The organism is Parafilimonas terrae (assembly GCF_900115755.1).
Lineage (GTDB): Bacteria > Bacteroidota > Bacteroidia > Chitinophagales > Chitinophagaceae > Parafilimonas > Parafilimonas terrae.
In genome coordinates, this window is sequence record NZ_FOXQ01000007.1 from 1 (window position 1) to 115343 (window position 115343).

The following is a 115343-nucleotide window of genomic DNA, read 5'->3' on the forward strand; positions in this document are numbered from 1 at the left end:
GGTACGAACGGGGTTGTAACAACAGCCATTCCAAATTATTATGCATACGCCAATTCAATAAGTTTACAGCCGGATGGTAAAATAGTAGCTGCAGGCAATGCTTTGCCCCCTGATAGTGAGCAACAGCCATACTACAACCTTGCCTTAGCCCGTTACAACAACAATGGTACACCCATTGCCAAAAAAATACAGAAACTACTTAAATGGTGGCGCAACCGCAATAACAGCATAACCTTAAACTGGCAGAATACTGCAACCGGCAGCACAGGCGGTTATTACAGGGTACAACGTGCTGCCGCTTACAATACCGTTCAAACTACAGGCACATGGGTAAATATAGGCAGGGTTAGCAGCACTGCAGGAACAAATAGTAAAACACAATCCTTTACTGACAATAATCCTTTGCCCGGCACTAATTATTATCGCGTGCAGCAGGTAAACCCATCAGGGAATATAGAAACAACCAATATTGTTGCTGTAACAATAAATGAAGAAACCACCATATCTGTTTCTCCAAATCCTGTTCAAGACATGCTATATATAAAAGGATTGGATGCATCCGCCAGCTACAGCTTGCAGGTATCAAACAGGCAGGGCAATATCGTGGCAAGGGCAACAATCAAAAACGTGTCTTCATATAAGCTGAATGCAGAGCATTTGCCAAAAGGTGTGTATTATCTTAAGCTCGTATCAGGCAGTAATACAACGAATTTGAAGTTTGTGAAAGAATAAGGCAGAAACAAAAAGAGCGGATACTTTATTATCCGCTCTCCTTTAATCAATTAATTTAAGTTAACTCTACCCTTCAAAACTGCTGTAGAAGTACGGGGTCTTGGCTTCAAATTCTGCGCTGCAGGTATCAACCATTTTATAAACACGCGTTATACCGAGCGCCTTACGTTTTTCATACACATCTTCATCTGTGCAGCGGTCAATTAAAATGCGGGCAATCTGTTCATCACTAAAGCCATTATGCTTCGCTTCCTTTAAAAGCTCTTCCGGCAGGTTTTCCAATGTATGCTGTGCAATCAGCTTTTCAATTCTTACAATTTCCTGTATCTGGTAAATGAACCAGCGGTCGATACGGGTGGCTTGTACGATTGTTTTAATGGTCACGCCCTGCATCAGCGCGTCTTTAATGCGGAAAATACGGTCCCACTTCGGCGTTTTGATATATTCAATCAGTTCATCACTCTTCATCATGCTTTTTCCATAATAACCTAAACCAACAGCTTCGTTTTCCAGGCTTTGGCAGGCTTTCTGAATGGCTTCCGTAAAACTTCTACCTATGGCCATTACCTCGCCAACGCTTTTCATTTGAAGGCCAAGTGTATCGTTGGCGCCCTTGAATTTATCAAAATTCCAGCGCGGCATTTTTACAATTACGTAATCCAGCGCCGGTTCAAAATAGGCTGAAGTTGTTTTGGTGATCTGATTTTTAAGTTCATCCAACGTATAACCAATTGCAAGCTTGGCAGCAATTTTTGCAATAGGATAACCTGTTGCCTTACTTGCCAGCGCAGAAGAGCGGCTTACACGCGGGTTTATTTCAACTGAAATAATATCTTCTGTTTCAGGGTCAATAGCGAACTGCACATTACAACCGCCGGCGAAATTGCCGAGGCTGCGCATCATTTTTATGGCCTGGTTGCGCATTTCCTGGAAGGCGGAATCGCTCAGTGTCATGGCCGGCGCAACGGTGATAGAGTCGCCGGTATGAACACCCATCGGGTCAACGTTTTCAACAGTACAAATAATAACTACATTATCATTTTTATCGCGCAGCAATTCCAGTTCAAACTCTTTCCATCCAAGCACCGCTTTTTCAACCAGGACTTCGTGAATGGGCGATGCCTGCAAACCTCGCTGCAACGCTTCATCCAGCTCGCTTTTATCGTGCACAAAACCACCGCCGGTACCACCAAGGGTGAACGAAGGACGGATTACCAGCGGAAAACCAATTTCCTGCGCAAATTCTTTTCCTTCCAAAAAACTGTTGGCTACCCTGCTGGGCGCCACTTTAATATTTATATCAAGCATTAACTGCCTGAATTTTTCGCGGTCTTCAGCCACCTTAATGGCTTGTATATCAACACCTATAAGCCGCACATTATATTTTTCCCACAAGCCTAATTCATCCGCTTCAATACAAAGGTTAAGCGCCGTTTGGCCGCCCATAGTTGGCAATACAGCATCTATCTCATTCTCCTTTAAAATCTGTTCGATGCTTTCAGGCGTTAAGGGCAAAAGATAAACCTTGTCGGCCATCATCGGGTCGGTCATAATGGTGGCAGGGTTGCTGTTGATAAGCGTGACCTTAATGCCTTCTTCGCGCAGGCTGCGGGCTGCCTGCGAGCCGCTGTAATCAAATTCGCAAGCCTGGCCAATGATGATAGGACCTGAACCAATAATTAAAACCGATTGAATGGAATTGTCTTTAGGCATAGAAAAATAAATTGCGCAAATGTAACCTGCCGAAATTTATTTTGGGCAACCTTAAGTTTTTTATGTGAATTTTTTAGGGAGAACTTTTGACATGGCTGAAGTTGGATGCTTAATTCTCGGGCATGGCTGATGCTTCTCTAAAAGCAGGGAATAAACCCTGCCAGCGGTTATTTATAAATATTATCTTACGCATAATTTGTATAAACTACGCAAATAGTATCATCATTAAATTTATTTTATGCCGGATTACGAAGTAATAAATAATGAGCAGCAACAACAATTTGAAATTCATGCAGAAGGCGAAGTGGCCATTTTAGTGTATCGTTTCTACAAACATGATATTGCCTTGATGCACACGGAAGTGCCGCCAAAACTTGAAGGCAAAGGCATTGCATCAGTATTGGCAAAACATGCTTTGGAGTGGGCAAAAGCACATAAGAAGAGAGTGATGGTGTATTGCCCGTTTGTGGCTTTATACCTGAAACGCCATCCTGAATACAATGAACTGGTTGAAGTGAAAATTGATTAAAATATCGACATTTTGATATCCGCCCGAAATAATATGGGCAAACCTTAATGATACAAGAATGAAAAGTTCTGCGTTTTAGTCCCAGCGCTGCATCAGCTAAACAATGAACCCGCAAATCCTGCATTGCCGGGCTTTTTACCTAAATGTTCATAGGCTTTATGCGTTACTTCCCTGCCACGCGGCGTACGTTGTAAAAAGCCTTCCTGTATTAAAAAAGGTTCATACACTTCTTCAATAGTGCCGGGCTCTTCGCCAACAGCAGTTGCAATAGTAGTAATGCCAACAGGGCCGCCTTTGAATTTTTCGATGATGGCAGATAAAATACGGTTATCCATTTCATCTAATCCGTGCTCATCAACGTTTAGCGCTTTTAATGCATGTTGTGTAATGCCAATATCAATGATGCCATCATTCAATACCTGTGCAAAATCGCGTACACGGCGCAATAAGCCGTTTGCTATTCGCGGCGTACCGCGGCTGCGGCCTGCAATTTCATTGGCTGCGTCTGCAGAAATGGAAGTATTTAATATAGAAGCGCTGCGCTCAATAATCTTCTTCAGCGTATCGGCATTATAATATTCAAGCCGCGATTTAATGCCAAACCTTGATAGCAGGGGCGCCGTCAACAATCCGCTTCTCGTGGTGGCGCCAATCAACGTAAAAGGATTTAAATTAAGCTGTATGCTTCTTGCATTAGGCCCGCTGTCAATCATAATATCAATCCTGAAATCTTCCATTGCTGCATACAAATATTCTTCCACAACAGTACTTAAACGATGTATCTCATCAATAAACAAAACATCATTGGGTTCAAGGTTCGTTAATAAACCGGCAAGATCACCGGGCTTTTCAATTACAGGGCCGCTGGTTTCTTTTATATTTACGCCCAGTTCATTTGCCACAATTCTTGACAATGTTGTTTTGCCCAAACCCGGCGGGCCATGAAATAAAACATGATCCAGTGCTTCGCCGCGAATTTTAGCTGCTTTAATAAATATGATAAGATTTTCTATCAGTTGCTGCTGCCCTGCAAACTCAACAATCTGTTTAGGGCGAATGTTGTTTTCAAACTCTTTTTCTTCAACACTCAACTGCGATTTTTCATTATGCAAATTAGGATTCGCCATGTTATTTCAATCAGTATAATATCGCCAATAATTTTCTCAAAGTTATTGTTCTTACAGCAGCGCAAGATCAACCATAATTATTTTATATAAAACAGCAAGCTGTTTATTGATGAATATGATGAGGCCAGCTATTGAATATGCATTGAGCTTTGTTGCGTCGCACACTGCGGCAGCATATCATCGTTCAGTTGCTGCATATTCTGCGAAACCTCCTGGTTTTAAAAACAATCATCAAATATATTACTGCTGCATACAAATTGCCACACTTAAACTTGTTTAATCACTTTCCCATTAATCACGAAATATTAAATCCCGCTTACAGCTTTAAAATTCTCAGGAACCATCCATGCAGCAATTATCGCAATTTATGCAGCTAATTCAGCTTCCTGTACAGTTAGTGCTTTATATAAAGCATTCAAAAAAATATGTTTGCACAAAACACCTCAATGAAAAAACTATTAGCAATTTGCACAGCCGCTTTATTATTTGCCTCGTGTGAAAAAGATGTGGTACGCGGCACCGGGAGTATAGTTACTGAAGAAAGAAGTGCCGGAACTTTCAATGCCATAAGCACTTTCGGAAGCGCCAAAATATATGTATCTTATGCCCCCGAAATTACAGTGAAGGTAAAAGGCTACCAGAACCTTGTTTCAAATTATAAAACAGATGTAAGTGGCAATACGCTTAACCTGCGTTACCGCGATAATCTTAATGTAAGGAATGATAATATTGAAGTATATATTACCATGCCAGGCTTTAATGCGCTAACCTCAAATGGTTCTTCTCCCATAAAAGCCACCGGCAGTTATAATGACACGGAAAGCCTTGCCATTTCCACTTCGGGCAATGCTGATATAAGTATAGATGAAATGAATGTGAACAATTATACTATCCAGTCAAGCGGCAACAGCGATATTGCAACGCTGGGCGTTAAATCAAAATCAGCTAAGGTGGAATTATCAGGGAACGGAACAATTACCCTTTCCGTTCAGGATAAGCTTGACGTGCATATTTCAGGCAATGGAAAAGTGTCTTACAAAGGCGATCCGGGCGATATTACAACAGATATTAGCGGCAGCGGCACAGTGGTAAAACTGTAATAAATTATTTCTGCTTAAAGCCTCAATCAAAGTTTTGGTTGGGGCTTTTTGTTTTTCCATAAAGTGAATAGGTTATTGCCACTTCCGCTTGCGTAAATTTTGATAATACAGGAGTTTTTCATAAGTTTAAGGCCTGAAATTTCTTTAGTCCCGGAAAAATAGTATGCCCTGAATTAAATGTCAGCTTTTCTTAAACTAAACCAATTATTAAACATTCTTAGACCATTAACTTATGAAAAGAACCAATATCGCCGCATGCGCATGCATGCTCTTACTGCTCAATTCCTGCATGAAAGAAACAGCAGAAACCAGCCAGGTATCTTCACGCGAAAATAGTTTGACAGTTGTAAACGGGCCGGTAAAAATGCCCAGGATAGAATGGGCTTCCACAACTAAAACACAATTTATAGCCAATGCAGATGGTAATGGTACGGCTGAATTCACGCTGAACTTTTCGGCAAAAAAGCCAGGCATACAAATACAGGCATTTACTTTTCTGGCTTATGAAACAAATGAGAATGATGCCCTCTCAATTTTTACAAAAGATATACCCGCTTTTTTCAGTCCTACATCATATTATGGACAGGCCAAAGCTATCGCTACCCTCAACGGCACCGATATTGAATTACCGGATGACGGCAGTGCGGTACCGGTTACGTTTACTATTCATTATAATGTGCCTTCAGCAACGGGCAATGTAAAAAGCGGCGACACAGTTTCTGTGCAGTTAATCAGTATTGATTTCGTTAATAAAACAAGCCCTTATATTTTGTTACAAAGCCTTACTTCTCCTCTATCCCCGCAAATGATGATAACAGGCGCAAAACCACAATTAGGGCTTAATATTTATGATCCTGATGTTTTGCATTTAGGCTTAACCCGCATAATGCAATTTCAATATATTTCCAAAGGCGGCTCGCTGGGCATTAATAATCTGCCGTTGCATATTAATTGTTCAAATGCAAGGATAAGAAAAGAGCTGATTGTTAAAGATGAATATGGCCAAACGATAAATACAACAACTGTGCGTGACGGAGATAACTATATGATACATTTCCCGGAAGACTATAACCTGAATGGAATAAATACGCATACATTTTATGTGTATGCCAAAGTTTACCTGATGTATGGCCATGCATCAATACGCACCAAATTGCAACCTTCTTCTGCTTTTTCCTGGACGGATATTGCCGGCGGGCAAAGCATGCCTTTCACAAATGAAAATGCAATTTATTATCGCGATTATCCGAAAGGGTTGGTAACGGTTACGAAGAATTATTGATAGTTAACTATTTAAAAAAATTTAGCCACAGATGCACAGATAAATATTTGTGCATCTGTGGCTTTTTTACAAAGGCATATAAGTATTAATACTTTTCAATCACGCCCAAACCAAACAAAGCAAAATCATAAAATGATTTTTATATATTAAATTTATTCCATAGATTTATTACAGTCAAACTGCTTACTTGCATCACGTATATTTTACTAACGGATTTAGAAACCCTTTAAATGAAAAAACTATTTTATTTTTTTTATCTTTTTAAACCATAATTCTTAAGCTTATGAAAACGATCCTTCTCATCGCATGCGCATTCTTTTTATTTAATTCCTGCAAAAAAGAAACCACAGCTAACAGCCTTTCTTCAACCAATGAAAACAATGTTATAACAGTAACTGCCGGCCCGGTTAAGCCGCCCAAAATTGTAATGGCATCCACTACTAAAAGCCAGTTTATTGTGAATGCAGACGGCAGTGGTTATGCAGATCTTACTTTGAGTTTTGCATCAAAAAAACCAGGCATTGGTATTATTAATTTTGGGTTTACAGCTTATGAAACAAATAATAACGATGCCTTATTTATTCAGGAAGTGGACGTATTTGGCAGTTCAGCCCCGGCCTTTTTTCAGCCATATGATGAGCATGCTGCAGGTGCTACCTTAACTGCAGGTGTTTACTGGCTACCGGATGATGGTAGTTCAATACCTATAACCTTCAGGGCATATTATAATACGCCTTCCGCTTCGTCATCTGTACATTCCGGCGATACGGTTTCCATACAATTATATGGTTTAGATTATATCTCCAACACTAAACCCTCTATATATCCTGAATCTGTTATCTCTCCTCTTTCTCCGGAAATGATGATAACAGGTGCTAAACCTTTATTGGGGCTTAATATTTACGACCCCGATGTTTTGCATATTGGCTTAACACGGATACTTGAGTTGCAATATCTTTCACAGGGTGGTTCAATAGGTATCAATAATCTGCCATTGGTTATAAACTGTTCCAATACAAAAATCAGGAATAAGCTTATTGTTAAAGATGAAAACAATCAAACTGTAAATACTACAACAGTACGCAATGCGAATAACTATACAATACAGTTCCCGGCGAATTATAATTTGAATGGCATAAATGCACACACATTTTATATATACGCAAACGTTTATCAAATGAACGGGCAGGCTTCTATACGCACAAAGCTGCAACCGGCTTCTGCATTTTCATGGACGGATATTGCCGGTGGAAAAACAACGCCTTTTACAACTGAAAATGCAATTTATTATCGCGATTATCCGAAAGGGGCTGTAACGGTTACGAAGAACTATTGACAGGTAACTATTTAAAAAAATTTAGCCACAGATGCACAGATAAATATTTGTGAATCTGTGGCTTTTTATTAACATCAATACTTTTCAATCACGCCCAAACCAAACAAAGCAAAATCATATTTAACGGGATCATGGGCATCAAATTTTTTAAGCTGTTCTGTTAATTCAATTGCAGCATTCCAATCGGTTTGTTTGCGCTGCAGCAAATTAAAACGCTTGGCCACTCTTGCCACATGCACATCAACAGGGCAAATTAATTGTGAGGAATTGATGCTTTTCCATAAACCAAAATCAACACCTTTATTATCATCACGCACCATCCAGCGCAGAAACATATTTAAACGTTTACAGTTCGACTTTTTCTCCGGCGTTGCAATATGCTTTTTAGTGCGCAGTGGCACATCTTCCAAACTAAAAAAATAGTGATGAAACCCAATCAGCATCTGTTCAATGGTATTGCCCCATTTGGTAAATGCGGTTTCCAGGGAATCATTGTTTCGATAATGATATTGCAAAAATTCAACGAAGTACAAAAGGTCGGTTGGATTAAAAGTGCGGTGCTTAAACTCCAATAATCTTTTCAATCTTCCTAAATCTTCGTTCAGGCAAAATTCATGAGGCTGCATGTCCATCAGCTCCATTAATTCCCTTGATTTGCTGATAATAGTTTTGCGGTTTCCCCAGGCAAAAATGCTGGCAAAAAAACCGGCAATTTCTATATCCTGCTTTTTTGTAAAAAGATGGGGAATGCTGATGGGGTCATCCTTGATAAAAGAAGGCTGGTTGTATAATTCAAATTTGCTGTTGAGAAATTCTTTCAATCGGTACATACTTATATACTGCTCAAACAAAGGCAGGAAATTAATTTAATGTGATTCGTGCAAAAACCATTTTGTTTTTATAACTACAAGGTGCAATAATATTATTCGGGTCTATGCTCACAGCTTTATCGATTAATAAATGATATTTTAAATTCATTACAATCAAATGCGCATATTTAAACCGGTTGTCGTTTGTTAATACAATATGTCCTGTAGTTTTTTTATTGCCGCGGTATTGATCAAACAAGATATTAAACCCCGTTGTTGATTGAAATATAGTAGCATTATTGATTAAAGATGTTGTTTCTTTATCCAGCTCTCCTGTAAAACATTCTACACTTTTTACATCTTTTTGTTTTTCTAACACGATTGAAAAAAGCCGGAGGTCTTCGGGGTTTGGCTTTGCAGTCGGGATTACGATTTCTACATAATCATAAGTGTCATCTGTTAGAAAGTCATTGAACCCGAAATAATACCGCCGCTGACTATATAAAATATTGAAAAGAACATTACTGTTATATTTTCTGGATAATAAAACCGAGTCTTTAACAGGCTCATTGACAGATTTAATAAAAAGATTCATCTGATTCTTATTTTCATAACCGATTATTTGAAAGCTTTTTGTTTTTTTGAATACTGAATCTTGTATGAATTTATTTGTTATGACAGTATCAGGTTGTATATCTTCCAGATCTGCGTTAACATGCCATAAGAAAATACCTTTGGTTGAATCTGCTTCAAAACCTGCACAAACCGTATAGTTGCCATGGTACTCAGAAATATTAAAGCTTTCGTTCATTAAGCTCCCATAATCTAACCGCTTTAAAGAATTAATCGTATGATTGTTGTTCAGGTTTATCTTATACATCGTGAGCGTGTAAGTTTGACTTTCCTGTTTACTTAATGCAAGAAAAAGATTGCCATCTTCATTCAGCATCAAGCCATTTATTGAAGATGTATTTACATAAAACGGTAAACGTTGGGAGTCGCTGTGCATGTTATCAAATCCAAAATACTTGTAATCAATATCTATCACACCGGGCGAAGCGCTTATGAATTTTATCAAGGCAAAAGTTTTTTTGTTTCTTGAGGTGATGATATTATAAGCATAGTCATTGAGACCAGATCCTGCTTCCACTGATATACTGTCAATTGTCTGAAAAGCTAAACACTTGCCTTCCTCATTGAATATTGCGCGTTTGCATAAGTATGTATTTTCATTTAAATATTGATAAATGACCTCGAATGAATCATTTCTGTTTATAAAGGCAACATTATACTGTTCGTCATATTGCAGGATATTTGTTTTTACACGCTTCTTCACATGCATATCCTTATCATATATAATAATTTCCGACTTTTTAGGTTTACCGTCCGGAGTTTTCCAAATAAGAATATCATCTTTTACCTGGCCTATAATATTAAATTTTGAAATAATGGCATCTGCTTCCGGCAGAGAGTAACGAATTTTTTGACCGGCAGATATAAAAGGCAGGCAAAAAAATAAACTAAGAGTAATAAGATTGAAAGCTACTTTCATACAATGTATTAAAGGTATAATGTTGAACTAAAACATCTCAAATATACAGTGTGTATAAATTAAATGTTATTCTCGGATTTTGATTTTCGGCAATCACTAAATTGCATTTTTCTATGGATAAGTTTATTGTTTCAGCGAGAAAGTACAGGCCGCAAACTTTTGATACGGTTGTGGGCCAGCAGCATATTACCACCACTTTAAAAAATGCCATCAAAAACAAACAGCTGGCACATGCTTTTTTGTTTTGCGGGCCGCGTGGCGTGGGCAAAACAACCTGTGCCCGTATTCTTGCCAAAACAATTAACTGCGAAAACCTGCAGCCGGATGGAGAAGCCTGCAACGAATGTAACTCTTGTAAAAGTTTTAATGAAGGCACTTCGCTGAATATACATGAATTAGATGCGGCAAGTAATAATTCAGTTGATGATATAAGAACGCTGGTGGAGCAGGTACGTTTTATGCCACAGGCCGGTAAGTATAAAGTTTACATTGTGGATGAGGTGCACATGCTGAGTGCTTCGGCCTTTAATGCCTTTCTGAAAACACTGGAAGAACCACCGCCTTATGCCATTTTTATTCTAGCCACAACAGAGAAACATAAAATCCTGCCTACCATTTTATCGCGTTGCCAGATATTCGATTTTAAGCGTATTACAACTAACGATACGGTTGAGCATTTACAGGAAATTGCAGACAAGGAAAATATAAAAGCAGAAAAATCAGCGCTACAAATCATTGCTCAAAAGAGTGAAGGCTGTATGCGTGACGCCTTGAGCATCCTTGATAAGATTGTAAGTTTTACCAACGGCGAAGTGAATTACCGGAATACGCTTGAGCACCTGAACATCCTGGATGAAGATTACTATTTTAAATTACTCGATAGTTTGTTGCAGCAGGATATTGGCGCAGCCATGTTGCTGTATGATGAAATAAACAGCAAGGGTTTTGAAGGCGATATGGTGCTGAATGGTTTTGCAGAATTCCTGCGTAATCTTCTGGTAAGTAAAAATGCAAAGGCCGCTTCTTTGCTGGAAGTGGTGGAAGGCATGCAGGAAAAATATATTGCCAAAGCCGAACAGGTGAGCATGAGTTACCTGGTAAGCGCACTCAATATTTTAAATGAGTTTGAGATAAATTATAAAATGGCGCGTAATAAAAGGCTGCATGTTGAGCTGGCGCTTATTAAACTGAATTACCTGCAGCAGGCGCTTGAACTGGTGATTGAAAACGGGAATGTTGTTAAAAAAAAACGGGTTGATGCACCGGTAATCTATAAGAGCAAAACCATTGAACAAACGCCGGGTGCGCCGGTAAAAAAAACAGAAGCAAAGGTTATTATTCAGCAGCCGGCAAAAGAAAAAATTATATCACCGCCACAACCTGCTTCGCCTAAAGCTGCAAACACAGTTAAAGAACCTTCGGTAAAATATGCTGCTCCTAAAAATGGCAATGGTAAAAACCTGCTGGAGGCTTTGCGTGAAAAAGTTGGCGCAGATTATAATGTTGAAGAAGTAAAAGATGCCGAACCGTTAACACAGGAAAGGCTCAATGAAGTGTGGAATGATTATGCGGCCACACTGGAAGCACAGCCGAATAAGCACTCTACTTACCAAACATTCAGGATTGCTAAACTGAACGTGGAAACAGATAATTTCTTTACAGTAACCGTTCATGCATTAACCCAGCAAAAATTTATTGAACAGGAAAAAACTTTACTCTGCGATTTTATACAACGTGCATTTTATAACCGCAGCATTAATTTTAAAATACTCATTGAAGCCGGCGAAGAAGAAGAAGTCCCTATTTATCTTACATTGAACAGCCGTCAAAAATTTGACCGCATTGCAGAAAAATACCCGCTGGTAAAAGAATTAAAAAACAGGCTGAATTTGGATATTGATTATTAGATATCCGGCCAGACCACTATCGCGGGCCGATGGCAAAACAATCGCTTACTTTTCAAACACTTCTTCAATCACTTTGCCAACACAACCGCTTGGCATTTGAATATGCAGCATAGCCGCAACGGTTGCCGCAATATCCGTCATATAAGTTTCGCGGTTGGTTTTGCCGGGTTTTACATTCCATCCATAAAACAATAAAGGAATATGCGAATCGTAAGGATTCCAGAGGCCATGAGATGTGCCGGTACCATTGCCGCTGACATAACCGGATTTTAATTCAATCAGAATATCTGAACTGCGCTGCGGGAAATAAGAATTGCTGAACATTTTTTTCTGCACATCAGGTAAAGTTGCAGTGCTTATATTTTTCATGGAAACAGCTCTTGCCACACCAGGTTGAAGCTCCGCAAAATCAATAATAGTTCTTTCAATTGCACTCCTGTCAAGACTTAAAGAATCTATTACTTTATTATTTAAAAGTATCTGGCCATTATATTGGCCTTTCAATAGCCTGCCTGATTTATATTTTTTTAACAGCAATTCATTTAATTCTTTACCAAAAGTTCCGACGCTGAATGGCCCGCCGGGTAAATTATGTTTTACGGAATAGCCGGGGCTATTGGCGCCTGCATGATCTGCCGTAAGAAACACCAGGTAATTTCCTTCTCCCACCTGTTTGTCAAGAAAAGAAAGAAATCTTCCCAATGTTGAATCGAGCTTTATATAATCATCCATCTGTTCCCAGGAATCAGGGCCGAACGCATGGCCAACATAATCTGGAGAAGAGAAACTTACCGCTAAAAAATCGGTAGCATTGCCTTTACCAAGTTGTTCATTAATAACGGCAGCTTCTGCCATTGCTTCCAAAAAAGTATTGCCGTGCGGCGTTGATGTAATTTTTGAATAATCTTTCTGAATATAACCGGTGAGTTTATAAGGAAAGTGCGTTTGTTCTTTTCCAAAGGGTTTTGCTTCGTAAGGTTCATCATCTTCTCCGGCATATTCTTTATAAAGATTTTCAGGCAGGCTTAACGTCCAGTTAAGTTTATATAAAGAATCCTGAAGCCGGCGGTTATTGAAAGCATTAACCCACTCCGGCAGTTCTTTCATATAATAAGTGCTCGTAATGAATTTGCCTGCTTTAGGATTATACCAGTAAGCCGCATTGGCCACATGCCCGGCAGGCAATATAGAACCACGGTCTTTCATAGAAACACCAATTACTTTAGATGCATAATTGGTTGCAATTCTTAATTCATCTGTTATGGTGGTAACAACATTATTGCGCGGGCTCATTTTACCTGCATCGTCTGAAGCGCCAACCGTGCTTACAGCATCATCCTGCACACAATACATTTTTTTATCTTCAACATTGTCGTACCAATCATTGCCAACAATACCATTTATAGCAGGCACTGAACCCGTATATACACAGGCATGCCCCGCAGCCGTTACAGTGGGGGTATAAGGCACAAATGTATTTTCGGCGCTAAAGCCCTTATTCAACATTCTTTTAAACCCGCCGCTGTTGCTGTATAACGGGTAATATTTATACAGGTAATCCCAGCGCATCTGGTCAACAACAATACCCACAACAAGTTTAGGCCGCTGAACCTTATCTGTGGCGGCGGGCTGCGCAAAACTGTTTGCACTTAATAAAACTGTTATTAATATTAAGCATGCGTATTTCATTCGTACCATATTTATTTTTTCATTCGTTTCATGCAAAGCGTGTGTGAAAACGTTTTACATAAGCGTCGAGTATTGCTAAAATAATTATGGGCAAATGTAAAACCTGCCCATAAACAAAATGTAATACTATAATTGTTAACTATGAGGTAATATAGCTAAACTAAAGTGTGCATTGTGAAAACAAAGCGCAAGGCACTCTGCTGACAACTAACGCCTCACAGCATATTATTTATACAGCTTCTCATAATACTCATGCGCCATGCGGTTACTGTCGAACTGCACACGCACATCACGCATGCCATTCTTTCTTATCTGGCGCCATGTATCAGGCTGATCGTAATACAAAGGCAGAATTTGCTGCTCCAGCATTTCATAAATTTTATCAAGATCATACGCATCCTGTTCCTGCACATTCATATTCCTGTAATCTGCCTGCGGCACCACAAAACCATTATTGCCGTCATTAATAAATTCCGGTATCCATCCATCATCGGTAGAAAAATTAATAGCGCCGTTCATAGCAGCCGTCATGCCGCTTGTGCCGGAAGCTTCTCTTGGCACACGAGGATTATTCAGCCATATATCCGATGCCTGTTTCAACCTTTTGCTAAGCGCCAGCTCATATCCAACAAGCACTGCAACATTCTTATAGTTCTTGCTTAACTGCACAAGATTATTGAACTGCGTAATGGCAGGATAATCCACCGGGTAAGGCTTGCCCGCCCAGATGATCTGGACAGGATATTTTTTATTGTTTACAAGCGCATTAAAACGTTCCATATCCCACGAAAGAAAATCTGCCCTTTTATACCCGGCAAAACGCCTTGCCCACACAATGGTTAAAATGCTTGGGTTAAATAATTTTCCGGTTTGATCGGCCACAATTTCAAAAGCACGTTTTTTCAAATACCATTTCCGGTCATCAAAACGCCAGTCGTTATTTTCATCCATGGAAGCATACAACTGCTTATCGGCCCAATAGCGCCAGTTTTGCGCATTGGTGATAGAAGTGATAGGACAAATGCCACTGTATTTACTCCACATTTCATTCGATACTTTTCCATGCAGCTTTGAAACGCCGTTAGCCATTTTTGCAAACCGCAGTGCCGCCAGCGAATGATTGAACTGGTCATCTTCAATGCCTGTAAGCTTTCTAACCTCGTCAATGCTAAAGCCACAGAAATAACTCATCTTCTGGCACAGGTAAATATCATGTTTTTCATTTCCGGCTTCTTCAGGCGTATGCGTGGTAAACACCAAATGCTCTTTCAGCTTTTCAACGCTTTTATATTTCTGCAACAAATAAAACGCAGATGAAATGCCATGCGCTTCGTTCAAATGATATAAATCGGGGTTGAAATTTAATTCATCTATCAGTTTGGCGCCGCCAATGCCCAGCAGCATAAACTGCGCAACTTTTGTGGAAACATTGGCATCGTATAAACGGTGACAAATTGTTTGAGATACATAATCGTTCTCAGGCAAATCAGTGCTTAATAAAAATAAAGGCGCTGAATTAAATGTTTCGGGATTGAGATAATATGCCTTCACCCAAACAGGCACATCGTGCACAATTATCTGAAATTTTATGCCTGTATCTTCAAGAAAGCTGTATATTTTTTCCATCCAGGTTACCTGCAGGGTTTGATCCTGGTTGCGGGCCTGGTCGTAATACCCGTATTTCCATAAAATGCCAATGCCGATAAGATTTTGTTTTAGCTCATAAGCGCTGCGAAGATGTGAACCTGAAAGAAAACCCAGGCCGCCGCTGTAAATTTTCAATGGCTGATGTATGGCAAACTCCATTGAGAAATAGGCAACTTTTTTAGAATAACGATCGTCTGATGTATAGGGAACTTTAAAATTTTTAAAATCCATAGTTCTGTTGGTTTTTTATAAAAAGCGCCGCAATATAACGTTAAAATGATAAACGTACTTTTTACACATTTGGCAGATAATTCACCAGTTATTCAGGCTTTGTCTTTTTAACCGGCTTTTTCTTTTTAAAAGTAAAATCGAAGGGGCATGTTATGCCGCGGTGGTTTCCGCAATTATTTTCTTCTTTAACCGTAACGGCGGTTGTTGTAAACTTAAAGCGGATTACACAGGGGTCGCCGCTTTCTGTAAATACGCCATCTTTTTCACCGGTTAAATTCAAGGCGCCTTTTAATTCGCCAATACAATCGCTGCCTTTCTCAAAATGCACAAAAAATAAATAAGAATTTGCGTTTTTCCCATCGCGTACAGAAATAAAATTTTTCTTGTCCTTTATGTAATCGCCACTGTATTTGTTGGCAACGGGAAGCGTATCTATCGGGTTAATGATCTCGTTATTTCTCGCAGTGTCTTCATTTGAATCGCTTAATACTTTTGAAAAATTCCCGGCAGAGGCACTATAGGCAAACCCATTTCTCGTATAAAGGCTCACATTATTAATTACCTTTTCTTTTTTGAGAATAAATGTGGGCTCTGTAGTTATAGAAACACTATGCTTATAACCGTCTTTTTCACCTGAAGCTAATAGTGGAAGTGAAGAAAGGAATGCATGTTTATCGCTCAACACAAAAACACCGAGATTTATTTGCTTACCTTCTTCAAAAGTTGCCAATAAAAAATCCTTATCGCTTTTACGGATAATGCCAGCCGGGTGAATAACCGTTTTCTCCGCGTTTTTCGTAAACCCTTTCAATGCAGTATCGCCAATAAATTGTGTAAAAACAGCAGCACTTATCACGGTGGAATCACCAAAATTTTTCAAGGCGGTGTCGCTGATATAAGCGGGAAGTTTCAGGTTAGGAAATGCTGCAATAAAATCTTCAGCGCTAATTTTTTCGTTGCCGGTAAGGTCTGCTTTACCATGCTTACAGCCATAAAAAAATAAAAAGAATACGAATAACACGCAGGTTTTCTGCATAGAAATATTTAATAATTGCATAAACTTATAAAAATCCCGGCACTTTTAAAAGCGGAATTAACGTATTCTATATTTCAAAATTTGTGCATAATTATTTGCCGCTATATCTTTGCACATGGCAACAATAAATAAGGATTCAAAAGCAACCCGTTTTTTTGGTGAAGGTTTAACCTTCGATGATGTTCTCCTGATGCCGGCTTACAGCCAGGTGCTTCCCCGCGAAACTGATATTTCAACAAAACTTACAAAGTCGCTGAAACTTAATATCCCAATGCTGTCTGCAGCCATGGATACGGTTACAGAGGCGAGCCTTGCTATTGCCCTTGCAAGGGAAGGCGGGCTTGGCATTTTGCATAAGAATATGTCAATTGAAAGGCAGGCCGAGCAGGTGAGGAAGGTAAAACGCAGTGAAAGCGGTCTAATTGTCGACCCGATTACGCTTACGCCTGATTCAACCATTGGCGATGCATTAAAGCTGATGAAAGACAATAAGATCGGCGGCATTCCAATTGTTGACAAGAACAATTTTCTCGCTGGCATTCTCACCAACCGTGATTTAAGGTTTGAAACCGATAAAAAGAAAAAGGTGAGTGAGGCCATGACCAAAGAGAACCTTATTACAGCACCCGATGGCACTGATCTTAAAAAAGCTGAAACCATTCTTCATAAATATAAAATTGAAAAGCTGCCCGTTGTAAACAAGGCCGGCAAACTTACTGGACTGATTACTTACCGGGATATTTTACAACTGCGCAATTATCCAAATGCTGTTAAGGATGAGTTTGGGAGATTGCTGGTTGGTGCGGCCTTGGGCATTACAAAAGATTTAAATGACCGGGCGGCGGCCCTCGTAAATGTGGGTGTTGATATCGTTACTTTAGACAGCGCCCACGGCCACAGCAAAGGCGTAATTACCGCTTTAAAAGGATTGAAGAAAAGCTTTAAAAACCTGCAGGTTATTGCCGGTAATATAGGCACGGCGGCAGGCGCGAAAGCTTTAGCAGAAGCAGGCGCTGACGCAGTGAAAGTAGGCATAGGTCCGGGTTCAATTTGCACCACAAGAATTGTGGCCGGTACCGGCGTACCACAGTTAACTGCCATTATGGAAGCGGCAGGCGCCTTAAAATCTTCCGGCACACCATTGATTGCAGATGGTGGTATTCGCTATACGGGCGATATGGTAAAAGCACTGGCGGCAGGCGCAGATACGGTGATGATGGGAAGCATTTTTGCCGGCACGGAAGAAAGCCCCGGCGAAACCATTATTTATGAAGGCAGGAAATTTAAGGAATACCGTGGCATGGGAAGCATTTCAGCTATGGCGCAGGGCAGCAGCGACCGTTATTTCCAGGATGTGGAAGATGATATTAAAAAGTTTGTGCCCGAAGGCATTGAAGGCCGCGTTGCTTATAAAGGGTTTTTAAGTGAAGTGGTTGCCCAGTTTAATGGCGGTTTGCGGGCAGGCATGGGTTATTGCGGCGCAAAAACAATTGCTGAATTGCAAAAAGCCACATTTGTTAAAATAACCAATGCAGGCATGCGTGAAAGCCATGCGCATGACATTGAAATAACAAGGGAAGCGCCGAATTATAGCAGGAAGTAAAGGTGCAGTTTATAGTCTTTCCCACTTGTTGGTGTTGTCGCTAACAAGTGGGTTTCATAAACAATACCATCTTCATATAATCAAATTCGTTGGTCACAAAACCAACAAAGGCAGAGCGTTTTTAAGGGCTGACTAAATTAGATTCACCAGATTTTGAAGCCCTTTCTCTTTTTGGGCATCTTGATCAGGCTCAAATATTATATTAATCAGCATTTCTTGAGTTTGATAATCAAATAATTGAATAGCTAAATAATCCATACCCCAAAATTGAATCGCTCCAACTTTGAATTTATTTTCAAAAACTACTTCTTGTAATTCTCCAAAATCTCCCTCCGGAAAATGCCTGTATTCTATTTCATATTGTTTAAAAAAATGTTTCAATTCCTGTTTAAACAATTTAATATCATATTTCATAATTATTAAACTTTTGAAAATAATATCGCTTCATCCACCCTTGTTGTTGTCACCAACAAGGAGTTTCATAAACAATATCATCATTCATACAATCAAATTTGTTGGTCACAAGGCCAACAACGGCTGCAGAATAGCGCCTGCATTTACTACTCCTCCAGCCACACCGTTTGTGTAAATGCACCGTTCACCGCAACATCCCATACTGCTGCACGAACCCATTTCCTGTTTTTTAAATTGATGTTGAAAGTAAAATCCTTATCACCAAAAGCAGTTGTATTATTCAGGCTGACGCTGTCGCGATAAACATTTTTTCCATCGCCCGAAATTATTTCAACATACTGCAACGGGAATGTCCAGTTTAAATGCATATTAATTTTCGCATTCCCATTTGCATCAGGCCTTGCAATTTCATTTGTTGCTTTACCATTTACCGTAAATGATGGAATTAATACTTCGCCTGTTGTTGTAAAAAATTTCCCCTGTTGCATCGCAGTTAAAATCGGCTGCCAGCTTTCATCAAATTTCGGAAGTGTATTCAACTGCAGGTAGTTCACATTCAAATGTGCATACATTTCGTTTTCGGGCTCAATGCTAAAAACATCGGCTTCACCAATTACATGTTTTTTCAAACCCCAGTTATTCATATCATCCATTAAATCCAGCACACGTTTACCTAATCGCGGTTGTGAAAGATCGGCAGGCATTGCTTTCCAGGCTGCGCCTAAAAAATGATCAGAAGTGAAGAAAGAAGCATTTTTATACTTGTCAGGATAACCAACAGAGCCTTTTGTGCGAGGATGCGCTGTCCATGCTAATCCATTTTCATCTTTCAACAAATTGAACATGTCTGTTGTATCACCAATATGATAAATCTTTCCATATTGTTTATCAAAACTCAAATAAGGCGTATTTGCGTTTCTGCTCATGATCCAATACACCGGCTTTGGAAAAAATGCGAGCCAATGCCCGCCAAAAAATTCATTTGGCTCTTCACCGGGCAGCAATAAAAACCCGTCATCAGATAATCTTTTGCATTGCTCAAACAAAGCATGCAGTTCATTAAGCCTTGTGCTGTCAGGCCCTTTTGGATGTGCCGTGTAATGAAACTCTGCGAGGTGAACAATATCAACACCAGTGTTCTTAAAAACATTTACAAAGCTTGGGTGTTCGGGAACTGGTTTTCCTTTCAGCACAACATTCATGATAAACTCATTATGAAAATGGCTGCTCATGGTTTTATAGCCAGGCAAGGCTACATAACGATCATCATGCGTAAACTTTTTTACCGCATTTATATTTTGTTCAGCATTGTGGCTGCTAATCAAACAAAAGAAATTCAAACGTTGTTTTGTACCCGGCGGTGCATTAAACCAGGGCACAAAACGCTTATCACCTTCCGGCTCTTGCCGTATGCCCATTCCAAAGCCTTTCAGCAACTTCCGGTAGTTATTTCCATACCATGTAAACTTTAAATTAAAAGCTTCATCCAACGGGTAAAAATATTGATGCGGCGCAGGGAAAACAGCAAGGCTTCCGCTATTATTTTCACCTGCAATCGTTCTGTATTTTACTGCTATGTTTTTTGCCGTATCGTTTGCATTGATTGCAGATTGTATCAAACGATCACCGGTATCGTTCCAGGCAATTTTATTCCATTCATTTGATGCGCTCATTAATCCTGCATCATATAAAATGGCAGTTGAATCAACGTTGGTTGCAAGCACGGCAGCCACATTAAATAAAGGGCTTCCATTATAAACAGTTATTTCAAGAAAGCCGCTAAAAGATGCTGCCTGCATATTATAAATTCTAACGATGGTATGTGTGCCTTCTGTTATAACTGCGGCGCTGTCTTTGTGAAGGTTGACAACAAAAGATTCATGCGGCTTAAGCGGCACTTTATCAAAGAAAATATTCCAGCCGTTTTGTGAAACAAGATCACGTTTACCAACAGTTAAAATAAATGCAGGATCAATATTGTTGGCAATATTTTTTAATGATGTTTTATCACCTGTAGAAATTGCTTTAAACAAGGGTTTATTTTTTGAAAGATCAAGCAACATCTTTCCATAATCATCGTGGCCTGTTGGCCAGCTTATTGAAATAACACTGTCGGTAACAAATAATGATGTCTTACTTTTTTTATTATACTGGCTAGTACGAACAAGATCTTGCGAATAACCAATAACGGAAATACATAAAAGAATAGCAGGTAATAAATATTTCATTCGTTTTAATTACTGTTACAGAATTCAATTAAAGCAGCAACCGTTTCGTTTTTTTTAAAATTCACCTTATTCTTTTTTGTGTAATCTTCTATTGCACTTTCCTTATCTGAAAAAACTTTTTTTATATCTTTCACATTGGTGATCAAAATATATTTTCCATCTTTCTTTAAGAAGTAAGCCGTTTTATTTTTAAAACTATACTCATCGGGCAGCGATAAAGAATAAGCCCTTCCGCCCCGCTTAAGGTCTGCAATATTTGTAACTGCAGTTGTTTGCGATTTGCCAAAACCGGTTTCATTACCTGATGGAATAATATCAGATGTATGCTGCAAAAGCAAGGCAACAGGCGTTTGCGTGGCAACTTCATAAAACATATTATCGCCGGGTATAAATTTTTTATCGTTCAGGTAAACTGTATCAACTTCCTGTATTTTATCCAATGCGAGGAATTGTTCACCCTGTTTAAATATCATTTCCTGCGTAAGCGTGTTATAATTAAGTTGTGTTTTTGTAACCGTTCCGGATTTTTGCAGCACACTTCCTTCTTTAAATTCGGGAAACAAATACTGCGTCAACTGTTTTTGCGCAAACACACCTTTATATATAAGTATTGCAGCAAGCAGTAATACATACTTTTTCATAATTGATATATTAGAGCGTTAATATTTCTTTTCAACAACAGGCCAGCCGTTTTTATATACCACCGGCTGAATGCACATTACACGCCGCACATATTTATTTTTCTTTTCTGCTTTTGATGCATCAGCCTCACGCTTAAAATTCGCATGATAAGCCATCCAGGCATTACCATCTTTATCATGCACAATTGAATTATGGCCTGGCGCTGTCCAGGCATCATCTTTTGCAAGAATAACGCTGCTGCTGTTTGCCCTGGTTTCACCCAATCTTGTAAACGGGCCAAAAGCATTATCAGCGCGTGCAACCATTACTGCATAGTTAGCGTTATCACCACAACAATTATTGCCTGAATAATATAAATAATATTGATCGTCATAATAATCAACCCAGGCGCCTTCCACTAACTTATCATACAATTTTTCTTTATTGGTTGCGATCACTTCAATAGCTTTTGTACCGGGTTTTATTTCTTTCCAGTCATCTGTTAATTCGCTCACACTTATCGGTGCAAAATCAGAACCCCAATACATAATCTTCTTTTTTGTTTTTGGATCAACCATTGCCATAGGGTCCAGCACTTTAAAATCTTTTCCTTTCATCAGGGGCGAACCTTTATCAACAAAAGGGCCTGTTGGCTTTGTTGCAAATGCAACACCAATGCACATCCCGTAGGTCGTATCATCGCTTTTTGCACAATAAAACATTACATATTGCTTTATACCTTCATCATATAAAACATGCGGCGCCCAATAGTTTTGCGTAGTGCTTGCCCATGAAGCTTTTTGCGGCAGGGCATCGCCAATATAAGTCCAGTTAAAAAGATCAGTTGAAGAAGCAAGCTGAATATTATTCAGTTTACCATCATGCCTGCCATTGGTGGCATAAGCATAATATTTCCCATCGGGCGCAAGTATAACTGTGGGATCAGGAAAATCCTGGTTGATTACAGGATTATGTTTTGCATTTGCTTGCTGCGCATTACCAACAAGCGAAGTGCATAAAATGAAAACGAATAAAAAATATTTCATGGGCTGCTGTGTTTAACATGAATTATTTAATGAAGGTTGCTGTTGCAGAATCATTCAAATTATTTGTATTATAAAACAACCTGCAGGCGCCATTCACTTTCTTCAATGCAAGCTCTAAAACTTTTTGATTATTCAACAACAATAATTGCGAACTATAATTTTCGCATGGGTTTTTTCCATCCGATGGCGAAGCAACAGGTGCTCTCACTTCTGTCCATAAGCCTTCACCATTATTTCGATTAACCATATACACACTGCCATTATTATCTGCAATTGTATTATCAGCATTTTTATTCAGCACCTGTCCTATCAATAGTAACACACCATTCTTTGTGCCATCATCAAACCAGGTTATGGTTGGCGCGTGTGAAAAATGGTTACCATTTGTTGACTCAACTCTTGCACCTAAACCTGTTGCATTGCCCCAATCGTTACCATCTTTAGAAAACCTTATGTATGTATCACAATTATTACCACATACTTCATAACACATAATATAAGTGCCGTTAGCAAGTTTTGTAACCGTAGGCATACCGGGCCGTTTAATATTGTCATTCACGGCAACATCTTTTATATCATCACTCCAGGTTAAACCTCCATCTGTTGAAATGCGGTGCGCTATTATTTGATTATAACCTTGTGCTTTATATTCTTCACTTGAAAAAAACATTAATAAATTTTGTTTATCATCCACTATAAACTCAGGTTCCCATAAACCAATCTCACCTTTAACGGCAGTGGAATAAAACTGCCATGTGCGTGCATGGTCTTCACTTTTGTAAATGCGGATAGAACAATTCGTTCGCGGCGTTTGATCTGTACCAACAGATGTTGCCCAAAACAATGTACCCGCTTTAGTATCGTTTAATTTTTCAGGAAACACATATAGTTCACTGCAGCAGTTGCGTGGCGGCGTGGTTTCTTTAAGATTGGAGACAGTCGCCCATGTTTTACCGCTGTCTTTACTTTCATAAAATGCGCCGGTGTTGCCATTATCAAAACTTGTAATCAAATCACCATTTTGCATTTGCACTATTCTTGGATAATAAGCAACCCTGTCTGCAAGCATTGTTTGCGCAGGTAAGGCAGCATATATTATCATGCAAAAAACTAATAACATAATATGTTTAAGCAAGCTGCGCATATCGTAGTTAATTATTCATCATTCTGCCGGAACCGCCATTGGTACACCCGTTGCAACTGGCTCGCCAAAATTGGGCGTTCCATCTGCATTCCATGTAAATCTTTGTGCACGCGGGCTGCGTTTATTGCCACAGCCATCGCCGGGATTGCTATTGGCATGATATAAAATCCAGTTCTCTTTCCCGTTAGGCGAAACAAAAAAACTATTATGGCCCGGCGCATACACTTTATTTGCAGCAGAAGATTGAAATACAGGCTGTGCAGATTTTTTCCAGGAAGCAGCATCAAGCAAATCTGCATCAACATTTGCGGTTAACATACCCAGTGCATAACGATCCGTCCAGCAGCCGCTGGCAGAATAGATTAAAAATATTTTGTCATTATGCAATAAAAATTCAGGGCCTTCATTCACGCTTACATGTGCAGGGTCATTTGGCGAATTCAAATCACCGTTTAATTCCCATTCATATTCCGGCTTCGATAACAAGGTGCGTTTTCCATCAATCGTCCACGGGTTTTTCATGGCAGCAATGTATATATCCTGCTCACCATTCACATCGCCTTTCCATCCGCTCCATATAAAATATAATTTCCCTTTCAGTTCAATGGCCGAACCGTCAATGCTCCACTTATCTTCCGGCGTTGTAAGCTTGCCTTTCAATATCCATTCGCCCTGCAAAGGATCAGCCGATGCATTTTCCAGCACATACATGCGATGATCATTGTTGTTGCCACTGTCTGCAGCAAAATATACATACCATTTATTGTTGAAGAAATGAATTTCAGGCGCCCATAATTCCTTTGAATATTCTTTACCGGGGGGAGGCGCCCACACAACTTTTTTTTCTGCTGAAGACAGGTAAGCAATATTTTTTGTTTTCCATATGGTAATGTTATGCCCGGTTGAATTGGTATAATAATAATAGCCGTCTTTATAAATCGTCCACGGGTCCGGCCCTGATGGCAACAAAGGATTGGTAAAAGTTTTTTGTGCATTTGCTATTATTCCAAACAGCAATAAAAAAACTGCAATAATGTTTGCCTTCATAATTAATTTATTTAAACAACTTCGTTGTTTTTTGATGATGATTATGTTACCAGCGACAGAACAGGTGGCATCTTCGTTGCGTCGCATTACCGTCATCAGCATATTTTCATGGCGACTGAAGATTTATGTTTTCAGTTGCGACAATACATTTATGCAACCTGAATTTTTTAGAGATGTCTCGTCACCTCAACACGACGCTCGAAAAGTTTAATAAACATAATCACTTCAAACGTCAACGTCATTCAGCTAAAACAGAAATCTCTTAAATCATTTCAAACTGCAAAAGAATCGGGAGATGTCTCGTTATCCCGGCATGACGTTCGAAGAACCTAAATAAACACAACCACGTTGAACGTCATTTCGACGACAGGAGAAATCTCTTGTCATTAACCGCTCTTACATACACAAAGAACTATCGTCAATTCACTGCCTGCAACCTTGCATAAACCTCCACCATTGCCGCCTGGTCAATAAGGCTTTTCTTCCTGGCATTATGTCCTAATAAACCATTAGTGTTTTTTTCATCACGCCATATTCTTTCAGCTTCGTTATACCATAAATGAAGCAGTTGTTTATCATGATTAACATTGTACAATTCTATATAACCCCTCAGCATAACTGCATTAAACCAGTAATGGCCTGGCAGTTTATTATTTTTATAAAAAAAATTTGTTGCCGCTGCAGCCATGCTTTCCGCACGTTGCAAATATTTTTTATCATGCGTTATGTTATACAGCAAAACATTCGATTGCAGCATGGTGCCGGTGTTATAGGTATATTTAGCCGAATCAATTTTAAGCGAAGGAATTTTTATGTTATCATAATACAAACCATCCGGCGATTGCAAATGCGCATTCACCCAATTGTATAATTGAAGGGCTGTTTGTAAATATTTATTATCATTTGTAATTTTATACAACTGCAATGCCACCAGGATACCCGGCCCGTTAGAGCAGGTATTTTTTGTTGTTTTATCTGCATACTTCCAATATAAACCGCCGCCGGCAGCACTATCATAACCTGTCATCATAAAATCATATATCATCACTGCAGCATCCAGGTATTTCTTTTCATGCTCACGATTATAAATGTCTATGTAAGCAATGGCTATCCATTGGTTATCGTCATAAAAAGCATCATCTTTTTTTTCTTTCACAACAGATGCCTGGTAAGAAGGCAATGATGTTGCAGTGGTATAATATTGATCGATAGCATCAACCACCGGTTGAATATAATTTACTGAAGGATTAATAACTGAGGCTTCATTCGCGGCCTGTATCAATGCACATAAAGGCCATAAAAATGAGTGCGTTTGTTTTTCGCCCTGCACACATTCTTCATAATACAGTTTATTGCCTGCATCATAAAAATAGCGGTTGATGTTGCTATACACCGAATTTATAAATGGCCTGTAATCTTTTACAGGCTGCGCATTGCTGCAATAATTAACTGCAATAAAAAAGCAACATACCAAATATCTTTTTACACTACTCATGATATAAGCTGGTTGCGGTTTCTGCTATGCAGGCGCCGTCTTCTATTGAAGCCACATAAGCGGCAAGATTAAAACCTGTTCTCTCCCTGTATGCTTCCCGCACATCATAAATCAGTTCTTCCACGGCATCTTCTTTTACAATATTGATAGTGCAGCCGCCAAAACCTCCACCCATCATACGAGCCCCGATAACACCGGAATTGCTTTTAACGAGATCAACCAATATATCAAGCTCCGTGCAGCTTACTTCAAACAATTTACTTAACCCTTTATGAGTAGCATACATCTTTTTACCGAAAGCAGCAATATCGTTGTTCTGCAAATCAATGCAGCCTGCAAGCAATCTTTCATTTTCTTCTATAACAAAGCGGCAGCGGTTATATACAACTTTATCATGCGCAACATATTTATCGAGCATTTCAGCATTTACATCCCGCAGGCTTTGCACGTATGGATGATGTTGCTGAACCAATGCCACGCCTTGCTCACACTCCTTTCTTCTGCTGTTATATTCAGAAAAAGCAAGCGAATGCCTGATGCTGCTGTTTAATAAAACAATTTTAACGCCATCCTGTTTAAAAGGAAAATATTCATATTCATAAGAGCGGCAATCAAGACATATTACATGATCTTTTTTTCCAAACATGCTGGTAAACATATCCATGATACCGCATTGCAAACCCACAAATTCCTGCTCCGCTTTTTGCGCTATCATCACCATATCAAGTTTGCTTATGCCGAGATCAAACAATTCACTCAAAGCAAAAACAGTGGCGCATTCAATGGCCGCCGAAGAAGCCATGCCTGCACCAACAGGCACATCACCATCAATAACTATATTAAAACCTGTAACGGCATAATTTCTTTTTACCAGTTGCTCTACAACGCCAAGCACGTAACTGCTCCAGTTAAATTTAGGCTGCCGCAGTTTTTCAATATCGGCAATATAATTTTCGTTGTATTCTTCCGCATAAAGATGAATCTTGTTGTCGCTGCGTTTGTTCACTGCAACATAAATGGCTTTATCAATGGCAGCCGGCAATACAAACCCATTGTTATAATCCGTATGCTCGCCGATAAGGTTTATTCTTCCCGGTGCACGTATTATAAGAGGGTCTGCATGATGCATTTGCCGGAAAAGCCTTTGCAATCTGTCTGTATCACACATACAAAAAAAGTTTAGGCCTCACCCCCGTTCTCCCGACATACCGGGAGATGCCTCAATTCATAATTTCATTATATCATTCAAGAGCGGGCGTTTGATTATTTAGTTGATATTATTCTTTATGTTTTATTTTTTATTAAAATGATTGCCAGGCATTAAAATCAATCTTTGAATTACATGCACACCTATTCACGTTTGGCGATTCACGATTGACTCCGATCATTTCTTCGGAAAAACGAGGTTTGCATTAGCCCATATTTTCCATACACTATCCATCTGCCGCACCTTTTCAGGATATTTTGCAGCAAGATCATTCATCTCTGTTTCATCATCTGCTATGTGATATAAATGCCAGGCCTCGTTATTTTTTGCAACCAGTTTCCATTCTCCTTTTCGTATATATTTTGCGCCAAAATGTTCATTGCATAAAACATCATGGCCGGTATATTTTTCATCTTTCAAAACAGGTAAAAAGCTTATGCCCTGAACAGGCAGGATTGCATGGCCGTTATAGGTTTCAGGATAAGTTGCTTTTGCCAATTCAAGGCAGGTGGGCATTATATCCATTACATGACAAACCTCTTTATTGATGCTGCCTTTTTTTAACTTCAATCCATTTGGCCAGAAGGCAATAAATGGCGTGTGAATGCCGCCTTCGTATGACTCGGCTTTCCAGTAACGGTAAGGCGTATTGGCAACATTGGCCCAGCGTGGCCCGATGGAAGTATATGTTGTTTCAGGGCCGGGCATAATATCTTTATTCGTTACATAATGAATGGTTTTACCATCCCTTGTTTCAGAAGGCCTGTCGAAGCCAGGGCCGTAATTAGCCGCTACTTCTGCACTGGCGCCATTATCACTTAAAAAAATAATGACCGTGTTGTTTAATTGATTGGTTTGTTTTAAAGCAGTAATGATTCTTCCAATTCCCTGGTCAATACGGTCAACCATAGCAGCGTGCACCGCCATAGCCCTTGCATCCCAGTCTTTGTGCGGATTATCTTTCCAATGCAAACTATCTTCCCATCTTGCTGATAACGGCGCTTTGCCTGGATCGACCAATCCAATCTTTACCATTTTATTATACCGCGCTTCACGCACGGCTTCCCAGCCAGATGTATAAGTACTTATATATTTTTGAATATCTTCTTCCGGGGCCATCAATGGCCAGTGCGGCGCTGTTTGCGCTACGTATAAAAAGAAAGGTTTATTACTGCTGCTTAATTCTTTTATATAAGCAACTGCAGTATCATTAATTGCATCGGTATGATAATAATCTTTAGGCACTTCTTTTATTGGCGTGGAGCCGCTGACTAAACTGAACGGATCAAAATAATCGACCACGCCCCAAATATTGCCAAAATATTTTTCAAAGCCACGGTTAACCGGGTATTGTTCAATAGGTGAAAACAATGGTGCATCCAACTGATGATTCAGCCATTTTAACTGATCTTCTTTTGTTGACTGTTCCACCGTATTTGATACATGCCATTTGCCAGACATTGCCGTGTGGTAACCAGCCTGTTTCAGCAGCTCCGCAATAGTAGCAACGCTGTCTGTAATGTGACCTCGATAACCCGGTAAATGCCTGTCTTCCGTCATTTCGCCAATGCCTGCATTATGATTATACATACCCGTTAATAACGAAGCACGGCTTGGACAACATCTTGATGTATTATAGAAATTGCTGAAACGCACACCATTGGCAGCAAGATAATCGAGATTAGGCGTATTGATTTCACCGCCATAGCAACCTATATCTGAAAAGCCAAGGTCATCTGCAAGAATAATAATAATGTTGGGACATGAATCTTTTGCAGGCAAAGGGCGCTCGTCTTTATGAATAACAAATGATGCAAGTGCAACAATGATTATTAGCGGTATAATGGATGCAATTTTTTTCATACCCTCACCCTCAGTCCCTCTCCATAAATGTAGAGGGATGCCCCGCTTTGAAGTTTGATTACATAGTTTAAGAGCGGGTGCCTGATTATTTTAGAAGTTGATATTTATTTATAGATGCAATTCTTAATCATACAAACTAACATTCACGATTTACGATTCAAGCTTTACAACACCAATGACAACCCGCCGCTCACTTCGCCATTTTATCTTTCAGCACTTTCATAAAATAGCCGCCAACAACACTGCGTGCCTGGAAGCCAACCTGCCTGCCATCTGTTGTCTCATGCCAGTCGCTCAAAGGCACACGTGTTGGCGTTTCTGTTGCATAACGATAGATGGGGTTTACAAGCAAATCAAAATCTGCTTTGTTGTTCGTTAAACCCGCAGTCCACATAATCCAATCACTCTTCGTATAAGTCTTGCGGCTGTCTAAAGGCAAACCGTATTTGTTTTGTTTGGTGAGATAATACCTGATCTCTTTATCATAAACTTCCTGTGGAAAAAGATTTAAATCAAGCACTTTATCCCAAACTAAATTATACTTCTGGCTCCAGGTATCGCCCTTATCAAAAGTTAAAGCATAGTGATCGCCAACATCATCCATTTTCATCCAGCGCAAAGCCATTGCTTTTGCGGTATCTGTATATTTTTGAGCCGTTGCTTTATCGCCCAGCATATCAGCCATCATGCCATAACATGCAATGCCAACAATTGCTTTTGCAGAAAGGTTTGCATTGCGGGCAAGATGACCAGCGAAATCATCTGTGCATAATTGATTAGCCGGATCGAAACCATCTTTCATTAAGAAATCAACCCATTGCGTTAATGTTTTCCAATGCTTCTTTGCATAATCTGCATTGCCTTGTGCTTTACAAAGTGCGGCAGTTGTAATAATCATGTTACCGCTTTCTTCCACCGGCATTCCTTCGCCATAAGTTTGGCCGTTGGCGATTGGATAAGTGCCAAGGTCATGTGCTGCATAAGCTTCTTTAAAGTTGCCGCTTTCAGTATAATAAAAAATGCCATTCAGCATTCCTTTTATTAATTCAGGATTATAGGCGAGATATAAAGGCGCTGATGGATAAGTAATATCAACCGTATTGATGGAGCCATTGCTGAAGTTTTCTTTTGACAGGAAAAGAATTTCACCATCAGGGCTTTTTGTAACAGCGTGCGCAGCGATTGATTGACGATAAGCCATGATGCAAAGTTTTGCATACGTTTCGCCACCGGCAGCCACAGCATCATTCCATATCATATTATTTATAGCATCGCATTTTGCCAATACATCTTTATATTCTTTGTATGATTGATTCAATACGCCTTCAATGGTTACACCATCTTTTAACTTCCACCAGCATTTTAAATTTTGATGGAAATATTGAACCGCATACAAATCATCATAACCAACCATTACCAATTTCTCTGTTGCAGTTGTTCCCACTTTTTCTGCAGGAAAAACTGTATTCAGCATTAATTGTTTTCCGGTTGAAATATTTTTTGCTGATGTATTGCTCACGAAATTTTTCAAGCCATCATCAATAGTTGTAATGCTTTGTTTTGGTTTTAAAGACAAAGGGGCAGCTATGTAAACATAACCCCAATCGATGCGAAGGTTATCGCCTTTCTTTTGCAAGATGGGTTGTTCTACAGTGCCTGCTTTCAACAACGAAAGGCCGCCATTATTATATTGAGATGCATTTACCGCCTGCGCAGGCACATTTACAGCCAGGTCAGTAGTTGCACCAAAATACAATTGCACATTATGCTGTGCGCCATCATTGGATTTTGTTTTGAATGATATATATGAAACGGGCCTCGTCATTATATCAAGGTCGTTTATTAATAATGGGGAAGTAAAGGTTACATCAAGATCAACAGCGCCGCAGGTAAATGTATAAGCGGTTTGTGTTGCATTCATATCCAGGCCTGTTTGTTTAGCGAGCTCAATACTGTTAAGTGAAGCATCAGGTTTGGGATCAACACTTAAACCAAAATCCAAACCTTGCCCACCGGCGGTATTGGCAACATGAATAGCGATAATATTATTTCCTTTTATCAACTTGCTTTTAACAGCATCATCCATTTCAAAATATTCAGCCGTATTATTCCACCCGTTACGGCTATAAACCTTTTCACCATTCAGGTAAACTTCCACATTATCATCATGAAACAACTTCAGGTATAATTTCCTGTCGGGAATTGCATTCAACGTAAATGTTCTGCGCACCCAAAGGTTATTGCTTTTCCAAAGTGTTTTTGCCTGCCTGTCGTTATCGCTGAAAGGCGCTGCACCTGTTTTCCATTTGCTATCATCAAATGATGCATTCATCCAGCCCTCAGCAGGCAACTCTTCAGTGTATTTAACATTGTAAGCCGCTTCATCCGAAGCAGGTAATATCGTTTCAGGCGCTTTCTCTTCCTTGCCTAAAAAGCGATATACTTTATTGTCAACTTTTATTAAACCTATCAGCGATTGATTAGTGCCCGTCCAATGTTTTGTTGGCGATGCATTCAACTCGTCGCTAAAACTCCATACACAGAAGTATGGGTTGTGCGTGATTAAAGGATAAGCCGGCGCTTTTGTTACCTGCGCAAAGAGTTGTTGTGAAAAGAATAAAAGGATAAATATTTTTAGTACTCTCATCTTTATAAATTTAGACCTCACCCTCATTCCCTCTCCAAAGGAGAGGGATGCCTCTGCGCAAGAAGCATCATTCATTGATAGCGGAGGTTTTATTTCATTTTTTACGTTGTTGATTAATATTATGAACTAAAAATTTTTTAGCGGCTCACAAATCCCCTCCTTTGGAGAGGATTTAGGTGAGGCCTTATTTCGCTCCCGTTAATGATTTTATCAGCTTAATTTCAGCCTCGCTATATACTGTGCCATCTTTCCTGAATATATCATGAAACCAAACTTTTGGTTCCTTACCATCAGGCATTGGCGTATCCCATGCATACATGGTGTTTGTTTTGCCTGCAACCAGCCCCCAGTTGATAGCGCCAACATTTTCCTTCTTCAGCAAAGGCATAATATTACTAAACAGGCTGCCTCTTGTGCGTGCCATGTATTCAGTGCAAATAAGCGGGCGGCCATATTGTTTTAATGAATCAATCACTTTGGCATGCTCGTCTTCTTTGTTGTAGTTATGATAAGTGATAACATCAGAATTTTCCAGTTGAAATTTATTCAGTTCCGTTAAGTCAGGCTTCCAAACACCGGCAGATAAAGGCTGATCGGGATCAATCTGCCTGGCCCATGAAAATGCTTGTGAGAGCAGTACCATGCTTTTGTTGCCATAACCTGAATTGCCCGGTTCATTATACAAATCCCACAATAAAATGCGCTTATCATTTTTAAAAGTTGTCAGTACATCTTTCACATACATTTCCAATGTATCAATTAAAGCAGGTTCTTCATAATACAACTTGCCCGGATCTTTTACCCAGCCTGAATTATGTATGCCCGGTTTTGGCTCACGCTGTTTGCCTGCCTGATAAACTGAATCCCAGCAATCATCAAAAAACACAAACATGGTGCTGATGTGATGTTTATCAGCAATAGATAAATATTCATTCATCCTCTGCTTAAAACCTTCCTTATCCACCTGCCACGCAACGTGATGCAAGAACACACGCATTACATTAAAACCAATGCCTTCTGCCCAGCCCAGTTCACGGTCGATTGTAGCGGTGTCAAACGTTTCAGCCTGCCAGAATTCCAACTGATTAATTGCAGTGCTTGGCGTGAAATTGCTGCCAGCCAGCCAGCCTTTTGTTGCATACCAGTCATTTGCTTTTTCCTTGCTCCATACTTCACGTTCTTTTGTGGAATCGCTTGTGGTTGTACCCGCCTCTTCATTTTTGTTTTCCTGTTGCCCGCACGATGCAGCAACAACAATCATTAACAGCGGTAATAGATATTTCTTCATCATTTCAGGATTAAATTTTTAAATCTTAATGCTCGTTCAATTCGCTTAATCTTTATAATAAAGGCCTGTAAGGCTTTTGAAACCTTACAGGCCTGTGTGCATTGCACTATTCTGTTATTGTATATAATTTTTCGTTCGCTGCTTTCAATTTGTCAATTGGCATCTTCATCACTTTCCTGTCATACGTCATAAAACCGTTTATCTCACCTTCCACATCTGTTGTTTGTGTATAAACCGCAGCCGATAAACCATGTTTAATTAATTCAGCAAGCCTGTCGTCCATGCCGCTAAAACGGGTGAACAAACTATCTCTTGCCTTAAAGCTTTGATAGCCCCAGTTTTTCTCCTGCCATAGATGGCCTTCAACAGGCAATCCAAGCCCGCCATATTCACCCAGCACCAATGCCTGCTTTGCACCAAACACTTCAGGGCGCGGCATGGCAGGATCAGGATAATTATGCAAATCGATGACATGGCCTGTTACATAAAAATTGCCGCCGCTTGCGCTGTTCACAATTCTTGACGGGTCTTTTTTCATCGTCCATTCTGTTATTTCAACTGTTTTAAATTGTCCCCATGCTTCGTTAAACGGCTGCCATGAAACAATGCTTGGAAAATTATATAAGGCATCAATTATCGCATTCCATTCTTTACGGTAATAACCTTCGCTTTCAGGTGTGCGGTCTTTATCTGTTGCACGGCCTAAAATACCCGGCCTGTTTTCCCAACGGTTGCCAAGATCACCGCTTGGCATATCCTGCCATACCAGCATACCAATACTGTCGCAGTAATAATACCAGCGTGCAGGCTCTACTTTAATATGCTTGCGTATCATATTAAAGCCCATTTCTTTTGTTTTTTCTATATCGAATTTTAAAGCAGCATCTGTTGGGGCGGTATATAAACCATCAGGCCACCAGCCCTGGTCGAGCGGGCCAAACTGGAATAAGAATTTATTGTTGAGCATCATTTTTAAAATACCTTTTGCATCAGGTGCAACCGATATTTTACGCATGGCAAAATAACTTTTCACTTCATCAACAACTTTGCCTTTACGCTCAATTGTAACCTTCAGGTCATATAAAAAAGGATTGGATGGCGACCATGCTTCAGGGTTATCAACCGGCAAAGAAATGGTTGCATCAGTGCCTGATTGTTCGGCCACTTTTTCATTGCCTTTCCATGCGCTCACATGTATAAGATCACCGGGCAATAAATTTTCTGTCGCCGTTGTTACTGTAATGGTTTTAGCATCAAGATCAGGTGTTTGTTTGGTTGAAACAATATAAGTTTCAGGAACAGTCTCCAGCCAAACCGTTTGCCATATACCGGTTACTGGCGTGTACCAGATACCATGCGGGTTTATCACCTGTTTGCCACGTGGCTGCGGGCCTTCATCGGTAGGGTCCCACACATGCACAGCGAGTTCCTGTTTGCTGCCTTTCTTTAAAGCAGATGTTATATCAACGCTGAAGGGATCAAAGCCGCCTTCATGTGTTGTAACCTTATTGCCGTTTACATATACATCGGCGCGCCAGTCAACAGCCCCGAAGTGCAGCAATACTTTTTTACCTTTTGTTTTTGAATTGATATTGAATGTTGTCTTATACCACAGTACGCTGTCTTTACCAACTGTTTTGCCAACACCGGACAATGCAGATTCAACGCAAAACGGCACTAAAATATTTCCCTGAAAAGTGGATGGCATCACCTCACCTTCAGCTTTTGGCAAAATGCTGTATTGCCAAAGACCGTTTAAGTTTTGCCATCCATTCCTTTGCAGTTGGGGGCGTGGATAATCAGGTAAAACACTGGCAGTGGTTACGCTATCTGCCCAGGGCGATTTAATTTTTCCGCCCACTATATGCCAGACATCATTTTGAGCCTGCACAATACCAATACTACCCGCTACAACTAATGCTACTAATAAAACTTTTTTCATTAATAAGGTTTATCGTTTATAATACCGGCCGGCACCCATGAAGTACCTCGCCGCGTTACATCATTTAAAAAATGAGGGAAGAATAAATTTCTACGACTAAAAATTTATTTACTGCTCTTCCCTCTTTTAAACAACTGCTTATGAGAAAAAGCCTCCCCCCAAACCCCTAAGGGGCTTAGCCCTGCTATGGGCAGGGGATTAATCTTTTATTACAACTTGCTTTTATATTTTATAAGAACTTGCTTAAATAACACACTCTACAATTTCCCGCTCTGTAAAGTCTCCTCTTTGGAGAGATTTAAAGTGGCTGTTATTCCACCACGGGAAACGCTGATATGCGTAACCTCGCAGCGCCCATTGGAATTAATTCTATTGCTTCTTCTTTGGTTGATACGGCCACGGGGCTTTGCGGCAGCGTGTCGCATAAACCATATTTATCTATCGTCCATCCGGGAATAATTTTCCCTTTTGCTTCAATTACTATTGGCGTTGATTTTGGCGTGAAGGGAAAGTTATCAGCAGGCCACTGGCGCTTTACAATCTTAAACTGACCGGCGAGCGGTTGCTTATTTAAGTACAAGCCATAATTCCAGGCGCTTGCAGGATAAATATCATACGCCGGCCATTTGCTCTGGTCTGCACCGGGTTGCCATTTCGAATCCCACTGAATGCTTTTTTTACTGTCGGCCAATTTATAATCTTCATCAATTTTTAAAGAGAAAGAAAGCGGGCCGTAATAAAGGCTCACACTGTTTTTATTCTTTTGCCATTCCTGCAATTTCAACTGCATCGGTAAGGTTAACTCAATAACATCGCCATTTTTCCAGTTATTTTCCAGCCGTACGTAAGATGATGCAGTCATACTGTCTGCCTTAACAGCCTGCCCGTTAATGCTCACCGTTGCATCATTGCACCAATGCGGTATGCGCAGGTACAAAGGGAAGTTTGCATTTTTTGAAGTGCTTACTTCTATTTTTATATGTTCATCAAAAGGATAATTAGTTGTTTGTATTAGAGTAACATCATTGCCTTCACCAACTTTTGCAGTAACCTCACTGCTGCTGTAAAAGATGGCTGCAATACCGTTATCCGGCGTTGCCATCCATAAATGTTCTGCATAATAAGGCCAGCCCTGTGCATGGTTATGCTGGCAGCAACGGCTGCTGAAAGGGTTCATCATTAAAAACGGCCCTTCGTTCTGAATGCCTGGCGCATGGTTCTTGCTGTCGCTTATAACCATATTCGGAGCAGTTAAATAACGCAGTGCTTTAAAGTCGGGCATAACCGCAGCGGGATAGGTATTGAAAGCAACATCTTCAGCATTATCGGCCCATATCGGGTCGCCGGTAATGCCGGTTAAAATTTCATCAGATGCCATCTGTTCAACAAGGCCACAGGTTTCAATTGCCTGGCGGGGATCATCATAACCTTTACGTGCATTTTCATCAGCGCCAAACATACCGCCCGGCACCTGCCCGTATAATGTTCTTACTAAATTAAAATCGTTGTAAGTGGCATGTAAGAAAGATGAATCTTTTGCCTGCATATAATAAGTGGCAGGTTCGCGAAAACATTGTGCAACGTTTACATTATGCCAGTTGGGAAGATTATCGGGCTGCATCCAGTTGGCAGTGTTATTGTGAATTTTCGTAGCAAGGTCAAGCAGCCATTTTTCACCGGTTTGATTGTACAGCCAATAAATGCTGTAAAGATTATCTCCGCCGCGGCTGTTTTCCCAATAGGTTTCCAAAAAATTGCTATCGGGCAGCATGGATTGCCATTTAAAATATTTCGTCATGAAAGGAATAACACGCGGGTCTTTGCTGTATTCATAAAAAGACTGCATTGTCCACAGCATGATCATATTTGGCCACAGGTCAAAATGCCCGTCTTTATCAGGCCTTATTTTAGGCCCAAAATAACCATCAGGCTGCTGGCTCTGAAACACTTTATCCAGCCAGCTTTTTGTTTCATTGATAATAGTGTCGTCATTCAAAATATAGCCCAGGTCGCCGTAGCCTTTCAGCCAGTAAGGCACTTCTTCCCAGCCATGATCACCTTCACCATTACCGCTAAACCATGCATTATTCTTCTTCTCCAGCCACGCGCTTATTTCGCCAAGATGACCGGTTAAACCATCACGCTGCAATTGCAAATATTTTAATACCCAGCCTTCAGGCTTTATACTTCCAATAGGTAATTTTATAAAATGCAGGGGCAGTAAAGGTTGCTTATTACTTACATAAAAAGCATTGGTGGCAGTTGTGGAAGGAGATGTTACAACACTCAGTTTTAAGGTTTGTTCCTGTGTTGAATTACATGCACAAAAAAGAACGCTAAAAAAGAGTATGTTTAAAAATTTGTTCATCCGCTAATAAACTGGTTTTTCAAAGTCGTCAATGTTAATAATGTTTTATTTATTGCCACAGATGCATAGAATAAGAAGCAACTTTTCAAGTTGCTTGATTTTTATTTTGTTACCAGCTAATGAACAGGTGGCATCACGGTTGGCCTGTTCCGATTTTCGGGAGTCGCATTACCGTCATCAGCATATCGTTGTGCAGCTATAAACTTTCTTCATAGCCATTTATTTTTTCTGGCCTGCTACCGGCCTGACGCTTTGAAGCGTCTGACAACCTCACTCCTTTATTCGTCCGGCAGCCAGAAATCAAAAGGCTTATTCCTGTCGCAAACCAACGTCCCGTTTTTAAATTCAAGCTGCGCCGCCTGTATGGACGATCTGCGCAAATTAAAAGGGATAATGCCATTTTCACCTGCCGGCGCTTCGCCATGCGATATTCTTCCCGGGTGCGTGAAGTAAAAAATATAGGCTTTATTATTCACTACAATTACATCGCCATGTGCACCGCTTGGCTTGTCTTCCCGCCGTGATGATGCCGAATCTAAGACCAGCCCTTGTTTTTCCCATATTTCGCCATCCTTAGAACGATATACCCGCATGCCGTGCCATTCATCGGTAAGCATCCAGTAATAATTTTCATACTGAAATATCTTGGGCCCTTCCTGGCGGCTATCGCTGATGACAGGCTGATTAACCATCTTCCATTTGTACAGGTCATTGCTTTCTGCCAACATAATCCTGGCATTATTCGCATCATCTTTATACCACATACGCCATAAGCCGTTTGGCATTTTACACAGCGATGCGTCAATCACGTCTTCAGAAGAAAGCTTTAAAAAATCAATGAACTTCCAATCCCATAAATTGGTGCTGGTATAATGCGCCATTCTTTTTTTGCCGCCCCAATGTATTCTTGCACCTTGTATATACACCACAAACATGTGATACATGCCATTCTCATACACAATATCAGGCGCCCAGAATGTATTGCGGCCTTTTTCAATTTCAAGGTTTAATGTGCCGCGGTAAACCCAGGTTTGCCCATGATCTTTTGTGGAGGCGATGCCAATATCATTTCCATAACAATAGGCAACATCCGGCGCTTCTGTATTGGCGCGGCGTTGGGAATACAACATCCACCAACTCTTTTCTGCACGGTTCCATATAACGACAGGATCGGCAGCGCCGTCTGTTATGGGGTCCCGGAATAAAGGGGCCGGCGCAGCATGCAGAATGCTATCCGCATACTGTGCACCAACCACTTTGTAAAAGCCCATTATGCTAACTAATAAAAGAACTTTTTTAAAATGCATTTGTTTTTGGCAATTGCATTATTAGAAATTAAGCTTAAATAATGGTGAGAATATCATGTCTTCAACGCCAGCTATTTTTAAACCAATGCGTGCAAACACATAATTCTGTGCAGGCGTTATAGCCGGTATGCTTACTGATAAACTTACATTGTCAGGATTAGTAATATCAGCGCCTGAAACACTTGCTGAGGCTATATTATTTGCACCTGAAACAAATTGTGTTTTATTAATGTACAGCGTTACGCTTTCAATATCTTTTGCATTGGCATCAGTAACTATCTTCTCAATTTTGCATGTACCTGAAACAGTGCCGCCACCTGCTGAAATACTGGCATTGCGCACCATGTAATACGGTGTTACTTCAATGTTCAGTTGCTGGCTGCCGCTAACAGTTACATCTAAAGAATCCGGTGCGCCGCCGGCTGTTTTAGGCCAGAGGAAAGGCCCCTGCCCGTTAGGCACAATAAACTTATAACTGCCATTGAACAATATAGAGCTTATTACACCACTTTGCGTAAAGGTTTGCTCTACAGGGCCTACCTTGCCAAAACCATATTGATAAAACTGGTAAGGCACACGGTTATATTCAAGATAAATGCTGTCGCCTTTATACAGGATGGCTCCATTGACCTGCTCCTTTGGAGGATCGTAGTTATCTTTTTTACTGCAGGCACTTGCTGCAACCATCAATAGGATAAGAGAAAAATATGATATGGTCTTCATAATAATTTTTTTTGCTTTTACTTATTGATTTGGCTGTCTTACAATTTTTGGATTAGCGGCAATAACATCATCATTAATGCGTGAATAATAATTACCAAGCTGGAAGAGGTTGCTGCCGGTAACTGTGCTTGGCAAGGTTTCTTTAAACACCCATTTGCCGTTATTAGCGCTATTCGGATTATAAAATTTATAAGGCCATAAACCCCAGGGTTGCGTGTTCTTTTTGGTAGCAGAACCAATGTTGCTCACAAGGTCAGACTTGCTCATTGGCGAGCCATTCCATACTACGTTTGCCAAACGCCAGCGTTTCATATCATAAAAATAATGGCCTTCAAATGCAAGCTCCACCCTTCTTTCATGCACAATGCGGTCGAAGGTTATATCGCCGGCTGCAAGCGGTATGGTTAAGCCCGCCCTCTTGCGCACCTGGTTCATATAATTAGCGGCTGTTGCATTATCGCCCAACTCAAAAGCAGCCTCAGCGGCATTCAGTAAAACTTCTGCATAACGATAGCGTATAAATGCAACATCACTGCCACGGCCGCGCCTGCCTGAACCCACCGTTGGGTCAAGCCATTTGCGTATATAAAAACCTGTTTGTGAACGTAAAGCAAGCCCGTTTACAGGGCCGTCAGCGCCCACAACCTGCACCGGTGTTGTTGTGCCCGGCAATGGCTTTTGGTTTACAGCATTATCGCTCGTGGTAATAGTGCCATCCGGCTCAATATAACCGGCCCATATATCCACAACGCCCGTTTTAAATACGGCGCTGGGCAGCAATACGGTACCGGCAAGGCGTGCATCGCGGCCGGCAAAAATATCCTGTATGTTATCGTAGTAAATAAAGTTGCCGCTGGCATCTGTTGTTGGCAAAGGGGCATATGTATTATCCAGCTTTTCAAATGCTTCAACAAGATTTAAAGAAGGATTTAAACGGCCGGCATCATCGCCTTCATCAGAAAAAGAGAAAGGCTGGTCGTTGGTGGTAAATCCATGTGTTTTTCCGCCATTTGCTTTAAAATCTTCTATGAAAATAGCTTCCTGGTTTACGCTGGTTTTATCTAAAAATATAGAAGCGAAATTGTCGGAAAGATTAGGTAATACTTCATATAATTTATAGCTGCCGGCGCTGCCATCTATAATTTCCTGCGCCGCTTTTAAAGCTATTTGATAATAACCATTTGCTTTGCTGGCCTCAATTCCAACTTCGCCGCCAGGCAATGAAACCTGTGGTGTTTTGGCGCCATATTTTGCAATAGAACCTGCATATAAAGCAGCCCTTGCTTCCATAGCCAGTGCTGCTGCTTTTGTGGCCCTTGATTTTACATTCACATCAGCAGGCAGATCATTCTTAATAGCTTCAGCTTCGCTGATTACAAAATCGTAGATATCAGATTCTTTTGCCCTGGGGTATTGAAGATCACTCACATCGCCCTTGCTAATATCATAAATAAGTGGCTGCAATACCAGCGGAACACCGCCCATTCTTTTTACCATTTCAAAATAGAAATTGGCGCGTAAAAACCTGCCTTCTGCCATAAACCTTGCTTTATCACCGGCAGACAATTCTGTGGATGCGCTGTCTCTTTGCAGAAACAGGTTCAGGTCTTTGATATATGCATAGCTGTCAAACCAGTTAACCTGCCACTCAGAATAACTCCAGCCTGTTCTTTGTACAATATTATAGCTGCCCGCATCTGAAGGGAAAGATTCGCTAAAATCTGCAAAAGTTGACCAACCTCCGTCCAGGCTTGAGAAATCAAGTTGCCTGTTATATAAATCTCCCAATACTGCCAGCACAAGGGCAGGATCGGAGAACGCCACATCTGCCGGTATAACCGAAGTTGGCGGTATGTCTAAAAATTCATCATCAGTCTTGCTGCACCCTGTTATTAAAACCAATGCAAGTGAGAAGATGGAAATATATTTTTTCATGTTAATCAATTTTGTCTTTTCAATGGTATCATGCAATTTGCTGTTGCTTATTGCATGATATTTATTTCTTTTTTGATGATGGTTTTAGAATGTAATGTTTGCGCCCACATTAATCACCCTGTTTTGCGGGAACTGTAAACCGTTATCATCTATCACTTCAGGATCAAGGTTATACTGAGCCAGGTTATCGATAGAGAATGCATTAAACACGTTTAAGTAGAACCTTGCTCTTTGAATCTTTACTCTATCTATCCATTTTGATGGCAGCGTATAGCCTAACTCCAGCGTTCTTGCCCTGAGCTGTTTCACATTATGCAGCCAGAAAGTTGAATTCCTGTCGTAATCGCTATGGCCGGTGCCGGGATTGTACCTGTTAGCCGGATATTTACCAGGTATCCATTCGCTGTTGGGATCGAATATGTCTGCACGGTGCCACCTGTCTTTAAATATTTCATTCAGGTTACCATTGCCCTGGAAAGCCCAGCGCTGTTCCCAGTTCTGGAACCATGTATAGCCTGTGGCGCCGGAAAAGTCAGCATGGAAATCAAGCCCTTTGTAAGCTAACCCAATTGATAAACCGAAGTTGGTGGTAGGTTGTGAGCCATAAGCATAACCAATAGGCCTTGTATCCTGGCCATCTATTTTATTATCGCCGTTTAAATCCTTGTAGATAAGATCGCCGGGCAATAAAGTCCTATTGCCTTGCCCGTCAATGTTTATCGGATAATTGTTAATCTGCTCAATTGACTGGAATTGCCCTTCAACTATGTAACCAAAGGTTTTATTATTCAGCCTGCCTTCAGCAGAATTAAAGTATTCATCAATAGAATTAAAGAATAAAGGATTATATGTCTCTAAAGATTTGGAGCGGGCAATGCCAATATTGGCTGTAACGTTAAACAATAAATCCTGTCCAATCTTTCCGTTATAACCTACTGAAAATTCACCGCCATACTGCGCATCACTGTTCACGTTTTCCTGCGGTAATGTGTAACCCAGTTCAATAGGTATAAGTATATCGTTCTTGCTGCCCAAAAGACCGGTACGTTTTCTATAGAAGTAATCGAATGAGCCTGTAATTTTTCCATTCAATAAACTGTAATCAAGGCCCACATCGGTGAGCTTGCTTTTCAGCCATGTAATGTTGGTAGTGGGAACACCTTTATCCCTTGCCACCGTAACAGAATTACCATCGAGGATAGCTACGCCATTGTTTCCATATATATAACCCTGCAGGTAAGCATAAGGAGCAACGATGGGATTGCTGTTATTATAAGGATTGGTATCATCACCCAAAATACCATAAGAAGCCCTTATTTTTAAATCCGTAAGAATCTTGTTGCTATTATTCAGCAGCTTTTTCATAAAGCCTTCTTCTGTGATTCTCCATCCGGCAGAAACACCGGGGAAATAACCAACGCGGTAACCGGGCGCAAAGAGATAAGAAGCATCGCGCCTTAAAGAACCTTCGATAAAGTATTTATTAGCGAAGCTATAGTTTACCCTTGCGAGGTAACCAACCCTTGACGTTTTATCATCGCTGTTTTGATACTGGTCAATTATAGGGAAGTAAATGAGCGGAAGGTTGTTGGATATAGGGTTCGCATGCACCCAGTTCCTTGCCCGTTCCGTAGTGAGCCTTTCAGCTACCACCGTAGCGCCCACTGTGTGTTCGCCAAAATTATTGTTATAGGTTAATTGCCCCTGTGTTGTTGTATTGATCTGTTTGATCTGTTCCTTTTCACGCCAGGGGTTTGTGCTGCCGCCAGAAGGATTATAGGTATCTGTTGCTTCATCATACTTGTAACCATTGTAAGTGTATTCCTGGTTGTCCAGTACATTATCAGCAATATAATAAGAATATAAACCACGTAATGTAAGGCCTTTTATGCCCGGTATCTGCCATTCAGCATGGAAATTGGTTTGCAATACACGCCAGTCATTACGCAAATGGCCGGCTATCTTATTGTTCAAATAAGCATAGTTGGTTTCAATGTGGCCGATATCATTCAGATAGGCAGGATTATCGTTGGCATAAGGCCTTTCCGTAGGATTGTTTCTCAGTACTGCATAACGCGCCAGCCAATAATCATCCAAACCGGGCACACCTGGGTTTTCTCTTGTTTCAATCCTGCCATTTATGTCCATTCCCACTTTCAAACTGTTAGCCAGTTTTGCTGTAACGTTTGACTGAATATTAGTACGTTTAAACAAATACTCTGCGCCCATTACTGAGTTTTGATAAAAGTGTGTGCCTGAAACATAATAATTCACTTTATCTGAACCACCATTAATGTTTATGTTCATTGAATTTTGCGGTGCATTATTGTTCCTGGTAATAAACTTGCGCCAGTCGAAACTCCTGTATTGTTTGCCTGCACTTTCCCCTTGTTTATATTTATCCAATTCTTCCTGTGTAATGTTGGTTGTACCGTTGCTGTTCATTTGTGCATCGGCCACATAATACATATAATCGTAAGAGTTATTCAGCACTTTAGGAAAGCGGAACCATTGCTGCCAGCCATAATACATGTCAAGGTTTACATTGTTCTTGCCGGTTGTACCTTTTTTAGTAGTAACCACCACAACGCCATTACCACCACGCACACCATATATGGCAGCAGAGGCATCTTTCAATATGCTGATACTTTCAATATCATTGGGCGCCAGGTTATTGAACTGGCCTGCATCCTGCTGTATGCCATCAATTACATACAATGGGTTACCCATATTACGTATCTGTATATTGGCTGAAGCACCGGGCCTGCCATCCGGCATCCTGAATGTAACCCCAGGCAGCTTGCCCGCCAGTGTTGTGCTTACGGTTGAACCGCCATGCACACGGTCAATGTCTTTACTGGTAATAGTAGAAATAGCGCCGGTAACAGAACCTTTTTTCTGCGTGCCATAACCTACCACCACCACATCGCTAAGGCCTGAAATATCGGGTTTCAAAACAATCTCGATGAAAGACTGTCCTCCCAGGCTTTGTGTAACTGACGACATACCCACATAAGAAAACAGCAGGCTTTTATCGTCAGGGGTAACAGAAATGGAGAAGTTACCATCATTGTCTGTTGTAGCAAACTTTTTTGATTTATCTGTGGAAACAGTAACACCCGGCAATGCTTTTGATGTTGAATCGGTAACATGTCCGGTTATAACAGTGTTCTGGGCATTAACCTGCGTTTGCATTAAAGCAAAAACAAAAACAAGCAGTGTAACCGCTACTGTTTTTGCAAGCTTGCTTTTTGGAATATTTAAATAATAAAATGATTGATTGCGCAATCGTAAATATTGTTTCATAATACTACAGTTTGTGTTTTGTTCATGTTTTGATAGTTAGTGATTCAATACAATATTTTCATGTTGAATTATTAATGAGGCATTTTTGTTTTCTCATAAAATTTTTATTGATACAGCATAATAAACAGCCTTACAATTTGCACAAAACATTACCGTCATCAACATTACATTGCTGATGTACAGATATTCTTTTACTATGTGTTGTTTTAAATACCCTGGTTTCGCACTACAAGCAATATTTCATACGGCCTTTTCAGCCGGCGTACAATTTCAGAACGTAAAAAAAGTTATAATTCATAACTTATGCCTGGTTATTTGTATCAATCTTTCATCAAAAAATCTCAATTTGTTTTTTGCTGATTGAGATGTTATGATAATTTAGCCGCGATGGGAATAGTCAATGGACAATGGAGTATCCACAATGGACTATTGACTATCATAAATGCAAACCAATTGTTGCTTTGATAAGAACCATTGCCATATTAATTGCTTTATTTTTTACAAGCGCTGGCGCTTATTGCCAGTCGTACCAGTTTAAACATTACCAGGTAGAAAATGGCCTTTCCAATAATACGGTGCAGTGCAGTGTGCAGGATGACCGTGGCTTTATGTGGTTTGGAACAAAAGATGGATTGAACAGGTTTGACGGGTATAATTTTAAAACATTCAGGCACGATGCAGAAGACAGCACATCATTAGACAATAATTTTATAAGAGGCTTATATAAAGATGTGCATGGAAAAATATATATCGGCAGTTCTGCAGGTATATCAGTGTATAATGAACTGCAGGAAAATTTTGAAGAGCTGGTTAAAACAAGAAATACTATCCGCGAAATGGTTGCTGATACAACAGGCAATCTTTGGTTCAGCGATGGGCTTGAGCTGAAATGTTATATGTCAAAAACAAAGCAGGTGCATGTTTATAAGAATGATAAATACGGCGATGCCAATACGGTTTGCCGATCAGCCGATGGAACAATATGGATAGGCACTACTAACGGCTATTTAAAAAAATATAATGCTGCCGCAGATGCTTTTACTGTTTATAATATCTTCTCTCATTCAAACCCGGCAACAACAAAATGGATTGAAAAAATATATGCAGATAATAAAGGCAACATACTCGCCGGCACTGCCAATTATGGCCTTAAAGTTTTTAATATTAAAGACACAACTTATAAAGACATTATTACTTACAATGCAGACAGAACAGCCATTTATGTAAGGGATATTATTCAAAGCGCTGATGATGAATATTGGATTGCCACAGAGTCAGGATTGTTTATTTATAACAGCGCCAACGGAAGCATCTCTAATCTTCAAAAACATTATAACAACCCTTACTCACTCTCAGACAATGCCATTTATACTGTTTGCAAAGACAAGGAAGGCGGAATATGGGCGGGCACTTATTTTGGCGGTATTAATTATTATCCGAAACAATACTTTTCATTCGAAAAATATTTTCCCGATTACAGTCCTGATGCCATAAGCGGAAACGCGGTAAGGGAAATTTGCGAAGATAAATATGGCCACTTGTGGATAGGTACGGAAGACGGCGGCCTTAACATGTTTGATAAACAAACAGGCAGGTTTAAAAAATTCAGGCCCACGGGTAAAAAAACAGATATTGCTTACTTCAATATTCATGGCCTTTTATGCGATGGCGATAAATTATGGATAGGCACTTTTGAACATGGGCTTGATATAATGGATATTAAATCTGAAAAAGTAATAAAACATTATTCAGCAAGCGCCGGGGCTGCTCAGCCAAAAAGCAATTTTATTTTAAGCATATATAAAACAAAAAATGGCACTATTTACCTTGCCACCAGCCGCGGCTTATACAGGTATAATGCAACCAATGACAGCTTTGTTTTTATTAATGAAATTCCTGATTATGTTTTTGCACATTTCATAACAGAAGATCATAACGGCAATTTGTGGATACCTAGTTTTGGCAACGGTGTGTATAAATATAACCCGGTAACAGAAAAGGCCATCAATTTCAGGTATAACCCGAAAGATAAAAGCAGCATTGGCAGCAATACCGTTACTACCGTATTTGAAGATGATAAACAACGTATATGGATTGGCACCGAAGGCGGCGGTTTATGCTTATTAAATAAAGATGATAAAACGTTTACGGCTTATTCAACAGGGCAGGGCTTTCCAAGCAATACAGTGTTTAAAATACTGGAAGATGAAAAAAATAATTTATGGGTGACCACCACAAGAGGTTTGGTATGCTTTAACCCTGATAAAAACCTGATAAGAATTTATACAAAAGCAAATGGCTTATTAACTGACCAGTTTAACTATAACTCCGGTTATAAAGATGCGACGGGCAAAATGTATTTTGGCAGCGTTAAAGGGCTTATTGCTTTTAATCCGGACAGTTTTGTAAACAACAATTATGTGCCGCCCGTTTATATTACAGGCTTCCAGGTAAACAATACAGAGCTGGTGGCAGGTCAGAAGAATTCACCACTGCATCAATCAGTATCGCTCACAAAAAAAATAAGTTTACCTTATAACCAGTCTTCCTTCAGTATTGATTTTGCAGCACTTTCTTTTACAGCGCCTGAAACCATTGAATATGCTTACAAAATGGAAGGCCTTGATGAAGACTGGACGTACATTAAAACCAACCGCAAAGTTTATTTCACCAATCTTGCACCGGGCAGTTATACGTTCAGGGCAAAAGCGGCAACCAATGGCGGCAAATGGGCCGATAATACACAACAAATAGAAGTTGAAATATTACCGCCATTCTGGGCAACAACATGGGCTTATATAATTTATACGTTGTTGATAGCCGCCACTGTTTACTGGCTTATGCGCATGTATCATAACAGGCAGGTAGAAAAAAATAAAAGAAAGATTGAATTAATGGAGCATGAAAAAGAAAAAGAAATATACCAGGCAAAAATTGAATTCTTTACAAATGTGGCGCATGAAATTCGCACACTGCTTACTCTAATAAAAGCGCCCATGGAAAAGTTGATGAAGCATGCAACAGATATGAAGAATGCAGATGTCTATTTAAAAACGATGGAGAAAAATACAAACAGGCTTGTTGACCTCACAAACGAATTGCTTGATTTCAGGAAAACAGAAACCAAGGGTTTTAGTTTAAATTTCTTAAAGATTAATATTAACGCTTTGCTTGATGATATTTATACAAATTTTCAAACCATTGCAGAGCCGCGAAATATTGAATATAAACTTGTTTTGCCAACACAAATTGTATATACCTATGCAGATGAAGAAGCGCTGAATAAAATTTTAAGTAACTTACTTAACAATGCCATAAAATACGCTGAAAAAAAGGTGAGGCTTCGGTTACTGCCTGTGGCCCCGCACGCTGCAAATATGGTAATAGAAATAGAAAACGATGGTTATGTTATTCCTGAAGAATTAAAAGAAAAAGTGTTTGAACCTTTTTTCCGCATTGAAAAAACCAGGCACCATATAGGCAGTGGTATTGGGCTTGCGCTGTCCCGTTCGCTGGCAGCGCTGCATAAAGGCAGGTTATATATGAAAGAAGGCGATTTACAAATGAATGTTTTTGTGCTGGTGCTGCCGCTGAACCAGCACGATTTATCTGAGTATTAAACAGCTTATTGAAAATTGTATAAACCTGATTGCTGAACCTTCTGAAAATTAAAAATCTTGATGAACCCGGTTATTTTATTGGTTGATGATCATGAGGACATACTGGAATTTATTTCCAATGATTTGAGTGATAAATACATCGTATTAACAGCTTTAAACGGTAAGCAGGCTTTAGATATATTGAATACAGAAAACGTGCATCTTGTAATAAGTGATGTTATGATGCCTGTAATGGACGGCTTTCAGCTTTGCCGCGAAATAAAGACCAACATCGATTTCAGTCACATACCGGTTATTTTGCTTACGGCAAAAAATACATTACAATCAAAAATAGAAGGGCTTGAACATGGCGCCGATGCCTATATTGAAAAACCATTTTCGCCCGAATACCTGCAGGTGCAGGTAGCCAACCTGCTCATTAACCGCAATAAAATAAAAGAACATTTTGCCAATTCGCCGCTGGTGCACATAAAAAGCATGGCACATTCAAAAGCCGATGAAGAATTCCTGGAAGAGCTGAACAATATTATTTATGCCAATATTGAAAATGCATCGCTTGATGTGGAGCAGCTTGCCCGCAAAATGAATATGAGCCGGCCAACCTTTTACCGCAAAATAAAACTGGTGTCCGATCTTACACCGAATGAACTTATCAATCTTGCCCGTTTAAAAAAAGCAGCCGAATTGCTGGCTGAAGGCAATTATAAAATTTATGAAGTAGCCGAAATGGTAGGCTATAATTCGCAAACCAATTTTGGAAGAAGCTTTTTAAAACAATTTGGCATTACACCGAGGGACTATGTAAGCATTAAACATGCGGGTAAAAAAGGCGGGTAATCAATTAAAATTAAGCCAGGAAAAACGCCGCCGCCAGTTCATACAAATGCTTCCGGCACCGATTGCATAAAATAATTATGCCTGTTATCATTTCTTGTGTTATTTATTATTAGTTTGCACTAAATTTATAGTGTTTTAGCTTGTATTATAATTGACAAACCAGGGCTTGTATTATGTTATTGATTGCATAGAGCGTTGATTTAATTTACGAATGCGCTCCTGTTTTTGCCAATTCATTTAAGAAATCTGTATTCGAAAAACACTGTATTGCCACATAAAAACTGAAGGCAATCACAGCACAATTTTATTTATGCCAGCAGGCAATACTAAAACTGCAAACATTTCGGTATGATACAAATACGTTTTCTCAGGAACCGTTATGCGGGTAAGCTAACGCATCTGCTATTATTGTTACTTATACTCAGCACCACAACGGTAAATGCCCAAAGCACACAGGTAAGCGGCAAAATCACGTCCAATGAAAGCGACAGTGCCGTCTCGGGCGCTACCATTGCTGTTAAAGGCGGCAAAGCAGCCGTAGCCGCGGACGATAACGGCAATTTTAAAATTACGGCTGCGCCCAATGCAATTTTAGTAATAAGCGCCATTGGCTATGCCACACAGGAAGTGCCGGTGGGCAACCAAACCAATATTACCGTTCATCTTATTTCAGGCACACAATCGCTTGAACAGGTGGTGGTGGTAGGTTATGGCACGCAAAAACGTAAAGACGTTACGGGTTCCATTGCCAGTATAAGTGCTGCTACCATTGAAAAAGTGCCCGTGACCACTTTAGACCAGGCCATGCAGGGAAGGGCGCCCGGCGTTCAGATAATAAATAACGATGCGGCGCCCGGCGGTAATGTTAGTGTGATGATAAGGGGTATTGGCAGCCTTGCCAGTGGTGGTAATTCTCCTTTATATGTTGTGGATGGTTATCCAACAACCGGCGGCATCAATAACATCAATCCTAATGATATTGCCAGCATTGATGTGCTGAAAGACGCATCGGCAACAGCCATTTATGGTATCCGCGCCGCCAATGGCGTGGTAATTATTACTACTAAAAAAGGATCAAAAGGCAAGATGCAGGTATCTGTAGATGCCCTTGCTTCAACCCAAACCAAACCAAAAGAATATAATCTTTTAAATGCCCGGGATTGGGCTACGCTTTCCAACGAAGTGGAAGAGGCAGATTTAACCGGCACTTATACCGGGTTACCTATATGGCATACGCCGGACCAGTTGCATAATGTTGACTGGCAGGATGCTGTTTACAGAACCGGCTTAACTCAAAATTATACCATAGGCATACGGGGTGGCAGCGATAAGGTGCAGGCCGCCATGTCTTTTGGCTATTACGATCAAAAAGGTATTGTACTGGCATCTTATTTCAAGAGATATACGCTTAACCTCAACCTCGATTACCAGGCCACAAGCTGGTTAAAATCATCAACCAGCGTTAAGTACACTTACCAGAATTCCAATACAGCGCTGGGTTCCGGTACCAACGGCCTTTTTCAGTTAGCCATAAACCCTCCTACCATGGATAGCGGCAGCAGGCTTACCACCCAGATTAAAGATGCTAACGGCAATTATGGTTTTTATAACCCCATCAACTCTAATGTAAAAGCATTTGGCAACCCGGTTTATTCTATCGAGAACAACCAATACCAAAATGAAACCAATTATATTTTAGCCACTTCTTCCCTGGAAGCAACCATTTACGACGGCCTGAAAATTAAAACCAATGTGGGCGCAAATGTGAGCAACTACACCGGTTTTTATCTTCAGCCGGAAGATAACAGGGCCAGCCTGCAATATCCCGGAACCATTGTTACACCGGCCAACTATCATCAAACGTCCAGCAAAACATTTGAATGGCTGTGGGAGAATACCATATCGTACGATAAAACCTTTGGCTCGCACACCATCAATTTCGTAGGTGGTATTTCTGCCCAAAAAAATACCTGGACCGGCATGGGCGGCGGCGGTATTCCACCAAACAGTGTAACACGGGACCTATCGCTGGTTTCCAACCTTGTGCTTGACGCAAATATACCCGGCACCAATACCGGGAACGGCCAGAATATTTATACACTGGCTTCAGAATTTGCAAGAATAACCTACCAGTTTGCAGATAAATATATGCTGACAGCAACCATAAGAAGGGACGGTTCTTCCAAGTTTGACACAGGACATAAGTACGGCACATTCCCATCTGCGGCTATCGGATGGCGGGTAAAAAATGAATCATTCCTGAAAGATGCCAGATGGATTTCAGACTTAAAAATCAGGGCAAGTTATGGCGAGGTGGGAAATGAATCGCCAATAGGCCTTTTCCAATACCAGTCATTATATGCGGGCAATTATGCTTCCAATGTAAACGGCCCCGACGCAGCAGGTAACCCACGTGATAACCTTGGCTATCCGTTTAATAAAATATACCAAAATGGTATTGCCCAGGTTCAGCCGGCCAATCCTACCCTGAAATGGGAAACAGATAAGCAAACGGATATTGGTTTGGATGCCGCTTTCTTAAATGGCGCCTTAACCTTTACCGCCGACTGGTTTAACCGCGATTCAAAAGACTTTTTATTAAGGCTCAAATCTCCTGCACAAACTGGCTATTCCAATATTACCCGCAATGTGGGCAGCATGAATAACAGGGGCTGGGAGTTTGCTTTAAATTATAACGGCAGTGCGGGTAAAGATTTTCGTTATGGCGCAGGTGTAACATTAACTACCATTAAAAATAAGCTTACGAGCATTACATCGGGAACTGATTTCGTAACCAATTTCGGTGGCTTAAACTTAAACGGCTTCCAGGAATGGAACGAATTCTCCCGCTCTTATGTTGGAAAACCTGTGGGAGAATTTTTTGGATATAAAGCCATCGGCATATACCAATCGCAGGAGCAAATTGACGCATTAAATGCAAAAGCGCCCGGCGGCATTTATCGCCCTGGAACTGTTGCACGGCCTGGCGACCGCTATTTTGCAGATATAACCGGCGATGGTATTGTAAATGATGATGACAGGGGCCCTATTGGTAACCCTCAGCCAAAATTCTTCGGCGGCCTTAATCTCGACGCCAGCTACAAGGGATGGGATATTAATATATATTTCTATGGTTCTTTTGGAAACAAAATATTGAACTATGTGGAAAGCAACCTCGAAAGCTTTGCCAAAAGAGGTTCGGAAGGCGCACAGAATGTTAGCGAAGCATATTATAAAAATCACTGGACGCCAGATAATCCGTCTAACCGGTACGCAAGGGCTGTTGGTAATGGCGGCGATAACAGTTCGCTTAACAACGTTCCATCAAACGTGTGGATTGAAGATGGGAGTTTCGTGAAATTGAAAAACGTTTCCATCGGTTATACATTCCCCGAAAGCTGGCTGGGCAGGTTTGCCATAACAAAAACAAGGCTATATATATCTTCTCAAAACCTGTTTTTTATTAGCAAGTACAGCGGGCTTGACCCGGAAATAGGCATCCAGGGCGGCAACGCCACACAAAACGGCGTTGATGCCGGAACCTATCCGTCATCCAGGTATTTTTCTTTCGGATTAAATGTAACATTTTAATAAAGGCCAAATTAAGCGATATGAAAAGGAGCAAAATAATCATCATAATCTGTTTTATAGTTCTGCCCTGCGCAGTTATACCACTGGCTTGTAATAAAAGCTTTTTAAACCAAACCAATACGTTTGGCATTTCTCCCGATGCTGCCGCCAGCAAGCCTGAGCAGGTAATTGCATTGGTGAATGCTATTTATGATACTTATCAAAATAGCGATTTGCTTAAAAAATGTATTTGGTACAGGGCCAATTTTGGAACGCATGACTTCTTTAACTGGGGCGCAGATGTGTTTTGGAACAACTACCAAATCCCGGCATCTTTTCTCGGGCTTATTACCTTCTGGGACCAGTCTTATATTGGTATTGCCAGGGCAAACTCTGTATTCCGGGTTATTACCCAGGCTGAAACAGACGGTGTAATTGACCCCGCCTTAGCCAGCCGTTTAAGAGGGGAAGCTTTCTTTCTGAGAGGCATGACTTACTATTACCTGGCTGCTTCTTTTGGCGGCGTACCGTTAGAAACAGATACCACAGGCGCTTTGAATCTTGGCCTAAGGCCAAGAGATTCCCGGGACTCCGTTTTCCAGCAGGTAGTATCTGATATGCAGCAGGCTGAAAATTTATTGTTATCAAAAACTCAGTTGTCAGCAGCCGATTTAGGAAGGGCAACCAAAGGCGCAGCCTATGCTTATGAAGGCGCTGCACGTATGTGGCTGAAAGATTATGAAGGCGCTTTGGCCGCTTTCAATAATCCTGAATTTAACAACTACCACCTGTTGCCGAATTTTGCAGATGTGCATGAATACGACCATCAAAACAATGATGAGTCAATTTTTGAGGTGCAGTTTTATTTAAAGCCGGGCGATCCGCAGGATTGGGGTGGAAGCTGGCAACCACCAGGCGCAGAACTTGGCTGGATAGATAGCTTTAGCTGGCCAAACGAAATAACACAACAAGGTTACGATTATGGCAACCCCGCATTATGGAACTCTTTCCAGGAAGGTGACAAGCGCAAGCTGCTCACTATTGTTGGCCCCGGCGATCAGTTGGTAAGCCCCGGAATCGTTGCCAAATGGGGCGGGATAAAAGGCTATCCTCCTGTAGTAGCCGGGTTTGCTTCAGGCAACCCAACTTATACGGCAGATAACGGTACCATTTTAAACACAGTAGGCACATTAACCCGTCCCTGGTATGGCGATGATAATGGGCGCACCGGGTATTTTTGTGCAAAAAAATGGAGAGACCCCAACCTTACCGGAAACTATAACAACCCAAGCGATAATACTGCACATATTTTCGGAGACCAGAACCAGATATTAATGCGTTACGCAGAAGTGCTGTTAAGCAGGGCAGAATGCAAAGTTCGTACAGGCGATGTTTCCGGCGCAATGGCTGATTTAAAATTAGTACGCGACAGGGCATGGGGCGGAACAGCACCGGCCATAATGAAAGACAGCGCTAATTATGATGGCACTGCAGGCCAGCAGATCACCGATCCTCTTCAAATGGTATTGAGCGAATACAGGCATGAACTTACAGGTGAGTATTCTACCTTTTATGATATCTGCAGGGCTGGCACAGACGAAGCAGTTGAGTTTATCAACAGGATAAACGGCGCCAAAGAAGGCAACTATGATCCTGTTCCAAATCCTGCACCGGGCCCAACGCATGATGGACAAAAACACGGTTTATATAACACCGCTATTACGCCCAACAATTTACTGCTGCCCATACCGCAAGGCGCAAGGGCATTAAACCCCAACCTTACTCAAAATCCGGGTTATTAAAACCTCAGCAATAAAATTTTAAAAAGGGTTTCTTGCGAAACCCTTTTTAATTATAAAACTTATTTCATCTTTACTTCAATTCAAATAGGTTTAGTTGTTATGCAATTGCGTAAATTATTATTGTCCGGATTCATCTTATTATGGTTCGTCTCATGCAATAACAAAACCAATACATTGTTTGAAGAAATACCATCTTCCCAATCCGGTATCAACTTTAATAATGAAGTAACGGAAAGCGATTCCATTAACCCGCTTGATGTGGTAAATATTTATAATGGCGGCGGTGTTGGCATTGGCGATTTTAATAATGACGGTTTACAGGATATTTATTTTACCGGCAACATGGTTTCTTCCAAACTTTACTTAAACACCGGCGGTTTTAAGTTTAAGGATATTACAAACGAAGCCGGCGTTGATGGTATGGGCCGATGGGCAAGAGGTGTGGCTGTTGTTGATATAAACAACGATGGATTGGAAGATATTTATATATGCAACACCATCTATAAAGATTCATCAAGAAGATGTAATATTTTATATGTTAACCAGGGTATAGATAAAAATGGTACTCCGCATTTTAAAGACATGGCGGCAGCGTATGGATTAAACGTTAACGTACAATCTACCATGGCCGCATTTTTCGATTATGATAATGACGGCGACCTCGATATGTACCTTACCGTAAACGAGGCTTCAACCGGTTACGACCAGTCTGTTTTTACACAGCGCAACAATATAGTTCCTGAAGCATCGAGTAAAGGAAGGCTTTACCGTAACGACATGAATGCAACCTTAAAGCATCCTGTTTTTCATGATGTTTCAGAACAGGCGGGCATTATATATTCGGGCTTTGGCCATGGCGCCACCATTTGCGATATTAATAATGATGGCTGGAAAGATATTTATGTTGCAGATGATTTTATATCAAGCAATCTTCTCTACATAAATAACCAAAATGGTACTTTTTCTGAAAGGTCTCAGGAATACTTTAAACATACATCTTTCAATTCAATGGGGCAGGATATTGCAGACATTAATAATGATGGCCTGCCAGATGTAATTGAACTGGATATGAACCCCGAAGATAACTTCAGGAAAAAGATGATGCTGAATGCAGGAAGCTATATGACCCTGCAAAACTTTGAAGCTTTCGGATACCAGTATCAATATGTACGCAATACTTTACAGCTTAACCAGGGCCCCATTTTAAAAGAAGGAGATAGTGTGGGCAGGCCTGCATTCAGCGAGATAGGCTTTTTAACCGGTATTGCACAAACCGACTGGAGCTGGACACCGCTGGTGGCCGATTTTGACAACGATGGCTTTCGCGATATCATCATTACAAATGGCTTTCCAAAAGATGTAAGCGACCGCGATTTTATAAGCTACCGCAAAGATGCTGCGGGGCTGGCATCTAAAAAAGATGTGCTGGCGCAGATACCACAAATCAAAATACATAATTATGCCTACCGCAATAACGGCGATCTTAGTTTCACCGATGCAACCAACAACTGGGGGCTGCTTGCGCCAACTTATTCCAATGGTGCAGCCTATGCAGATTTTGATAATGATGGTGCAATGGATATGGTGATAAATGATATTAACGGCAAAGCATTACTGTATCGCAATACAGTGAAGGATAAAGACACGGCGGCCCGTTTTCTGCAAATAAAATTTAAAGGCGGCCTGCAAAATATTAATGGCTTTGGCGCTATGGCAACCATTTATTACCAGGGAAAAAAACAGGCGTATGAAAATAATCCTTACAGGGGCTATTTATCAACCATTCAAAATACGGCGCATTTTGGGTTAGGTAATATTACCCTTATCGATTCTGTGGTTATAAGATGGGATGCAAATACCCGGCAAATATTAACCCATATAAAAACAAACCAAGCCATTACTGTTGATATAAAAGATGCACAGCCCGATATTTTTCAACCGGTATTAACCGATACAAATTCTTTATTTAAAGAAATCACCAAAACAGCGGGTATTACTTATAAGCATACTGAAGCAGATTTTATCGATTTTAATATTCAAAAATTATTACCGCATAAACTATCGCAATATTCACCAGCGCTTGCCGCCGCTGATATTGATGATAATGGTTTGGATGATATTATTGTTGGCGGCAACTTCAATCGTGCACAAGTATTGCTGCAGCAGCAGGATGGCAGGTTTATACAACGCAACCTGTTATCCTCATTCCGCAATTTCAACAGCAGTAAAGATGAAGGCGTTTTAATCTTTGATGCGAACGGCGATAATAAACCCGATGTGTATATTGCCAGTGGCGGGTATCAATTCAGTCCCGGCAGTATTAATTACCAGGACAGGCTTTTTATAAACGATGGCAACGGTAATTTTAAAGAAGACAGTTCTGCCCTGCCCAGAAATTATACAAGCAAATTTTGCGTTCGTGCTTTTGATTATAATAACGATGGCAAACCTGATCTGTTTGTTTCAGGACGGGTTGAACCCTGGCAGTATCCCAAAGCCGTAAGCAGTTTTATTTTCAGGAACGATTCAAAAAATAATAAAGCAAAATTTACAGATGTAACAGATGAGGTGGCGCCTGGTTTAAAAAACATTGGTTTGGTAAGCGATGCCTTATTTTCAGATTTTGATAACGACGGCAAAACAGATCTTATACTCGTTGGCGAATGGATGCCCATAACTTTTTTAAGAAATGAAAATGGTAAATTCAACAACGTAACACAAGCATCTGGTATTGCCGGCAAAACAGGCTGGTGGAACTCTATTGTTGCCGGCGATTTCAGGCACACAGGCCGCACAGATTATATAGTTGGCAATGTTGGCCTGAATACTTTATACCGCGCAAGTGATAAATATCCTGTTTATATAACGGCTAAAGATTTTGAAGGCAACGGCAATTATAATGCCATCCCCTCTCTTTTTTTACCCGCCACGTTAAATGGTGAAAAGAAAGAATTCCCCGTGCCCGGCAGAGATGATATGATACGGGAAATGGTTACAGCCAAACGAAAATTTACAAGTTATAAATCTTATGCAACAGCCACCATGGATAGCGTTATTCCTGCGGCTATGCGCAAAGATGCATTGCGTTTAAAAGCAACAGAAATGGCTTCCTGCTATATAAGAAATGACGGCAATGGAAAATTCACTATTCTTCCTTTGCCAATACAGGCGCAGTTTTCGGTTGTGAACGGAATGATAGCAGATGATTTTGATGGCGATGGCAACCTGGATTTTTTAATAAACGGAAACGATTTTGGAACCGAGCTGAGCATTGGCCGTTACGATGCCTTGAACGGGCTATTGCTGAAAGGTGATGGCAAAGGGAATTTTCAGCCATTATCAATATTGCAAAGCGGCATCTACGTGCCGGGAGATGGTAAAGCGCTGGTGAAATTGCAGGGTGCAAACGGCCATTATCTTGTTGCAGCAAGCCAGCATTCAGATTATATGAAATTGTTTCAGCTTAGAAACAATCAACAGATTATAAAAATGAAGCCTGACGATATAAGTGCACTTATTCATTATAAAAACGGCGCTGTACAAAAAATGGAATTTTATTATGGCACTTCTTTCCTTTCGCAGTCATCAAGGTTTATAATAATTAATGATAAGATTGAGAATGTAACAGTTACCAATGGCAAAGGCGAAGTGCGAAACCTTGATTTAAAATAATTCACCACCATTTTTTAAACCACGAAAGCACAATGGCATAAAGCTGCACAAAGAATAAATCCCGGTGTATTCGGGTCTTTGTGGTTTAAAAATCAGGCTTCTGCTGCCACTTCAATTTCATCTATTTTCTTTACAGTGATCTTTTCTTTCAGCTTTCTTTTCTCAGCCCTTGCGGTTTTATGTTCACCGGTATGGCTCCAGCCTGGCGGCATTATAATGTAAAGGAATTTATTTTTTATGCCCGGCGCATGCCACACATCTTTTGCCAGGTAATATATCTCCCCAAAATAAACATCCCAGAAATTGCGCGGGTTCATAGGCCTGGTTATGCCGTATTCAATGGGCAATTCTTTCTTTTCATATTGAAATGTTCCAAAAACTTTATCCCATATATTCAGCAGGTTGCAGAAATTGGTGTCCATATATTCCACATTCCGTGCATGGTGCACGCGGTGATGCGATGGCGTAAGAATAATCTTATTAAAAAAGCCAAGCCTTGCATCTTTTAAAATGTTTTCACCCACATGAATAAATGCGCCCCAGGTTCCATCAATAAACATTATAAAAAACAGCATGGGTGCATTCACGCCAAGTAAAATGCAAATGGTTGTTCTTATAAAATCAGCATACGGCGCTTCCAGGAAAAAGTGGGCATACGTTACAGAAAGGTTCATGTTTTCAGGCGCATGGTGTGTAGAATGCAGGCACCACAATATTCTTACTTTATGTGCCAGGAAATGATAAATAAAATGAGAAAACTCCCAGATAATATAACCGTAAATAAACCAGTACCAGGTGAAAGTTGTTTTAAAAATGGAATACTTTTCAAATAGCCCAATGCAGAGCGCCACCATGGCGATGGAAATAAACCTTGATATAAACCTGTTGGCTACAAAAATGAAAAAAGGAATGCGGTAATCGTCAATCTTAAACTTCTTGTAAACAAGCGCCCTTATAATTTCTATAATTAACAGGAAAGGAATGAATGGTGATATTACCGAAAGTATCCCGTTGAATGTAAGCAGGCTGCTGTAATCACCGCTTTTTACAACTTCAACCACATGGCCGATACCCAAAAAGGAAATTACTTCATTATATAAAACTTCAAAAATATTCATGGCAAAAAATCTTAATAAAGCAATTCAAATTTAATCTTTAATTATTAACTGCATTTAGCAGGTTAAACTGTTGTCTAAAATTGCTCCAGCAATTCGTAATAATTCATCAATTGTTTTTGAGTAATGCTGTCGCTTAAATTTATTGTATGTATTACATCAATAAGTTGTTTTATATCATCAGCAGGTTTGCCCGATTTTATAGCAAGCTGTTGCGCAAATGCATCATTAATTTCTGATGTTGCAATTTTATAACGGTTACGCACATAATCTAAAAAATATTGAGTTAACTTTTTTGCAAGATTTTTATGATCTCCCTTTTCATAATATAATTCGCCAATGGTTGTAACAAATTCAAGCGAATCATTTTTAGGTTTTGCATGAACAGGAATAATACGTTGCCGGCGCTTTACTTCAGTAACCAGATACAGGCTTAACAAAAGCAATGCTACCCAAAAAGCCCACCTGAAATTTTCATACTTTAATATAACAGATAAAACACCCTGCTTTTGCTGCGGGTTTTGATTGTAGTAATGATTCAAATAATATTCATCCCAAACAATTTTTTTGGTATCATCGGGGAACAGGCGCATCAGCTTTTCAAAATATTGCCTGTTATTTTCATACAATAAAAAGAAATTGGTAAAAGTAAATGGCGCGCTGTGAATAAAGAATTTACCATCAATAGAATTAACGGCAACCAGGTTGGGCAGGTTAGCCGACGAATAGCCTAAGTGAAAAGAAAAATTGCTGTCTGTGCCTGAAAACTCATTGGCAAAATCAGCACCGGGATATTGCCATGAAAGCGGTTTTTCAAAAGCAGATGAGTCAAGGGTTACCGCAACAGAATCAAAAGGATTGAATGGGCCATGCACGCCCAATGCAAGCCCGTAATAATTAAAATGTTTGTGTGACCTGAGATTAAAAAATTTTACAGCATTGCGTGTGTATTGCAATGCAGAAATGAATACATAATTGCCTTTTTGAACAAAACCGGTTAAATAATCAAGGTCTTCTTCTGAAGGCTCAAATGTTTTTGTTACAATTATTAAAACCTGTTTGGTTGAATCGCTGGTAAGATTTTGCCAGTAAGCAGGCGCATACCGGTTGGTTTCTATGCGTGCATGTGGAAACTCTTTTTGCAGCAACTGGTAAGCTACATACGTTCCATACGGTATTTTATCCGTACGTTTAAGTGTAATGGTATCGTTGAATTTATGCAGCCTGCCGCAGGAACATAAACTGATTGTTACAAGAAAGAATGATATGTATAAAAAAAAGTTTTTCATGCTGCTGCAAGCCTGTCGTCTTTGAAGCGCCAGGCCGCGTTACCTGATCCTGTTTTGAAGTTTTATAAACTCGTTTTTAATAACTGCATAACGTTCTGCTGCTATATCAAATTTGCCGAACCATGCGTATTCATAACTATGCATAACTTTAAAAAAATCGTCATAATACTTAGATGCATATAGTTGCTGCAGGTAATGCTGATCAGTGTAATCGGGCTGGTATTGTATAGCGTTTACATCACTCAAAAGCTTTAAGGTTTGCAGAAACATTAAACGAATAGCAACACGATAGTCATTTTGCTTTTCCGCATTTTGAATAAGCTTTGTATAAGACAGGCTGAAAATATCTTCATGCCCGTCTTCATTATTTTCACCGGCTGCTGAAGCTGCATTCCCGGAAAAAATATTCACCTTATTCTGCACAAGGAAATAAATAATAGCCGCTGCAAAAATGCCGATCATAATAATCCATAACAGGTTATTGAACCAGGGCTGATAAAGGATGCTTTTCTGCCGTTCATCAACCAGTTCTCGGTTGTGTGCGTTTAATAAGCTGTCGCGAAACTTAGGATCATTTTTTAAACGCGTTTCTAATTTTTCAATGGCAGGAATATACCAGAAGTCTTCATCTTGCTTAAACTCATCTACCGCAGCATCAGCCAGCCCGCGCTGCGCAATTTTTTCTTTGACAAATGGCTCTGAAGCACCTGGCTTCCAGTTGAAAAAATATTGAGAAGTATCGTAAATATGTTTGACGGTTGTATCAACATAACCATCATCCTCATCATTGTAGGTTACTGTTTCGCCACCCTGCACAACTGTATCAATATGCTGCATACTGACGGTATCAACATAGTTTGAATCAAGCTGCGTGTAAGCTGTTTGTGTTATTAAAAACAGGCAACATGATGTTAGTGCATATTTTATAGAAGAGCTAAAACTGTGAAGCGATAGCCGCACAATGATATTACTGCCGAAGTGTTGCGACGCAACCGTGATGCCACAAAGCCGCGATGCCGGTAACCCAAAAAATAATATCAAAATTTTGCGCAGCAACATTTATAAATCAGCGGCATTTAATTTTCGTTTGAGGCGAATGGGATAAACAATAAAATAGCCCACTACAATAACAAGCGAAAGTGTGATGATGAGCAGCTTTAACCACAAAGGCATATCGGTATGGCGTGTGAGGAAGCCTTCAAAAAAAGCGGCAATAAAAAGCATGGGAATGTTTGACAGGGCGATGATAAGCCCTTCTTTTGCACCTTGCTTTAATGCATCAATGCGTTTGATGGTGCCTGGAAAAAGCCAGCTTTTGGCAAGCACCAGCCCCGATGCTGCTGCAATAACAAAAGTGGAAAGCTCCAGCGTGCCATGCAGCATGATGGTAAGCAAACTATCCTGCAGCAAACCATTGTTATAAAACATATATTCAAATGCGCCTACCATAACAGAATTTTGTATAAGGCTTGTTACGGTAAAATATCCAAAGAGAATGCCGCCGCCAAATTCATACAACGATACTTTTACATTATTGATAAAAATGTAGATGAAGGAAAGGAATTCATTGCCATAGCCATACACGCCAAAAGGATGGCCGTCTTTTATATTCTGCTGCGTCATATCAACATACGCATCGCCAAGAATGCGGCGCACAAAGGCTTCGTCGTTTTTTGCAGAGAAAAAGCCAATAGCCACAAACAAAATAAAAAGGCAAAAACTGATGAGTAATACGCGGTGATGTTTTGCAATAATTAACGGCAGCGTATATTTAAAGAAACGAATGATACGGTTGGTGCTTTCTTTTTTGTTTTGATAAATGGCGAGGTATTTCCTGGCCGCCATTCCGTTTAAGTACTGTGTTGTTTTACTTACAGGATAAAACGTTTTACTGTAACCGAGATCTTCCACCAGTTGCGTAAACTCCTGCGCCATTTCATCAGGATGATTGCTTGGATTATCCTGTATCTGTTTCCAGCGATTGCGGTTGCGTTTTATAAAAAGGGCTTCCCTCAATGGTTCTGACGTTTGGGTGCGGAAATTAGAATTAGTTTATCTTTCCGCCAATTGTTTATGGAAAAAATAAAAATTCCCACAAGCTTTAATATAGAGCTCGATTTTGAAACACCGGAGTTTCATAAAAGGCTTTTTGCGTGGGCGATTGATATTTGCATTCTCATAGTCTATTACAATATTATGATGTATGTGTTGCGGGCAATAATGCCATCGCACAATTCAGGCAATAACCTGCCGCTGCTGTACAATACGAATGCCCTGTACCTTTTGTTTTTGCTGCCCATATTATTATATCATTTATTCTTTGAAATTATAATGAACGGGCAAAGCATCGGGAAGAAGCTGATGAACATAAAAGTGATTGGTGAAAATGGCGGCAGGCCTGCATTACATCAATATCTGATACGCTGGCTTACGCGGCCTTTTGACCTGGTTTTTTCATTGGGGCTGGCCGGGCTATTAACTACCATAATGAGTAAAAAAAATCAGCGTTTGGGGGATATGGCGGCGGGCACGCTGGTGATTAAAACAAAGATTGAAACAGATATTGATGATACGGTTTTTCTTGAAGTGGAAGATGCATACAAGCCCCGCTTTCCGCAGGTGATGCGTTTAAGCGACCGCGATATGAATACGATTAAAGGCGTATTAAACAACAGCATACGTTACAGGAATTTTGATGTGGCTGCAAGGCTTAGCGATAAAATCCGAAACGTTTTAAGTATTACCGAATATGTTGAACCGGTAGAGTTTTTAGAGATACTGCTAAAGGACTATAATTATTATTCGAATAAGGAGTAACAGAAAGTTAGGTATATGATGCAATATACTAACAGGTTTTTAAGTAAATTGCATAAAAGCGTTTGAGATGTCTATTGTTGTAAAAGCAAAATATGAAAACGGGAATGTAAAATTGCAGGAACCTGCGCCAACGCAGGAGAATGTTCCTGTGTCTGTTATATTTCCAGATAACGCAGATAATAATATTTCTTTAAAAAAGAATGAAATTAAATTTGGCTCCCTCGCAGGGAAAATAGCTGTACCGGAAAATTTTGATGACCCTTTGGACGAATTTCAGGAATATGAGCCCCAATGAAAATCCTGCTTGATACACACATTTTAATTTGGGTGCTTGAAAATAATAAGTCCCTCACTTCTTTTCATAAATCAATATTGGCTGATACCCGCAATGAGAAAATTGTAAGTCAATTGAGCTTTATAGAAATAGCGATAAAAATCAATATTGGTAAACTACCGGGTTTTAATATTTCACTTCATGATTTTATGTACCATGTAAGGAACAATGGTTTTTCAATGCTTCCAATAGCAAATAAACATTTAATAACTTATACTATGCTTCCATTTATTGGTAATCATAAAAACCCCTTTGACCGAATGCTGATTGCAACTGCTATTAATGAAAATATGACTATTATTACTGTTGATGATAAATTCAAACTTTATAAAAATTTGATACGGCTTCTCTGACCTAATATCTCTTCAATCTTCAGGGAACTGCGATTTATCTATACCCGGCACTATCCTTAAAGCATTCTTATAATACACTTTCTTTAAAATATCGTCAGGCAAACCCATGCCATACATACGCCAGAATGCATGGTATTTTTTGTGATACGGAAAATATTCATCTTCTGTTTCCAGCACCCGGAAATAGGTTGCATATTCCGAAGGCACCCAACTGTCTTTGCCAAATAAAATCCTGTCCTGGTATTTCGTAAAAAAGGCTTTTGCTGCCCTGGGCTGGCGGCCAAGCTCCGCTATAACAGCGCCAAACTCAACTACTACATTTGGTAATGCAGTAAGCAATGAATCAAGCTTTGCAAGATCATTGGCATACCAGCCAAAATGCGCCGCAATAAATGTTGTGTTAGGATGTTTCTTAAACATATTATGCTGTTCATTTATCAGCGTTTGCCAGGGCGCAGGATCGGTATCGCTTCTTTTGCGGCCGGGATGTGTTTTTAATTCAAGCCAGCGCTCATTATGTTCATCCATAGGTTGCCAGAAAGGTGCAGGGTCTGCTGTATGAATAAGCACGGGTATTTTTAATTGGCCGCATTTCTCCCATATAGCATCCAGCCTTGGATCATCAATCGTAACACGTTTGCCTGAAACATCATTTACAGAAAAGCCCAGGTTCTTAAATATCTTTAACCCATTGGCGCCATTGCGCACATCTGCTTCCAGTTGCTGCACAGCTTTCTCCGTCCAGCCGGGAGCACCAACATTATCAAAATTGATGTTGGCAAAAACTATAAAACGTTTTGGATATTGTGTGTTTACATTATCAATCATTTGCTTTAGCCTGTTGCCATTACCACCGCTGAGATTAACCATTACCTGCAGGTTAAGGCTATCCATATCTTTTATTAAACCATCCAGGCTGCCATTGCCCATATTCCACTGATGATTATGCACATCAATAAAAGGATATTTAGCTTTGGTTAATTTATGCTCCGGCACAACCAAGGTTGAAACAGGATCATACTGTTCAAAATCCATTTTATTGGATTGAGAGAATGCCGGTATAATTATACCAAGCATATACAATGTTGCAGCAATTTTAAGCATGGATATTTGAAAATTATTTACTGAAATGTAAAACCATTTTTCGACTTGGTAATAATCAAATAATGACTGCCCTGTATAAAAAAAATCCCGCACAAGGCGGGACTTACAATGATATATAAAAACCTGTGTTATTTTTTCTTGCTTGCAGCGTATTCATCATTCAGCCGCCTTACTATTTCATTAGTAATATTTCTAACTGAATCTTTGTAATAGATAACATTGTCATCACCGCTCGTGGCAAAAACATAAGTGTAACCTCTTTGTGCACTGTATGTTTTTAAGAAAGCCTGTATCTTATTCTTAAGCTCAAGCATCTTCTGCATGTATTCACCCTGGAAATCCTGACTTAAACTTTGCTGTTGCTGTGCATAATAATTATCCAGGCGTGCAAGGTCTTCCTGCATCTGGCTTTGCTCTGTTTGAGATAAGGTAGCGCCGCGTTTATTATATTCATTTACTTTGGCCATATAATCCTGCTTAATTTTATTAAGCTTCGCTTCCACTGCATCATTCTTTCCTTTAAGATAATCACGGGTTTCTTTGGCAAAAACATAGTTTTTGTCAATTGAATCTATATCGAAATAAGCTATTTTAAAATTCAAATCAGTTGAATCATGTTTGGGAGGAATTACGGCTGTGTTCGCTGACTTATTATTATAAAAAGCATAAAACAAATAAGCAACTGCCAATAACAGAACAATGTTTAAACCTAATAAAAATTTATTCATTCATTGAATTTTATAACGCGTGAAGATAAAAGTAATGGTGTCAATAAAATTGTTAAATCAGCCATTACTACGCCTGTGTGCTTATGCGCAAAACGGCTTTGGAATTGTTTGAATTGATAAAGAGAATCATCATCAGCTTACAGGCCCTGACGCTTTGCAAGCGGTAAAATAGACTAAGCAGTTCTGAACGTTTAATTATATTCAACACTGGCCAAACAACTTCTTAATGATTATCATTCTATTACTTATTCTTAACATTTTCAAAATATTGCAGGCTGTTTTGTTTGTCTATATCAATCTGCCTCACCAGTTCTTCCAGCGTGTTAAATTTTTCTTCGATGCGCAGGTATTTACAAACGAAAATTTTTATGATGCGCCCATAAATGTCTTCATTGAAATCAAATATATTCATTTCAATTGTACGATCTTTTCCATTTACGGTTGGGCGAATACCAATGCTCATCATACCCTGAAGAAGCTGCGAGCTATGCGCTGCGGGCTCGAAGCCGGCAATCTCCGCTTCGGCTACATAAATACCGTTTGCAGGCACTAATTTATCTTCATCATGAATAATAATATTGGCTGTAGGATAACCCAATGTGCGGCCAAGTTTGTTGCCATCAACCACCATGCCTTCAAAAAAATAATTATATCCTAAATAGCTGTTGGCTGTTTCTATTTCACCGGTAAGCAAAGCTTCGCGAATGCGGGTTGAACTTATGGTTATATCGTTAATTAACTGCTCAGGAATTTCTTTTACAGTAAAGCCAAGCTCTTTGCCAAAACGTTCAAGCAAATGATAATCGCCTGCCCTGTTTTTGCCAAAATGATGATCGTAACCAATAATCAGCGTGTGCGGCCTGCATTTCTCAAACAAAAAATTAACCACATATTCTTCCGGCGTTTGTTCAGAAAAAGCTTTATCAAACGGAACAACAATTAAATGGTCAATACCAAATGATGAAAGCAGGCTTATTTTTTCTTCCAGTGTATTCAGCAGGTAAACCGGCGTTCCTGTTTTTACAACAGAGCGTGGATGCGGGTGAAAGGTGATGATAATGGTTTCACCGTCAATTTTTTCGGCCTCTTCTTTTAACTGTTTTATTATTTGCTGATGGCCCAGGTGCACGCCATCAAACGTGCCGATGGTTACAACCGAATTGCGAAACTTTGGTAAATGATGTATGGAACGATGCACCTGCATAAAATGGCAAATATAAGCCCTGAAAGCCCCAACCATAAAGACTGTTATTAAAGTTGCGCATAATTAATTGCAGCAAACTTATTTTTGCCGCGATGAAAACAAACAATCAACAGGTTCAATACTTCCCTTCAGGAGATGGAGGCGGCCTCTATTCCAAACGTGGTGTTTCTGCCCAGAAAGAAGAAGTGCATGCAGCTATAAAAAACCTGGATAAAGGTTTATATGAGTTCGCTTTCTGCAAAATTTATCCTGATTTTATTAGTAATGACGATGCGTTTGTAAATGTTATGCACGCCGATGGCGCGGGCACCAAAAGCATTCTTGCTTATTTGTACTGGAAAGAAACTGGCGATGCTGCTGTTTGGAAAGGCATTGCACAGGATGCTATTGTAATGAACCTTGATGACCTGCTTTGTGCCGGCATTTATGATAACATTCTTTTTTCTTCTACTATCGACAGAAATAAATTATTGATACCCGGCGAAGTGCTGGAACAGGTGATTAATGCAACGCAGGATTTTTTTAACAGCATGCAATCATTCGGCATCAATATTCATTTTCTCGGCGGCGAAACAGCTGATGTGGGCGATGTGGTGCGCACTATTGCCGTAAACGGAACGATGATGGCAAGATGGCCAAAAAATAAAATAATCAGTAATGAAAAAATAAAACCGGGCAATGTAATTGTTGGTTTTGCCAGCAACGGGCAAGCCACGTATGAAGATGCTTATAACAGCGGTATTGCCAGCAATGGATTAACCAGCGCCAGGCACGATGTGCTGCATAAATATTATGCGGAAAAATATCCTGAAACATTTGAGCCAACGCTAAGCGATGATGTGGTTTACATTGGTAAAAACAAATTGGAAGACGGTATTCCCAGTTCCAAATTCCAAATTCCAAATTCCACGATAACCATTGGCAAGCTTTTGCTCAGCCCCACCCGCACATACGCGCCGCTGATGAAAGTATTGCTTGAGAAATATTTTGATAAGATTGACGGTGTAATTCATTGCAGCGGCGGCGGCCAAACCAAATGCATGAAATATTTACCGCAACCTTTTAAAATTATAAAAGACAATTTGTTTGAAGCGCCTGAAATTTTTAAGATCATCCAGGAAAATTCCCATGCGGATGACAAAGAAATGTACCAGGTATTTAACATGGGCCACCGCCTTGAAATTTTTACAGATGCAATAACAGCCGCCGCATTAATTGGCGAAGCAAAGCAATTTAATATAGAGGCTAAAGTTGTTGGCCGCGTAGAATCGTCTGATAAAAAAGAATTGGAATTGCATGTAAACGGTAACACCATTACTTATTAAGCGGCATGAACAAAGATTCTAAAATTTATATAGCCGGGCATAAAGGAATGGCAGGCTCTGCTATTTTAAGAAAACTGCAAAGCCTTGGCTACAATAATTTCATATTAAAAACATCTAAAGAATTAGACCTGCGCAACCAGCAATTGGTGACAGATTTGTTTGCATTGGAAAAGCCGGAATATGTGTTTCTTGCGGCTGCAAAAGTGGGCGGTATTGTGGCTAACAATACTTACCGCGCAGATTTTTTGTATGATAACCTGCAGATTCAAAACAATATCATTCATGCTTCTTTTATAAATAATGTAAAGAAGTTATTGTTTCTCGGTTCAAGCTGCATTTATCCTAAAATGGCGCCTCATCCAATAAAAGAAGATTATCTTTTAACCGGCCCGCTTGAACCCACCAATGAGCCTTATGCTATTGCAAAAATTGCCGGGTTGAAATTGTGCGATGCCTACCGTGACCAATATGGCTGCAATTATATTTCGGCCATGCCAACCAACCTGTATGGCATTAACGATAATTATCACCCCGAACATTCTCATGTATTGCCCGCGTTAATAAGACGTTTTCATGAAGCCAGGATAAACAAGGCTGCTGCTGTAACTATTTGGGGAAGCGGTTCGCCACTTCGTGAATTTATGTATGCTGATGACCTTGCCGATGCCTGCGTTTACCTCATGAACAATTATGATGAAAATGGTGTAATAAATATTGGCACCGGTGAAGAAGTTTCTATAAAAGAACTGGCATTGCTTATAAAAGATATTGTTGGTTATAATGGAGAAATACAATTTGACACATCAAAACCCGATGGCACACCAAGAAAATTATTAGATGTGTCAAAGCTGCACAGCAAAGGCTGGAAACATTCCACTCATTTAAAAGAAGGAATAAAGATGGCTTACGAAAACTTTCTCACAACAAATTTTGCAGAACGGTAAGCTTTAAAAACCAATCACTATTTTCAATCTTTTCCATAATTCACTATCAAAACCCGATAGCATACAATATTCTCATCATCAAATGAAAATGCATAGCCAACTTCATTAAATATCATCTACTTTTATTGCCATCGCTATACACCAATTAATGCACTGTTATGAAAAAATTTTTATTATTTTCTTTATGTTTTATTTCAATCAATGCCTTTAGCCAAAAACACAAAAACAAGGCTGAAGATAAATTTGCAGGGCTTGATACAGCTTTTGCAAGAGTGCTGAAAGACTGGCATGCTGCGGGTTTTGCAGTTGCCGTAGTTGAGAAAGATAAAGTAGTATATGCTAATGGTTTCGGCTACCGCGATTATGAAACCAAAATACCTGTAACTGCCAATACGGTTTTTGCCATTGGTTCATGCAGCAAAGCTTTTACAGCTTCATTACTTGGTTTATTGAATAAAGATGGCAAGGTTGATTTTGATAAACCCGTTCGCAATTATTTGCCGGAACTTAAATTTTATAATGATGAGATGAACGATCACATCACGCTGCGCGATATGATGAGCCACCGCACCGGTTTGCCGCGCCACGATTATTCCTGGTATCTCTTTCAATCGCACAGTAAAGACAGCCTGCTGCAGCGCATTCAATATATGGAACCATCTGCGGGCCTGAGGGAAAAATGGCAGTACAACAACTTTATGTTTATGGCACAGGGCATGGTTGCAGAAAAACTTACGGGCAAAAGCTGGGAAGAAAATATTCGTGAAAAAATATTTCAGCCATTAGGCATGACCAGTTCTGATGCATCGTTAAATGAATGGATAAAAACAGGTGAACCTGCCCTTGGTTACGATGTAAAGAACGATACCATTATTAAACGAATGAATTATTACGACATTGCCGGCATGTCGCCGGCAGGCAGCATTAACAGCACCGTGAATGATATGGCCAAATGGGTAATTACCTGGATTAATGGTGGTAAATATTCGGGCAAAGAATTACTGCCATCCAGTTATGTAAGCCAGGCCATCAGCTCTCAAATGGTAATGAGCGGCGCCTTGCCCGATAAGCAAACGCCGGATATATATTTTTCCAATTATGGTTTTGGCTGGATGATGGCATCGTACCGCGGCCATTACCGCGTTGAACATGGCGGCAATATTGATGGCTTCAGCGCCAGCACCTGTTTCTTTCCGTCAGATAGCATTGGCATTGTTGTTTTGTGCAATCAAAACAGTTCACCGGTGCCATCTGTTGTGCGCAACTTAATTGCCGACAGAATGCTCGGCTTAAAATATTATGATTGGCAAACAGCATTAAAATCAAGTTCTGATTCCGCCAAAGCCCAGGCTAAACGCGCAGAAAAAAGCGTAATATCAAACCAGAAACTAAACACTAAACCTTCACATGATATTAAAGATTATGAAGGCGCTTATACCAACCCGGGCTATGGCACTTTTAATGTTGAACTGGTAAACGATTCACTCTTTATAACAGGCATAACGCATACATTCTGGCTGAAGCATTATCATTATGATGTATTTACTTTATTTGATAAAGATCCCAAGGATGGTATTGACACCAGCGACCAAAGTACGCAACTGCAATTTAATACCGGCCTTAATGGTGATATTGAAAACGCATCAATAGCGCTCGAACCAACACTGAAGCCTATTGTATTTACAAGAACGTTAAGAGAAAAAATCATTGACAGCGGGAGTTTGAAAGCATACATTGGCGACTATGAATTAGCCGGAGCGCCCGTAAAACTAAAAGTGTACACAAAAAACGATAATAAATTATACCTGTTTGTTGAAGGGCAGCCTGAATATGAACTGGCGCCTGTTGATAAAGATAAATTTGCATTGAAGAATATGAACGGGTTTACCGTTCAGTTCAACAGGAACGATAAGAACGAAGTGATTGAACTTTTATCTATTCAGCCGAATGGCACATTTAAAGCAAAAAAATCAAAATAGCTTATCAACATAAATAATTCAATGAAAAAACATAACTATTTTAAACAAATAATTTTTACAGGCCTGTTGATGATTGCAGGCTGCATAGCTGATGCACAAAACAGCAGGATTGAAACACGTATAGACAGCGTGATGAAAGCCTATAAAATGGTGGGGCTTTCTGTTGCCGTAGTTAAGAAAGGCGATATTGTTTACACGCATTCTTTCGGTTTAAAAAATATTGCAACAAATACACCTTTAACCAATGATGATATTTTCAGGATCGCCTCTATTTCAAAATCGTTCTCTGCAACGGCTATCATGCAACTGGTTGAAGCAAAAAAATTATCATTGAATGACGATGTAAGCAAACTGATTGGTTTTGAAGTGCGCAATCCAAAATTTCCCGGTAAAGTTATCACGCTTAAAATGCTTATGTCGCACACATCAAGCCTGAACGATTCGCAGGGATATTTTACGTTGGATTCTATCAATCCTGCCAAAACAGCCAATGCGTATAAATGTTACAGCAATTATGCACCCGGAGAAGGTTACGCCTACTGCAACCTGAATTATAATATGGTTGGAACCATTATAGAAAGAGTTTCGGGCGAGCGCTTTGATAAATATATTAAAGCGCATATTCTTGACAAGCTCGGTTTGTATGGCGGTTACGAAGTAGGTGCGCTGGATGCATCAAAGTTTGCAACTTTATATGAATATGATTCAGCCACAAAACAATTCATTGCTGATGATGGCGCTTACAACCCAAGAACAGCCGAAATAAATAATTATATAATGGGTTACAGCACGCCCATTTTTTCACCAACCGGCGGCATGAAAATTTCTGCAACAGACCTTGCAAAATATATGACCATGCATGCTTATTTTGGAAAATATAAAGGTGTAAAAATCATATCTAAGAAAAGCGCCAAAATAATGCAAACACCGGTTTCGGATGGCGAGGGCGGTTATGGCCTCGCTATATTAACAGCCGATAATACACTTATTCCCGGTGAAGTAATAAAAGGCCATACAGGTTCGGCTTATGGTTTATACAGCAGCATGTTTTTTCATCCCAAAAAGAAGTTTGGTATTGTTGCAATAACAAACGGTTTTGATGTTGTGTATGATTCAGGCTTCAATCCTGCATTGAAAGCCATCGACAATATTTTATATGAAGAGCTGATAAAATAGCCGGCTAAACCGCGTTGATCAACAATATGTTAATCACTTCGGGAAAACTTTATCATTAAATTTCAAAATCAAGCCTTTCTTTTGCATTTTGAAAAAATACTTTCAAAAAAATGTCTGATTCACTACAGCCTGCATTTCTTCTTTTACAAGACGGCACTTTTCTTCAAGGTAAAGCTTTTGGCAAAATTGGTACCGCAACCGGCGAAATATGTTTTAATACCGGCATGACGGGCTACCAGGAAGTTTTTACCGATCCCAGTTATTATGGCCAGGTACTCATAATGAATAATGTGCACGTTGGTAATTATGGTATTAACCCTGTGGACCAGGAAAGCAAAAGCGTAAAAATACGCGCCTTGATTGGCCGTAATCTTGAAGATAAATTCTCAAGGTATAAAGCTACCGGCAGCTTGGATGAATACCTTAAAAACAATGATATTGTTGCCATTGAAGGCATCGATACGCGTTCACTCGTAGCACACATTCGCCACAGCGGCGCAATGAACTGTATTATTTCTTCTGAAATTACAGACAAAGAAACCTTGCAGGCAGAGTTGGATAAAGTGCCTGATATGGATGGGCTCGAACTGGCAAGCGTTGTAAGCACCAAAGAAACTTATGAAGTTGGCGAACCTGCCGCGCCTTTAAAAATTGCCGTGGTAGACTATGGTGTGAAACAAAATATCCTCACCTCGCTTGCTGAGCGTGGCGCTTATTTAAAAGTGTTTCCTGCAACAACTACGGCTGCAGAAATAAAAGCATTCAATGCCAACGGATATTTTATCTCCAATGGCCCCGGCGATCCTGCTGCTATGCGTTATGCGGTAGAAACGGTGAAAGAATTACTGGAAGATAATAAACCGCTGTTCGGTATTTGCCTTGGCCATCAGTTGCTGGCGTTGGCGAATGATATTCCTACTTTTAAAATGCATCACGGGCACAGGGGGTTAAACCATCCTGTAAAAAATATCACCAACAACCGTTGTGAAATAACCACGCAAAACCACGGGTTTGGTGTGAACCCGGAAGCTGTGAAAAATAACAGTAATATTGAAATCACGCATGTGAATCTGAATGATGAAAGCATTGAAGGCATCCGCATGAAAAACAAGCCGGCTTTCAGTGTACAATATCATCCTGAAAGCACACCAGGCCCGCATGACAGCCGCTATTTATTTGATGAGTTTATTGAAATGATGCGATAATTTTCAACTTCATATAAATAAAAAAGGTTACTGTTTAAGTAACCTTTTTTATTATGGATAATTTGTTTATTTACTATGGCTTGGCTGCACCGGCAGCGCCACCAAGACTTGGATCGTTTAATGCCTGGTTGGGATCTACAGTTAATCCTTGCGGCAACGTTACACCCAATTCTTTTGCCACAAACGGGAACATATTTTCAAGTTTGCTCCCAACTTCATAAGCATCTGGTTTTAATATGAGGTCGTATTTTTTTGCAGCTAATACTTTTTTATAGGCAGCCAATACTTTTTTATAGGTAGGCGCTAATAATTGCCGCTGATAATCCTGGGATTTCTGCTGTGCAATTTGCTGCCAGTACATTAATTGTGTTGCCATTTGCTGCTTTTGCTGATTATTGTAATCCATTACCGTTTTTGCTACATTGCCTTTAGCAGTATCAGCTTTAAGTGTGCTGTCTAAGCGCTGGTATTCGCTCATATAAACCTGGTATTCCGCGCCCAGGGTATCCCTGTTATAAATTTGCGTGAGGCTATCAGCAACGCGGTATTCCGGCATCACCTGAACCATAATATCTAAATCGAAAACACCAACTTTAAAACCTGTGGCAGTTTGTGCATTTAATTTATTGTAACCAAAACATAAGGCAGTAAAAAGAGCAACCGCCATCAGAACTTTCTTCATTTTGTATTGTTTGTTTTTTTAGTTGACTATTTTAATCTTTAATCCCCAGTTGCTGCAGTATATCGTTGCTGCGGTCTAATTTGGGGTCGGCAAATATAACAGTAATTCCTTCACTTTTATCGAGCACAAAATCATATCCCCGGGCTACCGCCATTTTTTGCACTGCGTTATAAACCTTATCCTGTATGGGTTTAACAATCCTTTCCCTTTCTTTAAACAAATCACCTTCGTAGCCAAAGCGCTTTTTTTGCAGGTCTCTCAATTGCTTTTCTTTATTGTATAATTCATCTTCACGCTTCTTCTTCAAATCATCGCTCAGCATATATTGTTCTGCATCGTAATTTTTATACATGGCCGTAAGCTGTGCCTGCAGGTTGTCTATTTCCTTTTGCCATTGGTTGCTTATGTCCTGCAGTTGCTTATCTGCATCCACATATTCAGGCATTTTGTTTAAAATATACTTTGTATCAATTATTGCATATTTCTGTGCATTAACACTGCATGCAAAGCCAGCCGAAAACAGCATTACAATTAATATCTTTTTCATGCGAACCATTTTTGTTTTTTTATTTGCCATACGGAATTCGCCATAAAATTTAAGATTGTTTTGCATGGCTTATTCATTGACAAAAAAATTTGTTGATTTTTTACTTTTAAGAAGTTAAATGTAAATTAATCTGGTTCATAACCCAACATAAATGTAAACTTGGAAGCATCTTTAAACTTGACGCCATTACCAAACCTGTCTAAACCAACGCCATAATCAAATCCAAGCAATCCAAACATGGGCAGGAAGAACCTTACACCCAAACCAACAGAGCGGCGTAACCTGAATGGGTTATAATCCCTGAAGCTGTACCAGCCATTCGCAGCTTCAAAAAATCCTAAGGCATAAATGGTGCTGCTTGGATTAAGCGCAAAAGGATAGCGAAGTTCAAGTGTATATTTATTAAAGATGGTAAAATATTCTGAAGCGCCCTGCTGATCAGGGTTTACACGTGGGTCTGAAGTTTGATAAACCGGGTAACCGCGCTGTGCTATAATATCATATCCCAACAGTGCATAGCTGTTGCTTAAACCCGCATCGCCCACTTGGAAACGTTCAAACGGTGAAATCTGCAGGTCAGAATTATACCTGCCAATGTAACCGTATTTGGCAGCAAGCTTTAACACAAACTGCTTATTATTATCCGGGCCGGTTGGCCTGCCGAGCGGCACAAACCATTCTCCGGAAAAACGCCATTTATAATACTCAACCAAAGTATATGGGTTTTTCCAATTCTTAATATCAGGATTGATAAGCGAGAATGGCGGTGTTGCCTGCAACGTTAATAGGAAGTTGGAACCTGTTCTCGGGAATATCTGCTGGTCCTCTGAAAAACGTTGTAAAGTAAACTTCAAGCTAATATTGTTAGAGAAACCATTATTAAAGCCCGGCAGGTTAGTCGGGTCTATATAATAGTTCTTCAACTGGTACCGGGCATACTGCAACGATATGCCGGCAGAGAAATAGTCATCCGGCCACTTTAATTGTTTGGTTAAACCAATAGAGAAACCGGTTGTTCTGAAGAATGATGTATCGGCTGCACGTTTTGTATAAGTGCCGGTGTACGGATCGTAGGCATTGGCAAATTTGGTATCGTACACACCCACAGAAAATGCGTTGCGCTTTTTACCACCCAGCCAGGGTTCGGTAAAAGATGCATTATAAGAACGATAGGCGCGGCCATTGCTCTGCACACGGATGCTCAGTTTCTGCCCGTCGCCAACCGGTAATGGGTCCCATGCAGATTTGCGGAAAATATTTTTTACAGAAAAATTATTAAACGTTACACCCAGCGTACCTGTAACGCCGATACCACCGCCAAAACCGGCGCTCAATTCAAGCTGGTCGCCTGATTTTTCTTCCACCTGCCAGTTTACATCCACCGTGCCGTTATCCTGGTCGGGTACAATATCAGGTATAATTTTTTCCTGGTTAAAGAAGCCGAGGTTAGCAATCTCACGCTGCGAACGGATAACATCTGTACGGCTAAATTTCTCACCGGGCAATGTTCTCAGTTCTCTTCTTATCACGTGTTCCTTAGTTCTGTCGTTACCGGAAATCCTGATGTTTTTAAAAGTTGCCTGCGGGCCTTCCGTAACCCTTATATCATAATCAATAGTATCGTTATACACAGCCGTTTCTACCGGATCTACCCGGAAGAAAAGATAGCCATCGTCCATATACAGGCCGCTTATATCGCCACCTTCGGGTGAAACATTAAGGCCTAATTTCTTTTCAAGCAGTTCACGGTTATAGGTATCGCCCTTCTTAATCCCTAAAATAGCGGTTAAAAGAGAATCAGAATATTTGGCAGCATTGCTGAAACCAATATTGCCAAAATAATACTTGTGGCCTTCATCCACATCCAGGTAAAGATGCAAACCGTCTTTCGCATTCACGGTATCATCTTTTATAATCGTCGCATCACGATATCCCAGTGAATTATAATAAGCTATAACCTTGTTCTTATCTTCCTCATATTTCTTTGCATCGAATTTTGCAGAAGAGAATGGTTTAACTTTTATGTATGGCTCAAGTAATGCTTTTGTTTTGGAGAACGACAGGAAACCCCAGTCTTTCATATAATTGCTAAAACCATACTTCGTGCTGTCGTCGTACCGTGTTTTATTTTTTGAAGGGAAAAGCGTTAAATGGCTTTTTTCTTTCGTACCCTTCATCTGCGATTTAAGTTTATCCTCGCTTATGGTATTATTCAGGAAGTTTATCTCGGCTATCTTTACCTTGTTGCCTCTTTCTACATTATAAACAAGAATTGAAGAATTTGGAGCGGAAGTATCTTTTATTTCCTGCACAGAAACCTGCACATTACGGAAACCTTTATCAGAATAAAATTTCTTTATGGCATCAACAGAAGTGCGCTTTACGTTTTCTGTAATAACCCTGTTTATTACCAGCCCGGTTTTTGGCGCAAGGTCATCCTTCTCTCCTTTTTTAACGCCGGCGAACTCATATCTTGATAAACGCGGCCTTTCAGTAACATGCACTTCAACTGAAATAGCATCGCCTTTTAAAGCGGTGAGGTAGATGGCAATATCGCTGAAATAATTCTGGCTCCAGAGTTTGGTAATAGCCCGTGAAAAATTATCGCCGCCCGGCAATGAAACTTCATCACCTGTATTTAAACCGGCAATGGAAAGCAACAGGTTCTGATCAAAATAATTATTTCCTGTTACGGTTATGTTGGCAATCTTATATTTTTTTGGAAAAGGCTGGTTGTAGATATTAAGCAAATCGGCGTTTAAAGAAGTTACCGGCGTGGTATCGGCAGGGTTAGCATTTGGAAGGGTATTAATTAAACCCGAAGTATCTTTTTGAATAACAGCCCCCGGAATAGTATCTGGCTTGGCCATTGGTATAATCGGCTGCTGTGCATCTGCCCGGATGTTCACCAGGCAAACTAAATAGAATAAAGCGATTGCGGAAAGATATCGCATCCGGATTAGTTGTTTAAATAATTAGTAAGTGTTCGATTAACGGTTGTAGCCACATTGATTTTTAAAAGCGGGCAAATTAGATGGAATATTTAAAAGTGTTTGTTAAATCAAAACCTGAAAATCAGGAATGTTGAAGTTGTTCCGGCTCACGCAAAGAAATTTGTTCATCTGTTTTGCCAAATCGTCTTCTGCGGTTCTGAAAATCAATAATTGCTTCAAAAAGATGTTTCTTCCTGAAGTCGGGCCAGCGGGTGCTGGTAAAATATAATTCAGCATAAGCAAGTTGGTATAATAAAAAATTGCTGATGCGGTATTCACCGCTCGTTCTTATCAGCAGGTCCGGATCGGGAAATTCGCTGGTAGCAAGGTATTTCTGCAGCGTGTCCTGGTCTATGGTATCAATTGTAAGCTTCCCTTCCTTTACATCGGCAGCAATATTTTTAACTGCCTGCAGCAGTTCCCAGCGGCTGCTGTAACTAAGCGCCAGGATAAGATTAAACTTATCATTATGGCTGGTTTCAAGCAACGCCTCTTCCAACGCTTTCCGGGCGGAGGGCGGAAGCGTATTCATATCGCCAATTACGTGCAGTTTAATATTATTTTTATTCAGCGTAGCCACTTCTTTACGAATGGTATCAACAAGCAATTCCATCAGGCCGTCCACTTCATCTTTAGGCCTGTCCCAGTTTTCAGTGCTGAAGGCATAGAGGGTAAGATACTTTATGTTCAGTTCTGCACAACCTTCCAGTATGTTGCGCACACTTTCTACACCATGATAATGGCCATACAGGCGGTCGTGGCCTTTTTCCTTTGCCCAGCGGCCATTCCCATCCATTATTATGGCAATATGGTTAGGCAGCTTTGTGGGGTCAATTTCATTTTGGAGATGATCGGGCATAATAAATAGCTCGGCACAAAATTAAGAAATAAGAATAAGCGGGTTGAAAGTAAATTGTTTTGTTAAAAAAACACTATTTATTTTTAGAGTTGATTTCAAAATCTCTTCAAAGCCATTCAGCATAATAAAATTACCTATGATTATAAAGGTTATGTAAATGATATACAGAAATTGTTGCCGCCGGCTTAATTTGGAGAGCCGGGGGTTGGGCATTTGTAAGAGCTGATATTGAACGATACGCCCAAATGAAACATCACATAAGCGTCTTTCTGCGAACTGTTGCCACGTTGCCTGCCCTTAACACCAATAGAAGAACCCAGTTCATAACTGCGATCCTGTAAATAATAGGCCGGGTAATCCACTTCAGTGGTATTATCGGCGTGTGTTATCATAAAAGCTTCCGGGCCAGCATAGTTGGTACTTACATCATCGAGGTAATCTGTATTGGTAAACCTGTAGCCTACTTCGGCAAACACATTCATATTTTCGTTTATACTGTACTTAAACCCAAACGTAAGCGGAAAGCACATAGCCATTGTACCATATTGCTTTCTGCCTGAATCAAAATTCTGGCCTTCCGTGCCCAGCGGGCGAAGAAAATATTTTGTGCCTTGCAGGTAAGCATAAGGATCGTAAGAAAAAACGCCCACTCCCAAAGAAAGGTAAGGCGTAAACTTATAGCCGGAAACACCCGGTATAAACCTGAAAAAGTTGAAATAGCCACTCAGGGAGGCTTCCCAAACATTTGTATTAAAGCTGAGGTTTCTTAAACGCTGTGTTTCATTTTTGCTATATATATCGCTGTAAGCCAGAAAAGCATAATCTGCAGCCAGCTTTACACCCACATAATTATTGAATTGCTTTACATAATATACCCCTGCTGAAAAATTCGGCCGGTTTAATGCAGCCCTTGTATTCAGATCGCCAAAATAATGAGCAGCGCCTACAGCAACGCCAAATTCTCCTTCGTTTTTATAACTATCATATAATTGTGATTGCGCAAAACCTTTGCTGCAATACAATAAAATAATAAAAAGACAAAGCTTATTTAACCTCATGCTGGCTGTAAATTAATTGTATAACGCAAAACATTGTTATTTCTTGTGTTATTGGTGCAATATAAAGGCTTAATTTCTTTTATCAAGCCCCCAGGTGAGCTTGGTATGCAATGTAGAAAGAAAATTATTTTCATTCAATCGTACAAGGTTAATGGAAAATTTTTCTTTTCGCACGGCAAGCTGCACATCTTTATGCACAATTTCCCGGCGGGCATCCATGGCGCAAATAAATTCATCGCTTCGGCTTTCCACTTCAAAGGAAATGATATAAGAATCGGGTATTACAATCGGCCGCACGTTTAAATTATGCGGCGCCACAGGTGTAATAATAAAACTGCCAGCTTCGGGAAAAACTATCGGGCCATTGCAACTCATATTGTAGCCGGTTGAGCCTGTGGGCGTGGCTACTATCAGGCCGTCGCACCAATAAGTATTTAAAAATTCACCATTTAAATAAGTGTTTACCTTAATCATTGGCGAGATGTCGCGCTTGTGAACAGAAAATTCATTTAATGCAAAAGGCGCATCGGCAAATAATTGCCTGTCAGCATCCAGGTGAATGAGCGTTCTTTTATCAATAACAAAAGTTCTGTTCACCAAAGCATCCACGGCTATGCCAAGCTCATGCTTGCTTATGCCTGCAAGAAAACCAAGCCTTCCATAATTAATGCCCAGTATGGGAATATTTTTATTGCGTACGAGCGTTACCGTATCCAGTATAGTTCCATCGCCGCCAAGGCTAATTAAAAAATCAACGGTGCTGTTCAGGTCTTCGTGGCTTGAAAAAAAATCAATTAACGTATTGCCAACCGGGTTTATAAGTTCTGCCAGCGCGTAATGCAACAGCACTTCAATATTATTGGAGGTAAGCCTTAGTACAAGTTCTTCCAGTTCTTCTTTCAGTTCCTGGCCATTGCCGCGGCTGTAAATAGCTACTTTCATTTAAATTATATTGTGCATTTGCCTGCTTAAAAAGCAAATATCAAGTTTACGGGGGTTAAAGGTAACATGCAAAACGCAGCAGCTATGGTTAAAAGTCGGTATTTAAATGAATAAAGATGCCACTTTCACCCAATTGATTAAAACTGTAATCAAACTTAAAGATCACATCATACGGTGCAACGAAATCAATACCTACGCCCCAGCTATGCAGCATTTTATTGTTTAAAATGCTGCTGCCCGGATGCTGGTTGTAAACATAACCGGCATCTGCAAACAGCTTTCCATATACCCTGAATGAATAGTCTTCTTTTTTTGCACCAAGGCCAAGTTTCTTTGTAAAACTTAATAATTGCTGCTGCAAAGTGGCCCTTCCTGCTATGCCGGCATCGCCATCAATTACATAATATTCATAGCCCCGCATGAAAATATTTCCATAATAACCAAACATACCTTTATTATAAAAAGGCTGGTTAAAGGGCAGGTTAAGCACGCCGCCTTCCTTAAACTGAATTTGCGTTTTTGACAAAACAGGAATTGTATAAGTGTTGATGGAAGTAAGCTGCGTAAGGTTCATATCTTTTGTTACGCCTTTATGCAGAATACTCGTTTCAGAAATAAGGCCTTTGGTAGGATAAAAATTATAATCTGCATTACTATATCTGAAAGTATAACCTATATAGGGAAATGAGGCCCTGGTTTTTCCGTTGCCGAAATAATTTGGGTTGAGTGCAAAAACAGTATCGGCAATTTGCTCATACATATATCCGGCCTTTACAATATGCCTTACCCGCAGGCCCGGCCTGTAAATATAATTGCCTTCAACTTTTAAGGTTTTGCGCATGTAAGAGCGGTCTTCGGGCCGCAAAAACTGCTGCTTGCTTTTATCTGTTGAATAATTAATATCGCCCTGGTTACTGTAGCCTGCAAAAAACTGGTAGCCCTGTTTTAACTGCTTATCAAAAAAAGGCCGTTCATATTTTACAGCCACCTGTTTGGAATAACCGGTAATGAGCCATGTGGTAAGCTTGTCATTCCTTCCCGAAACATTATTATGCAAAAACTTTATACCATAATTTGTTCTTTTTAATGTGTGGTTATATGCTACCCACCAGGTGTTAAAGTTGGCATCAATAAATTTAAAATAAGGCAGCGGCAGAATATACCAGCGCTCTTTTACAAAAACTGTTATAAAAACAAACTGGCCATAACTGTTTTCAACATATACGGCAACGTCTGTAAATAAAGTTGTATTAACGAGTTGCTGCCTGCCGGTTTCAAGTTCCTTTTTAAGATCGGCAAGCGCCACATAACTGCCTTGCTGAAAAGGCAGCTCACGCTCTATGATGTAAGACTTTGTTTTTTTATTGCCATAAATTGAAATACCTGCGATAAACAAAGTATCGGGCAGGTTATTTTTTGCACTGGTATCGCTAATAACTGAGTCTGCAATTATACGATGGGATGAATCTGTTTGTTGTGCACTAACCGCAGCCGCAAATACAAAACAAAAAAAAGGTATTAATAAAACGTGCAACGGCTTCATGTGCAGATTAAGCATAGATAGTAAGGCGGTAAAAATAGGCTATACAGGTAAGATGCATTAAGAAGCAAAAATATTTAACAAGGTGTATAACAGCATTAGACTATACGTTAAGATAGGCCATAAGGTTGTCGTAATTTGCCCTGAGGTCATTTTCGAAAAGCTCTTCACCAAAATAATAACGAACATTATAATCAAAACGCTGCAGGGTTGCAAGCACGTCTGAGACTTCGGTTTTATTAATCTTGAATATTACAATAAGCTGTCCTGAAACATGCTCAATATAAGTATTTATCTCCGTTACAAAAGCATCATTTGTTTCTACCAGCCTGCAAAGTTCTCCAATGGAAAACTTGTGCTTTTCTGTTTCTATTACAAACAGGCCGCCGGGCACATCTGTACTTAAAAACATACCCAGGTTTTGCACGAGTGTGGCGTATGTTACAACGCCAATATATTCTTTGTTTTGAGAAAGCACCGGCAGGGCTGTTATGCCGGCTTCATTAATAACCTTAAGCGCAGTAAGCAAATGCTGGCTATGCTGAACACTTATATGCAGGAATTTATCGGAAAGATCACTAACTATGTCAGCATTTTCAGCTGATAGCAATTCATCCATGCTTAGCAATCCTTCATAATTATCATTATTAAGAACTGCAAGATGATCAATATTGTTTTGCTGCAGCAGGTCTATCGCGTCGTTGATGGTATCATCATAATGCAAAACAGGTATTGATGGCTGTATGATTTCCGATGCTAACATTAATCTATTCTAACAATTTAAATAAAGACAAAAAATATCAGGCTAAAGTTGCAGCAGACTTCTTAATCTTTGTAAGAAATTCTTCGAGTATTGCATTGAATTCAGCAGGCTGTTCCATCATGGGCGCATGGCCGCATTTATCAATAAATTTTAATTCGCTGTTGGGAATAAGCTTGTTAAACTCGTGTGCAACAAAAGGGGGCGTTACCGTATCCTGGTTGCCCCAAACCAATAAAGTTGGCTGTTTTATTTGCCCAAGTTCTTCACCCAGGTTATTGCGAATGGCACTTTTTGCCAGTGCAAGTATGCGTATAAGTTGTAAACGGTTATTGCATATTTTATACACCTCATCAATCAGATCGGGCGTGGCTGTTGCAGGATCGTAAAAGGTAACTTCTGTTTTCTTTTTAATATATTCATAATCGCCGCGGCGCGGATAGGAATCGCCCATACCGCTTTCATATAAGCCTGAGCTGCCCGTTAAAATAAGCGTTTGCACATTTTCAGGATGCTTAAGAATATGCACCAGCGCTATATGGCCGCCCAGTGAATTACCTAATAAATGGTAATTCTTATAGCCCATTTTTTCAATAAACTTATTAATATACTTTGCAAAGCCGCCCACAGAAGTATGCAACAAATCAAGCTCAAACATGGGCAGCATAGGTACAATTACTTTATGCGTATGCCTGAAATGGGATATTAAGTGCTCGTAATTACTTAAAGCGCCAAACAATCCGTGCAATAAAATTAATGGCTCGCCTTCACCTTCTTCAATGTATTTAAATTTATCCAGTTTTTTAACCTCGTATTGCATTCTTTATTTTATTCTGGGTATTGCAAAGCTATCTACTTTTGCTAAAGTAAATATAATTTCCTTTATATAAGCCAATTATAAGAAAGCATTAAGCCTTGCTTTGTGCAACTAACTCAAAAAAATCTGAAAGCTGGCTGAAAATATTTTTAAAGAAAGGAATGATAGCGCCCATTGCATCGATGGCCGTGTGACCAAAGGGTTCTACAAGCGAATAGGTATGAGATGAAGCAATCGTATCTTCTTTAATAACATTCATGTTAGTTAAATAAAAAAGAAGGATACTGTAAACAAAAAGATATATAAAAAGATATAAAACAATACCGCCTAATTTATTAAGCCAGCCCAGCATAGCCACTTTGGCTGCAGCCTGTATAAGATTAGCCACTAAACGAACCAGTATAACCACGCCGGAAAAAACCAGCAAAAAAGAAAGAACAGGCAACCATTTTCCGCTTATATTAAATGACTGCTGCAGCCAGGCAGACATTAAAAAAGAAAGCTTCATGGCCGCAGCTACACCAATAATAATAGCAAAGAATGAAAACACGGCAACTATAAAACCGCGGCTTATGCCTTTAATGATGGCAAGTACAAGTAATATGCAAAAAAGAATATCTATAATCATACAAGACCCTGCAACCTTTCCGGCAGATGGCTTTTAAAAGATCGACATTTGCAGTGAGGCAAGCTTATTATTAACGCATTCTGCATTTATTTATTGGACAGCAGTTCTTTCACGGCGGCAGAAATAGTTTTTCCATCTGCCTGTCCTGCCAGCTGTTTTGTGGCAACGCCCATTACTTTACCCATATCGGCTGGTGAAGAAGCGCCTGCCAGTTCTATTATTTTCTTTAAGGCATCTTTCAATTCTGTTTCACTCATTTGTGCAGGCATGAATTTTTCTATCACTTCAATTTCTTCCTGCTCTTTCTTAGCCAGGTCTTCACGGCTTTGCTGTTGATAAATTTCCAGCGAATCTTTTCTTTGCTTCATCATTTTCTGCAACATTTTTAATGCCGCTTCTTCGCTTAATTCGCCGTTGGCGCCAGGCTCTGTTTTAGCTTTAATAATTTCAGTTTTAATAGCACGCAGGCTACGCAGCGCCGCTTCGTTTTTTGCTTTCATGGCGTCTTTCATTTCAGCCATTATTTGTTGTTCAAGATTCATAGTTGTTGTTTTAAGAAAGTCAGAAAGGCGAGAAAGAAGCCATTCTTCCTGCCGCTTCCGGACTATTTATTCAAATATTTCTCCCTGAATTTATTATAAAACGTTTTGGCAAAAGCTTTCATATCATCAGAAAGCTCATCATGATGCGTTGCCCGCTTATACGTATCGGCCATGGTAAATAAAGTCTGATAAAAGAAATCAGCCATTTCATCTATCATCATTTCTTTTGTCCACAAGTCTATGCGCAGCGCTGTTTTTTCATTGCCATCCCACAGGGCAAGTAAAAAAGCCTTGGCCTGTTGCGTATCCTGAGCGGTAGTGCCTTTGGCATTCCATTCTATCTGGCTGGGCACTTTATCCTCACCAAGATTTACCTGTATTGTTATTGTTGACTGTTCCATAAAATTTGTGTAAAATTAATGTTGTGCTTTTGCTTCAAACAATTGCCAAAGCTGCTCAGCGTATTCAACCCGGTTAAATTGCGCAGCCTGTTTGCCTGCAGCTTCTTTCAATTGTGCATGCAGGTTTTCATCTTTATATAATTGAATTAAATTATTACCAAGCGATTCATCTGTTTTTTCATCACAAAATAAAATGCAGTTATTGCCATATTCTTTTACATCATCATCTTTAAAAGAAATAACCGGAAGACTGCATTGCATGGCAATAGATAAAATATACAACTGCGGAAACTGACCTGCAATATGAATAAAACTATGTGCCGATGCAAACAATGGCGGTATTTCTTTTTCTTCCGCATTTTCCAGCAACTGCACATCATCCCGGTATTTATAGGTGGAATGTTTATCGCGGATTTCAGCGCTGAAGCTGTCATATTTTGGAAGGATGATCAACTGCATGTTGCTTTGCTGCCATCTTTTAAACCGCGAAAATCCCTTCAGCAGCATTACAAAATCGTTTAATGACTCGTCTTCAATAACCGATATAAAATATTCCCTGTTATCGGCAAACTGCGCCTTCGTCATTATTTTTTCATGCCATTCAAACGTTCTGAAAACAGCAGGCGCCGTAAAAGGCAGGTATTGTATTTTTTCCTGCACGTTCAAAAGCAGGTTTGATTCTTTGGTTGAATAACTTAAAATATGCGCCGCAACTTTTTGGGAAACATTAAAATGATCACGGGCAAACTTCATCACCTTATTTGGGCGCTTTATATCCTGTTTTAAAAAATCCGGGCCGGCGGCAATTAGCTGCGGGGCCTTTATCCTCGAAGAAGCTATACCATTCAGGTTAACCACAACATCTGCTTTTATTTTTTTTATTACAGAAGGGATTTTTACCTGGTACAGCCAGTTTAAGAAAAAGGAGGAATGATTATCAAGCGAAATATTTATAACAGCATTTTCACCAATGCGCTGCTGCGATACAGGCACCGAATTGCTCCAGGGTTTTACCTGGAAATTATGCTGGCTGGCCTTCTCTTCAATTAAAGAAAAAAGGTATTCGGGATAATCGCCGCTTTCTGCATGCTCAATTACTGCAATACGCATAAGGCGGCAAAAATAGCGTGAATCATGAATCGTCAAACGTGAAAAATGCAGGAACGGAGGTTTTCTTTTGTCATAAAATCAATCTCAGATTTTTTAAGCATCACATTGTATTTCCTGCAACTTGCAAAACTCTTCCTACAAATTTGTCTGACATATATATCTTATATCTTTTATTATTAAAAATAAATTCAACAGGTCCTTTCCATTCTGCCTTTTGTTTAGGAGGTTTCACATATTTAAAAAAAGTTGTCGTTATAAAAATGCTGTCTTCCAATATTAATTCGCTGGTTCCCTTATAATTAGGATATACCAATCCAACAAGATACTTTTCTGCAGCTGGCTTTAGACCATAAAATCCACAAGGTTCTCCATAAACGTTATATCCAAACTTCTTTGATGTATCGGTAAAAAAATGATCAATAGAATTGCTTTTATCTAATATCAGCAAACAATTATCATTACCAAAAAATAGTAAATAACCATGCCCATTATGAACAATTTTAGATTTATCAACAAAAAATGATTTATTACAAGATATCCCCACACATGCAGCAATAAATAGCAGAGCACTTATAAGTCCGTTCTTTAGTTTCGACACATTCATTCAATAATTGTTTGAAATAAAACTAAACAATAAAGCCGCAAAAATTGCGGCTTTATTGTTTTTTCATTGTCAAATAATTACGTAACCACCATTCACGTTTGACGATTCACGCTTCACGTCATCATTTCTGACCGGCTTTCTGCATGGCGTTGCCGCCTGCACTCTGTCCTCTTGCACCAAAACCACCCTGCATTTTAAACAACTGGAACTTAGATGGCATAGGCATGTTGGGCCAAACCTGGTTGTCTTCATTTATATCGGCGGTTTCGCGGTAAGGGTCTAAACGAATACCGCTAACTTCCTTATCTTTTATAAACACTTTGCTGAACTCCTTTTCATTTTTAAGCCAAACCGTTACAGGCACACGCTGTATTTCTTTAGTGCCGTCTTTATAAGTCCATTCAATTATTACGGGCATTACTAACCCGCCGAGATTGCTGAAACTAAGCTCATAAAAATTCTTATCCTTCCAGGTATCAAAATTTTCTTTATCAAGCGAAGCTTCATTTCTGGCAGCCTGGTCATTGGAACGCATCATGGCATCGGCGCCACGGTTGTAATAATAAAAATCACGCAAAGCTGTATCGGCATCAGTGGCAAACTTAATATCCTGGTTTTCTTTGTTTCTATCCTGGCCAATTGTTCTGAAAGTTTGTGGCTGAAACGCCATCGTATTATTATCAGCCAGCTTAAACCACTTTACACTATCAAGGGAAATATCAACAGGGTCTGTTCCAAAAAACCAGCCGCGGATAAACCAGTCAATATCCACACCGCTGGCATCGCGCAATGTTCTGAATAAATCAGCCGGTGTGGGATGTTTGAACGCCCATCTTTCAGCATATTGCTTAAAGGCATAGTCAAACAGGTCGCGGCCCATAACGGTTTCACGCAAAATATTTAAACCGGTAGATGCTTTTGCATAAGCATTGGAACCAACGCTTGCCACGGCATCTCCCTTTGTCATAATCGGTTCAAGTTTATCTTTAGGCAGGCGCATATAACCGGTAATTAAATGTGCAGGCCCGCGGGTTGACGGATAATTGTTATCAAACTCCTGCTCGGTTAAAAACTGGCAGAAAGTATTCAGCCCTTCATCCATCCACCAGTACTGGCGCTCATCGCTGTTTACGATCATCGGGAAAAAGTTATGGCCTACCTCATGAATGGTTACACCAATCATTCCATATTTTGTTCCTTCGCTATAAGTACCGTCTTTTTCTGTTCTTCCGTAATTCATTGCCAGCATAGGATATTCCATACCGTTTGCTGCTTCAACGGACGAGGCCTGCGGATAAGGATAAGGAATGGTATGCTTGCTGTACGTTCTTAAAGTGTGTGCAACCACTTTGGTGGAATACTTGCTCCAAAGTGTATAAGCTTCTTTTGGGTAATAGCTTTGCGCCATTATCTTTTTACCATTAATGTCTATTTGCATTCCATCCCAAATAAACTTACGGGATGAATTGAATGCAAAATCCCGCACATTTTTCGCTTCAAATACCCAGGTTTTTGTAGCGGTATTTTTAGTTTTCTCCGCATTTCTTGCTTCATCAAGCGTAACTATTTCTACCGGCTGTGAAGCAGAATGCGCCTGCAACCAGCGATTGTATTGAGCTGCAGAAATAACCTGCTTAAGATTAGTGCATTCGCCGGTTGCAGCCACAATATGATCTGCAGGTGTAGTAATCTTTACTTTAAAATCGCCGAAGGTTAAAGCAAACTCAGCGCCGCCTGTAAACTGGCTGTGTTCCCAGCCCTTAAAATCGCTGTACACGGCCATGCGCGGGTACCATTGTGTAATGGAATAAAGATTGTTGCCATCTTCAGGGAAATTTTCATAGCCGCCTCGGCCGCCAATTTCATGTTTGTTATTAATCTTATAACTCCAGTCAATTTTAAATACAAATTGCTGGCCCGGCGCCAAAGGCGCTGGCAGGTTAATGCGCATCATGGTTTGAACAACCGTATAGTCTAATGCTTTACCGGCAGCGTCGGTTACTTTTGCAAGGTTTACACCATAACCTTCCATCTTTCTGCCAGGCTCAAAATTCATTATCTGCGCACTGGTAATACGATCGCCAACTTTTCCTGTATTGGTTTTATTGTTATCGCTTTGGGGATTGTGGATGTTCTCATCCAGTTGCAGCCAGATGTAATCTAATTTATCGGGCGACTGGTTGAAATAAGTTACAGTTTCTTTTCCGTTTATATAATTGTTCTGTTCATCCAGCGTAACGTCAATATCATAATTAGCCCGCTGCTGCCAGTATTTGGGCCCGGGCGCACCGCTTGCCGTTCTGTACTCATTTGGCGTTGGCAATAAAAAGCCCAGGTCTTCAAACCGGTTGCCATGATTGCTTTGGGGGTTATTATAAAATTGCGACTGCGCCATTGCGGCAGTGGTTACCATCATAAATAAACAAACTAAAAATTGCTTCATTATGCTGATGTATTTTATATTGATTGAATAAAATTTTTACAAACCATTGCACCTGTCTTATGCTTTGAAACACGTAACCATGTTGTTTCATCATTCTTCTTTTCACTAAAAGGATTTCTTTCAACCGCCATTTGTAATGAAAGCCCGAATATAATTCCGCTTATAAAAAGCAGCCAGTAACGAAATGAAACCTTCAGGATGGTTACAAATATATAGGAAACGGTGAGTACAACCAATGCCACCAATATTTGAGCGATTTCTATACCGCAATTAAAGGCAAGCAGGGGCATAAAGATGCTTTCCGTTTTACCAAGCATGCTCTTTAAGCTGTATGCAAAACCAAGGCCGTGTACCATTCCAAAAACCAGTGCCATAAAATAGATGAACGAAACTTTTTTCTGTTGCGACACATCTTTTACAAAAACATTACTTACTGCCGTGAGCAGTATGGTAATTGCAATAAAAAATTCGGTGATGCTGCTTTTTACACTAATAATATTAAATGTGCTTAACACAAGCGTGCTGCAATGGCCAATGGTAAATGCCGTTACAAGAACGAGTATTTTTTTATAATCTTTAAACTGGTAGCGCAGGCATAAAGCTGTTACAAACAGGATATGATCGAGCGCCTCCCAGGTTAAAATATGTTCAAGGCCGGTTGTAAAATATAAACCAAAATTATGCATGTGTATTTGTTGTATTTGATTAATGCAGAGTTTTGTGGCTTTGCAAATAAAATGGCAATAATAACACAACTGTTTTTTACGGCAATGCTTTCCCTGCTGCACCCGTTTTATATATCAATGACGGAGATTGAGCATGACAAAGCCAATAATACCCTGGAAATAAGTGTGCGCATATTTACGGACGACCTTGAAAAAACCATTCGTCAGACTTATAAAGGCAAGGTTGACCTTTTGAATAAAAATGATAAATCCAATTCGGAAAAACTGCTTGAGCAATACATCAATAAACACCTTATTATAAAAGCCGATGGCAAGGTTTTAAATTTAAAGTTTGATGGTTTTGAAAGCGAAGAAGGCAGTATATGGAGTTACCTTGAATGCGGCAATATAGCTCCGGTGAATACACTTGAAATAACTAATACCATTTTATACGATTACAAACAGGAGCAGGTAAATTTCATTCATGTAAAAGCGGGTGGCTTTGATGAAACAACAAAGCTGAATAATCCTGATGATTATGTAAAGTTTACGTTGAAATAAATTTGCTTAATTAACCACGAAGAATTATGCCGACATAATAATTTTTACGGCAAGCTCTTTTAAAAGCTCTCCATCCGCTGCCGTGCCCGATATAGCGCTGTTAATACCAATGCCTTTCAGGTTATATTCATGCAGCAATAAAATAATTTTTTCGGCGCCTGAAAACCCATAATTCTTAACCGCCGTTAACGCCTGTCTCGCCGCAAAAGGATTGTTGTAAAACAGCGGCCTTAATGCATTTTCGGAATAATCATTCATGGCCGCAGCAGTATATATTTTACTGAAATAATTATACAAAGTAGGCAGTACCAGTTGCAACGGCGCCGCCTTTGGATTAGATTGAAAATACTGGATAATGCGGATAGCCTTCGGCAGGTTTTTCTGGCTGATGGCATCCTGCAGTTCAAACACATTAAACTCTTTGCTTACGCCTACAAATTTTTCAATATCATCTTCCGTAATCGTCTTTCGCTGATTAAGGTTGATGGAAATTTTTTCAAGCTCATTTTTCATGCGGCTGAGATCGTTGCCAATATGATCTACCAGCAGCAGCAAAGCATTATTATTAATGGATAAACCAAGGCTTGCGGCTACCTGCTGTGTCCATTCTGGCAGTTGGTTCTCATAAATTTTTTTGGTAGAAAGCAGTTCGCCATGCTGCTTAACCGCTTTGGAAAACTTAGTGCGGGCATCCAATTTTTTCTCCTTATAACTTACTACAAAAACAGTGGATGCCAGCGGTTTGGAAATATAATTTTCCAGCTTTTCAATGTCTTTCATTTGCTGCGCCTCTTTCAGCACCACTACTTTTCTTTCACCAAACATCGGGTAGCCCATACAAGCGTTTACCACGCTTGGCCAGTCTACATCTTTACCATAAAAAACCGTAAGATTAAACGAAGCCTCGCTTTCGTTTAAAATTTTATGTTCGGCATAGTCCACTACTTCATCAATAAAAAAAGGCTCTTCCCCTTCAAGCCAGTAAACCGGTTTGAACTTCTTTTGTTTCCAGTCGGCAATAATTTTTTCGGCAGACATGCGCCAAAGATAAGTTTACATTAAAACGGCTAAGGCAGGAATTATACACACCGTTTTTGAAAATGCGGTCGGCCCGCCTTACAACAACTAAACTTTTCTTTTGCCGGTAATTGATTACACCTGAACTTGCAGGCAGCGCTTACTTTTAACCATTCTTATGAAGGAACTTACTGTTGAACACCTGCAGGCATTTAGCGATTTCCATAATATCCCTGCCGCACAACTGCAATGGCTGATAAGCCAGGGCGAAGTAGTTGAACTGGAACAAAACGATTTATTATTCAATACCGGCGACCCGGTTAATCAATTATATATTGTGCTTGACGGCAAACTGCGTGTGTGTGTTGAACAACAGGGTAAGCAAAGAGAGTTGCGCATACTGGATGCAGGCCAGGTAACCGGTTTTCTTCCTTATTCAAGGGCAACCGTTACGCCGGCCTTTTGTGAGGCCCTGGAAAAATCTGGTGTTTTTAAATGCAGCGCCGAAAAAATAAAGGCAGGCATGGCTGATAACTATGAACTAACGGAAACCCTGGTGCACATGATGATAAACCGCGTTCGTGAATTTACTTCTATACAACAGCAAAACGAAAAGATGTTTGCACTGGGCAAACTTTCCGCAGGCCTTGCACACGAGTTAAATAATCCCGCAGCCGCCATATCAAGAGCAGCAGCGCTATTGCAAACCCAGGTAAATCAATTACCGCATTTATTTAAAACAGTTTCGGGATTGCAGATACCTGCTGAACGCATTGATAAGATCAGCAACCTCATCAATACAAAAATTAATACAGAACCTGCCACACTAAGCCTTATGCAAAAGGCTTCGCTGGAAGATGAAATTAACGACTGGTTTTACGACAATGGCCTTAACGATACAGACGCAGAAGGCCTGGTTGAAAGAGGTTTTACAAGCAGTGAGCTGGATGTGTTTAAATCATGCTCTTCGCAGCAGGAACTGCCTGTATTAATTGAATGGGTAAGCAATTATCTTGTTACGCATAAAATGGCCGATGATATCCGCATTTCGGCGGAGCGCATATCAGGTCTTGTGGGTGCAGTTAAAAATTTTACTTTTATGGATAAGGATGCCGACAGGCAAATGGTAAATATCCATACCGGTATACGCAACACACTCGCCATGCTAAACTATAAACTGCGCAAAGGCAATATTAATGTGATAGAAAACTTTGATGAAACCATTCCAGCTATAAAAGCATTTCCCGGAGAGCTAAACCAGGTATGGACAAACATAATTGATAACGCTATTGATGCAATGGAAATAAATAACAAAGGCAATCTTACCATAACTTCAAAGCAGGATGGCAAATTTGTGAAAGTACATATTGAAGACGATGGCCCCGGCATTCCTGAAGATGTGCAACAAAAGATATTTATGCCTTTCTTTACAACTAAAGAAATGGGCAAGGGCAGCGGTCTCGGGCTTGATGTGGTAAACCGCATTATGCAACAGCATAACGGTACTGTAAAAGTAACATCGGCGCCGGGCGCAACGACGTTTGAAGTTTGCCTTCCCGTTTAAATAAACTACATGAATCAGCCAATCATATTTGTAATAGACGATGATGTTCAGGTTTTACGCGCCATTACACGCGACCTGAAAAATAAATTCAGGCAGGAATACCGCGTGCTCAGCACTTCATCTGCAAAAGAAATTTTAGGCAGCTTGCTGGAATTAAAGAATAAAGGCGAAACAGTGGCCATGTTTATTTCAGACCAGCGCATGCCCGAAATGCAGGGCGTTGACTTTTTAACACAGGCTATGGAATTTTATGATGACGCCAAGAAAGTTTTGCTCACAGCTTATTCCGATACCGATGCTGCTATAAAAGCCATTAATACCGTTAAGCTGGATTATTATCTTACCAAACCCTGGGATCCGCCCGAGGAAAAATTATATCCTGTATTGAATGATTTGCTGGATGACTGGCAGAATAGTTTTCATCCGGAGTTTAAAGGCATAAAACTGGTAGGTTATCAATTCTCTCCAAAAAGCCATGAGATAAAAGAATTTTTATCCGGCAATCTCATTCCCTATCAATGGCTCGATGCGAATTCGGAAGATGCACACCAGTTAATGCAGCTAAATAATATTGAAACAAAAGATTTACCAGCTATATTTTTTGAAGATGGGAAACTGCTGTTAAGCCCTAAAATTATTGATGTGGCAAGGCACATCGGTTTAAACCCAGAAGCGAAAAATGAGATATATGATGTTGTAATTATTGGTGCCGGCCCCGCAGGTTTGGCAGCGTCCGTATATGGTTCATCCGAAGGTTTAAAAACGTTGTTAATAGAAAGAAAAGCGCCCGGCGGGCAGGCAGGTACCAGTTCCCGCATTGAAAATTATCTTGGATTTCCAACAGGCTTAAGCGGTTCAGACCTTACCAAAAGGGCTATCACACAATCAAAAAGGTTTGGCACAGATTTTCTTTCGCCGCAAACGGTAAAAAGCATTGAACTGCAGGATAACTATAAAAAAATTATTTTGGAAGACGATACGCCTGTTATGGCCAAATCGATTGTAATTACAACCGGAGTTGATTACAGGCAGCTTTCAACGCCGGGCATAGAAAAATTTACCGGCGCAGGTGTTTATTATGGCGCCGCCAATACAGAAGCGCTGGCCTGCAAAAGCAAAGATGTTTTTATTGTTGGTGGTGGTAATTCCGCAGGGCAGGCAGCCATGTATCTTTCCAAGTTTGCCAGGCAGGTAACTATTTTGATAAGAAAGGACAGCCTGTCTTATACCATGTCTTCTTATTTGATAGACCAAATAAAAAGTGTAAATAATATTACTGTCTGCATATTAAGTGAAGTGGTGGAAGCAAGGGGCAATGAACGACTGGAGCAGTTGGTAATAAAACAGGTTGAAACCGGTGAAACCCGCACTGTTAATGCAGCCGCGCTGTACATTTTTATTGGTGCAAAACCTTATACCGAATGGCTGCATGGTTTGGTAATAACAAACAATAAAGGTTTTATTGAAACGGGACGGGATTTAAATCTCTGCGATAATTTTCATAAGGCATGGAAGCTGGAACGCGATCCGTATTTACTGGAAACAAGCTGTCCAGGCATTTTCGCAGCCGGCGATGTACGTGCCGGCGCCATGAACCGTGTGGCATCAGCCGTTGGCGAAGGATCGATGGCCATAAGTTTTGTACATAAATATCTTGCTGAAATATAAATACCATTATTATGAACGAAATATGCGGGCACCTTCAGTCAATTACTGAAATAAAAATGCCTGAACAACTGGTTTGCGAAGAATGTATAAAAACCGGTGCGGAATGGGTACATTTAAGAACCTGTCAAACCTGTGGCGCTACCCTGTGCTGCGATAGCTCGCCGCATAAACATGCCACCAAACATTATCACCGCAGCGGCCACCCGGTTATCATTTCTGCCGAGCCTGGTGAAAGATGGTTATGGTGTTATAAAGACGAAATAATGGCGGAATATTAAGAGCTGCTTCGCCGCCATGCATTAACCAGCATTACCGGCAGGCTCATTTTACCTACTGCTTTCAGGGTTTTACCTACATTATCCGCAGGCAAACCTAAAGCGGCTTTATACTAAATACGCTCCTCAATATTTTTGTATCACAAATTAAAACAATCAAATGGACAGCGAAGAAAGAAGAAGGGAAGAATGGAAAAAGCACATGCATGATAATGGAGGCGGCCGCATTTGGGCAGGTATATTACTGCTAATTGTAGGTGGCTTATTACTTGCAAGACAGGTAGGCGCGGACATACCGGGCTGGATGTTTGACTGGCCCATGCTGCTGATTGCCATAGGCCTGCTTATCAGCCTTAAAAGCGGCTTCAGAAACGCAGGCGGCTATATAATGATGATCATCGGCTGCGCTTTTTTAATAAATGATATTATGCCCGATGCGCACATGGATAAATTTTTGTGGCCCGGCATTTTTATACTTATCGGGATCATTTTTATAATAAAGCCGCATTCATCGCACGACAGAAGATTTTACAGGAAATGGGAAAGGTTTGACGAAAAAATGGACCGGAAATTTGCAAATCCGGCTATAACCGATATAGAAGCAGAACCTGTAAACACTAAAGAAAATGATACGGCAGATGCAGAATTTGTTGAGATAAATGCAGTTTTTGGCAGCGTGAATAAACTTATTCTTTCCAAAAATTTTAAAGGCGGTGAAGTAAATGCCTTTATGGGCGGCGCGGAGATCAACCTTGCACAGGCCGATATTAAGCAAACAGTGGAACTTGAAATAAACGCCGTTTTTGGCGGGGCAAAACTCATTTTACCGGGCAACTGGAATGTTAAAAATCTTATGACGGCTGTGTTTGGCGGCGTAGAAGATAAACGGCAGGTAAGCATTTCATCGCCCGACATAAATAAAACAATTATTCTGAAAGGCGCCTGCGTATTCGGTGGAATTGAAATAAAAAATTATTAAGCCCGGGCGGCAACCTTTTGCACTACTGATGATGTCATAGTTGCGCAGGCACTGCACAACAGCCCGTCTATTATATCATACAAGTTTTATTCTATAATCTAACCAAAATACATTAAATCTATGAAGTGGTATCTCGCTAAACTGGTTTACAGAATATTATGCGGAGATGGCGCGCACACACCGCAATTTGATGAACAGTTACGTTTAATAAGCGCCGATGACGAATTGCATGCATTTCAAAAAGCAAGATTATTCGGGCACAAGGAGCAGGATAATTTTCTAAACGCCGCCGATAAGCCTGTACACTGGCGGTTTATAGATGTAAGCGAAGTGCATGAACTGAACAGCTTAAATGATGGTGTTGAAATTTATTCACGCATTTCGGAAGAAGAGAATGGTGAAATATACACCAAGCTTACATTAATGCGGGCTTCACACCTGCAGGAAAACTTTTTGCATACAACCATGCAGTTAAATTAAAATCTTTTGATAACAGGCACGTCAAACAGGGGATTGCTGTTTCTTAACGTAAGCTGGTGGCTTATTGTAAGCGCTGTGCATGCGTATGTGCTTTCCGAGCTCTTATTCAGCGCACATGAAATACTTATTGATACGCTTATAACATCGGGATTGCTGGGCGGCATTTCATTTCTTATAGTAAATAACATGCGGTATTATTTGCCCCAGCGCGAAAAATACTGGTACATACTTTTTATAGGTATATGTGTAAGCGGCATGAGCTCCTTACTGTCAAAATTCCTGTTCAATGTTTTTTTGGGAGATGATGAGCATTATATAGAGCTAACACAGCACACGGCAGGCATCAGGTTCGGCGTAGGTTTTTTACTGGCAAGTTGTATTGCAATGATAAGTTTATTATGGTATAACCAGGAGGAGCAAAAAGAAATGAACGCACGCAGAACAGAGGCAGAGCAACTGGCAAAAGAAGCGGAGTTGTATAAGTTAAGGCAACAATTGCAGCCGCACTTCTTATTCAACAGTTTAAATTCCATCAGTGCTTTAACAGCCGTTCAGCCTGAAAAGGCAAGGCACATGATAAACCAGCTGAGCGAATTTTTACGCGGCACTTTAAAGAAAGATGAAAAACAATGGAATACGCTGAAAGAAGAAATGCAATACCTTGAACTATACCTTGAAATTGAAAAAGTGCGGTTTGGTTACCGCCTGCAGACCGATATAATTTGTGAAGAAGCTGCAATTAACCTGAAGCTGCCTTCGCTGCTATTACAGCCGGTAGTGGAAAATGCTATTAAGTTTGGCCTATACGATACCACAGGCGAAGTAATGATAAAGGTGCATGCATTTAAAAAAGACAACAGCTTAATTGTATCGGTAAAAAATCCTTTTGATCCTGAAACTTCACAGCCGTTAAAAGGCACAGGTTTTGGGCTGCCTTCCATACAGCGCAGGTTATTCCTGCTGTTTGCAAGGCAGGATTTATTAACCACGGAAAAGAGAGATAATAATTTTATAACTACCATTCTTATTCCCCAAGCTATATGAATGTAATTCTTATTGATGATGAGCCGCTGGCAAGGAGCATTGTAAAAGAATATTTACAGGCTTATCCCGATGTAAATATTGCTGCAGAATGCAATGATGGTTTTGAAGGGCTTAAAGCCATCAACCAGTATAATCCCGATCTTATTTTTCTTGATATACAAATGCCTAAGATAACCGGGTTTGAAATGCTGGAGTTGATAGAAGAGCCACCGGCTGTAATTTTTACTACCGCCTTTGATGAATATGCCATTAAGGCTTTTGAAAGCAATGCAATAGATTATTTATTGAAACCTTTCAGCAAAGACCGCTTTGAAAAAGCCATACAGAAATATTTACAGCAACAAAAACCTGTTGCTCCACAAAAAACTGAAGCTGTTTTGGAAGTAGCAGGGCAATCGCCTGTGCAGCAAAACCGCGTGGTGGTAAAAGATGGCAGCAAGATTAAAATAATACCCGTTTTGCAAATACAATACCTTGAAGCAGCCGATGATTATGTAAAGATTTTTACCAGCGAAGGTTCTTTCTTAAAAAAGAAAACAATGGGTTATTTTGATGAATCGCTGCAGGCCTTTCAGTTTGTGCGGGTGCACCGTTCTTATATCGTGAACACGCAGCTCATAACAAGAATAGATGCTTACGAAAAAGACAGCCATCTTTTGCTGCTTTCTACCGGCGCCAAAATTCCGGTGAGCAAATCAGGGTATGCAAAATTGAAGGAAGTATTGGGGATTTAGTGCAGCTTTGAGCTATGATTACTGGTTACTCATCATTTATCATTCAATATCGTTTACTTGAGGCTTAGTTTTTGAAATATATAACTCAATAATCATCTTGCCGCGCTTGCAATTGAACATTGGTTATTGTGTATTGAATATTGAGTGTTTTCTTAAATCAACGAAATTGATTACTCATCAATCATTATCACCACTCACCTCTCGATGCCGGGTTATAACCTGCCCATAATTCTATCGGCAGCATCTCCAGAGGCCTGGTGAACGCAACTTTTAAACTATCCTGTATGCATACCCTGTCTTTTACCACCACGGCAGGACTGCCAAAACATATTTTAGCTTCAGGCAGTGATTCAAACACGCAGGACCTTGTACCAACCACAGTACCCGCACCTATGTGCACGCCCGGCGCAACAAACACATCTGCAGCCAGCCAGCATTGATCGTTAATAACAATAGGTTCAGAGTATATGGAAAACGTTTCTTTGTTATGCTCGTGGCTGCCTGTGCATAAATAAGACCGCTGCGACACCACCGAATGGCTGCCAATCTTTATTTCGCCAAGATTATACAATACAACATCGTCTCCTATCCAGCTATAATCGCCCACCTCCAGTTTCCAGGGGAATTGTATGTGCACGGTAGGCCTAATAATAGCTTTCCTGCCTATTTTAGCGCCAAAGCTGCGCAGCAAAAAACGCCGCCAGCCATACATGAATTGTGGTGAGGTTTTAAAGAGCAGCATTTGTACAAGCCACCAGGTTTGTACATACCAGGCAGGCCTTCCCCGGAAGCCCTCAGGCAGCCTGAAGTTTTTTAAGTTTTGGAATTGCATAACACGCAGGTTTGGTAACGGATTAAAAATTCACAAACAGTTCATAGTGGTATCGCTAACAAACTTATTCATTTTTTTAATTAAAAATTCACTGCCATGAAAAAAATTGAAAAGCCGTTTTTTAAGAATTTTTTGAATATGGCAGGTTTAAATTCCTGGCATATTCAGGGATATAAAAATCAGTTGTTTTTAATAAATATTTTGTATCGAAGTAACTTTCTTGGAATCATACAAATGCCTGCCATTCAAGGGCTTTAAAAATTTAAAACCTTTGCTGTAAAGAACATTACAGCAATTAATTTTAAAAAACCTGAAGTTATTTTACCTGCAATGCAGGTGAGCTTCTTTTTAGATCAAGATATTTCGCTACCGGGCCCACAAGAAACAACGCATAAAATGGCGCGTATATAGAATGATTGAGGCGCAAAACAAATTCAACAAGCGCTACCAGTATCACTACTATAATCCTTCCTTTTTTAGTGGATACAGATGTTCCGGGGTCTGTTATCATAAAGAAAATAAACAACTGGTACATTGGCCCGGTAAGCGGCGATAATTCTGCAAGAAAAGCATCGCCCGTAATAAGGCAGCGTATATAAGCAAGAATCACAAAACTTATAACATAAGTGATGGTTACATGCAGCCTTTTCGCCCTGTTTACAATCAGTAAACCCAACACCCATATTACCGACATGGCGGCAAGGTTGCTGCCCCATTGTATGCTGAGTCCGGCAACATTCATGCTGCCCAAAAAAAGCATCCATGAAACACCAAAATTGCTTGGGTTCCATAAATGCCTGCCCTTATAACGCAGTACATATTTTGAAAGAATGGAAAGCAATGCCGTAATAAAATAAGGCCATATAACATTCGACCTTATCAGTATGCCCACACTTATGCCTGTTATATAAGCGCTGGCAAGATTTTTTCTTGTGCCTAAAATAGTTCGTGCCAATATCATCTCTGATATTACAGACGTACCAATGGCGACCACCAGGCTTAGATAGTTGTCTAAAATGCCATACGTAAACTGGCCTACCAGCAATATAAGCGTAATGAAAGCCGGCGGTATGTATTGAAAATTATTTTTAATCCACTGGGAAAATGCATTTGTTTTTGGCAAGCCCTCTGCTTTTAATTCCTGTTCCATCAACTATTTTGTTTCTTTTATAATATGCAGTTTATTTACTTCAGGGTTTTCAATTGTATCAATGCGGCCTGAAGGCCAGTAAACAGTTACCTTATCTGCTTTATCACTCTCTCCTAAACCAAAATGAAGCCTGTGCTGGTTTTGCGAAGAAAAGCCCATGCCGCCGGTAACCACTTGTACCTGCTTTTTGCCATCGCCCCATTCAACCATCACTTTGGCGCCCACAGCATCTGCATTGGATACTGTTCCTGTTAAATCAAAATCTATCCAATAATTATTATTGCCCGGATCATTTTTATAAACCAGCGGTATATTATTTTGATTGGCAACAATTATATCCAACACGCCGCGGTTCCATAAATCGGCCATAGCCACGGCGCGGCCATCGTAAGTAACGGGTGGGCAAACCTTGCCTGATACATCTTCAAATAACCCATCGCTGTTATTCAGCCATATTTTATCTTCTTCATAACCCGACTGGCTTTTACCTTCCATATCGGGCCAGTTTTTGGCATCGCCGATTATGGTGCTGTTACCGCCTGTTACTTTGGAATAATCATACCAGTAAGATGTATTTTTTTTTGCTGATATAAACCCATTGGCAACATACAGATCCATATAACCATCATTATTCAAATCGCCGAGTTGTGCGCCATAAGCCCAGCCCGCATTTTCAATACCTGAAATTTGTGCGAGGTTTACAAACGATGGGTCATCTTTCATATTCTCACTGTTAGGCAGCCAATAATTATTGCCTTGTATCAAAATGCCTTTCTCGGTAATGTTGGTTGTATAAACGCCAATATTTCCATCATTATTTATATCGCCTAAGGAAGCGCTCATACCGCTTTTAGGTATGCGGCCTACACCGGCAGCATTACCCTTCTCTTCAAATCTTTTTCCGCCTTCATTCAAATAAAATTCATCCACATTATAATCGTTGGCCACATATAATTCAGGGAAGCCATCACCGTTGAAATCAGCAGCCGCAGCCGCAAGCACCCATTTGGTGGAAGTAATACCATATTCCTCTGTAACATCTTTAAACTTACTATTGCCCATATTCATTAAAAGATATTTTCTGCCGCCATTGTTTGCATAGCGAAAACTCTCGGGCATCATTTTAGTGGTGCTCAAACTATCTATGTTAATTTCTTCCCTGTAATATCCGCCAATAAAAATATCAAGCAATCCATCGTTATTAAAATCAAACCAAATTGCGCTGTTCGCATTTACCCAGGCAGGCAGGCCGCTGCCATCCGTTACACGCTCAAATTTTTTACCATCAATATTTTTAAACAATTCAGGCTTTCCCCACTTGTATAAAAGCAGGTCTTTAAAACCATCATTATCATAATCGCCCCAAACTGCGCCCATTGAAACACCCGTACCTTTTGTGTTTACATCGGCAACGCCTGCAGCTTCTGCTACGTCTTCAAACTTTCCATCATGAAGGTTACGGTATAAAGCATTTTTGCTGCCGGTTTTGCTGTTGGTGAAATAAAGATCGCTCCATCCGTCATTATCAAAATCGCAAACAGAAACAGAAGCGCCCATAGAAGCAATCTGCATTTTAATATGCTCCAGTTTGGGATCAACATCAGGACAAACATGCGTAAACGTTATGCCGGCTTCTTTATTCACAGGCTCCAGATAAAAACCGTATTGCTTTAAAGCATCTTCTTTTTGCCGGCTATCAACAACAGCATTTCCATTTGCAAACGAATCATTTCTGGATAAAAAATACGTTGCAACAAGCAGGCCTGCAAAAATTACCACAGCTATTGTTTTGGCAGCTTTTCTCTTCATTAAAAAAAATTTTCAACTTATAAATGCGGGTAAATATAAAAAGAAAAGCAAACAACAGTCCTGACATTATTCATGGTGATTATCCCTATCTTCACCCACACTTTTTTAAGCTGATTAATATGCCGGGTAAATTACTGATTCGCTGCTGTTTTACTTTGATTGCTGCAACGTGCACGCTGTTTTTTTCTGCCTGTAAAAACAAGAATGATGATTCAGCAAATGATGCTGCAGGAAGTAATTCACCTCGCATTAATGCCATTACTTTTTTGCATGATGGTAAATTTAATGAAGCGGAAATAGCTTTTAAAAAAGCTATAAAGACCGATCCGGATAATATTCTGAACTATGTTGATCTTTCGCTTATCTATCTTAATAAAAACAAGTTTGACGAAGTTGAAAAAGAAGTGCAGGCAGGTTTAAAAATACAGCCTAAGAATACTGACCTGATGCAGATACTGGCCGCCAGTTATATAAAGCAAGACAATAAGGATGCCGCCCAAAAACAATTGAACCAGATATTAAGTGTTGATGGAAAAAATATAGCGGCATACTATATGTTATCAACGCTGGCAAAAAACAGTTTAGATGTGGCGGCTCAGCAGTACAATCTTTTAAAAATACTCGAGGTTAATCCTTCCAATATTGCCGTGCGCATGCAGCTAACTGAATTGCTGGCGGCGCAAGGCAAAACAGATTCTTCGCTTTATTACCTGCAAAGCATAAAGAAGATAGCGCCGGAATTTTCTGAGCTGGCAGCAGCGCCTTATAAAGAAGCCGTTGCTTTACTGCAAAAAGATCAACCTGAAAAAGCAGCGTATTATATACAGCAGTTTCATAAAGTAATGGAAGTATCAAGAATTTATGCAACCAGCATGGCTGAAATAGAACCGCTTGCATTACCTGAAGTGAATGCAGACTTTAATGACAGCCGTTTTACGCAGGCCGACTATAAAAACAATAGTACTTCATGGCATAATATAAGGTTTACAGATGTTTCGCAAACCCTCGGTATTACCACGCCGGGTATTTCAAATTCAACCCGTTCTGTTTTGGCGCTTGTGGACGATGACGGCACAGGCAATATGTATATCTATTCAAGTTTTGGCGTACCTGGTTCAACGTCCACACATTTTCTCTTCAAAAGAGATTTTGGCAATTTTACTGAAGTGCCTTCCACTGCCGGTGTTGATCTTAAAACAGAAGAACTGGCAGCCGTTTTTGCAGATTATGACAATGATGGTTACCAGGATTTATTTATATCAACCACAAAAGGTATTGTGCTGTTTCAAAACCGTGGCGACGGTAACTTTTCAAGAGTAAGAAAAGATATTGGTTTAAGCGAAATCTCCGATGGCAGTAAACTTTTAACAGCTGACTTTGACCAGGATGGCGACCTTGATTTATATGTTGGCTGTGCCAGTACAAATAAATTTTTCAGGAATAATGGCGATGGCACTTTTAGTGAACAGGCCGGTGCAATGAACCTTGCCTTAACAGCCGGTGCAAAAGACATGGATTTTGGCGACTGGGATTTGGATGGTGATCTTGATATAGCAATGGTAACAACAAATGGTTCGGTGCAGTTAATGAATAATGACAGGCATTCAAAATTTTCAAATTACACTGACTCTGTTAAGTTGTCTGCTTATAAAGGCAATGCAATTGCATTTGCAGATTATAATAATGACGGCATGCCTGATTTATTTGTTGGCGGTATAAAGGGCGGCAATTCATTCCTGTTTAAAAACACAGGCAAAAATGGATATGTTGTGGATGCTGCATCGCAGGTATTTTCTGATGTGCTTAAAAATATAAATATATCCGGTGTAACATTTATTGATTTTGATAATGACGGGCATGAAGATATTTTAGTTGCCGGAACAACCGCAGACGGCTCAAAAGGTTTGCAATTATTTCACAACGATACAACTAAAGGATTCAGCAATGCTTCAGGTATGTTGCCGGAAACAGCAACGCAAGGCTTGCATACAGCCATTGCCGATTTGAATTTAGATGGCGATGATGATATATTTATGGCAGGCCCTGCCGGCCTTTATATTATAAGGAATGATGGCGGCAATTCGAGCCATTACATGCAGGTACAGCTAACAGGTTTATCCTATGGCAATAATAAGAATAACCGGCTGGGCATAGGCGCACAGGTAGAGTTAAAAGCAGGCGATTTGTACCAGTTAAAAACAATAAAAAGAGCGCTTACCAATTTTGGTATTGGCGTGCGTGATTCATTTGATGCGGTTAGAATAATCTGGCCGAACGGGATGCCGCAGTATATCAGCGATCCATCCCGCAAACAAAAATTTATTGAACAGGAAAAGCTCAAAGGCTCCTGCCCGTTTTTGTATGCATGGAATGGTGAAAAATATGTGTTTGTAAAAGATATGATGTGGCGAAGTGCATTGGGCATGCCGCTTGCCATTAATGGAAAAGATACCACTTATGCTTTCTCTGATGCTTCAAAAGAATACCTGCTTATTCCGGGCGAAAACCTTAAACCAAAGAATGGCAAATACTCCATTAAAATAACAGAAGAACTTTGGGAAGCGGTGTATTTTGATAAGGCTGAGCTCATCGCTGTAGATCATCCCGATTCCGTTGATGTGTTTGCCGATGAACGTTTTACACCGCCGCCTTTCGCAGGCAAGAAACTATATAGTGTTGCTGGTAAATATTATCCTCTTAAAGCCACAGATGGCAATGGCGATGATGTGCTGGATAAAATAAAAGCTTACGATTTTCAATACATATCCAATTTTGGAATGGGTAAATTCCAGGGGCTTGCTGAAGACCATGATTTAGTTTTAGACCTGGGTGATAAAGCTTCGGGCAATAACCTTCATCTCTTTTTGCGTGGATGGATTTTTCCTGCCGATGCCAGCATCAATACTTCTATGGCGCAGGCTGATACTTATCGCCAAAAGCCGCCTTCTTTACAGGTGATAGATAAAGATGGTAAATGGAAAACCGTTATTCCCAACATTGGTTTTCCCATGGGAAAAGATAAGATGGTGATCGTTGATCTGTCAAACAAATTCCTTACACCCAATGACAGGCGGGTAAGGATTCAAACCAATATGCAGATTTACTGGGATGAAATTTTCTTCTCCAGCAGTTTATCAAAAGCGCCGGTAAACATGCATGACCTTACAATGACAAGTGCAAGCCTCGGTTACAGGGGTTATTCATCCACTTACACAAAAGGCGGCCCTTATGGCCCGCACTGGTTTGATTATTACAATGTATCCAATGGCCAGAAATGGAGAGACCTTTCAGGAAATTATACGCGTTATGGCGATGTATTGCCTTTATTAAAACAGGCCGATGATGAATATATTATTTGCAATTCAGGCGATGAAATAAGCATTGATTTTGATGCATCCGGCTTGCCTGCATTGCCCAAAGGATGGAAGCGTGATTTTCTTATTTACAGCGAAGGATGGGTTAAAGACGGCGACCTGAATACAGCTTATGGCCAAACTGTTGAACCGCTGCCTTTTCATGCAATGCCGGCTTATCCTTACACGGGGGAAATCAATTATCCATTCAACCAGCATAAAACATATATGCAGCAATATAACACCAGGAAAGTATCAACGGATAAATTTAAAACTGCATTAAATTCAGGGAATAAAGCAGGCTTGAAATAAAAACAAAATATTTCAACCAAACCTATGCGTATATTTGTAAAAATATGCGCATATAATGAAAACAACACTTAATCTCCGGTTTGATAAAGACACAATAGAAGCAGCCAAAGAGTATGCTTCCCGAAAGCAAACCAGCATATCTGAAATTGTAGAAGCCTATCTGAAAAAACTAACTTCCAGGGAGAAGAAAAAGAACTTTGTTTCAGATAGTCTTATTGGTGTTCTGAAGGAATATAAATCTTTGACAGACGAAGAAATAAAAACACTGTACATAAAAGGAAAGCATAATGCGTAAAGTGTATTTAGACACAAATATAATCCTTGAGCATGCCATGCAGCGGGATAAATACCTGGAAGTAGTTGAATTGTTTCACCTCGCTGAATCAGGCATTATTGACTGCTTTACTTCTGCCGCCACATTTTTTACCATTGCTTTTTTCCTGAGAAAAGAAAAGAACAGCAAGCGGATTTTTAAAACATATCTGTCCTTCATCAAAACAGCCTCAACCCATGATGACGATTTACATGCGGCAGTTAATTCTTCATTTACCGACATTGAAGATGGATTTCAGTATTATTCTGCTTTAGGGAAATGCGATGCTTTTATAACTTTTAATAAAAAAGATTTCATTAAGCATCAAAATAAAAAACTCCCCTGTTTTACACCTGAAGAATTTTTAAAACTAATGGCATAGCTAAAATATAATCCATACTAAAAGTATTTAAAAACCCTATTCACATTAATATATTAGGTTTTGGAAACAGCTACATAAAAACTTATTTTGTAGCCTTGCAGATTATTTTGAATATGCCGTCAATGAACAATCTAACTAATATTCCTATCTCAATCCTCAAGAGAAAAATACTTTGCGTGCTTGTTATTATCGCATTCACCGCCGGCAGCGCTTTCTCACAAAACGAAAACCTTCCACCGCGAATGCTGGCATATCAATACTTACAGCAAAACCAGGTGAATGAAGCAGAGTTTGCATTTTTAAAAGCAATAAAGACAGACCCCAATGAAATTTTAAACTACCGCGACCTTGCCGTTCTTTATCTCTCCAAAAAAAATTATACAAAGGCCGAGAGCACTGCCAAAGCAGGATTGAAATTAAAACCCGATGATATAGATGTAAAATCGGTACTGGCAAAGATTTATCTGCAAAAGAACGACAGGCGCAATGCGATTATCCAGTTAAACAGTATTGCAAGAAAAAACACCCGCAATGTTTTTGCATGGTATTCTTTTTCAGGGCTTGCAGCAGACATTTATTTAAAGGAAAGATATTTGTTCAAAGTGCTTTCGCTTTCACCGGCTAACGTGGTTGCCAGGCTTAACCTGGCAGAATTGCTTATCAGCAATAACAAGGCAGATTCTGCAATGTTTTATTTACAGGGAATAAAAAAAACCATTCCCGCTTTTTCACCTGCATTAAGTGCATCGTATAACCAGCTTATACAATCACTCAGCGCAAAAGATTTTCCAAAGGCCAAAACGCAGATGGGCCGGTTCAAAGACCTCCTTGCGCTCACCAGCAGTTATGTTGAATCAATGGCACTGCTTGCAGGCCCGCAATTACCGGTTGGCTACGCAGCATTTGCTTCAAGCCAGGTTCAAAACAAAGGCCAAAACACACGAAGAGGCTATGCAACAAACAAAGGGTTTACCGATGCAACAAAATTGATAGGCCTTGATTTTAGCGATACGGATAAAGCCACTGATGGCGTAATTGCCGTAACGGATTATACAGATGCAGGTGAAATGTATTTATACACCAGCAGCATAACAGGCGGCAAACAAAAATGCCGGTTGCTGACAAGCAAGATCGGCAGCTTCCAGGAAACAGATGTGCCCGGTGGAATTGATCATGATGCTGCAGACCATGATGCCACCTTTATTGATTATGATAACAATGGTTACCCCGACCTGTTTGTTGCAACAGCAAGAGGCATCCTGCTATACAGGAATAATGGCGATGGCACTTTTGCTTATCATAAAAACAATATAGGGTTAAGTCTTTCTGTGAATGTTCAGAAAATGCTCTTTGCCGATTTTGATCAGGATGGCGATCTCGATTTGTATGCATCCACAACAACCACGAATAAATTCTTTCGCAATAACAGCAATGGCACATTTACGGAACAGGCCGGTGTAATGGGCCTTTCCATTCCGGGTGCTGCCAATATGGATTTCAGCGATTATGATGGCGATGGCGATCTTGATATAATTGCCGCAAACGAAACAAAAGGCGTAACATTATTAAACAATAACCGCCATTCAAAATTCACAAATGCTACTACTTCAGCAGGGCTTAAAAATTCCAGGTATAATAGCAAAGCTGTTGCATTTGCAGATTATAATAATGATGGATTGCCTGATCTTTTCATAGCAGGTAGTAGCGGGCAACATTTTTTATTAAAGAATATTAGCGGCAATCATTTTATCGCCGATGCCGCTTCAAAAACTATTTCCTCTGCTTTGCAAAATGTAAAAGTGTATGATGCCGCCTTTTTAGATTATGATAATGATGGTTATGCCGACCTGCTTGTTGCGGGCACAGCCAACACATCTTCCAATGCTGTATTCTTATTTCATAATGAGAATGCAAAGAGCTTTAGCGATGCATCTTCTTTATTGCCGCAAACAACCGGCGATGCAACAAGCATTGCTATTGCTGATTTTAATTCGGATGGTGATGATGATGTTTTCCTGGCCGGCCCCGGCGGCATAAAATTGATAAGAAATGATATTGGCAGTTTAAATCATTATATGCAGGTGCAGCTTACCGGGCTCACTTATGGCAGCAATAAAAATAACCGGCTGGGCATAGGCGCACAGGTAGAACTGAAGGCCGGTGATTTGTACCAGGTTAAAACAATAAAAAGGTCTGTTACAACTTTTGGCGTGGGCACACGCACTTCTCTTGATGCAGTGCGTATAATATGGCCAAACGGCACACCACAATACATTAAAGACCCTTCGGCCAGTGAAAGAATAATTGAAGAGCAGATGCTCAAAGGCTCCTGTCCTTTCCTGTATGCCTGGAATGGCAAGCGGTATGTGTTTGTAAAAGATATGATGTGGCGAAGTGCATTGGGCATGCCGCTTGCCATTAATGGAAAAGATACCACTTATGCTTTCTCTGATGCTTCACAAGAATACCTGCTTATTCCGGGCGAAAACCTTAAACCAAAGAATGGCAAATACTCCATTAAAATAACAGAAGAACTTTGGGAAGCGGTGTATTTTGATAAGGCTGAGCTCATCGCTGTAGATCATCCCGATTCCGTTGATGTGTTTGCCGATGAACGTTTTACACCGCCGCCTTTCGCAGGCAAGAAACTATATAGTGTTGCTGGTAAATATTATCCTCTTAAAGCCACAGATGGCAATGGCGATGATGTGCTGGATAAAATAAAAGCTTACGATTTTCAATACATATCCAATTTTGGAATGGGTAAATTCCAGGGGCTTGCTGAAGACCATGATTTAGTTTTAGACCTGGGTGATAAAGCTTCGGGCAATAACCTTCATCTCTTTTTGCGTGGATGGATTTTTCCTGCCGATGCCAGCATCAATACTTCTATGGCGCAGGCTGATACTTATCGCCAAAAGCCGCCTTCTTTACAGGTGATAGATAAAGATGGTAAATGGAAAACCGTTATTCCCAACATTGGTTTTCCCATGGGAAAAGATAAGATGGTGATCGTTGATCTGTCAAACAAATTCCTTACACCCAATGACAGGCGGGTAAGGATTCAAACCAATATGCAGATTTACTGGGATGAAATTTTCTTCTCCAGCAGTTTATCAAAAGCGCCGGTAAACATGCATGACCTTACAATGACAAGTGCAAGCCTCGGTTACAGGGGTTATTCATCCACTTACACAAAAGGCGGCCCTTATGGCCCGCACTGGTTTGATTATTACAATGTATCCAATGGCCAGAAATGGAGAGACCTTTCAGGAAATTATACGCGTTATGGCGATGTATTGCCTTTATTAAAACAGGCCGATGATGAATATATTATTTGCAATTCAGGCGATGAAATAAGCATTGATTTTGATGCATCCGGTTTACCTGCATTGCCCAAAGGATGGAAGCGTGATTTTCTTATTTACAGCGAAGGATGGGTTAAAGACGGCGACCTGAATACAGTTTATGGCCAAACTGTTGAACCGCTGCCTTTTCATGCAATGCCGGCTTATCCTTACACGGGGGAAATCAATTATCCATTCAACCAGCATAAAACATATATGCAGCAATATAACACCAGGAAAGTATCAACGGATAAATTCAGCAATGCATTAAAAAGATAACCGGCAATGCAGGACAAACTTCATCCAGCATTACCGGTTATTTATATCAATAAAGGCAGAAGCCTTTAATTAATAACGGTACATTTCAGGTTTGAAAGGCCCGTTTTGAGGAATACCCAAATATTCTGATTGCGCAGTTGTTAATTCATCTAACTCCACTCCTATTTTCTTCAAATGCAAACGTGCAACTTTTTCATCCAAATGTTTGGGAAGCACATATACTTTGTTCTCATATTTATCTGCATTATTCCATAATTCAATCTGCGCCAATACCTGGTTGGTAAATGAATTACTCATTACAAAACTTGGATGGCCTGTAGCGCAACCTAAGTTTACCAAGCGGCCTTCAGCCAGAAGAATTACATCATGACCATCTACTGTATATAAATCAACCTGTGGCTTAATTTCAACTTTGGTATTGCCATAGTTTTCATTTAACCAGGCAACATCAATTTCAATATCAAAGTGTCCAATGTTACAAACAATGGCTTTATCTTTCATTAATTTAAAATGTTCGCCGGTAATTAAATCGCGGCAACCAGATGCAGTAACAATGATATCTGCTTCTTTCACTGCATCAATCATTTTCTTTACTTCATAGCCATCCATTGCAGCCTGCAAAGCGCAGATAGGATCGATTTCTGTAACAATCACACGGCAACCCGCGCCACGCAATGAAGCAGCAGAGCCTTTACCAACATCGCCATAACCGCCAACAACAGCCACTTTACCGGCCATCATTACATCTGTTGCACGGCGAATGGCATCAACCAAACTTTCCTTACAGCCATACTTGTTATCAAATTTAGATTTGGTAACAGAGTCATTAATATTGATAGCGGGAATGGGCAATGTGCCTTTTGCCATTCTTTCATATAAACGATGCACACCTGTTGTTGTTTCTTCGCTTAAACCCTTAATATTTTGAATAAGCTCAGGATATTTATCAAATACGATGTTAGTCAAATCGCCGCCATCATCCAATATCATGTTTAAAGGGCGGTCAAAACTTCCAAAGAATAAAGTTTGTTCAATACACCAGTCGGCTTCCTCTACTGTTTCGCCTTTCCAGGCAAATACACCAATGCCCGCAGCAGCAATGGCAGCCGCAGCATGGTCCTGCGTTGAAAAAATATTGCAGGAGCTCCACTTAACTTCAGCGCCTAATTCAATCAGTGTTTCAATTAAAACGGCTGTTTGAATGGTCATGTGCAAACATCCTGCAATGCGTGCGCCTTTCAAAGGTTTGCTTTCACCGTATTCTGCACGAAGCGCCATTAAACCAGGCATTTCAGCTTCGGCTAATCTTATTTCTTTGCGGCCCCATTCAGCCAGTGAAATATCTTTCACTTTATATGGCAGGTTCAGGTCAATGTTTTTCGTTACTGTTGACATATTTAAAATTTGAAAGGCAAAAATAAAAATTCAGGATAGAATAATATTAAATGATTTATTTTTGGAATGAAGTTATATTATATAGGTTTTATACAGAATAAATAAATAGTTTATAATGGCTAAAGCAGTTAAAAAAGAACAATCCACTATAACGGGTTTTAACATTGATGATAAAGACCTTGCCATTCTGAAATTATTGCAGCATAATGCACGCATAACGGTTAAAGAAATATCTGATAAAATTCACCTGAGCACAACACCTGTGCATGAGCGCATCAAGCGCATGGAAGAAGCCGGCGTTATTAAACAATATGCTACGCTGGTTGACCATTCAAAAGTGAAAAAAGGTTTAATGGTGATATGTTATGTATCGCTGAGGCAGCACAGTAAAAATGCAGGCATAAAATTTATAAAATTAATTCAAAGCCTGCCCGAAATTACAGAGTGTTACAGCATTAGCGGCGAGTTTGATTTCATGCTGAAAGTAATGGCAGAAAACATGGATGCGTATTACGATTTTCATGTAAATAAATTAAGCCAGGAGGAAAACGTCGGGCATGTGCAAAGTGTTTTTGTAATGGGTGTAATAAAGCAGACGCATGTGCTGGTGCATTAAAAAAATCCTGGCTGTTTGCAAAGCATAAGGCTAACAGATTTATTAAAAAATTGTAAGTTTGGTAAAACAGGAGTTAATATGAGAAATGCTGTGAATGATAAGATTTATACTGTTGAAGAGTATATTCAATATGAGTTAAAATCTGACCGGAGACATGAATTTATCAACGGACAACTTTTTGAAATGCCGGGCGAAAAAGATATAAATAATCAAATGGCTGGATTGATCTATATCCTGCTCATACAATTTTTAAAGAGTAAAGGTTACCAGATATATAACCATGATGTAAAGGTTGCCATTCCTGATGGAAGAAAATTTTATTATCCTGATGTATTTGCTACTAAAGAGGAAAAAAGCCCCGACAATCAATATATAAAATATAAACCCGAAATAATTGTGGAAGTGGTTTCCGAATCAACACAGGTTACAGACTATGTTGATAAATATATTGACTACATTAAAATCGCTTCACTTCGCTATTACATTATTATTGAACCTGAAACAGTATTGGTTACTGTTTATGAAAAAGATGAAACAGGCAACTGGTTTGCCCGTAAGTACACTAACATTAATGATGCAGTAAAACTTGAAAAACTGCAAACAGAATTTTTGGTAAAGGATATTTATTCCGCATAGTTTGAAGCTTATCTTTTCAATTACAAATTATTTTGTGCACTATAAAAAACCGAAGCCACAAAGATTATATACTCTTCTGCCTTCCCGGTTTATAGTAATCACAGTTTTTTGTTTTTTTATCTGTGTTTGTGAAAAGGCGCATGCGCAGGACAGCATTACAATCGGTTACCTTCTTGATAAGCTGCAAACACACCAGCTTAAACACGACAACTATTTCATACAAGGCGTTTTTCCTTCTTATATTAATGCCTCACGAAAATTCAAAACAAAAAAGAAAGACAATACAATTTTTTACAACACGCTTATTACTTATGTTTTAAAAGACAATTACAACAGGTTTTCTGCAGAACAAAAAATTATTTGTGACAGCATAATTGCAAGAAGCAATAGGGCATCAAGATATTTTAAAAATAAAAACCGCAACACTTATAATTTCTGGAGGACAGACAAGTCAACAAGATTTAATTATAGCTGGTGGATGCCCGTCTTTAAAGGTAACAGCGCTTTGCCGGATGATATGGACGACACCGTGCTTGGCTTTTTAATGAACAGCGAAAATGAAGATTCCGCAAAAGCATTACATCGCTTTATGCAATCATATATCAATAATTATCCGCCTTTAAAAACAACTTATAAAGTTTATGCTTATGACAGCGCTTATTCAACATGGTTTGGAAAAAAATTCCCTGTTGTTTTTGATGTAAGCGTACTGTGCAATGTATTAAGTTTTGTGCAGCAGTACAACCTTAAATGGACAAAAGCTGATAGCGCATCATTGCAGCATATTGTTACAACCATTCAGCGAAATGATATTGTAAAACATCCCGCTTTTATTTCACCTTATTACACCAACACATCCATTATTCTTTATCACCTGGCAAGACTGATGAGCATAAAACCAATACATGAATTGGAAATTATTAAACCGCAATTAATTCAAATTGCTAATGAACGCTTGCTATCAACCCATAACCTCCTTGAAAAAATTATACTTGGCATTGCTTTAATTAAATGGGAACAATCGCCGCCGCCATTACACTTCAGCAAAAGCGATTTTAAAGATATAGAACAAAACAACCTGCCTTTTTTTATTGGCAATATTCCATCTTATTTTAAACGCAGTATAAAAGGAAAATTTATTGACCTGCGTTTGCTGATGTATAATCATTATTGCCCTGCCTGGAATGATTGTTTATTGCTGGAATATTTACTGTTAACCGGCAATTAAATACTGCTGATTTTTTGCCGCTCATTTTTCGAATCAATTCATTAGCATGGCGCCTGATGGGCCAGCAAAAATTTGTATTTTGTGCAAGATGAAACTACCGCCATCAACAACAAATCTTGCTGTAGCATTTTCATGTTTATTACTATTTCTTTTTTCCGCATCATGCAAAAAAAATACAGCCATAACCAGCACAAGAGTTAATAGCACCATCACTGGCGACTCAATTGTAATTAAGAATGCTGGCATTACTATTAAAACAGGGATACTACCGCCGGTAACGCAAAAAACTTTTATACCAAATGGCGACAGTTCTGTTGCAGAATTCCAGGTTATTGCTTCTAAACTTATCCTGTTGCGGCGTATGGATTTTTCAGCGCCTTCGCTCATATTATCTTCCCGCATCAGCAGCATTTATGATTATAAAATACACAACGATACCGGAGTAATGACCTACTTTATTGACCGTTATCTACAACCGGGATCAGGCGCTGACCTGATAATGGATATTTTTTATAAAAACATCAATAAAATCAATTCGGGTTCGGTTGCGCAGGTAAGCCTTACAGGCATTTCTTATGTAACCTCAGAAGACAACATGGAGCATTATATAAGCCTTCCCAGGCCAGTGAAAACAGAACCCATGTGCCTTGTGCGCAATAAGCCGGGCATTATGTTTCAAAACCCATCTGGCGCTGTTTTAGAAAATGGTTTTCGCGAAATAATGCAGGTTAAATTAACCGGAGATCTTAAATGGACGTTGGTTAACCTTCCCTTGTCCATCTCTGCATCGCATGATTATAACGGGGCCGTTAGTAAATGCAAACTGATCG

Annotated in this window: 89 protein-coding genes (1 of these 89 running past the window's edge); 37 read left to right on the plus strand and 52 right to left on the minus strand. The window is 39.9% G+C overall.

The genetic code is table 11. The annotated features are described in order from the left end of the window. Window positions 1-732, plus strand: a 732-nt coding sequence (locus BM015_RS12365) for a T9SS type A sorting domain-containing protein (protein ID WP_143075844.1), incomplete at its 5' end; no start/stop codon positions are given. Window positions 733-798: 66 nt separating this feature from the next. Here the strand turns inward: BM015_RS12365 and carB are convergent. After that, window positions 799-2445: a carbamoyl-phosphate synthase large subunit gene (carB, locus tag BM015_RS12370; protein WP_090658829.1), complete on the minus strand. Its 1647-nt coding sequence runs from the start codon at window positions 2443-2445 to the stop codon at window positions 799-801. 238 nt (window positions 2446-2683) lie between these two features. Here carB and BM015_RS12375 point away from each other — a divergent pair, with 238 nt between their 5' ends. After that, window positions 2684-2974 carry a GNAT family N-acetyltransferase gene (locus tag BM015_RS12375; RefSeq protein WP_090658831.1) on the plus strand — a complete coding sequence of 97 codons (291 nt, stop codon included), beginning with the start codon at window positions 2684-2686 and terminating at the stop codon, window positions 2972-2974. A gap of 92 nt (window positions 2975-3066) precedes the next feature. Here the strand turns inward: BM015_RS12375 and ruvB are convergent, their stop codons facing one another. After that, window positions 3067-4101: a Holliday junction branch migration DNA helicase RuvB gene (ruvB, locus tag BM015_RS12380; protein WP_090658833.1), complete on the minus strand. Its 1035-nt coding sequence runs from the start codon at window positions 4099-4101 to the stop codon at window positions 3067-3069. Window positions 4102-4547: 446 nt separating this feature from the next. Between ruvB and BM015_RS12385 the strand changes: the two genes are divergently transcribed. The 3 genes from BM015_RS12385 to BM015_RS12395 all read left to right on the plus strand — a co-directional run bounded on the left by BM015_RS12385 (window position 4548) and on the right by BM015_RS12395 (window position 7819). After that, entirely contained in the window at window positions 4548-5201 is a 654-nt protein-coding gene (locus tag BM015_RS12385; protein WP_177191895.1) for a GIN domain-containing protein, read from the plus strand. Between the two features lie 232 nt (window positions 5202-5433). Further along, window positions 5434-6483: a hypothetical protein gene (locus BM015_RS12390; RefSeq protein ID WP_143075845.1), complete on the plus strand. Its 1050-nt coding sequence runs from the start codon at window positions 5434-5436 to the stop codon at window positions 6481-6483. A 283-nt stretch (window positions 6484-6766) separates the two neighbouring features. Beyond that, on the plus strand, window positions 6767-7819 hold the full coding sequence (locus BM015_RS12395; protein ID WP_143075846.1) for a hypothetical protein: 1053 nt from the start codon (window positions 6767-6769) through the stop codon (window positions 7817-7819). 74 nt (window positions 7820-7893) lie between these two features. Here BM015_RS12395 and BM015_RS12400 read toward each other — a convergent pair whose 3' ends face one another. Next, a complete protein-coding gene (locus BM015_RS12400) occupies window positions 7894-8649 on the minus strand; it encodes a TIGR02757 family protein (RefSeq protein WP_090658842.1) in 756 nt (251 codons plus the stop codon). Between the two features lie 31 nt (window positions 8650-8680). Then, window positions 8681-10180, minus strand: coding sequence for a hypothetical protein (locus tag BM015_RS12405; RefSeq protein ID WP_090658843.1), 1500 nt, complete (start codon window positions 10178-10180; stop codon window positions 8681-8683). 113 nt (window positions 10181-10293) lie between these two features. On the opposite strand from BM015_RS12405, the gene BM015_RS12410 reads away from it, so the two are divergent. Beyond that, window positions 10294-12087, plus strand: coding sequence for a DNA polymerase III subunit gamma/tau (locus BM015_RS12410; protein WP_090658845.1), 1794 nt, complete (start codon window positions 10294-10296; stop codon window positions 12085-12087). Between the two features lie 45 nt (window positions 12088-12132). Here the strand turns inward: BM015_RS12410 and pafA are convergent, their stop codons facing one another. From pafA to BM015_RS12425, 3 genes are all read right to left on the minus strand, one after another. Continuing rightward, a complete protein-coding gene (pafA, locus tag BM015_RS12415) occupies window positions 12133-13776 on the minus strand; it encodes an alkaline phosphatase PafA (RefSeq protein WP_090658848.1) in 1644 nt (547 codons plus the stop codon). A 225-nt stretch (window positions 13777-14001) separates the two neighbouring features. Further along, window positions 14002-15654 carry an alpha-glucan family phosphorylase gene (gene glgP / locus BM015_RS12420; protein ID WP_090658850.1) on the minus strand — a complete coding sequence of 551 codons (1653 nt, stop codon included), beginning with the start codon at window positions 15652-15654 and terminating at the stop codon, window positions 14002-14004. Between the two features lie 88 nt (window positions 15655-15742). Beyond that, window positions 15743-16690 carry a hypothetical protein gene (locus BM015_RS12425; RefSeq protein WP_143075847.1) on the minus strand — a complete coding sequence of 316 codons (948 nt, stop codon included), beginning with the start codon at window positions 16688-16690 and terminating at the stop codon, window positions 15743-15745. A 115-nt stretch (window positions 16691-16805) separates the two neighbouring features. On the opposite strand from BM015_RS12425, the gene guaB reads away from it, so the two are divergent. Then, on the plus strand, window positions 16806-18293 hold the full coding sequence (gene guaB / locus BM015_RS12430) for an IMP dehydrogenase (protein WP_090658854.1): 1488 nt from the start codon (window positions 16806-16808) through the stop codon (window positions 18291-18293). A 132-nt stretch (window positions 18294-18425) separates the two neighbouring features. Here guaB and BM015_RS12435 read toward each other — a convergent pair whose 3' ends face one another. The 17 genes from BM015_RS12435 to BM015_RS12515 all read right to left on the minus strand — a co-directional run bounded on the left by BM015_RS12435 (window position 18426) and on the right by BM015_RS12515 (window position 44874). Further along, complete coding sequence (locus BM015_RS12435) at window positions 18426-18707, minus strand: hypothetical protein (RefSeq protein WP_090658856.1); 282 nt, start codon at window positions 18705-18707, stop codon at window positions 18426-18428. Between the two features lie 146 nt (window positions 18708-18853). Continuing rightward, window positions 18854-20935 carry a CehA/McbA family metallohydrolase domain-containing protein gene (locus tag BM015_RS12440; RefSeq protein WP_090658858.1) on the minus strand — a complete coding sequence of 694 codons (2082 nt, stop codon included), beginning with the start codon at window positions 20933-20935 and terminating at the stop codon, window positions 18854-18856. Window positions 20936-20940: 5 nt separating this feature from the next. Then, window positions 20941-21576 carry a hypothetical protein gene (locus BM015_RS12445; RefSeq protein WP_090658860.1) on the minus strand — a complete coding sequence of 212 codons (636 nt, stop codon included), beginning with the start codon at window positions 21574-21576 and terminating at the stop codon, window positions 20941-20943. A gap of 18 nt (window positions 21577-21594) precedes the next feature. Then, window positions 21595-22602 carry a glycoside hydrolase family 43 protein gene (locus BM015_RS12450; protein WP_090658862.1) on the minus strand — a complete coding sequence of 336 codons (1008 nt, stop codon included), beginning with the start codon at window positions 22600-22602 and terminating at the stop codon, window positions 21595-21597. 22 nt (window positions 22603-22624) lie between these two features. Continuing rightward, window positions 22625-23704: a sialidase family protein gene (locus tag BM015_RS12455; protein ID WP_177191896.1), complete on the minus strand. Its 1080-nt coding sequence runs from the start codon at window positions 23702-23704 to the stop codon at window positions 22625-22627. A 60-nt stretch (window positions 23705-23764) separates the two neighbouring features. Beyond that, a complete protein-coding gene (locus tag BM015_RS12460) occupies window positions 23765-24793 on the minus strand; it encodes a glycoside hydrolase family 43 protein (RefSeq protein ID WP_090658866.1) in 1029 nt (342 codons plus the stop codon). Between the two features lie 418 nt (window positions 24794-25211). Then, window positions 25212-26288: a glycoside hydrolase family 76 protein gene (locus tag BM015_RS12465; protein WP_090658869.1), complete on the minus strand. Its 1077-nt coding sequence runs from the start codon at window positions 26286-26288 to the stop codon at window positions 25212-25214. Beyond that, window positions 26281-27456 (minus strand): galactokinase, encoded by a 1176-nt coding sequence (gene galK, locus BM015_RS12470; RefSeq protein WP_090658871.1) that lies wholly within the window; start codon window positions 27454-27456, stop codon window positions 26281-26283. The genes BM015_RS12465 and galK overlap by 8 nt, the downstream gene beginning before the upstream one ends. Window positions 27457-27672: 216 nt before the next feature. Continuing rightward, window positions 27673-29358 carry an arylsulfatase gene (locus BM015_RS12475; RefSeq protein ID WP_090658872.1) on the minus strand — a complete coding sequence of 562 codons (1686 nt, stop codon included), beginning with the start codon at window positions 29356-29358 and terminating at the stop codon, window positions 27673-27675. 190 nt (window positions 29359-29548) lie between these two features. Continuing rightward, window positions 29549-32005, minus strand: a complete 2457-nt coding sequence (locus BM015_RS12480) for a glutaminase family protein (protein WP_090659190.1) — start codon at window positions 32003-32005, stop codon at window positions 29549-29551. A 184-nt stretch (window positions 32006-32189) separates the two neighbouring features. Beyond that, window positions 32190-33296 carry a glycoside hydrolase family 2 TIM barrel-domain containing protein gene (locus BM015_RS12485; protein WP_245751400.1) on the minus strand — a complete coding sequence of 369 codons (1107 nt, stop codon included), beginning with the start codon at window positions 33294-33296 and terminating at the stop codon, window positions 32190-32192. 103 nt (window positions 33297-33399) lie between these two features. Next, entirely contained in the window at window positions 33400-35235 is a 1836-nt protein-coding gene (locus BM015_RS12490) for a glycoside hydrolase family 2 protein (protein WP_090658876.1), read from the minus strand. Window positions 35236-35545: 310 nt separating this feature from the next. Then, window positions 35546-37603: a beta-L-arabinofuranosidase domain-containing protein gene (locus BM015_RS12495; RefSeq protein WP_090658879.1), complete on the minus strand. Its 2058-nt coding sequence runs from the start codon at window positions 37601-37603 to the stop codon at window positions 35546-35548. Window positions 37604-37881: 278 nt separating this feature from the next. Then, entirely contained in the window at window positions 37882-38874 is a 993-nt protein-coding gene (locus BM015_RS12500; protein WP_090658881.1) for a glycoside hydrolase family protein, read from the minus strand. A gap of 57 nt (window positions 38875-38931) precedes the next feature. Next, a complete protein-coding gene (locus BM015_RS12505) occupies window positions 38932-39633 on the minus strand; it encodes a DUF3823 domain-containing protein (RefSeq protein WP_090658883.1) in 702 nt (233 codons plus the stop codon). 21 nt (window positions 39634-39654) lie between these two features. Continuing rightward, complete coding sequence (locus tag BM015_RS12510; protein WP_090658885.1) at window positions 39655-41568, minus strand: RagB/SusD family nutrient uptake outer membrane protein; 1914 nt, start codon at window positions 41566-41568, stop codon at window positions 39655-39657. Between the two features lie 84 nt (window positions 41569-41652). Continuing rightward, complete coding sequence (locus tag BM015_RS12515) at window positions 41653-44874, minus strand: SusC/RagA family TonB-linked outer membrane protein (RefSeq protein WP_177191898.1); 3222 nt, start codon at window positions 44872-44874, stop codon at window positions 41653-41655. A 407-nt stretch (window positions 44875-45281) separates the two neighbouring features. On the opposite strand from BM015_RS12515, the gene BM015_RS12520 reads away from it, so the two are divergent. From BM015_RS12520 to BM015_RS12540, 5 genes are all read left to right on the plus strand, one after another. Then, entirely contained in the window at window positions 45282-48494 is a 3213-nt protein-coding gene (locus BM015_RS12520) for a ligand-binding sensor domain-containing protein (protein ID WP_090658887.1), read from the plus strand. A gap of 60 nt (window positions 48495-48554) precedes the next feature. Then, window positions 48555-49331, plus strand: coding sequence for a response regulator transcription factor (locus BM015_RS12525; protein WP_090658889.1), 777 nt, complete (start codon window positions 48555-48557; stop codon window positions 49329-49331). Between the two features lie 348 nt (window positions 49332-49679). Continuing rightward, a complete protein-coding gene (locus BM015_RS12530) occupies window positions 49680-52922 on the plus strand; it encodes a SusC/RagA family TonB-linked outer membrane protein (RefSeq protein WP_090658892.1) in 3243 nt (1080 codons plus the stop codon). Between the two features lie 20 nt (window positions 52923-52942). Next, complete coding sequence (locus tag BM015_RS12535) at window positions 52943-54703, plus strand: RagB/SusD family nutrient uptake outer membrane protein (RefSeq protein ID WP_090658894.1); 1761 nt, start codon at window positions 52943-52945, stop codon at window positions 54701-54703. A gap of 174 nt (window positions 54704-54877) precedes the next feature. Beyond that, a complete protein-coding gene (locus BM015_RS12540; RefSeq protein WP_245751402.1) occupies window positions 54878-58375 on the plus strand; it encodes a VCBS repeat-containing protein in 3498 nt (1165 codons plus the stop codon). A gap of 92 nt (window positions 58376-58467) precedes the next feature. Here the strand turns inward: BM015_RS12540 and BM015_RS12545 are convergent, their stop codons facing one another. The 4 genes from BM015_RS12545 to BM015_RS12560 all read right to left on the minus strand — a co-directional run bounded on the left by BM015_RS12545 (window position 58468) and on the right by BM015_RS12560 (window position 62795). Next, complete coding sequence (locus BM015_RS12545; RefSeq protein WP_090658898.1) at window positions 58468-59493, minus strand: sterol desaturase family protein; 1026 nt, start codon at window positions 59491-59493, stop codon at window positions 58468-58470. Window positions 59494-59567: 74 nt separating this feature from the next. Beyond that, complete coding sequence (locus BM015_RS12550) at window positions 59568-60779, minus strand: DUF4350 domain-containing protein (RefSeq protein WP_090658900.1); 1212 nt, start codon at window positions 60777-60779, stop codon at window positions 59568-59570. A 39-nt stretch (window positions 60780-60818) separates the two neighbouring features. Further along, the gene (locus BM015_RS12555) at window positions 60819-61820 is read right to left on the minus strand and encodes a hypothetical protein (RefSeq protein WP_177191899.1); all 1002 of its coding nucleotides are present in this window, start codon (window positions 61818-61820) and stop codon (window positions 60819-60821) included. 18 nt (window positions 61821-61838) lie between these two features. Further along, window positions 61839-62795 carry a stage II sporulation protein M gene (locus tag BM015_RS12560; RefSeq protein ID WP_090658904.1) on the minus strand — a complete coding sequence of 319 codons (957 nt, stop codon included), beginning with the start codon at window positions 62793-62795 and terminating at the stop codon, window positions 61839-61841. Window positions 62796-62852: 57 nt separating this feature from the next. Between BM015_RS12560 and BM015_RS12565 the strand changes: the two genes are divergently transcribed. The 3 genes from BM015_RS12565 (at window position 62853) to BM015_RS12575 (ending at window position 64283) form a co-directional block, all read left to right on the plus strand. Then, a complete protein-coding gene (locus tag BM015_RS12565; protein ID WP_090658906.1) occupies window positions 62853-63596 on the plus strand; it encodes an RDD family protein in 744 nt (247 codons plus the stop codon). A gap of 67 nt (window positions 63597-63663) precedes the next feature. Beyond that, window positions 63664-63891: a hypothetical protein gene (locus tag BM015_RS12570; RefSeq protein ID WP_090658909.1), complete on the plus strand. Its 228-nt coding sequence runs from the start codon at window positions 63664-63666 to the stop codon at window positions 63889-63891. Next, the gene (locus BM015_RS12575; protein ID WP_090658911.1) at window positions 63888-64283 is read left to right on the plus strand and encodes a type II toxin-antitoxin system VapC family toxin; all 396 of its coding nucleotides are present in this window, start codon (window positions 63888-63890) and stop codon (window positions 64281-64283) included. Before BM015_RS12570 ends, BM015_RS12575 begins: the two co-directional genes overlap by 4 nt. Window positions 64284-64295: 12 nt before the next feature. Here the strand turns inward: BM015_RS12575 and BM015_RS12580 are convergent, their stop codons facing one another. The 3 genes from BM015_RS12580 to BM015_RS12590 all read right to left on the minus strand — a co-directional run bounded on the left by BM015_RS12580 (window position 64296) and on the right by BM015_RS12590 (window position 67355). After that, window positions 64296-65387: an amidohydrolase family protein gene (locus BM015_RS12580; RefSeq protein WP_090659194.1), complete on the minus strand. Its 1092-nt coding sequence runs from the start codon at window positions 65385-65387 to the stop codon at window positions 64296-64298. Between the two features lie 128 nt (window positions 65388-65515). Further along, a complete protein-coding gene (locus BM015_RS12585; RefSeq protein WP_090658913.1) occupies window positions 65516-66115 on the minus strand; it encodes an OmpH/Skp family outer membrane protein in 600 nt (199 codons plus the stop codon). Between the two features lie 241 nt (window positions 66116-66356). Continuing rightward, window positions 66357-67355, minus strand: coding sequence for a bifunctional riboflavin kinase/FAD synthetase (locus BM015_RS12590; protein ID WP_245751404.1), 999 nt, complete (start codon window positions 67353-67355; stop codon window positions 66357-66359). 56 nt (window positions 67356-67411) lie between these two features. Here BM015_RS12590 and BM015_RS12595 point away from each other — a divergent pair, with 56 nt between their 5' ends. From BM015_RS12595 to carA, 5 genes are all read left to right on the plus strand, one after another. Next, entirely contained in the window at window positions 67412-68644 is a 1233-nt protein-coding gene (locus BM015_RS12595; protein WP_090658915.1) for an AIR synthase related protein, read from the plus strand. Window positions 68645-68649: 5 nt separating this feature from the next. After that, on the plus strand, window positions 68650-69588 hold the full coding sequence (locus BM015_RS12600; protein WP_090658917.1) for a GDP-L-fucose synthase family protein: 939 nt from the start codon (window positions 68650-68652) through the stop codon (window positions 69586-69588). A gap of 158 nt (window positions 69589-69746) precedes the next feature. Then, window positions 69747-71567 (plus strand): serine hydrolase, encoded by a 1821-nt coding sequence (locus BM015_RS12605; protein ID WP_090658921.1) that lies wholly within the window; start codon window positions 69747-69749, stop codon window positions 71565-71567. Window positions 71568-71588: 21 nt separating this feature from the next. Continuing rightward, window positions 71589-72743, plus strand: coding sequence for a serine hydrolase domain-containing protein (locus BM015_RS12610; protein ID WP_218148494.1), 1155 nt, complete (start codon window positions 71589-71591; stop codon window positions 72741-72743). A 110-nt stretch (window positions 72744-72853) separates the two neighbouring features. Then, complete coding sequence (carA, locus tag BM015_RS12615; protein ID WP_090658923.1) at window positions 72854-73948, plus strand: glutamine-hydrolyzing carbamoyl-phosphate synthase small subunit; 1095 nt, start codon at window positions 72854-72856, stop codon at window positions 73946-73948. A 73-nt stretch (window positions 73949-74021) separates the two neighbouring features. Here the strand turns inward: carA and BM015_RS12620 are convergent, their stop codons facing one another. The 16 genes from BM015_RS12620 to BM015_RS12695 form a co-directional block, all read right to left on the minus strand. Then, entirely contained in the window at window positions 74022-74630 is a 609-nt protein-coding gene (locus BM015_RS12620) for an OmpH/Skp family outer membrane protein (RefSeq protein ID WP_090658925.1), read from the minus strand. A gap of 31 nt (window positions 74631-74661) precedes the next feature. Then, window positions 74662-75177 (minus strand): OmpH/Skp family outer membrane protein, encoded by a 516-nt coding sequence (locus tag BM015_RS12625; RefSeq protein WP_090659201.1) that lies wholly within the window; start codon window positions 75175-75177, stop codon window positions 74662-74664. A gap of 125 nt (window positions 75178-75302) precedes the next feature. Continuing rightward, the gene (locus tag BM015_RS12630; protein ID WP_090658928.1) at window positions 75303-78131 is read right to left on the minus strand and encodes a BamA/OMP85 family outer membrane protein; all 2829 of its coding nucleotides are present in this window, start codon (window positions 78129-78131) and stop codon (window positions 75303-75305) included. 121 nt (window positions 78132-78252) lie between these two features. After that, a complete protein-coding gene (locus BM015_RS12635; protein ID WP_090658930.1) occupies window positions 78253-79029 on the minus strand; it encodes an isoprenyl transferase in 777 nt (258 codons plus the stop codon). 185 nt (window positions 79030-79214) lie between these two features. Next, a complete protein-coding gene (locus BM015_RS12640) occupies window positions 79215-80087 on the minus strand; it encodes a DUF6089 family protein (RefSeq protein ID WP_090658931.1) in 873 nt (290 codons plus the stop codon). Window positions 80088-80156: 69 nt separating this feature from the next. Then, window positions 80157-81029 carry an NAD kinase gene (locus tag BM015_RS12645; protein WP_090658933.1) on the minus strand — a complete coding sequence of 291 codons (873 nt, stop codon included), beginning with the start codon at window positions 81027-81029 and terminating at the stop codon, window positions 80157-80159. An 88-nt stretch (window positions 81030-81117) separates the two neighbouring features. After that, a complete protein-coding gene (locus BM015_RS12650) occupies window positions 81118-82572 on the minus strand; it encodes a POTRA domain-containing protein (RefSeq protein ID WP_090658935.1) in 1455 nt (484 codons plus the stop codon). A gap of 100 nt (window positions 82573-82672) precedes the next feature. After that, window positions 82673-83332 carry a CBS domain-containing protein gene (locus BM015_RS12655; protein WP_090658937.1) on the minus strand — a complete coding sequence of 220 codons (660 nt, stop codon included), beginning with the start codon at window positions 83330-83332 and terminating at the stop codon, window positions 82673-82675. Window positions 83333-83369: 37 nt separating this feature from the next. Further along, the gene (locus BM015_RS12660) at window positions 83370-84149 is read right to left on the minus strand and encodes an alpha/beta fold hydrolase (RefSeq protein ID WP_090658939.1); all 780 of its coding nucleotides are present in this window, start codon (window positions 84147-84149) and stop codon (window positions 83370-83372) included. Window positions 84150-84237: 88 nt separating this feature from the next. Further along, a complete protein-coding gene (locus tag BM015_RS12665) occupies window positions 84238-84774 on the minus strand; it encodes a CvpA family protein (protein WP_090658941.1) in 537 nt (178 codons plus the stop codon). Between the two features lie 86 nt (window positions 84775-84860). Beyond that, window positions 84861-85316 (minus strand): GatB/YqeY domain-containing protein, encoded by a 456-nt coding sequence (locus tag BM015_RS12670; protein WP_090658943.1) that lies wholly within the window; start codon window positions 85314-85316, stop codon window positions 84861-84863. 62 nt (window positions 85317-85378) lie between these two features. Further along, window positions 85379-85717: a gliding motility protein GldC gene (gene gldC / locus BM015_RS12675; protein ID WP_090658945.1), complete on the minus strand. Its 339-nt coding sequence runs from the start codon at window positions 85715-85717 to the stop codon at window positions 85379-85381. A 15-nt stretch (window positions 85718-85732) separates the two neighbouring features. Then, window positions 85733-86827 carry a glycosyltransferase gene (locus BM015_RS12680; protein WP_090658947.1) on the minus strand — a complete coding sequence of 365 codons (1095 nt, stop codon included), beginning with the start codon at window positions 86825-86827 and terminating at the stop codon, window positions 85733-85735. Window positions 86828-86927: 100 nt separating this feature from the next. Next, complete coding sequence (locus BM015_RS12685) at window positions 86928-87431, minus strand: hypothetical protein (protein WP_090658949.1); 504 nt, start codon at window positions 87429-87431, stop codon at window positions 86928-86930. Window positions 87432-87552: 121 nt separating this feature from the next. Beyond that, complete coding sequence (locus BM015_RS12690) at window positions 87553-89874, minus strand: M1 family metallopeptidase (RefSeq protein ID WP_090658951.1); 2322 nt, start codon at window positions 89872-89874, stop codon at window positions 87553-87555. A 14-nt stretch (window positions 89875-89888) separates the two neighbouring features. Next, the gene (locus BM015_RS12695; RefSeq protein ID WP_090658952.1) at window positions 89889-90560 is read right to left on the minus strand and encodes a HupE/UreJ family protein; all 672 of its coding nucleotides are present in this window, start codon (window positions 90558-90560) and stop codon (window positions 89889-89891) included. Between the two features lie 51 nt (window positions 90561-90611). On the opposite strand from BM015_RS12695, the gene BM015_RS12700 reads away from it, so the two are divergent. Continuing rightward, window positions 90612-91100, plus strand: coding sequence for a DUF6702 family protein (locus tag BM015_RS12700; RefSeq protein ID WP_143075850.1), 489 nt, complete (start codon window positions 90612-90614; stop codon window positions 91098-91100). Between the two features lie 24 nt (window positions 91101-91124). Here the strand turns inward: BM015_RS12700 and holA are convergent, their stop codons facing one another. Further along, window positions 91125-92138 (minus strand): DNA polymerase III subunit delta, encoded by a 1014-nt coding sequence (holA, locus tag BM015_RS12705; RefSeq protein ID WP_090658955.1) that lies wholly within the window; start codon window positions 92136-92138, stop codon window positions 91125-91127. Between the two features lie 157 nt (window positions 92139-92295). Here holA and BM015_RS12710 point away from each other — a divergent pair, with 157 nt between their 5' ends. The 7 genes from BM015_RS12710 to BM015_RS12740 all read left to right on the plus strand — a co-directional run bounded on the left by BM015_RS12710 (window position 92296) and on the right by BM015_RS12740 (window position 98861). After that, window positions 92296-93681, plus strand: a complete 1386-nt coding sequence (locus tag BM015_RS12710) for an ATP-binding protein (RefSeq protein ID WP_090658958.1) — start codon at window positions 92296-92298, stop codon at window positions 93679-93681. A gap of 9 nt (window positions 93682-93690) precedes the next feature. After that, window positions 93691-95349 carry an NAD(P)/FAD-dependent oxidoreductase gene (locus BM015_RS12715; RefSeq protein WP_090658959.1) on the plus strand — a complete coding sequence of 553 codons (1659 nt, stop codon included), beginning with the start codon at window positions 93691-93693 and terminating at the stop codon, window positions 95347-95349. 11 nt (window positions 95350-95360) lie between these two features. Beyond that, window positions 95361-95627 carry a UBP-type zinc finger domain-containing protein gene (locus BM015_RS12720; protein WP_090658961.1) on the plus strand — a complete coding sequence of 89 codons (267 nt, stop codon included), beginning with the start codon at window positions 95361-95363 and terminating at the stop codon, window positions 95625-95627. A gap of 157 nt (window positions 95628-95784) precedes the next feature. After that, the gene (locus BM015_RS12725) at window positions 95785-96603 is read left to right on the plus strand and encodes a LiaF transmembrane domain-containing protein (RefSeq protein ID WP_090658964.1); all 819 of its coding nucleotides are present in this window, start codon (window positions 95785-95787) and stop codon (window positions 96601-96603) included. 120 nt (window positions 96604-96723) lie between these two features. Further along, window positions 96724-97083 (plus strand): DUF4288 domain-containing protein, encoded by a 360-nt coding sequence (locus BM015_RS12730; protein ID WP_090658966.1) that lies wholly within the window; start codon window positions 96724-96726, stop codon window positions 97081-97083. A 6-nt stretch (window positions 97084-97089) separates the two neighbouring features. Further along, a complete protein-coding gene (locus tag BM015_RS12735; protein ID WP_245751406.1) occupies window positions 97090-98127 on the plus strand; it encodes a sensor histidine kinase in 1038 nt (345 codons plus the stop codon). After that, window positions 98124-98861, plus strand: a complete 738-nt coding sequence (locus BM015_RS12740; RefSeq protein ID WP_090658967.1) for a LytR/AlgR family response regulator transcription factor — start codon at window positions 98124-98126, stop codon at window positions 98859-98861. The genes BM015_RS12735 and BM015_RS12740 overlap by 4 nt, the downstream gene beginning before the upstream one ends. Before the next feature lie 187 nt (window positions 98862-99048). Here BM015_RS12740 and BM015_RS12745 read toward each other — a convergent pair whose 3' ends face one another. Continuing rightward, the gene (locus tag BM015_RS12745) at window positions 99049-99693 is read right to left on the minus strand and encodes a putative colanic acid biosynthesis acetyltransferase (RefSeq protein WP_090658969.1); all 645 of its coding nucleotides are present in this window, start codon (window positions 99691-99693) and stop codon (window positions 99049-99051) included. 96 nt (window positions 99694-99789) lie between these two features. On the opposite strand from BM015_RS12745, the gene BM015_RS21595 reads away from it, so the two are divergent. Next, window positions 99790-99951: a hypothetical protein gene (locus BM015_RS21595; RefSeq protein WP_177191900.1), complete on the plus strand. Its 162-nt coding sequence runs from the start codon at window positions 99790-99792 to the stop codon at window positions 99949-99951. A gap of 58 nt (window positions 99952-100009) precedes the next feature. On the opposite strand, the gene BM015_RS12750 is transcribed toward BM015_RS21595, so the two are convergent. Both BM015_RS12750 and BM015_RS12755 read right to left on the minus strand, forming a co-directional pair. Then, entirely contained in the window at window positions 100010-100843 is an 834-nt protein-coding gene (locus BM015_RS12750) for an RnfABCDGE type electron transport complex subunit D (protein ID WP_090658971.1), read from the minus strand. Between the two features lie 3 nt (window positions 100844-100846). Continuing rightward, a complete protein-coding gene (locus BM015_RS12755) occupies window positions 100847-102652 on the minus strand; it encodes a CRTAC1 family protein (protein ID WP_090658973.1) in 1806 nt (601 codons plus the stop codon). 23 nt (window positions 102653-102675) lie between these two features. Here BM015_RS12755 and BM015_RS12760 point away from each other — a divergent pair, with 23 nt between their 5' ends. The 4 genes from BM015_RS12760 to BM015_RS12775 all read left to right on the plus strand — a co-directional run bounded on the left by BM015_RS12760 (window position 102676) and on the right by BM015_RS12775 (window position 110638). Then, the gene (locus tag BM015_RS12760; protein WP_090658976.1) at window positions 102676-106317 is read left to right on the plus strand and encodes a CRTAC1 family protein; all 3642 of its coding nucleotides are present in this window, start codon (window positions 102676-102678) and stop codon (window positions 106315-106317) included. A 55-nt stretch (window positions 106318-106372) separates the two neighbouring features. Continuing rightward, entirely contained in the window at window positions 106373-106612 is a 240-nt protein-coding gene (locus tag BM015_RS12765; protein WP_090658979.1) for a DUF6364 family protein, read from the plus strand. After that, window positions 106605-107012: a PIN domain-containing protein gene (locus tag BM015_RS12770; protein WP_090658981.1), complete on the plus strand. Its 408-nt coding sequence runs from the start codon at window positions 106605-106607 to the stop codon at window positions 107010-107012. Before BM015_RS12765 ends, BM015_RS12770 begins: the two co-directional genes overlap by 8 nt. Window positions 107013-107134: 122 nt before the next feature. After that, window positions 107135-110638, plus strand: a complete 3504-nt coding sequence (locus BM015_RS12775) for a CRTAC1 family protein (protein WP_177191901.1) — start codon at window positions 107135-107137, stop codon at window positions 110636-110638. A 69-nt stretch (window positions 110639-110707) separates the two neighbouring features. On the opposite strand, the gene ahcY is transcribed toward BM015_RS12775, so the two are convergent. Beyond that, window positions 110708-112033, minus strand: a complete 1326-nt coding sequence (gene ahcY, locus BM015_RS12780) for an adenosylhomocysteinase (RefSeq protein WP_090658985.1) — start codon at window positions 112031-112033, stop codon at window positions 110708-110710. Window positions 112034-112148: 115 nt separating this feature from the next. Between ahcY and BM015_RS12785 the strand changes: the two genes are divergently transcribed. The 4 genes from BM015_RS12785 to BM015_RS12805 all read left to right on the plus strand — a co-directional run. After that, the gene (locus tag BM015_RS12785; RefSeq protein ID WP_090658987.1) at window positions 112149-112649 is read left to right on the plus strand and encodes an Lrp/AsnC family transcriptional regulator; all 501 of its coding nucleotides are present in this window, start codon (window positions 112149-112151) and stop codon (window positions 112647-112649) included. A 78-nt stretch (window positions 112650-112727) separates the two neighbouring features. Beyond that, the gene (locus tag BM015_RS12790) at window positions 112728-113285 is read left to right on the plus strand and encodes a Uma2 family endonuclease (RefSeq protein WP_143075852.1); all 558 of its coding nucleotides are present in this window, start codon (window positions 112728-112730) and stop codon (window positions 113283-113285) included. Between the two features lie 34 nt (window positions 113286-113319). Next, the gene (locus tag BM015_RS12795; protein WP_143075853.1) at window positions 113320-114513 is read left to right on the plus strand and encodes a hypothetical protein; all 1194 of its coding nucleotides are present in this window, start codon (window positions 113320-113322) and stop codon (window positions 114511-114513) included. Between the two features lie 88 nt (window positions 114514-114601). Next, window positions 114602-115343, plus strand: partial view of a hypothetical protein gene (locus tag BM015_RS12805; protein WP_143075854.1) — the 5' portion only. The gene runs 296 nt beyond the window's last position; only the first 742 of its 1038 coding nucleotides appear in the window; its start codon is at window positions 114602-114604; its stop codon lies beyond the right edge, outside the window.

What these genes read in the sequence shown, in the direction of transcription:
- BM015_RS12490 (WP_090658876.1), bottom strand. Translation starts at nt 35,235, where the DNA reads ATGAAAAAAGTTTTATTAGTAGCATTAGTTGTAGCGGGTAGTATTGGT.
- BM015_RS12570 (WP_090658909.1), top strand. Translation starts at nt 63,664, where the DNA reads ATGTCTATTGTTGTAAAAGCAAAATATGAAAACGGGAATGTAAAATTG.
- carA (WP_090658923.1), top strand. Translation starts at nt 72,854, where the DNA reads ATGTCTGATTCACTACAGCCTGCATTTCTTCTTTTACAAGACGGCACT.
- BM015_RS12640 (WP_090658931.1), bottom strand. Translation starts at nt 80,087, where the DNA reads ATGAGGTTAAATAAGCTTTGTCTTTTTATTATTTTATTGTATTGCAGC.
- BM015_RS12575 (WP_090658911.1), top strand. Translation starts at nt 63,888, where the DNA reads ATGAAAATCCTGCTTGATACACACATTTTAATTTGGGTGCTTGAAAAT.
- BM015_RS12680 (WP_090658947.1), bottom strand. Translation starts at nt 86,827, where the DNA reads ATGCGTATTGCAGTAATTGAGCATGCAGAAAGCGGCGATTATCCCGAA.
- BM015_RS12745 (WP_090658969.1), bottom strand. Translation starts at nt 99,693, where the DNA reads ATGCAATTCCAAAACTTAAAAAACTTCAGGCTGCCTGAGGGCTTCCGG.
- BM015_RS12520 (WP_090658887.1), top strand. Translation starts at nt 45,282, where the DNA reads ATGGAGTATCCACAATGGACTATTGACTATCATAAATGCAAACCAATT.
- BM015_RS12695 (WP_090658952.1), bottom strand. Translation starts at nt 90,560, where the DNA reads ATGCATAATTTTGGTTTATATTTTACAACCGGCCTTGAACATATTTTA.
- BM015_RS12405 (WP_090658843.1), bottom strand. Translation starts at nt 10,180, where the DNA reads ATGAAAGTAGCTTTCAATCTTATTACTCTTAGTTTATTTTTTTGCCTG.
- BM015_RS12410 (WP_090658845.1), top strand. Translation starts at nt 10,294, where the DNA reads ATGGATAAGTTTATTGTTTCAGCGAGAAAGTACAGGCCGCAAACTTTT.
- BM015_RS12515 (WP_177191898.1), bottom strand. Translation starts at nt 44,874, where the DNA reads ATGAAACAATATTTACGATTGCGCAATCAATCATTTTATTATTTAAAT.
- BM015_RS12775 (WP_177191901.1), top strand. Translation starts at nt 107,135, where the DNA reads ATGAACAATCTAACTAATATTCCTATCTCAATCCTCAAGAGAAAAATA.
- BM015_RS12480 (WP_090659190.1), bottom strand. Translation starts at nt 32,005, where the DNA reads ATGAGAGTACTAAAAATATTTATCCTTTTATTCTTTTCACAACAACTC.
- BM015_RS12740 (WP_090658967.1), top strand. Translation starts at nt 98,124, where the DNA reads ATGAATGTAATTCTTATTGATGATGAGCCGCTGGCAAGGAGCATTGTA.
- BM015_RS12785 (WP_090658987.1), top strand. Translation starts at nt 112,149, where the DNA reads ATGGCTAAAGCAGTTAAAAAAGAACAATCCACTATAACGGGTTTTAAC.
- pafA (WP_090658848.1), bottom strand. Translation starts at nt 13,776, where the DNA reads ATGAAATACGCATGCTTAATATTAATAACAGTTTTATTAAGTGCAAAC.
- BM015_RS12665 (WP_090658941.1), bottom strand. Translation starts at nt 84,774, where the DNA reads ATGATTATAGATATTCTTTTTTGCATATTACTTGTACTTGCCATCATT.
- BM015_RS12535 (WP_090658894.1), top strand. Translation starts at nt 52,943, where the DNA reads ATGAAAAGGAGCAAAATAATCATCATAATCTGTTTTATAGTTCTGCCC.
- BM015_RS12585 (WP_090658913.1), bottom strand. Translation starts at nt 66,115, where the DNA reads ATGAATAAATTTTTATTAGGTTTAAACATTGTTCTGTTATTGGCAGTT.
- BM015_RS12385 (WP_177191895.1), top strand. Translation starts at nt 4,548, where the DNA reads ATGAAAAAACTATTAGCAATTTGCACAGCCGCTTTATTATTTGCCTCG.
- BM015_RS12645 (WP_090658933.1), bottom strand. Translation starts at nt 81,029, where the DNA reads ATGAAAGTAGCTATTTACAGCCGCGGCAATGGCCAGGAACTGAAAGAA.
- BM015_RS12495 (WP_090658879.1), bottom strand. Translation starts at nt 37,603, where the DNA reads ATGAACAAATTTTTAAACATACTCTTTTTTAGCGTTCTTTTTTGTGCA.
- BM015_RS12580 (WP_090659194.1), bottom strand. Translation starts at nt 65,387, where the DNA reads ATGCTTAAAATTGCTGCAACATTGTATATGCTTGGTATAATTATACCG.
- BM015_RS12670 (WP_090658943.1), bottom strand. Translation starts at nt 85,316, where the DNA reads ATGAATCTTGAACAACAAATAATGGCTGAAATGAAAGACGCCATGAAA.
- BM015_RS12600 (WP_090658917.1), top strand. Translation starts at nt 68,650, where the DNA reads ATGAACAAAGATTCTAAAATTTATATAGCCGGGCATAAAGGAATGGCA.
- BM015_RS12545 (WP_090658898.1), bottom strand. Translation starts at nt 59,493, where the DNA reads ATGAATATTTTTGAAGTTTTATATAATGAAGTAATTTCCTTTTTGGGT.
- BM015_RS12750 (WP_090658971.1), bottom strand. Translation starts at nt 100,843, where the DNA reads ATGGAACAGGAATTAAAAGCAGAGGGCTTGCCAAAAACAAATGCATTT.
- BM015_RS12760 (WP_090658976.1), top strand. Translation starts at nt 102,676, where the DNA reads ATGCGGGTAAATATAAAAAGAAAAGCAAACAACAGTCCTGACATTATT.
- BM015_RS12685 (WP_090658949.1), bottom strand. Translation starts at nt 87,431, where the DNA reads ATGAATGTGTCGAAACTAAAGAACGGACTTATAAGTGCTCTGCTATTT.
- BM015_RS12500 (WP_090658881.1), bottom strand. Translation starts at nt 38,874, where the DNA reads ATGGGCTTTTACAAAGTGGTTGGTGCACAGTATGCGGATAGCATTCTG.
- BM015_RS12435 (WP_090658856.1), bottom strand. Translation starts at nt 18,707, where the DNA reads ATGAAATATGATATTAAATTGTTTAAACAGGAATTGAAACATTTTTTT.
- BM015_RS21595 (WP_177191900.1), top strand. Translation starts at nt 99,790, where the DNA reads ATGAAAAAAATTGAAAAGCCGTTTTTTAAGAATTTTTTGAATATGGCA.
- glgP (WP_090658850.1), bottom strand. Translation starts at nt 15,654, where the DNA reads ATGGATTTTAAAAATTTTAAAGTTCCCTATACATCAGACGATCGTTAT.
- BM015_RS12440 (WP_090658858.1), bottom strand. Translation starts at nt 20,935, where the DNA reads ATGAAATATTTATTACCTGCTATTCTTTTATGTATTTCCGTTATTGGT.
- BM015_RS12425 (WP_143075847.1), bottom strand. Translation starts at nt 16,690, where the DNA reads ATGCAGAAAACCTGCGTGTTATTCGTATTCTTTTTATTTTTTTATGGC.
- BM015_RS12460 (WP_090658866.1), bottom strand. Translation starts at nt 24,793, where the DNA reads ATGAAGGCAAACATTATTGCAGTTTTTTTATTGCTGTTTGGAATAATA.
- gldC (WP_090658945.1), bottom strand. Translation starts at nt 85,717, where the DNA reads ATGGAACAGTCAACAATAACAATACAGGTAAATCTTGGTGAGGATAAA.
- BM015_RS12595 (WP_090658915.1), top strand. Translation starts at nt 67,412, where the DNA reads ATGAAAACAAACAATCAACAGGTTCAATACTTCCCTTCAGGAGATGGA.
- BM015_RS12395 (WP_143075846.1), top strand. Translation starts at nt 6,767, where the DNA reads ATGAAAACGATCCTTCTCATCGCATGCGCATTCTTTTTATTTAATTCC.
- BM015_RS12390 (WP_143075845.1), top strand. Translation starts at nt 5,434, where the DNA reads ATGAAAAGAACCAATATCGCCGCATGCGCATGCATGCTCTTACTGCTC.
- ruvB (WP_090658833.1), bottom strand. Translation starts at nt 4,101, where the DNA reads ATGGCGAATCCTAATTTGCATAATGAAAAATCGCAGTTGAGTGTTGAA.
- BM015_RS12465 (WP_090658869.1), bottom strand. Translation starts at nt 26,288, where the DNA reads ATGAGTAGTGTAAAAAGATATTTGGTATGTTGCTTTTTTATTGCAGTT.
- BM015_RS12590 (WP_245751404.1), bottom strand. Translation starts at nt 67,355, where the DNA reads ATGGTTGGGGCTTTCAGGGCTTATATTTGCCATTTTATGCAGGTGCAT.
- BM015_RS12700 (WP_143075850.1), top strand. Translation starts at nt 90,612, where the DNA reads ATGGCAATAATAACACAACTGTTTTTTACGGCAATGCTTTCCCTGCTG.
- BM015_RS12445 (WP_090658860.1), bottom strand. Translation starts at nt 21,576, where the DNA reads ATGAAAAAGTATGTATTACTGCTTGCTGCAATACTTATATATAAAGGT.
- BM015_RS12730 (WP_090658966.1), top strand. Translation starts at nt 96,724, where the DNA reads ATGAAGTGGTATCTCGCTAAACTGGTTTACAGAATATTATGCGGAGAT.
- ahcY (WP_090658985.1), bottom strand. Translation starts at nt 112,033, where the DNA reads ATGTCAACAGTAACGAAAAACATTGACCTGAACCTGCCATATAAAGTG.
- BM015_RS12505 (WP_090658883.1), bottom strand. Translation starts at nt 39,633, where the DNA reads ATGAAGACCATATCATATTTTTCTCTTATCCTATTGATGGTTGCAGCA.
- BM015_RS12725 (WP_090658964.1), top strand. Translation starts at nt 95,785, where the DNA reads ATGGACAGCGAAGAAAGAAGAAGGGAAGAATGGAAAAAGCACATGCAT.
- holA (WP_090658955.1), bottom strand. Translation starts at nt 92,138, where the DNA reads ATGTCTGCCGAAAAAATTATTGCCGACTGGAAACAAAAGAAGTTCAAA.
- BM015_RS12710 (WP_090658958.1), top strand. Translation starts at nt 92,296, where the DNA reads ATGAAGGAACTTACTGTTGAACACCTGCAGGCATTTAGCGATTTCCAT.
- BM015_RS12655 (WP_090658937.1), bottom strand. Translation starts at nt 83,332, where the DNA reads ATGTTAGCATCGGAAATCATACAGCCATCAATACCTGTTTTGCATTAT.
- BM015_RS12530 (WP_090658892.1), top strand. Translation starts at nt 49,680, where the DNA reads ATGATACAAATACGTTTTCTCAGGAACCGTTATGCGGGTAAGCTAACG.
- galK (WP_090658871.1), bottom strand. Translation starts at nt 27,456, where the DNA reads ATGTGTGATACAGACAGATTGCAAAGGCTTTTCCGGCAAATGCATCAT.
- BM015_RS12660 (WP_090658939.1), bottom strand. Translation starts at nt 84,149, where the DNA reads ATGCAATACGAGGTTAAAAAACTGGATAAATTTAAATACATTGAAGAA.
- BM015_RS12485 (WP_245751400.1), bottom strand. Translation starts at nt 33,296, where the DNA reads ATGATGAAGAAATATCTATTACCGCTGTTAATGATTGTTGTTGCTGCA.
- BM015_RS12450 (WP_090658862.1), bottom strand. Translation starts at nt 22,602, where the DNA reads ATGAAATATTTTTTATTCGTTTTCATTTTATGCACTTCGCTTGTTGGT.
- BM015_RS12720 (WP_090658961.1), top strand. Translation starts at nt 95,361, where the DNA reads ATGAACGAAATATGCGGGCACCTTCAGTCAATTACTGAAATAAAAATG.
- BM015_RS12525 (WP_090658889.1), top strand. Translation starts at nt 48,555, where the DNA reads ATGAACCCGGTTATTTTATTGGTTGATGATCATGAGGACATACTGGAA.
- BM015_RS12565 (WP_090658906.1), top strand. Translation starts at nt 62,853, where the DNA reads ATGGAAAAAATAAAAATTCCCACAAGCTTTAATATAGAGCTCGATTTT.
- BM015_RS12790 (WP_143075852.1), top strand. Translation starts at nt 112,728, where the DNA reads ATGAGAAATGCTGTGAATGATAAGATTTATACTGTTGAAGAGTATATT.
- BM015_RS12620 (WP_090658925.1), bottom strand. Translation starts at nt 74,630, where the DNA reads ATGAAGAAAGTTCTGATGGCGGTTGCTCTTTTTACTGCCTTATGTTTT.
- carB (WP_090658829.1), bottom strand. Translation starts at nt 2,445, where the DNA reads ATGCCTAAAGACAATTCCATTCAATCGGTTTTAATTATTGGTTCAGGT.
- BM015_RS12400 (WP_090658842.1), bottom strand. Translation starts at nt 8,649, where the DNA reads ATGTACCGATTGAAAGAATTTCTCAACAGCAAATTTGAATTATACAAC.
- BM015_RS12690 (WP_090658951.1), bottom strand. Translation starts at nt 89,874, where the DNA reads ATGAAGCAATTTTTAGTTTGTTTATTTATGATGGTAACCACTGCCGCA.
- BM015_RS12635 (WP_090658930.1), bottom strand. Translation starts at nt 79,029, where the DNA reads ATGCCCGATCATCTCCAAAATGAAATTGACCCCACAAAGCTGCCTAAC.
- BM015_RS12715 (WP_090658959.1), top strand. Translation starts at nt 93,691, where the DNA reads ATGAATCAGCCAATCATATTTGTAATAGACGATGATGTTCAGGTTTTA.
- BM015_RS12510 (WP_090658885.1), bottom strand. Translation starts at nt 41,568, where the DNA reads ATGAAAAAATATATTTCCATCTTCTCACTTGCATTGGTTTTAATAACA.
- BM015_RS12605 (WP_090658921.1), top strand. Translation starts at nt 69,747, where the DNA reads ATGAAAAAATTTTTATTATTTTCTTTATGTTTTATTTCAATCAATGCC.
- BM015_RS12650 (WP_090658935.1), bottom strand. Translation starts at nt 82,572, where the DNA reads ATGAAGCCGTTGCACGTTTTATTAATACCTTTTTTTTGTTTTGTATTT.
- BM015_RS12630 (WP_090658928.1), bottom strand. Translation starts at nt 78,131, where the DNA reads ATGCGATATCTTTCCGCAATCGCTTTATTCTATTTAGTTTGCCTGGTG.
- guaB (WP_090658854.1), top strand. Translation starts at nt 16,806, where the DNA reads ATGGCAACAATAAATAAGGATTCAAAAGCAACCCGTTTTTTTGGTGAA.
- BM015_RS12550 (WP_090658900.1), bottom strand. Translation starts at nt 60,779, where the DNA reads ATGAAAAACTTTTTTTTATACATATCATTCTTTCTTGTAACAATCAGT.
- BM015_RS12765 (WP_090658979.1), top strand. Translation starts at nt 106,373, where the DNA reads ATGAAAACAACACTTAATCTCCGGTTTGATAAAGACACAATAGAAGCA.
- BM015_RS12455 (WP_177191896.1), bottom strand. Translation starts at nt 23,704, where the DNA reads ATGATAATATATGCTGCCTTACCTGCGCAAACAATGCTTGCAGACAGG.
- BM015_RS12770 (WP_090658981.1), top strand. Translation starts at nt 106,605, where the DNA reads ATGCGTAAAGTGTATTTAGACACAAATATAATCCTTGAGCATGCCATG.
- BM015_RS12610 (WP_218148494.1), top strand. Translation starts at nt 71,589, where the DNA reads ATGAAAAAACATAACTATTTTAAACAAATAATTTTTACAGGCCTGTTG.
- BM015_RS12475 (WP_090658872.1), bottom strand. Translation starts at nt 29,358, where the DNA reads ATGAAAAAAATTGCATCCATTATACCGCTAATAATCATTGTTGCACTT.
- BM015_RS12375 (WP_090658831.1), top strand. Translation starts at nt 2,684, where the DNA reads ATGCCGGATTACGAAGTAATAAATAATGAGCAGCAACAACAATTTGAA.
- BM015_RS12625 (WP_090659201.1), bottom strand. Translation starts at nt 75,177, where the DNA reads ATGAAAAAGATATTAATTGTAATGCTGTTTTCGGCTGGCTTTGCATGC.
- BM015_RS12755 (WP_090658973.1), bottom strand. Translation starts at nt 102,652, where the DNA reads ATGAAGAGAAAAGCTGCCAAAACAATAGCTGTGGTAATTTTTGCAGGC.